Here is a 110,895-nt window from a genome sequence, read left to right as displayed (position 1 = left end):
TGTGGGCGGTGGAGACCCAGGGGCTTACGGTCCGCTTCGGGCAGTACCAGGCCTTGGAGGACGTTTCCTTGAAGGTGCCCGAGGGCAGCTTTGTGGCCGTGGTGGGCCCCAACGGGGCGGGGAAGAGCACGCTTCTCAAGGCCCTTTTGGGCCTCGTGCCCTTCCGAGGAGAGGTGCGCATCTTTGGCCGTCCCTTGGCCCAGGCCGACCCCTTCTGGTTCGGCTATGTGCCCCAGATCAAGACCTTTGACCACACCTTCCCCGCCCTGGCCTTGGAACTCGTGGTCTCGGGGCTCCGCCGCGCCTGGCCCTTTCGCGTGGGGGAGAAGGAGCGCGAGCGGGCCCTCGAGGCCTTGGGGCGGGTGGGGGCCTTGGAGCTCGCCCACCGCCCCTTGGGGCGGCTTTCCGGGGGGCAGCTGCAGCGGGTCTACCTGGCCCGGGCCCTGGTGCGCAGGCCCCGCCTCCTCCTTTTGGACGAGCCCGCCACCGGGGTGGACCGGCTGGGGGAGGTGGACCTCTACCGGCACCTGGAGGCCTACCAGGAGGAGACGGGGGCCACGATCCTCATGATCACCCACGACTGGGAGGCGGCCCACCACGCCAGCCACGTCCTGGTGCTGAACCGCCGCGTGATCGGCTTCGGCCCGCCGGAGCGGGCCCTCTCCGAGGAGTGCCTCCGCCAGGCCTTCGGCCATTTGGGGCACGAGCACGCCCTTTTCCTGGGAGGCGGCCGTGCTTGAGGTCTTGGGCTACCCCTTCTTCCAGAGGGCCCTCCTCGCCGGCCTCTTGGTGAGCCTGCTTGGAGGGGCGCTTTCCGCCTTCGTGGTGCAGAGAAGGCTTTCCTTCCTGGGGGACGGGCTCGCCCACGCCGCCTTCGCCGGGGTGGCCCTGGGGCTTTTCCTGAGGGAGGAGCCCCTCTACCTCGCCCTCCCCTTCACCCTGGCCGTGGCCCTGGCCATCACCTATGTGAAGGAGCGGTCGGGCCTCTCGGAGGACACGGCCATCGGCGTCTTCTTCGCCCTTTCCGTGGCCCTCGGGGCCGTCTTCCTCGCCAAGGCCCGGGGGTACGTGGGGGACGCCATGGGCTACCTCTTCGGCTCCCTTCTCGCCGTGGGGCCCGGGGACCTCTGGGCCGTGGGGGGGGTGGTCCTTCTGGGCCTCGCCCTCCTTCCCCTCTGGGGCGCTTTGGCCTACGCCACCTTTGACCGGGAGCTCGCCCTCGCCGACCGGGTGCCCGTGGGGCTCCACGACTACCTCCTCTCCGCCTACCTGGCCCTCGCCCTGGTGGTGGCGGTGAAGGTGGTGGGGGTCCTCCTCGTGGCCGCCTTTTTGGTGATCCCGGGGGCGGCGGCCCGGCTTCTCGGCCGCACCTTCGCCGGCATGACCCTCCTTGCCCTCCTCTTCGCCTTCTCGGCCACCCTCCTCGGGCTTTACGCCTCCTTCCTCCTGGACTGGCCCAGCGGGGCCAGCGTGGTCCTGGCCCAGGCCCTCCTCTTCGGCCTCGCCTTCCTTAAAACCGCGTTTTCCGGGGGGAAATAGCCCTTTTGGGGTATACTGGGGGCATGTGGGTGTCCACGAAGGCCCAGTACGGCCTCCGCGCCCTGGTGGAGATCGGCCTTAGGGCGCCAAGGGCGGTGCCCCTGAAGGAGGTGGCCGAGGCCCAGGGCATCAGCCAGCACTACCTGGAGCAGATCGCCGCCCAGCTCCGTAACGCGGGCTTCATCCGCTCGGTGCGGGGGGCGAAAGGGGGGTACCGGCTCGCCCGCCCCCGGAGAAGGTCACCGCCCTCGAGGTGGTGGAGGCCCTGGAGGGGAGCCTGGCCCCGGTGAGCTGCCTGGAGGATCCGGAGAGCTGCGACAAGGTGGGGCGGTGCTCCACCGAGTTTTTGTGGCGGCGGGTGGACCTCGCCATGCGCCAGGTTCTCGGGGCACCACCCTCAAGGACCTCATTGAGGAGAGGCGGCTTTTGGAGGCCAGGGGGGTCATCCCCCTCGAGGCCCGCGTTTCCTGAGGGCCGGGAGGCGGCGTGCGGGGCGTCTACCTGGACTATGCGGCCACCACGCCCCTGGATCCCGAGGTCCGGGAGGCCATGCGGGCCGTGGAGGAGGTCTTCGGCAACCCCAGCAGCATCCACCGCTTCGGCCAGGAAGCCCGTAAGGTCCTGGAGGAGGCCCGGGAACGGGTGGCGGGGGCGCTCGGGGCGCGGCCCCGGGAGGTGGTCTTCACCGCTGGGGGCTCCGAGGCCGACGCCCTCGCCCTCCTGGGCCCGGCCCTGGCCCGGGGCCGGGGGCACGTGGTGAGCACGGCGGTGGAGCACGCCGCCGTGCTTGGGGCCTTGCGCCTCTTGGAGCGGCTGGGCTTCGCCGTGACCCTCCTCAAGCCCGATTCCCTAGGGATGGTCTACCCCGAGCAGGTGGAGGAGGCCCTGCGCCCCGACACCTTCCTGGTCAGCGTCATGACGGCGAACAACGAGCTCGGCAACCTCTACCCGGTGCGGGAGATCGCCGAGGTGGCCCACCGGCACGGGGCCCTCTTCCACACCGACGCTGTCCAGGCGGTGGGGCAGGTCCCCTTCCGCATGGACGAGGTGGGGGCGGACCTGGTCTCCCTGAGCGCCCACAAGTTCTACGGGCCCAAGGGCGTGGGGGCGCTCCTCGTCCGCCAGGGGGTGGAGCTTCTCGCTGTGGTCCCGGGGAAGCAGGAGGGGGGAAGGCGGGGCGGTACGCAAAACCCCGTTTTGGCCCACGGGATGGCCGTGGCCCTGGAGCTCGCCCTGAGGCGCCTTCCCGAGGAGGCGGCGCGCCTTGCCGCCTTGCGGCGGCGCCTCGAGGCGGGCCTTCTCGCGGTGGAGGGGGTGGAGCTCAACGGCCACCCCGAGCGCCGCCTCCCCAAGCTCGTCAACGTCACCGTGAAGGGGGCGGACGGGGAGGCGCTTCTTCTCGCCATGGACCTCCTGGGCGTGGCCGTCTCCTCGGGCTCCGCCTGCAGCGCCGGGAACCTCGAGCCCTCCCACGTTCTCCTCGCCATCGGCCGCAGCTACGCCGAGGCCAAGGCCTCCTTGCGCTTCTCCCTGGGCCGCTTCACCACCGAGGAGGAGGTGGACCGGGCGGTGGCGGTCTTCCGGGAGGCCGTGGCCCGGGCCCGGGCTTGACCGGGCCCGAGCGGAACGGAAGACTAGGGGGGATGGACGCGTTCCGCCTCGCGCCTTGCGGCCCCTTGCGGGGGCGCCTCCGCGTCCCCGGGGACAAGTCCGTGACCCACCGCGGCCTCATGCTCCTCGCCCTGGCCGAGGGGGAGGGAAGGCTCTTCTACCCCTTGAAGGCGGGGGACACCCTCTCCACCGCCCGGGTCCTTAGGGCCTTGGGGGCGGAGATCCTGGAGGAGGGCCCCCACTTTTTGGTGCGGGGAAGGGGCCTAAGGTTCCAGGAGCCCGAGGACGTCCTGGACTGCGGCAACGCCGGAACCCTCATGCGCCTCCTCCTCGGCCTCCTCGCGGGCCAGGAGGGGCTTTTCGCCGTCCTCACCGGGGACGCCTCCTTGAGGCGCCGCCCCATGGGCCGGGTGGTGGAGCCCCTCAGGGCCATGGGGGCGAGGGTGGACGGGCGGGAGGAGGGGGAGAGGGCGCCCCTTGCGGTAAAGGGTGGCCCCCTAAAGGGCATCCGCTACACCCTCCCCGTGCCCAGCGCCCAGGTGAAGAGCGCCCTCCTCCTCGCCGGCCTCTTCGCCGAGGAGGTGACGGAGGTGGAGGAGCCCACGCCCACCCGGGACCACACGGAAAGGCTCTTCCGCCACTTCGGCCTGCCCTTGGAAGCTGAAGGAAGGAAGGTGCGTACCTGGCGCACGGAGCCCTTCCCCGCCAAGGACCTCGTGGTGCCCGGGGACTTCTCCTCGGCCGCCTTCTTCCTGGTGGCGGCCCTCGTCACCCCGGGCTCGGAGGTGGTGGTGGAGGGGGTGGGTTTAAACCCCACCCGCACCGGCCTCCTCACCGTCCTCAAGGCCATGGGGGCGGACCTGGAGTGGCGGGTCCTCGAGGGCGAGGCGGGGGAGCCCGTGGGGTGGGTGCGGGCCCGGTACAGCCCCCTCATGGGGGTTTCCGTGGACCCCGGTCTCATCCCCCTCATGGTGGACGAGGTGCCCGTTTTGGCGGCGGCCGCCGCCTGGGCGGAAGGGGAGACCTACATCCCGGGCCTTTCCGAGCTTCGGGTGAAGGAGTCCGATCGGGTCCGGGCCATCGCCGAAAACCTCCGGGCCCTCGGGGTGGAGGTGGAGGAAGGCCCGGACTGGCTCCGCATCCGGGGCGGGGGGGTGAGGCCGGGCCGGGTGCGGCCCTTCCACGATCACCGCATCGCTATGGCCTTCGCCGTGGCCGGGCTTCCCGTGGGGGTGGAGGTGGAGGAGCCCCACTGGGCCGAGATCTCCTACCCGGGTTTCTTCCAAGACCTCCTCGGGCTATGCGCGGCATCGTGACCATAGACGGGCCTTCGGCCTCCGGCAAGAGCTCCGTGGCCAAGCGGGTGGCGGCGGCCTTGGGCGTGCCCTACCTTTCCAGCGGCCTCCTCTACCGGGCGGCCGCTTTCCTCGCCCTAAGGGCGGGGGTGGACCTAGGGGACGAGGCAGGGCTTCTGAGGCTTTTAGAGTCGCTTCGGGTCCGTCTGGTGCCGGGGCAGGAGAACCGGGTCTTTTTGGAGGAAATGGACCTCACCCCCTTCCTGCACACCCCCGAGGTGGACCGCGTGGTCTCGGGGGTGGCCCGTCACCCGGGGGTCCGGGCCTGGGTCAACCGGCGGCTCAAGGAGGTGCCTCCACCCTTCGTGGCCGAGGGGCGGGACATGGGCACAGCGGTCTTCCCGGAGGCAGCCCACAAGTTTTACCTTACGGCGAGCCCCGAGGTGCGGGCGTGGCGGCGTGCCCGGGAAAGGCCCCAGGCCTACGAGGAGGTCCTTAGGGAGCTCGTCCTTAGGGACGAGAAGGACAAGGCGCAAAGCGCCCCCGCCCCCGACGCCCTCGTCCTGGACACCGGCGGCATGACCCTGGACGAGGTGGTGGCCTGGGTCCTGGCCCACATCCGGAGGTAGGCGGTGGTCCCGGGGGCCAAGGAAAGGCCGGTCCAGGAGTTCCTGAACACCCTTTTTTACCGTCCCCTGGCGCACCTCGTTGTCCTTTTTCTCCTGCGCACGCCCGTGAGGCCCCACCACCTGGTCCTCTTCCACACGGGCCTGGTCCTCGTGGCCGCCTGGCTTCTTCTCCAGGGGGAGGACCTCCTTGCCGCCCTCCTCCTCCAGCTAAAGACCGTCCTGGACAACGCCGACGGGCAGCTCGCCCGCCTTAGGGGAGAGGTGACGGAGTTTGGGCGCTACCTGGACACGGGGATGGACTTCCTCGGGAACCTGGCCCTCTTCCTGGCCCTGGGCCTGCGCACCGGTTTCCTGGAGAAGGCTCTCCTCGCTTTTTTGGTTTTCACCCTGGTCCAGTCCTACGACTTCAACCTGGAAAGGCTTTACCGCCTTTCCCGGGGGCTTCCCTTGCCCGAGGGGCCTCGGGACCCGGAAACCCCCTGGCTTCGCCTCTTCCGGGGGCTATACGCCCTCCTCTTCGCCCCCAGGACCGGGCCATTACTGCCTTGGAGCGCTTCCTAGAGCGGCGGTTCCGGCTTGACCCCTTGCGTTTCTGGGACGAGGGGGCCTTGGCGGGGGTGGTGAACCTGGGCCTCACCACCCAGCTTTTCTTCCTGGGGGTCTTCCTCCTCTTCCACCAGCCTGGGGCCTACCTCACCTTTGTCCTTCTCCAGGCCCTGTATCTTGGCCTTTGGTACCTATGGAGGATCGTCCGCAGTATCCCATCCCCACGGTAGGGGCCTTGGTGGAGCAGGAAGGCCTTGTGCTTCTGGTGCGCACCGCCAAGTGGCGGGGGCTTTGGGGGGTGCCCGGGGGCAAGGTGGCCTGGGGGGAGGCCCTGGAAGAGGCCTTAAGGCGGGAGTTCTGGGAGGAGGTGGGCCTTGCCCTTTCCCAGATCCGCTTCGTCCTGGTCCAGGAGGCCCTTTTCAGCCCCGAGTTTTACAAGCCCACCCATATGCTCCTCTTCAACTACTTCGCCCGGGCGGAAGGGGCGGTGCGCCCGAACGAGGAGATCCTGGAGTGGGCCTGGGTGGAACCCAAGGCCGCCCTCGCCTATCCCCTGAACACCTTCACCCGGGTCCTGGTGGCCCGCTACCTGGAGGGGGCATGAGGGTCGCTTTGGTGACGGGAAGCGCCAAGGGGATTGGCCGGGCCATCCTCTTGGCCCTGGCCCGGGAAGGGTTTAACGTGGCCGTCCACTACCGCACCTCCGAGGCCCTGGCCGAGGCCACCCGTCAAGAGGCAGAAGCCCTTGGGGTGAGGGCCATCAAGGTCCGGGCGGACCTCACCCGGGAGGAGGAGGTGGACCGGCTGGTGGAGGAGGTCCGCTACCACCTGGGGGGGGTGGGCGTCCTGGTGAACAACGTGGGGGACTATCTCTATAAGCCCATTGAGGAGGTCTCCTTGGAGGAGTGGCGTTGGATCCTGGACACCAACCTCACCGCCACCTTCCTCCTCACCCAAAGGGTCCTTCCCCTCATGGTGGCCCAGGGCTACGGCCGCATCGTGAACCTGGGCTACGCCGGGGCGGGAAACCTCCTCGCTCGGACCCACATCACCCCCTACGCCATCGCCAAGACGGGGGTCATCCTCTACACCAAGGCCATCGCCAAGCGCTTCGCCCAGGCGGGGATCACCGCCAACGTGGTGGCCCCGGGAGTGGCGGAAAACTCCGTTTCCAAGCCCCTTCACGAGATTCCCATGGGGCGGCTCGCCCTCTTAGAGGAGGTCGCCCGGGCGGTGCTCTTCTTCGTCAAGGAGCCCTACCTCACGGGGCAGGTGCTGGAGGTGGCCGGGGGGTGGAACCTCTAGGTACTCCACCGCGGTTTTCGCCAGCCTGGGGCAGAAAAAGCCCCGGCTCGAGGCCGGGGCGGGTGGTGGGCCGTGCAGGATTCGAACCTGCAACCTACCGGTTATGAGCCGGCTGCTCTGACCGTTGAGCTAACGGCCCCCGTCCGGAAACGATGGTAGCACAGCCCGGCCCCTTTTGCTGTACCCTGGGGTTTAAGGGAGGTGAGCTTATGTCGGTGAACGAGAGCACCACCGACCGGGTCATCCGGTTCATCCTTTCCCTCGTCCTCTTCTACTTCGCCTTTCAGTCTGCCGCGCCCTGGAACTGGGTCCTGGGGATCGTGGCCGCCGTCCTCCTCTTCACGGCAATCACGGGGTTCTGCGCCCTCTACCGCGTCCTGGGCATCAGCACCAAGCGGTGAGCCCGGCCTGGCCCCTCCGCCCGGGCCAGAAGGTCCGGGTGGAGTTCTACAAGTACCCGGAAGAAGCCCTCCACTACTTCTGGGAGGCGGAGGTGGTGGAGGTGCGCCCCGAGGGGGTCCTCACCCTCCTTCCCCAAGGCGGGGTCTTCCACCACGTGGGCAAGGGGCGCTCCCTGGTTTTGGACCACGACGCCTACGTGGCCTTCTTTCCCGGGGCCTGGTACTCCGGGGGGCCCGACGTGCGGGAGGGGAGGGTCCTGGAGTACTACTGGAACGTCCAGACCCCGGCCCTTTGGACGGGAGATGCCTTTCGCCAATACGACCTGGAGCTGGACGTGAAGTGTCGGGCGGACCACACCTGCGAGGTCTTTGACCGGGAGGAGTTCCTGGCGAAACGCTCCCTTTACCCCAAGGCCTGGGTGGAGGCGGCGGAGCGGGCGGTGGAGGCCGTCTTCCGCCACATGCGCGAGGGGCGCTGGCCCGTTTTGCCCCCCGGGGAGCCCCTGCCCTGGATGGAGCGGATTTAGGGGAAGAGGTGGGGGACTGGCGGGGAGGGGGCCTCGAGGCTTCCTGGGCCTAGGGGTTTAAGGGGGAGGAGGCGGCGGCCCTGGAGGGTCCAGTACCCCTCCAAGACCACCTGGTAGAGGAGGCCCTTGAAGAAGCCGTTGAAGCTGTCGTCCCAGGTTTCCAGGTTCTGGGCCCTCAAGGGGTCGTTGTGCCAGGCAGGGCCCAGGTAGTAGAGCCACGGGTCCTCTAGGGGTCGGGTATCCTCCGGCGGGAGGGAGAGGAGGGCGTTGAAATAGCCCCGCAGGCGGCTTGCGGTGAAAAGGAGGTTGAGGTAGGGGTCCAGGAGAGCCCTGCGGGCTTCGGCCTCGGTGTGGGGAAAGGGCCTTAGGGGGTCCCAGGCGCCGAAGCGCCTGAGGCGCGCCTCCTGTTTTAGGGCGTCCTCCCAGCTCATCTGGGCCAGGCCCAGGGTCCGGGAAAAGGGGGCTTCCCCCAGGGTGAGGGCTATCCCATCCGCCACCTCCCGTACTCCCCGGGAGAGCCCCAAGGCCTTGTCCCCGCCGTGTTGCTCGTTGTCCACGATGGCGGCCAGCACCCCGGGGGGAGGCCGAGGGCGTGGGCCGCGGCCCGGATCTCCTGGGCGTGGGGCAGGACGTGGTGGGGGGCGATGGGGAGCCCTTCCAGGTTGACCGGGGCTTTCCGGACCGCCTGGCCGATGGCCAGGAGGAAACGGTGCGCCGCTTCTAAGGCTTCCTCCGCGGTGGCGAAGGCCGAACGCTTCCCGCTTTGTTGGTTGGCGAGCTCGAGCCTGAGGAGGCGGTCGTAGGCCCGGGCCGCCTTTTCCCCGAAGAGGAGGTACAGGCTCGCCTTGTTGGCGAGGTGGCGGGCCACCAGGGCCTCCCGCTTCGCCGGAGGGTAGGGGAGGAGGTCCCGAAGGCTGGGGGAGGGAAGGGGTACCGAGGGGGCAGGCAGGGCCAGGAAGAGGAAAGCGGCCACCGCCAGGACCAGCCAGGGCCCTAGGGGCATGGGCGCCTATGAACCAGAGCCTTCCGCCGGGGCGGGAGGCATCTCCACCGTGGCCTCCACGGGGTAGCCCACATAGGTGCGGCGGCCTCCCGGGGTCCTTTCCAGGGCCTCTCGCCACTCCGCCAGGTTCAGGAAGCGGTCCGCCTGGTTGCGCAGTTCCAGGTCGGAGAGCTCATGGAGGCCTAAGAGGTGGACCTCCTTGCCCAGGGCACGGAGGGCGGCGAAGGTGTGGGCCAGTTCCCCTGAGCCGTTGGCCACGATGGCCCGGTCCCAGCGGGGGGCGGTGGTGAGGAGGTCGGTGGCCATCATGGCCTCAAACCGGGCCTCCCCCCGCACCAGCCGGCTCCGGACGGTGTAGCCCATGAAGACCAGGGCGTCAATGAAGCGCTGCTGCCGCTCGTCCTCCGGGTCGGTGATGGGCACATAGTAGAAGGCGTTGTAGAGCTGCTCCGGGGTGGCGAACTGGGTCAGCACCCGGCGGTGGTCCACGCTCCAGCCCAGGCGCTTGGCCGCCTGGTACATGTAGGACCCATCAACGAAAAGGGCAACCCGCATATGCCCCTCATTTTAGAGAAAAGAGGGGGCGTGGGGGAGCTATAATCCCCCGGACTTTCAGTCCGTGGGATACATGGACTCCCCCACGTGCTCCGAAGGAGCACATAGCATGGTGGGCGGTCATTTATTTGTGGTATAATGTGCATGGGCTCGGACGGAGCCTTCGGGGATGGATACGGCAAGGGCCGTTCCGTGAGAACCGAGAAGCCTCGGACTTCAGTCCGAGGAGTCGTCACAGCAAAAAGGAACCCCGGGGATAGCCCCGGGGTCGTTTCCCTACCCCTCTAGGCCGGGGCCTTCTCCTCGGCCTTTTCCGAGGAGTGGCCGGGGTTCACCTTGAGGCTGGGGTTGGCGTAGGCCGCCGCGTGGTTTGCGGCGATGGCCGCCTCCCCGAATCCCAAGACGATGAGGGGAAGCTTCCCCGGGTAGGTGACGATGTCCCCGCAGGCGTAAACCCCGGGGATGCTGGTGGCCATGGTGGTGTCCACCTTGATCTTGTTCTTCTCCAGCTCCAGGCCCCAGTTGGCCAGGGGGCCCAGCTTGGTGAGGTAGCCCGCCAGGATGAGGACGGCGTCCACCGGAAGCGGGATTTCCTCCTGGGTCTGGTTGTGGAAGATGACCGCCCTTTCCACCCGGGTATCCCCCTCAATCCGCCGCACCTCGTAAGGGGTGAGGACCTGAAGCCGTCCCGCCTCGTGGGCCTGCATGAGCTCCCTTACGCTGGCCTCGTGGGCCCGGAACTGGGGCCGGCGGTGGATGAGGGTGATCTCCTGGGCTGTGTCCAAAAGGTTGAGGGCCCAGTCCACGGCGCTGTCCCCCCCGCCCACGATGAGGACCCGCTTCCCCTGGAACTCGGCCTTGCTCTTCACGGCGTAGTAGACGCCCCTCCCCTCAAACTCGCGCTCCCCCGGGGCCCCGATCCGCCTGGGCTCAAAGGCCCCCACCCCGGCGGCGACGATCACCGCCTTGGCGGTGAAGGTGTTCCCCAAAGAGGTGGTGACCTTGAAGAGGTCCCCTTCCCTCTCCAAGGTCTCGGCCCGCTCCCCCAGGTTGTAGATGGGGTTGAAGGGGGCCACCTGCTCCACCAGGCCCTTCACCAGGTCCTTGGCGTAGACCTTGGGGAAGCCCGCCACGTCGTAGATGTACTTTTCCGGATAAAGGGCCGATAGCTGCCCCCCGGGTTCGGGCAGGGGGTCTATGAAACGGAAGGAGAGGCCCCGCATGCCCACGTAAAACCCCGCGAAAAGCCCCGCTGGCCCGGCGCCGATGATGATCACGTCCGTGTGCTCCATGGCCTCACCTCTCCCCGGCATTTTACGCGCTCCGCTAGGGAAACGTGTCCTCAGTCCACCTGCAGGACCACCTTGCCGAAGACCCGCCTCTCTTCCAGGAGGCGGTGCCCCTCGGCCGCCTCTTCCAGGGGGAGTACCTGCCCCACCACCGGCTTGAGCTTGCCTTGCTCCACGAAGCGCAGGATGGGGAAGAGGCGGCTTTTGGAGCCCATGGTGGAGCCCAGGATGGAAAGCTGCCGGAAGAACACGTGGGCAAACGGCAGCGTGCCCTCGTACCCCGAGGAAGCTCCGGCGATGGCGATTTTTCCCCCGTTGGCCGTGGCCCGGATCACCCCCTCGAAGTAGAGGGCCCCGGTGTGGTCCACCACCTTGTCCACTCCTTTGCCCCCGGTGAGGCGGCGCACCTCCTTGTGCCAGTCGGGGTGGGTGTAGTTTATGGTTTCGTCAGCGCCGAGCTCCCTGGCTTTCCGGAGCTTCTCTTCCGAACCCGCAGTGGCGATGACCCGCGCCCCGAAGAGCTTGGCGATCTGGATGGCGGCCACGCTCACCCCGCTGCCCGCAGCCATCACCAGTACCTCGTCCCCCGGGCGCACCCCTAGCTTGTCCACCACCATCTGCCAGGCGGTGAGGAAGGTGAGGGGAATGGCGGCCGCCTCCACGAAGGAGAGGTTTTGCGGTTTCCTCACGAGATTGACCTCGGGCACCACCAGGTACTCCGCGTAGGCTCCCCAGCGATGCTCCCCCAGGATCTCGTACCGGGAACAGAGGTTATCCTCCCCCGCCAGGCAGCGCTCGCAGTGCCCGCAGGAGAGGCCGGGGTTCACCACCACCTCGTCTCCCGGAGCGAACCCCGTGACCCCAGGGCCCACCGCGTCCACTACCCCGCTGGCGTCAGCCCCTAGCACGTGGGGTAAGGGAAGTTTGGGGCTGGCCACCCCCTTGCGTACCCAGATGTCCAGGTGGTTGAGGGCTGCAGCCTTTACCCGGAGGCGCACCTCTTTGGGACCGGGCTCGGGGGTGGGAACCTCCCCGGGCTTGAGCACCTCCGGGCCGCCTCGAGCCTCCATCAGGATTGCCCGCATGTCCCCTCCTTATAGAGGGGATTTTTCCATGGCCCCCTTCTGGGGTCAAGGTTGGCCCCTCACCCTTGACAGGGTCCAAGGAGTGGGGGTACCTTGACCAGCGTAAGGTTTCGGGAGGAAACCTATGAGGAAAGCTTTCTGGTTGGCGGCGGCTTTAGCTTTAGCCGGAGTGGCTAGCGCCCAGACCTTCGTCTGGCCGCAGAAGTGGACGGTGGCCAAGCCCTCTGAGGTCAAGAGGGGCGGTACCCTGCGGGCAGCGGTTATCTCCGACTACCGGACCTTTAACCCCTTTATCGCCGCAGAGGCGGGGAACGTTCCTGACATCATCTCCGGAGATAGGGGCTTGGTTAGGCGGGACCCTACCACCGGGGACTGGATCCCTTACATGGCCGAGTCCTGGACCGTCAGCCCCAACAAGCTGGAGATCACCTTCAAGATCCGCAGGGGCATGAAGTGGTCCGATGGCAAGCCCATCACCGCCGACGACTGGATCATGACCTGGCGCATCCACACGGATAAGGCGGTGGGGTCCAACAGCTACGACTCCTTCTTTATCGACGGCAAGCCCATAACCCTTAAAAAGATTGACGACTATACCCTGCGCTTCATCTACCCCAAGACGGATGCGGAAGCCTTTGCCGTGGCCAGCTTTGAGCCCTGGCCAGCCCACGTCTTCGGGCCCGTCTACCAGAAGGAAGGGGCCGAGGGCATCAAGAAGATGTGGACCCTGAACGAGAAGCCCGGGAACATCGTGTCCGGGGGGCCCTGGCTCATCGAGAGCTACCGCCCGGGGGAGCGCCTGGTGCTGAAGCGCAACCCCGCCTTCGGGGAGTGGAACAAGGACGCGGCGGGCAACCCCCTGCCCTACCTGGACCGCTACGAGATCAAGATCGTTAAGGACATCAACGCCGCGCTGGCCGAGTTCCTGGCGGGGAACATCGATATTTTTACCCCCTCCACCGTGGACCACATCTCCCAGGTGCGCCAGGCCATCCAGCAGGGCCGGCTGGACGCCACCCTCAAGGTGAACGCTTCCCCGGTGGCCAGCAGCCAGTTCATGGTCTTCAACTGGAACAAGGCCTCGGATCCCTTCAAGCAAAGCCTCTTCCGCTCCGACAAGTTCCGGCGGGCCATGAGCCACATCGTGAACCGCCAGGCGGTGATCGACATCGTCTACGGCGGTCTGGGCACCCCCATGTACACGAGCGTTTACCCCGTGCTTACCCAGTGGATCAACCCCAAGGTGCCCAAGTACGAGTACAACCTGCAGCAGGCGGCCAAGCTCCTTGCCGAGCTCGGCTTCACCAAGAAGGACAGGGAAGGCTACCTGGTGGACTCCAAAGGCAGAAGATTGGAGTTTAACCTTTCCACCAATGCCGGAAACAACCAGCGGGAGCAGATCGCCAAGCTCATCGTGGACGAGGCCAAGAAGGTGGGGGTCAAGGTCAACTTCCAGGCCATAGACTTCAACACCCTGGTGGGCCAGCTCCTCTCCTCGGGCCCCGACCGGCCCTTTGACGCCATCATCATCGGCCTCTCCGGCGGCGGTCTGGACTGGCCTTTCAGCTCCAACGTGGTGCCCTGCAAGGGCAACCTGCACATGTGGAACAAGTCCGGTCAGTGCCTGGACCCCAGGGAAACCCAGCTGGATGCCCTTTACTCCCGTGGCCGCACCGAGCTGGACTTCAAGAAGCGGGTGGAGATCGGCTACCGCATGCAGGAGATTGAGGCCCAGCTCCTGCCCGTCATTTACATCGCCGGGCCCAACTACCACCCCGCCTGGAACAACCGCTTGGGCGGCGAGCATCCCGACGCCATCATCAGCGCTATCTGGGGCCAGCGGGAGCTGGAGCTGACTTTCATCAAGAAATGAGCTGACCCTGCGCGTCCCCCGGGGCCCATGGCCCCGGGGGCCCTTTGGAGCCATGACCGCCTACATCCTTCGCCGCATCCTCTACCTGATCCCCACCTTTTTCGGGGCCACCTTTTTGGCGTTTCTCATCATCCAGCTGGCCCCGGGGGATTACCTGACCCAGCTGGAGCTGGATCCCAAGGTAACCCCGGAGACCATCGCCCGCCTTAGGGCCCAGTTCGGCCTGGACCGGCCCATCTACGAGCAGTACCTCCTGTGGATGAACAACCTCCTGCACCTGAACCTGGGCTATTCCTTTGCCTATCAGGCTCCGGTGCTGGAGGTGATCTGGCCTCGAGTGGTGAACTCCATGGTCATCGTCATCCCCTCCACCCTCCTCCTATACCTGGTGGCCATCCCCATCGGGGTCTATGGGGCGGTGCGCCAGTACTCCCTGGGGGACAGGATCCTTTCCTTCTTGGCCTACATCGGCCTTTCCGTACCCAGCTTCTTCCTGGCCCTCATCGCCATCTACGTCCTCCTGCAGATTAAGTTCCGCACGGGCACCCTCATCTTCCCTGTCTCCGGCATGACCTCCAGCGGCTTCGAGCAGATGCCGCCCTTGCGCCAGATCCTGGATATCGCCTGGCATGCGGTGGTGCCTGTGCTGGTGGCCACCGCCAACGACATCGCTGGGCTTTCCCGGCTCATGCGGGGGCAGATGCTGGAGGTGTTGGCGCAGGACTACATCCGCACCGCCCGGGCCAAGGGGCTCGGGGAGCGGGTGGTGCTTTACAAACACGCCTTCCGCAACGCGGTGATCCCCTTCGTGGCCACCTTGGGGGGTTGCTCCCCAGCCTCATCTCCGGGGCGGGGTTCGTGGAGGTGGTCATGGCCTGGCCGGGTATTACCCCCTTTTTCCTGGACGCCATCGCCAACCAGGACCTTTACGTGATCGCGGGTTTCCTCACCGTGAGCCTGGTCCTCCTCATGATCGGCAACCTGATCTCTGACCTCCTTCTGGCCTGGGTGGACCCCAGGATCCGCTACGAATAGGGGGTGAGCTATGGCTACGTCCCTCAACGCTACCCGGACGCATCTGGTCCTGCGCCAGTTCCGCAAGCACCGCCTGGCGGTCTGGGGTGGGCGCATCCTCCTGGTGCTCTACCTGATGGCCGCTTTCGCCGGCTTCTTCAGCCCCTACGACCCCAACTACTACGAGCTCTACCCCCCGAAGGGCCATCACCCTCCCACCCGCATCCACTTCGTGGACCCGGAAACGGGGAAGCTCACCCGGCCCTTTGTCTACGCCACCAAGCGGACCATTGACCCCGTTTCCCTCCAGCCCAAGTACGAGGAAGACCCTAGCCAGGGGAAGTTCTACCTGCGCTTCTTCGTCCGGACCCCGGAGCAGCCTTACACCATTTTCAAGGTCTTCCGCTCCGACCTGCGGCTTTTCGGGGTGGACCCCCCGGGGAGGATCTTCCTCATGGGCACCGACAACTTCGGCCGCGACCTCTATAGCCGCATCGTCTACGGGGGGCAGGTGTCCTTGACCATCGGCATCCTCTCCGCCCTGGTTTCCTTTGCCCTGGGGCTTCTTTTGGGGGGATTGCGGGGTATTTCTCCGGTAGGCCCTTCGCCCTTTCCATTCCCCCTTCTGCCTGGCGGGGGCTTGGCCTCCTTCTGGGTCCTTTGAGCCTCCTCCTCTGGCTGGGGCTCGGGGTGGGGGCCCTCTTCCTAGCCTGGACCTTCGTTCGCCTGAGTCCGGGCCGCGACCCCTTCTCCTGGGGGGTGGATGGGCTGGTCCTCCTCCTGGGCCTTGGGGCCTTCTACCTCATCCTGCGCCGGGTTTTCCGCGAGCCCCTGCGCCTGGACCCTGACGACCTCATCATGCGCACGGTGGAGATCATCGCCGCCATCCCCAGCCTCTTCCTCCTCATCTCCTTGCGGGCGGTTTTCCCCACCAACATCGACCCCCTCTTCACCTTCTACCTGGTGGTGGGCCTCCTGGGCTTCATCGGCTGGGGGGGCTTGCCCGGGTGGTGCGGGGGATCGTGCTTTCCGTGAGGGAGATGGACTACGTGCAGGCGGCCAGGGCCCTCGGGGCCTCGGACGGGCGCATCATCGCCCGCCACGTGCTTCCCGCCACGGCGAGCTACGTGATCGTGAGCCTTTCCCTCACCATCCCGGGCTTCATCCTGGGGGAAAGCGGCCTTTCCTTCCTGGGCCTGGGGGTGACGGAGCCCTACACCAGCTGGGGCCTCCTCCTGCAGGCGGCGCAGCAGGGGGGCTTCGCCTCCTTCACCGACCGCCCCTGGGTGCTTTGGCCGGGGTTTTTCATCTTCCTCTCGGTGCTTTCCTGGAACTTCCTGGGGGATGGCCTGAGGGACGCCTTGGACCCCAGGCGGAGGACTTAGCCCCTTCTCTTTTAGCGGGGTATGGCGTATAACGGGTGAGGTGTCTTTGGGGCAGTGCCCGAAGGAGCGCGCATGGACGAAAAGCGGCTGTTGGAGGTGAAAGACCTCAAGGTCCACTTCTTCACCGACGACGGGGTGGTGAAGGCGGTGGACGGGGTTTCCTTCCACGTGGACAAAGGGGAGACCCTGGCGGTGGTGGGGGAGTCGGGCTCTGGGAAGAGCGTGACCTCCTTGGCCATCATGCGCTTGATTCCCACACCCCCTGGGCGGATCGTGGGGGGGAGGTGCTCTTCCGCGGCAAGGACGGGCAGGTGCGGGACCTGACCAAGCTTTCGGAGGCGGAGATGCGCCGCATCCGGGGCAACGACATCGCCATGATCTTCCAGGAGCCCATGACCTCCCTGAACCCGGTGTACACCGTGGGGGACCAGATCGCCGAGGCGATCATGCTCCACCAGGGGAAAAGCCGAAAGGAGGCCATGGAGCTGGCGGCCCACATGCTGGACCTGGTGGGCATTCCCGAGCCCAAGAAGCGCCTGGCCAACTACCCCCACCAGATGTCGGGGGTATGCGGCAGCGGGTGATGATCGCCATGGCCCTTTCCTGCAACCCCTCCTTGCTCATCGCCGACGAGCCCACCACCGCCTTGGACGTGACCATCCAGGCGCAGATCCTGGAGCTGATGAAGAAGCTCCAGGAGGAGATTGGGATGAGCATTCTCTTCATCACCCACAACCTGGGGGTGGTGGCGGAGATGGCGGACCGGGTGGTGGTGATGTACGCGGGGCGGGCGGTGGAGGAGTCGGACGTGGTGCCGCTTTTCCAGAACCCTTTGCACCCGTACACGGAGGGGCTTTTGAACTCGGTGCCGCGGCTGGACCTGGCGGCGGAGCACCGGCAGCGGCTTGAGGCGATTCCTGGGAACGTGCCGAACCCCCTGTATCTGCCGCCTGGGTGCGCCTTCCACCCCGGTGCAAGTACTACGTGGAGGGGGTGTGCGATCGGGAGGTGCCGCCCTTGGAGGAGGCGGGGGAGGGCCGCCGGGTGCGGTGCGTGCGCTGGCGGGAGATCCGGGAGGTTAGGGCATGAACGGGGTCCTCCTCGAGGTCAAGGACCTCAAGAAGCACTTCCCCATCCGGGGCGGGGTGCTCTCCCGGGTGGTGGGGAGCGTCAAGGCGGTGGACGGGGTCTCCTTCGCCATAAGGAAGGGGGAGGTCCTGGGGCTTGTGGGGGAGTCGGGAAGCGGCAAGACCACGGTGGGCCGCACCGTGCTCCGCCTAATTGAGCCCACGGGGGGGCGGATTCTCTTTGACGGGCAGGACATCACAGAGCTTCCCCGGGAGAAGCTCAGGCCCTTCCGTCGCCGCATGCAGATCATCTTCCAGGACCCCTTTAGCTCTCTGAACCCGCGGATGACCGTGGGGGACATCATCGCCGAGCCCCTCGTGATCCATGGGATCGGCAAGACCCCTCAGGAGCGCACCGAGCGGGTGGCGGAGCTTCTCAAGCTGGTGGGCCTCTCCCCGGACCACATGCGCCGCTACCCCCACGAGTTCTCCGGGGGGCAGAGGCAGAGGATCGGGATCGCCCGGGCCTTGGCGGTGGCGCCGGAGTTCATCGTGGCGGACGAGCCGGTTTCCGCCCTGGACGTCTCCATCCAGGCCCAGGTGGTGAACCTCCTCCAGGACCTCAAAGAGGAGCTCGGGCTCACCCTCCTCTTCATCGCCCACGACCTGGCGGTGGTGGAGTACATCTCCGACCGGGTGGCGGTGATGTACCTGGGCAAGATCATGGAGATCGCCCCCGCCCGGGAGCTTTACCGCAACCCCAAGCACCCCTATACGGAGGCGCTGCTTTCGGCGGTGCCCATCCCGGACCCCACGGTGAAGCGGGAAAGGATCGTCCTCCAGGGGGATATCCCATCCCCCATCAACCCGCCTTCGGGGTGCGTTTTCCGCACCCGCTGCCGCTACGCCCTGCCCGAGTGCGCCCAGGTGGTCCCCGAGCTCAAGGAGGTGGCCCCGGGCCACTACAAGGCTTGCATCCGGGACGATATCCTCTAACGGCGAAAGCCCTAGGGCCCCGGCCTCCGGGGCCCTTTCGCCGTATACTGGGCCCATGCTGGTCAGGGACGTGATGCGCCACCCGGTGTTCACCGTGGGGCCGGAGACGACCCTCGAGGAAGCCTACCGCTTCCTCCTGGAAAAGGGCATCCGCCACCTCCCCGTGGTGCAGGACGGGCGGCTTGTGGGCATCATCACCGACCGGGACATCCGCCTGGCCACGAGCCACCTGAACCCCAAAGGGCCCTGCCCCGGGTGCACCCGGGTGGAGGAGGTGATGACCCGGGGGGTGGTCACCGCCCACCCCCTAGACCCTGTGGAGGAGGCGGCCCGGGTGATGCGGGAGCGGAAGATCGGGTGCCTGCCCGTCTTGGAGGACGGGGAGCTGGTGGGCATCGTCACGGGAATTGACCTCCTGGACGGCCTCCTCAGGCTTACGGGGGTCACCGAGCCCTCGGGAAGGCTGGAGGTGCGCCTCCCCGACCGCGTGGGCGAGCTCGCCCGGCTCACCGGGTTTTTGGCGGGGCGGGGGGTGAACATCCACTCCCTTCTCTCCTATCCCGAGGATGGGGATTACGTGCGGGCGGTGGTGCGGGTGAACACCCTGGAGGCCCACCTCCTGGCCGAGGCCCTGCGGCGGGAGGGGTTTGAGGTCCTCTGGCCCCCCAAGAAGCCATGGTGATCTACCGGGAGGAGTACCGCCTCTACAACTTCGGCCCGGACCACCCCTTCAGCCCGGTGCGCCTGGAGATGCTCACTTCCCTTCTTCAGGCCCTCGAGGCGTGGCAAAATCCCCTTGCCCCCCCGAGGCCACCCGGGAGGAGGTGCTTTCGGTCCACTCCGAGCGCCTGGTGAAGCGGGTGGAGGCGGCAAGCCGGGGGGAGCTTTTCCCTGACCTAGAGCACTACGGCCTGGGCACGGGGGACACCCCCGTCTTCCCCGGCATGGACCGGGCGGCCCGGATCCTGGTGGGGGGGACCCTGGAGGGGGCGAGAAGGATTTTGGCCGGGGAAAAGCGGGTCTTGCAGCTGGGCGGGGGTCTCCACCACGCCCAGTACGACCGCGCCTCGGGGTTTTGCGTCTACAACGACCTCTCCGTGGCCATCCGCCACATGACCCGGGCCGGGCTCCGCGTGGCCTACGTGGACATTGACGTCCACCACGGGGACGGGGTGCAGTGGATCCACTACGAGGAGGGGGAGGTCCTCACCCTAAGCCTCCACGAGTCGGGACGCTACCTCTTCCCGGGGACGGGGCACGTCTACGAGATCGGCCGGGGGGCGGGCCTGGGGAAGAAGCTCAACCTCCCCCTGGAGCCCTTCACCGAGGACGAAAGCTACCTCGAGGTCTTTGAGGCCCTGGTGCCCTGGGCCCTTAAGGCCTTCCGCCCCGACGTCCTCGTGGTCCAGGCGGGGGCGGACGCCCACTACCTGGACCCCTTGGCCGACCTCCTCCTCACCGCCCGGGCCTACGAGAGGCTTTTCCGCCTCCTCCTGGAGTACGCCGAGGCCTACGCCGGGGGAAGGGTCCTCTTCACCTTAGGGGGCGGGTACAGCCTGGACGGGACGGTGAGGGTCTGGGCCCTCCTCTACCACCTCTTCCACGGCCTTCCCCTGCCCGAGCGCCTTCCCGAGGGGTGGCTTAGGACCTGGGAAGCGCGGCTCGGCAAGCCCCTCACCCCCACCCTCCACGACCCCGAAGGGGCCTACCCGGAGATCCCCAGGCGGGAGGAGATCGCGAAGCGGAACCGCCTGACCTTGCAGCGGCTCACGGAGCTTGTGGCCCCCCACCTGCTACACTAGCGGGGTGAGGATCGTTCTGCGCCTGCCCGAGCGCAAGGAGGTGGAGGTCAAGGGGAACCGGCCCTTAAGGGAGGTTCTGGAGGAGCTTGGCCTGAACCCGGAGACCGTGGTGGCGGTGCGGGGCGAGGAGCTCCTCACCCTGGAGGATGAGGTGCGCGAGGAGGACACCCTAGAGGTCCTCTCCGCCATCTCGGGAGGGTAGCGTGGTCTGCAAGGTCTGCGGGCAAAAGGCCCAGGTGGAGATGAGATCCCGGGGGCTTGCCCTCTGCCGGGAGCACTACCTGGACTGGTTCGTCAAGGAGACGGAGAGGGCCATCCGCCGACACCGGATGCTCCTCCCCGGGGAGAGGGTTCTGGTGGCGGTCTCCGGGGGAAGGACTCCCTGGCCCTTTGGGACGTGCTAAGCCGCCTGGGCTACCAGGCCGTGGGGCTCCACATTGAGCTCGGCATCGGGGAGTACTCCAAGAGGAGCCTCGAGGTCACCCAGGCCTTCGCCCGGGAAAGGGGCTTGGAGCTTCTCGTGGTGGACCTGAAGGAGGCCTACGGCTTCGGGGTCCCCGAGCTCGCCCGGCTTTCCGGGCGGGTGGCCTGCTCCGCCTGCGGCCTCTCCAAGCGCTACATCATCAACCAGGTGGCGGTGGAGGAGGGCTTCCGCGTGGTGGCCACGGGGCACAACCTGGACGACGAGGCCGCCGTCCTCTTCGGGAACCTCCTGAACCCTCAGGAGGAGACCCTTTCCCGCCAGGGGCCCGTCCTGCCGGAAAAGCCCGGCCTCGCCGCCCGGGTCAAGCCCTTCTACCGCTTTAGCGAAAGGGAGGTCCTCTCCTACACCCTCCTTAGGGGGATCCGCTACCTTCACGAGGAGTGCCCGAACGCCAAGGGGGCGAAAAGCCTCCTCTACAAGGAGGCCCTGAACCTGGTGGAGCGGTCCATGCCCGGGGCCAAGCTCCGCTTCCTCGAGGGCTTCCTGGAGAAGATCCGGCCCCGCCTGGACGTGGGAGAGGAGGTGGCCCTGAGGGAGTGCGAGCGGTGCGGCTACCCCACCACGGGGGCGGTGTGCGCCTTCTGCCGCATGTGGGACGCCGTCTACCGCCGGGCCAAGAAGCGCCGCCTCCTCCCCGAGGAGGCCGTCTTCCACCCCAAGGCCCCCGTGGCCCGGGGCTGAAGGGCTACCGGGCGCCTAGGCTTTACCGGCCTTGGCCTGCCAGCGCTCGTGGATGCGCTTGCGGGCGGGCCTTTCCTCCCGGTGGAGGTGCTCCGCCGCCACCTCGGCCATGTGCCGCGTCCAGCCCGCCTCCTCCAGGGCCTCCTCGGGGAGGGCGGAGCGGTAGGCTTGGAGGAAGGCGGCGTGGAGGTAGTCGGCCACCTCCTCGGCAAAGGCCCAAAGCTCCGCCTCCAGGGCCTCGAGGGCGAGGTGCACGGCCCGCTCCACGTCGTAGGCCAGGCGGGCCAGGTCCTCCTCCACCGCGCCCCGCTTCTCCGCGCCCAGGGCCACGAGGTACACCTCCCCCTCAAGCTCCAAGAAGGCCCCGAGGCCGCGGCCTAGGAGGGGGTGGCCCCCCTCCACCCCCTCCACTTCTCTAAGGGCCCGGTGGAGGAGAGCGAGGCGCACCCCGAGGAGGCGGACCAGGGCCTCGGTCTCGTACAGGGCCCCGGGAAGGAGGCCTGGGGTCCCGGGGGTATGCCCCCGGAGGCGGGGAAGGCTTTCTAGGAGCCGGACCTCCAGGGCGGCGAAGAGGTCCTGGGGGCGGCCCGGGGGGAGGCTTCCCGTGAGGGCGAGGACCCTTCTGGAGGCGCCCCGCTCCCAGAAGAGGCCCCCTTCGGGCCGGAGGACCCAGGGGAGGTCCAGGCGGGGGAGGACCCGCTCCGTGCGGTCCAGGCCCCCGTCTTGGACGAGGCCGAGCTGGACCCAGACCTCCTCCCCCGCCGCGAGGCCTGGCCGGAGGAGGTCCACGGCCTCGGGCACGGGACCCGGGTGGCGGCCGCGGTAGTAGGCCCGGAGGCTCCGCCCCTCAAACCCCTCCTTAAGGCGGGCGAGGAGGAGGCGGTAGAAGCCTGGGTCCAAGGAGAGCTCGTAGAAGTAGCCGGGCTGGCCGTGGGTGCGGGCGAAGAGGCCGGGGCCTTCCCGCCTCTGGGGGGACCAGAGGAGGGGGAGGAAGATCTGGAGGGTCCTGTGGTTCTCCAGCTGGAGCAGGGTGAGGTAAAGGGGCGGGTCCTTCTGGAAGCGGAGGGCGTCCAGGAGGGCCACCTTTTGCGGCTTGAGGGCGAGCCAGCTCTTCTCCTTCAGGGTCTGGGCGAGGGCGTTTAAGAGCTCCTCCCGCCCCCTTTCGTGGACCAGGGTGTCCACCAGGAGGACCTCCGGCCCCCCGGGCATGTGGACCCGGGGCAGGTCGGCCTCCTCGGGGGCGGGCTCCTCGGCCCAGTCGGGGGAGGGGAGGTGGAGCACCGCCTCCACGGGCTTCAGGGCGAAGAGGGCGAAGCCGTGGGGGCCCAGGGTCAGGCGGTAGCGCCCCTCCACCGGGGGGAAGGGTTGCTGCGAGAAGAGCTCCACGGGGACGAGGCCTTGGTAGGCCTCCAAGGGGAGGTCAAAGGCCTGGGTGTAGCGGGAGAGGTTGGCCACCACCAGGATCCTTTCCCCCTCGTGCTCCCTCAGGTAGGCGAGGACGCGCCGATTCTCCACGGGAAGAAGGGTGAGGCTCCCCCGGCCGAAGATCTTGGCGTGCTGGTTCCTCAGGGCGAGAAAGCGGCGGTTGAAGCTCAGGAGGGAGTGGGGGTTTTCCCGCTGGGCTTCCACGTTGACGAAGTGGTAGCTGTAGGGCCCCTCGCTCACGGGGGGAAGGAAGAGGGCGTGGTAGGGGGCGCGGGAGAAGCCGGCGTTGCGGTCTTGGGACCACTGCATGGGGGTTCTGACCCCGTTCCGGTCCCCAAGGAAGGGGTTGTCCCCCATGCCGATTTCGTCCCCGTAGTAGACGATGGGCGTGCCCTTCAGGGTGAGGAGGAGGGCGGTGAGGAGCTCGTACCGCCTGCGGTCGCCCCGAGGAGGGGCATGAGGCGGCGGCGGATCCCCAGGTTGATGCGGAACTTGGGGTCGGGGGCGTAGGCCTCGTACATGAACTCCCGCTCCTCCTCCGTGACCTTCTCCAGGGTGAGCTCGTCGTGGTTGCGGAGGAAGAGGGCCCACTGGGCGGTCTCGGGGATCCCCTCCGTCTCCTTGAGCATGGTCTCAATGGGCCCCCGGTCCTCCCGCCTTAGGGCCATGAAGATCCGGGGCATCAGGGGGAAGTTGTAGGCCATGTGGACCCCGTCCCCGTCCCCGAAGTAGGGGAGGGTTTCCTCCGGCCACATGTTGGCCTCGGCGAGGAGGATCTTCCCGGGGCCGTAGCGCTCCTCCAGGGCCTTCCTCAGGCGCTTCACCGCCTCAATGGTCTCGGGGAGGTTCTCGCAGGAGGTCCCCTCCCGCTCGTAGAGGTAGGGGATGGCGTCCAGGCGGAAGCCGTCCACCCCCAGGTCGGCCCAGAAGAACATGACCTGGTGGATGGCCTTCTCCACCTCGGGGTTGTCCCAGTTGAGGTCGGGCTGGTGCCAGTAGAAGCGGTGCCAGTAGTAGGCCTTGGCCACGGGGTCAAAGGTCCAGTTGGAGGTTTCAAAGTCCTTGAAGATGACCCGGACCCCCTTGTACTTCTCCGGGGTGTCGCTCCACACGTACCAGTCCCGCATGGGGCTTCCTGGCTTCCTCGCCTCCTGGAACCAGGGGTGGTCAATGGAGGTGTGGTTCAGGACGAGCTCAATGATCACCTTCATCCCCCGGCCGTGGGCCTCGTCCAGGAAGCGTTTGAAGTCCTCCAGGGTCCCGTGGACGGGGAGGATCTGGTAGTAGTCGGAGATGTCGTATCCGTCGTCCCTCAAGGGGGACTGGAAGAAGGGCATGAGCCAGAGGGTGTTGACCCCGAGCTCCTCCAGGTAGGGAAGCTTCCGCCTCAGGCCCTCAAAGTCCCCGTAGCCGTCGTTGTTGGCGTCAAAGAAGGAGCGGACATGGAGCTGGTAGATCACCGCGTCCTTGTACCAGAGGGGGTCCACGGCCTAAAGGCTAGAGGGTCAGAGGTAGGTTTTCAAGTAGGCTATGACCTCCTCCACGTCCTTGAGCCGGCCTTGGGCCGCCGTGGGGCCTTCCCCCACCTTGAAGGTGAGGCCCCGGCCCTTCAGGGCTTGGAAGGCCGCCTCGTCGGTGGTGTCGTCTCCGATGTAAATGGGGGTGCGGCCCGGGTGGCGCTTTAGGAGCCTAAGGACCGCTTGGCCCTTGTCCACCCCCTTGGGCTTGAGCTCCAGGACCTTCTTGCCGGGGAGGGCCTCGAGGCCCAAGGCCTCAAGGAGCCCCTCCACCGCCTTAAGCCAGGCCTCGAGGCAGGCCCGGGCCTTCTCCTCGTCCTCCGCCCCCCGGTAGTGCAGGGCCAGGGCGAAGCCCTTGTCCTCCACCCGCACCCCGGGGCAGGAGGGAAGCCTTGCCCGCAAGGGGCCAAGGTCCACGGGGAAGAGGGGCCGCACCTCCCCGAAAAGCACCCCCTCCTCCAGGCCGTGCCCCCCCACCACGGGAAGGCCCGGGAGGGGGAGGAGGGGCTCGAGGTCCCTCACCCTTCTTCCCGTGACCACGTAGACGGGGTGGCGCTCCATGAGGGCCCGGAGGACCCGGGGGGCCTCGGGGTGGGGGAAGGCCTCCTCGGGCCTTTGGGCGATGGGGGCCAGGGTGCCGTCGTAGTCCAGAAAGAAGACGGGGTTTTCCGCCCTCATCCCTCCTCCAAGGAGGCGAGGAAGCGCTCCGCCCAGCCCTGGACGTCCAAGGCCTCAATGCGGGCCTTCAAGGCGGAAAGCCTTTCCCGGCGTTCCCCTCCGGGCATGCGCAGGGCCCGGTCCAGGGCCTGGGCCATCCCGTCCAGGTCGTAGGGGTTGACCAAAAGGGCCTCCTTCAGGTACTCCGCCGCCCCCGCCAGGTTGGAGAGGACCAGGACCCCGTCCTCCGTGGTGTAGGCGTACTCCATGGCCACCAGGTTCATCCCGTCCCTCAAGGGGGTGATGAGGGCCACGTCCGCCGCCCGGTAAAAGGCGGCGAGCTCCTCTTGGGTGTAGGTCTGGTAGAAGTAGCGGAGGGGCACCCAGTCCTCCCTGAGGAAGCTCCCCATGATCCGCCCCACCACCTCGTCCACCCGCCGCTTGAGCTCCCGGTAGGCGTGGACGCTGGTGCGGCTTGGAGTGGCGATCTGGAAGAAGGCCACCCGGCCCCGCCACTGGGGGTAGGACTGGAGGAGGCGTTCGTAGGCGAGGAGCCTTTCCAAAATTCCCTTGGTGTAGTCCAGCCGGTCCACCCCGAGGATGAGCCGCTCCGCCCCTGCGAGCCGCTTGAGGGCCCGGGCGTGGAGGCCGATGTGGGGGTCCTGGGCGAGCTCCCCGAAGCGCCCCGTGTCGATCCCCAAGGGGTGGGCCTCCACCCGCACCCACCTTTCCCCCACCCGCACCCGGTTTTCCTCCACCTGGTAGCCGTAGTAGGCGGCGGTCCTCAGGAAGTTCTCCACGTACTCCGGGGTGTGGAAGCCGATGAGGTCGGCCCCCAGAACGCCCTCCACCAAGGCCCTGCCCCAGGGCAGGATGCGGAAGACCCCGCTGGAGGGCCAGGGGATGTGGAAAAAGAACCCGATTTTCGCCGGGATCCTCTCCCGGAGGAGGCGGGGAAGGAGGAGGAGGTGGTAGTCCTGGACGAAGACCGTGTCCCCCTCGCGGAAGACCTGGGCCACCCGCTCGGCGAAGCGGCGGTTGGCCCGCTGGTAGTCCTGGTAGAAGTCCCGCCTGAGCTCCACCCGCTCCAAGAAGTAGTGGCAGAGGGGCCAGAGGACCCGGTTGGAGAACCCCCCGTAGTAGCCCTGCCACTCCTTCTCCGGTAGGAAGACCTGTTCCAGGCGGACCTGGCTTTCCCGGGGGGTGGCGGCTTGGCCCTTCTCCCGCCACTCCCCGGCCGCCACCCAGACGCCATGGCGCCTCTCCAGGACCGGGAGAAGCGCGGTGGCGAGTCCGCCCACCGCGGGGACGAGCCCCTCGGGGGTCAGGCGGAAGGGCGCCCGGTTGGCCACGATGATGAGCCCCATCCTCCTCCCAGGATAGGCCTTGGGGACGGGGCGGAGGCTTTGTTAGCGCAAGATTAAGTGTATTTAGCGTGCACTAATTTGCCTATAATCCCATAAAAAAGCTCCTTCCGGGCCTTCCCCGCTTTGGCGCCTCCTCGGGAGGATGGCGGCGCTTCGCCCCTTGGGTTCATAAGAGGTTCACCTTCCCTCCTTAGGGTGTTCCGAGGAGGTGATAGTGTGCGCAAAGCTTTCGTGACGCTGGCGCTTCTCGCCTTGGCGGGCCTGGGCCTGGCCCAGAAGTGCGAGACCAACCGGACCATCGTCTTCGCCGACTACGACTGGGAAAGCGCCCGGGTCCACAACCGCATCGGCGACCGTATCGCCATCATGAAAGACGGCAAGGTGGTCCAGGTGGGGGCCTCGGAGGAGGTCCTCGCCCGCCCGGCGAACGAGTACGTGGCCGCCTTCGTGGAGGGGGTGAACCCGGCCATGGTCTACCGGGTGGAGGGGCTCATGCGGGAGGCGGTCACGGTCACCCTGGGCCGGGAGGGGCTGCGGGCCGCCTTGCGCAAGATGGGGCAGGTGGGGGTGGCCTCCGCCTACGCGGTGGACCGGAACCGGCGCTTCCTCGGGGTCGTGCGCGCCGAAGTCCTGGCCGAGGCCCTGAAGAAGGGGGACGGCCAGGACCTCACCCCCTACCTCGAGCCCCTGCCCACCCTCCGGCCGGACCAGACCCTGGAGGAGGCCCTGCCCTTCTTCAGCGAGACCCCCCTGCCCCTCCCCGTGGTGGACGGGGAAGGGAGGCTCCTCGGCATCGTGACCTGGGGGAGGCTGCTCGCCGCCCTGGCGGGCCGCTATACGCCGGAGGTGCCCCAAAGCGGTGTAGACTCCGGGCCACAAAGCGGTGTAGACTCCGGGTCATGAGCTGGTGGCAAAGGGCGGTCATCTACCAGGTCTACCCCCGGAGCTTCCAAGACACGAACGGGGACGGGGTGGGGGACCTCGAGGGCATCCGCAGGCGGCTTCCCTACCTCAAGTCCTTGGGGTGGACGCCCTCTGGCTTTCCCCCTTCTACAAAAGCCCCATGAAGGACTTCGGCTACGACGTGGCCGACTACTGCGACGTGGACCCCGTCTTCGGGACCCTTCAGGACTTTGACCGCCTCCTAGGGGAGGCCCACGCCCTGGGGCTTAAGGTCCTCGTGGACCTGGTGCCGAACCACACCTCCAGCGAGCACCCCTGGTTTTTGGAGTCCCGCGCCTCCCGGAATAGCCCCAAGCGGGACTGGTACATCTGGAAAGACCCCGCCCCGGACGGCGACCCCCCCAACAACTGGCAGAGCTTCTTCGGCGGCCCCGCCTGGACCCTGGACGAGGCCACGGGCCAGTACTACCTCCACCTCTTCCTCCCCGAGCAGCCCGACCTCAACTGGCGCAATCCCGAGGTGCGGGAGGCGATCAAGGAGGTCATGCGCTTCTGGCTCAGGAGGGGGGTGGACGGCTTCCGGGTGGACGTGCTTTGGCTTCTGGCCAAGGACCCCCTCTTTCGGGACGAGCCGGGAAGCCCCCTTTGGCGGCCTGGCCTTCCGGATCGGGCCCGGCACGAGCACCTCTACACCGAGGACCAGCCGGAGACCTACGCCTACGTGCGGGAGATGCGCCAGGTCCTGGACGAGTTCTCCGAGCCCGGGAGGGAGCGGGTGATGGTGGGGGAGATCTACCTGCCCCTTCCCCGCCTGGTGCGCTACTACGCCGCCGGGTGCCACCTGCCCTTCAACTTCAGCCTCATCACCGAGGGGCTTCCCGACTGGCGGCCCGAAAACCTCGCCCGGATCGTGGAGTCCTACGAGGGCCTCCTCACCCGCTGGGACTGGCCCAACTGGGTCCTGGGCAACCACGACCAGCCCCGCCTCGCCTCCCGCCTGGGGGAGCCCCAGGCCCGGGTCGCGGCCATGCTCCTCTTCACCTTGAGGGGCACCCCCACCTGGTACTACGGGGACGAGCTCGCCCTGCCCAACGGCCTCATCCCCCGGAGAAGGTGCAAGACCCTGCGGCCCTGAGGCAGAGGGACCGGGAGCCCACCGCCTACCACACCCTGGGCCGGGACCCCGAGCGGACGCCCATGCCCTGGGACGCCTCCCCCTACGGGGGGTTTTCCACGGTGGAGCCCTGGCTTCCCCTGAACCCCGACTACAGGACGCGGAACGTGGCCGCCCAGGAGCAAGACCCCCGCTCCATGCTCCACCTGGTGCGCCGCCTCATCGCCTTGAGGAAGGACCCCGACCTTCTCTATGGGGCCTACCGCACCTACCGGGCGAGGGAGGGGGTCTACGCCTACCTCCGGGGGAGGGGTGGCTTGTGGCCCTGAACCTCACGGAGAAGGAGAAGGCCCTGGAGCTTCCGCGCGGGGGGAGGGTGGTCCTTTCCACCCACCTGGACCGGGAGGAGAGGGTGGGGGAGAGGCTTTTCCTGCGGCCCGACGAGGGCGTGGCGGTGCGACTAGACTAGGGGTGTGGACCCCTTCGCTTCTCTAGCCGAGGCCTACGAGGCCTGGTACGAGACCCCCTTGGGGGCCTACGTCATCGCCGAGGAGGAGAGGGCCCTGAAGGGGCTCCTTCCCCCGGGGGAAAGCCTCCTCGAGGTGGGCGCGGGGACCGGGTACTGGCTTAGGCGCCTTTCCTATCCCCAAAAGGTGGGGGTGGAGCCTTCCGAGGCCATGCTCGCCGTGGGGAGGAGGCGGGCGCCCGAGGCCACCTGGGTGCGGGCTTGGGGCGAGGCCCTGCCCTTCCCCGGGGAAAGCTTTGACGTGGTCCTCCTCTTCACCACCCTGGAGTTCGTGGAGGACGTGGAGCGGGTCCTCCTCGAGGCCCGGCGCGTCCTCCGTCCGGGCGGGGCCCTTGTGGTGGGGGTCCTCGAGGCCCTCTCCCCCTGGGCCGCCCTCTACCGGAGGATCGGGGAAAAGGGCGTCCTCCCCTGGGCCCGGGCCCGCTTCCTCGCCCGGGAGGACCTGAAGGCCCTCCTAGGGCCTCCTGAGGCGGAAGGGGAAGCGGTGTTTCTCGCCCCCGAGGCCAATCCCCCTACGAGGAGGCGGACCTTGCGGGAAGGCGCGCGGGGAACCGCCCCGCCCTATACTTGGGGAGATGGCGGTGAAGGCCCTTTTCGCCCTTTACCCCCTCCTCCAGGGGGACTACAGGGCGGTGGAGAAAGCCCTCCTGGCCCTGGAGGAAAGCGGGGCGAGCTACCGCGTCTTCCCCACCCACTCGGAGGTTTCCGGAAAGGAGGAAGAGGTCTTCCTCACCCTGCAAAGGGCCTTCCAGAAGGCGGCGGAGGAGGGGGCGTTGGTGATGTGGGCCCTTTTCACCAACGCCTGCGAGGCAGGGGACCCCTTCCGCAAGGAGGAAAGGCTTAGGCGCTTTCCTCCGGGGGAGATCGCTAGGAAGGCCCTGGAGGGCCTAAAGGCGAAAAGCGTCTTGGACATCGGCACCGGCACCGGGGTCTTCGCCGAGGCCTTCGCCGCCTTGGGCCTCTTCGTCGTGGGCCTGGACCCCAGGGCGGATCGCCTGGAGGTGGCCCGGGCCAAGGTGAAGGGGGCCCGGTTCGTGGAGGGGCGGGCCGAGGCCCTGCCCTTCCCCGACAGAAGCTTTGACCTCGCCTTCTTCGGCCTCGCCCTCCACCACCTGGACCCCGTTCCCGCCCTCCGGGAGGCCTCCCGGGTGGCCCGGCGCGTGGCCGTCTTGGAGTGGCCTTACCGGGAGGAGGAGGTGGGGCCGCCCCTTGGGCGGAGGTTCTCCTTGGAAGCCCTGGAGGGCCTCTTCCGGGAGGCTTTGGGAAGCCCGCCCCGCTTCTTGGTGGCGGAAGGCTACGTCCTCGCCCTTTGGGACAAGGAATAGCGCGGGGGCCCCGGGGCCTTCGCGCTGGCGCAAGCCCGCATCCAGAAAAAAAGGCCCCTTTCGGGGCCCCTTGGTGCCGGGGGCGGGACTCGAACCCGCACGTCCTTGCGGACAGCAGATTTTGAGTCTGCCGCGTCTACCGATTCCGCCACCCCGGCGGACGCACCCTAAGGATAAGGCCAAGGAGGAAGATGGTCAACGCCAGGCCCACCGCCCAGTCCCCAAAGCGGGCGTAAGGGGTGAGGCCCGTCCTTAGGGCGTAAGGGGCGAGGAGGAAGCCCTCTTGGTGTGGGGGGATTTCCGCCACCACCCGGCCGAAGGGGTCAACGCTTGCGGTGATCCCGTCGTTCCCGGCCCTGAGGAGCCAGCGCCCCGTCTCCACCGCCCTTAAGCGTCCCAGGGCGAAGTGTTGCCTGCCCCCGAAGGAAGGGCCGAACCAGGCGTCGTTGGTGAGGAGGACGAGGACCCTGGCCCCTTCCCGCGCCAGGCCCCGGGCCACCGAGGGGAAGACGGATTCATAGCAGATGAGGACGCCGTAGGGCCCGATGGGGGCCACCCGATCTCCGGGGAGGCGGTCGGTGAGGTCCCCAAGCCCCATGGCCCGGAAGAAGAAGGCGTAGACCCCCCCCAAGGCCTCCCGGAAGGGGAAGCGCTCCCCGAAGGGGACGAGGCGGGTCTTGTCGTAGTGGCCGAGGAGCTTGCCCTCCCGGTAGAGCACCGCCCGGTTGGGGCCATAGAGGTTGAGGCCGGTGAGGAGGGGGCGGCCTTGGAGGAGGGCCTCCGCCTCTTGGGGGATCCGCCAGACCGCGGTCTCGGGCCAGACCACGAGGTCCGCCTCGGGGTGGGCCCGAAGCCCCGCCTCGGTGAGCCTCAGGTAGACCGCCTCGTCCAGCTCCCCCTGGAACTTCCTTAAGGGGTTGATGTTCCCCTGGACCAAAAGGGCCTTGCCCTCGGGGTGCGCCTCGGGGAGGGGAAGGAGCCAGAGGAGGGCCCAAAGGAGGAGGACCCAAGGCCGCCTCGCCCGAAGGCCATAGGCCACGAGGAGGACGAGGAGGGAGAGGAGATAGACCCCGCCCCAGGCGGCGAGGATGCGGCCCGGGGCCTCCACCAGGGCGTAGCCCAGAAACCCCCAGGGGAAGGCGAGCTCGCCCTGTTCCGTGAGCCACTCCAGCACCACCCACCCCCCGATGCGCATGGGGGCATTGGGGGTGAGGGCGAAGAGGAGGCCAAAGCTCAAGGCCTTGACCAGGACCAGGGGCAAAAAGGGCAAGGCCCCCAAGGGGCCAAAGAGCTGGGCAAAGCTTTGGGGAAGCCAGATGAGGTGCAGGCTCCAAAACCCCAGGCCCATGAGGAAGCCCGTGCGGAACCCCCCGTGGAGGAGAAGGGCCAGGACCAGGGGGGCGAGGAACCCGAAGGGAAAGGGAGGCAGGGTGAGGGCCAGGAGGAGGCCGAGGAGAAGAGCCCGCACCCCTCCACCATATCCCCTCGAGGCCAGTTTTCACAGGCCTTGGCTGGCGGAATGGCAGAATGGGCCCATGCGCCTTGGGGTCCTCTCGGACCTTCACGCCAACCTCCCCGCCCTCGAGGCCGCCCTGGAGGTCCTACGGGCCGAGGGGGTGGACGAGGTTCTGGTCCTCGGGGACCTGGTGGGCTACGGGCCCCACCCTAGGCAGGTGATCCACAAGGTCTGGAAGGAAGGGCTTGCCGCCATCGCCGGGGCCTGGGACCTAAGGGTGGCCTACCCCTTCCCCGAGCCCCTGCCCGAGGGGGTGGGGAAGGCCACCCTGGAGTGGACGCGGGCGCAGCTTGGGGAGAAGGAGCTCGCCTACCTCCGCAGCCTCAGGCTCTCCCACCGCAGGGCCTACGGGGGGAGGCGCCTCGTGGCCTTCCACGGGATGCCGGGGGACCCCGAGGCCCGGCCCGACCTCCTGGGGGAGGCCAAGGCGTTCCTCGCCCTCCTGGAGCGCTACGGGGCGGAGGTTCTCCTCCTTGGGGGCGGCACCTGCCCCTAGCCAGGCGGGTGGGGGCGGGCCTCGTGGCCGACCCCGGGAGCGTGGGCCTAAGCCTCACCGGGGAGCACGGGGCGGACGTCATGGTGCTGGACACAGAGACCCTCGAGGCCCGCTTTCTCAAGGTGCCCTACGACCTAGGCCCCCTGCTCTTTGACCTCAGGGCCTGGGGCCTCCCTCCCGTCCTGGAGCAGGTGTACCGCTTCGGGCGCTTCCCCAAGAAGGGCTAGGGCCTCCTCGCGGAGCCCGGGGTCCTGGAGGAAGGGGTCCAGGGGCTTCCCCGTGAGGTGGAGGGCCCTCAGGGCGGTGCGCCGCACCAGGGGGTTCGGGTCCCGGGTCGCCTCCAGGAAGAGGGCCTCCCCCAGGCCCAGGTTGAAGAGGACGATGAGGGCGTTCCGGGCCATGCGGGCCCTTCCCGCCCGGAGGAAGGCGGTGCCTGCGTACTTCCTCTGAAAGGCCCGCCCCGAGAGGCGGAAGAAGTCCAGAAGGTCCGGGTGGGCGAGCTCGGGCTCGGGTCTTAAGGCCTTCCAGACCTTGCCAAACCTCTCCCAGGGGCAGGCCTCCCCGCAGAGGTCGCAGCCGAAAAGCCAGTCCCCGATCCCCGGCCAGAGGGAGGGAGGGATGGGGCCCTTGTGCTCAATAGTGAGGTAGCTCACGCACCGCCTGGCGTCCAGGGTGCCGTCCCCGAGGAGGGCTTCCGTGGGGCAGGCGGAAAGGCAGCGGGTACAGCGGCCGCAGCGGCTAGGGTGGAGGGGGGCGGGCTCCACCTCCAGGGAGGTGAGGAGGACGCCGATAAAGGCGTGGACCCCAAAGGCCTGGGAGAGGAAGTAGCCGCTCTTCCCGATCCAGCCCGCCCCGGAGAGAGCGGCGAGGGTGCGCTCGGGAAGGGGTCCGTGGTCCACGTAGCCCTTGGCCTCGAGGCCGAGGCCCCTCGCCACCTCCTCCAGGGCCTTCAGCGCCTCCCCCAGGACCAGGTGGTAGTCCCGCGTCCAGGCGTAGCGGGCGACCCGGCCCACCCGGAGGCCCCCTGGGGGGGTCCCGGGGTCGGGGTAGGCGTAGGGGGCGAAGAGGAGGAGGGCGCTTTTTGCCCAGGGGAAGCGCTTTCTCGGGTGGAAGCGCTCCGGGGCCTCGAGGTAGGCCATCCCCCCGTGGCGGCCCGCCTCTAGCCAGGCCCGGTGGCGGGCCTCGGCCTTTGGGGGCAGGTCCAGGGGGGCCCAGGCGAAGAGGAGGCCGAGCGCCCGCGCCCGTTCCTCCAGGAGGTCCTTCACCACAGGGTCTCCACGCCGAAGGTGTGGAAGGCGCGGTCGGTGGTGAGGAGGATGAGGCCTTCCACCAGGCTCTGGGCGGCCAGGATGCGGTCAAAGGGGTCCCGGTGGTCCCCGGGAAGCCTTCCCGCCAGGAGGGCGTGGGCAAGCCTTATGGGAAGCTCCTCGGCCCCCAGGCGGGAGAGGTGGCCTTCCAGGCCCTCCAAGATCGCCTCGGCGCCGGAAAGCTTCCCTAGGCGGTGCTTGGTGGCCATCTCCCAGGCGCTGGCTGAGGAGACGAGAAGGGGGGTGTCGGGGTCCTCCAAAAGCGCCCGGACCCTAGGGCTCAGCCGCTCGGGTTCCGTGAGGGCCCAGATGAGGACGTGGGTGTCTAGGAGGTAGCGCCTTCCCACAGGGCGAGCTCCTCCTCGGGAAGGGGTTCAAAGAAGCTCTCGGGTAGCCTCCCCGGGACAAACCCCAGGGGGCGCTTCCCCTTGCGGTAGGGGACGAGCCTGGCCACAGGGGTTTTGCCCCTCAGGATCACCACCTCCTCCCCCTCCTCCACGGCCTTGAGGAGGCGGGAGAGGTGGGTCTTGGCCTGGTGCACGGTGAAGGCCTTCACGGACTTAGCTTAGCGAGCTTAGCTAATAAAGCGCAAGGGGTATAATCCCCCCCATGGAGGCCTTGAAGATCGCCCTCTTGGGGGGCGGCACCGTGGGGAGCGCCTTCTACAACCTCGTGTTGGAGCGGGCGGAGGAGCTTTCCGCCTTCGGGGTCGTCCCCCGCTTCCTGGGCGTCTTGGTGCGGGACCCGAAGAAGCCCAGGGCCATCCCCCAGGAGCTCCTTCGCGCCGAGCCCTTTGACCTCCTGGAGGCCGATCTGGTGGTGGAGGCCATGGGGGGGGTGGAGGCCCCCTTGGGCTCGTCCTCCCCGCCCTCGAGGCCGGCATCCCCCTCATCACCGCCAACAAGGCCCTCCTCGCCGAGGCCTGGGACCGCTTGAGGCCCTTCGCCGAGGAGGGGCTCATCTACCACGAGGCGAGCGTCATGGCGGGCACCCCCGCCCTCTCCTTCCTGGAGACCCTGAGGGGAAGCGAGCTTCTGGAGCTCCACGGCATCCTGAACGGCACCACCCTCTACATCCTCCAGGAGATGGAGAAGGGCCGGACCTACGCCGAGGCGCTTCTTGAGGCCCAGCGCCTGGGCTACGCCGAGGCCGACCCCACCTTGGACGTGGAGGGGATAGACGCCGCTCACAAGCTCACCCTCCTCGCCCGGCTCCTCGTGGACCCCGGCTTCCCCTTCGCCGAGGTGGAGGCCCAAGGCATCGCCCACCTCACTCCAAAGGCCCTGCGGGAGGCCGAGGCCCGGGGGGAGCGGGTGCGCCTCGTGGCGAGCCTCTTCGGGGAAGGGGGGAGGTGGCGGGCGGCGGTGGCCCCAAGGCGCCTTCCCCAGGACCATCCCTTGGCGAGGGCCCGGGGAAACGCCCTCTGGGTCAGGGCCAGGCCTTTGGGGGAGGCCTTCGTCACGGGGCCTGGGGCGGGGGGCGGGGCCACGGCGAGCGGGCTTTTCGCCGACCTCCTCCGCTTCCTCTCCGGGGCCCTGGGGCACCTCCCCGCCCCCGGGCGAGGCCCCCTTTGGAGGAGGGAAGCCCCTGGCCGGGGGTAGAATGAGGGCGTGCCCCTTCTGGACCTTCTGCGCCCCGTGAGCGATGAGGAGCTCCGCGTCCTTTCCGAGAGAAACCCGGGCTGGCAGTTTGAGCGCTTGGCCGACGGGAGGCTCATCGTGTCCCCCACGGGCGGGGAAAGCGGGCGGATCCGCGCCGCCGTCCTAGGACAGCTTTACCGGTGGAACGAGGCGCGGGGCCTGGGGGTGGTCTTTGACGCCTCCACAGGGTTCAAACTCCCCGACGGCTCGGTCCTCGCCCCGGACGCCGCTTTCCTCCTGGGCGAGAGGTGGCAGGCCCTCTCCCAAGAGGCGCGGGAAGGGTTTCCTCCCCTGGCCCCGGACGCGGTGTTTGAGGTGCGCTCCAGAAGCCAGGGCCTCGAGGAGCTCCGGCAGAAGGCGGCCTGGTATCTGGCGAACGGGGTGCGCCTCGTGGTCCTCCTGGACCCTTACCTCCACCGGGTGGAGGTCTTCCGCCCGGGAGGGGTGGAGGGCCACCAGGGGCCGGAACGGGTGCCCTTAGACCCCGAGCTTCCCGGCTTCGTCCTGGAGACCCGGGGCCTTTTCCTCCCTTGACGGCGAGGCCCTAAGGCCGGAGCATGGGGCCATGCGGCCGCCCCTAATAGAGCGCTACCGGAACCTCCTCCCGGTCTCGGAGAAGACGCCGGTTATAAGCCTCCTGGAGGGCTCCACCCCCCTCATCCCCCTGAAGGGCCCGGAGGAGGCGCGGAAGAAGGGCATCCGCCTCTACGCCAAGTACGAGGGCTTAAACCCCACGGGAAGCTTCAAGGACCGGGGGATGACCCTCGCCGTCTCCAAGGCGGTGGAAGGGGGGCCCAGGCCGTGGCCTGCGCCAGCACCGGGAACACCGCCGCCTCCGCCGCCGCTTACGCCGCAAGGGCCGGGATTTTGGCCATCGTGGTTCTCCCCGCGGGGTACGTGGCCTTGGGCAAGGTGGCCCAGAGCCTGGTGCACGGGGCGAGGATCGTCCAGGTGGAGGGGAACTTTGACGACGCCCTGCGCCTCACCCAAAGGCTCACGGAGGCCTTCCCCGTGGCCCTGGTGAACTCCGTGAACCCCCACCGCCTGGAGGGCCAGAAGACCCTGGCCTTTGAGGTGGTGGACGAGCTCGGCGACGCCCCCCACTACCATGCCCTCCCCGTGGGGAACGCGGGGAACATCACCGCCCACTGGATGGGCTACAAGGCGTACCACGCCCTGGGCAAGGCCAGGAGGCTTCCCAAAATGCTCGGCTTCCAGGCGGCGGGGGCGGCCCCCTTGGTCCTGGGCCGCCCGGTGGAGCGCCCCGAGACCCTGGCCACCGCCATCCGCATCGGCAACCCGGCGAGCTGGGAGGGGGCCATCCGGGCCAAGGAGGAGTCGGGGGGGGGTATAGAGGCGGTGACGGACGAGGAGATCCTCTTTGCCTACCGCTATCTGGCGGCGGAAGAGGGGATCTTCTGCGAGCCCGCAAGCGCCGCCGCCATGGCGGGGGTCTTGAAGCTCCTAAGGGAAGACCGCCTGGAGCCGGAAAGCACCGTGGTCCTCACCCTCACCGGCCACGGCCTCAAGGACCCGGCCACCGCGGAGAAGGTGGCAAAGCTTGCCCCGCCGGTTCCCGCCACCCTCGAGGCCGTGGCCGCGGCCGCGGGGCTTTTGTGATAGCCTTGGGGCATGGCCGAGCGCGCCCGCAAGAAAGTCCCCGAGCCTTTTCCCGGGGCCTACTACCTGGCCGGGGCCATCACCGTCGCCCTGATGCTCCTCTTCCTGGCCCTGGGGGCGAGCCTGCCCCCGGGGGTGGCGGGGTTTCTCGTGGCCTTCGTCCTGGGCCTCACCGTGAGCCCCAGGTACGTGCCCTTCTTCCTCCTGGCCGGGGTCTTCTCGGCGGTCATGGGCTTTTTGGGGCGCGAGCCCCAGGTGGCCTGGGGGGGTGTGGCCCTAGCGCTCTCCCAGCTCCTGGTGAAGCGCTTCGTCAAGGACTGATGGACGCCAACCGCCTGGCGCAAGCCCTCTCCCTCCTGGGGGTGGCGGGCTACGCCTACTTCCTCTGGTTCCGCCCGAGCCAGGAGGGTATTGCCCTGGCCCTGGGCCTCGCCCTCGGGGGGGCGGCGGTGGCCTACGGGGAAAGGCCCTTCCTCGTTCCCCTCTTCGCCGTGCTCTACGGGGGGATTCTCTTCCTCCAGCTCTTCTACGGCCACCCCTGGGCCTTCCTCCTCGGGGGACTTTTGGGCGCCGGGCTTCCTTACGCCTTTTACCGCCTGCGGAAGCCTAGGAGGTAAAGGAGGAGACCGAGGCCGAGCCCTTCGGTGAGGCCGGGGAGGTAGGGGAGGAGTTCCCGCACCTGAAGCTTGACGTAGAGGAGTAGGGGCCAGGGAAGGAGGCTCCAGGCCAAGAGGGGCTCCCCGTAGCCCGCGGCGAGGAAGAGGCCCGCCCCGAGGCCCCGGAGGTAGGTGAGCAAGCCCGAACCCCACTCGTTCTGGTAGACGAACCAGAGGAGGTTGGCCCAAAACCCTAGGGCAAAGAGGGGGGCGAACTTCCTCAGGCGAAAGGCCACGGCGAGAAGGAGGGGGAAGAGGAGAGGCTCAAGCATGGGCCTCCTCCAGCCTCTGCCCCTGGGCCTCGAGGTAGGCCACCAGGACCTCCAAGGCCTTTTCAATCCCTTCGTCCAGGTCCTCCCCCGGGATTACGGGGATCCCCTCTTCCCGGGCCCAACGCAGGAGGTGGTTTTGGATGAGGCGGATCTCCTCAAAGTGCTGGAGGTAGCGCTCCTTGGGCCGGGCGTGCCCCGTCTCCCGGTCGCGGAGGAGGAAGCGGTCCCGGTGCAGGTTCTCATCCTGCACCGCCACGAGCATGGGGATGGTGAAGACCCGGTCCTGGTAGGGGTGCTGCAGGAAGCGGGGCACCACGTGGACCCCTTCCAAGACGATGGAGGTGCCCTCCAGGGCGCTCCTCTCCTGGATGGCCTTGAGGCCCACGGCCACCTTGGCCACCTGGTCTAAAAACCCCCGCATCACCTGGACCTCGTAGCTTTCCCCCTCGAGGCCGAGCCCGGGGGAGAGGGCGCGCCAGGCCTCAAAGGTGGAGAGGTGGAGGGTGGGGAGGAGGTCCTTGGAGAGGGAGGCGCGGAAGACCTCCCTGACGGCGTCCGAGGGGACGATGTGGGTGATGCCCAGGCGGTAGGCCAAGGCCGAGGCGAGGACGCTCTTGCCCACCCCCGTGACCCCCCCGATGAGGATGTGGACGGGCCGGGGTTGCTTGCGCAGGCTCCGCAGGATCAGGTAGCGGCGGGCCATTTCCTCCCCCGCCTCCCGCAGGAGGGCCTGGTGCACCCGCCGCCTCAGCTCGTCCCGGCGGATGACCTGGACGCCTTCCCGGTGGAGGGCCACCTCCATCTCCCGCGCGAGCCGGAAGGCCCGGTCGGGGGAGAGGCCGATGGCCATGAGGGACTGGGCCAGGATGCCTTTGGAAAAGGGGACCCTGGGCGCCCCCGGGGCCTCCTCCACGAAGAGCTCCCCGGCGTAGAGGAGGCGGGCCCGGTAGCGCTCCCCCGCCTCGGGGCCGTAGAGGCGCCGGGCCTCCTCGGCCACCACTTTTTCCAGCCGCTTGGCGGGGATGCGGCGGACGCCCTCCAGGCGGAGCCGCCTTTCCACGGCCTTGGCCAGCTCGTGCGCCTCCCTGAGGGAGAAGCCCGCGTCCTCGAGGCTCCGGGTGAGGAGGCCCTTGGAGAAGGGGCGTTGCTTTCGCCCCTCCACCACGAAGATCTCCTCAAAGGGGAGGGTCTGCTTGGCGAGGAGGCGGGCCTTTTCTGGCCCAAGCTCCCGCTCCACCTCCTCCAGGAAGATTCGCCTTAGGGTTCGGGGCGTCACCCCGCCCTTGCGCCTGAGCCGCTTAAGCCGCTCCTCCACCGTGTGGGCCAGGGCGTGGGCCACCTCCGTGGGGACCCCCAGGGGAAGGAGGGCCTCCACCAAAAGCCCCTTGGAAAGGGGCCAGCGTCCGCGGCGCAGGCGTACGAAGACCTCGTCCACTGGTGGGCATGATACCACTTTTTCCGCTGGCGACGGGTTTTTCTTGACACCCTTTGGGGCTTCGTGCTACCATACCTTACGGCTTGGCGCCGTAGCCAAGTGGTAAGGCAGAGGTCTGCAAAACCTCCATTCGCCGGTTCGAATCCGGCCGGCGCCTCCAAAAGCGCGGGCGCGTAGCTCAGGTGGCTAGAGCACTACCTTGACACGGTAGGGGTCGGTGGTTCAAGTCCACTCGCGCCCACCAAGGTGCCCCAGGGATCGCCCTGGGGCTTTATACTTGAGCCATGAGCGCGTCTTCCGAGCGCGAACTCTACGAGGCCTGGGTGGAGCTCCTCTCCTGGATGCGGGAGTACGCTCAAGCGAAGGGCGTGCGTTTTGAGAAGGAGGCGGACTTCCCCGACTTCATCTACCGCATGGAGCGTCCCTACGACCTCCCCACCACCATCATGACCGCCTCCCTTTCCGACGCCTTAGGGGAGCCCTTCCTTTTGGCCGATGTCTCTCCCCGCCACGCCAAACTAAAGCGGATCGGCCTCCGCCTGCCCCGGGCCCACATCCACCTCCACGCCCACTTTGAGCCGGGCAAAGGCCTGGTGACGGGGAAGATCCCCCTCACCAAGGAGCGCTTCTTCGCCCTGGCGGATAGGGCCCGGGAGGCCCTGGCCTTCGCCTAAACCTTGCTGATGGTCCCCTGGCCCAAGGCCACCAGGCGGCTTTCCCCGCCCTCTTCGCAATAGACCTCCCCCAGGACCACGGCGAGGCGCTTCCCAGCGTGGACCACCCGGCCTAGGGCCTTTAGCCTTTGGCGGGGCGGAGGAAGTTCACCTTGAACTCCACCGTAAGGACCTCCGCCCCCAGGACCGTTCCCCCGGCGAAGGTGAGGGCGTTGTCCAAAAGGGCGGTGATCACCCCGCCGTGGACCATCCCCAGGTGCTGGTAGAACTCGGGGCGGACCTCGAGGGCAAAGGCCCCCTCTCCCGGCTTGGCCGAAAGGAGCTCGGCCCCCAGGTGCTGGGTGAAGGGCTGGGCCTGGGCTACCTGCTGGGCGAGGGCTTTGAGGTCCATGGCCACCTCCTTTTGAACTCGGTCAAAGCTTAATCCCCAAAGGCCAGGGGGTCAAGGGCCTCCCAGAGGGCCAGGACCACCCGGTGGAGGAGGGGGAAGGCCTTGGGGGTGGGGAGAAGCCTTTTCCCCTGGACCCGGAGGAGGCCTTCTTGGGCCAGGCCCTGGGCCGCCTCCTGGAGGAGGGGGAAGAGGACGAGCCCCGTCCTCGCCTCCACAGTCCCCACGTCCACCCCTTCCCGAAGCCTTAGGCCCAGCATGAGGCTTTCCTTGGCGTGCTCTAGCGGGGAGATGGCTTCCTCCTTCGGGGGCTCCCCTCGGAGCCAGCGGGGAAGGGGCGGGGCCGTGCGCCTCAAGGCGTAGGCCCCCCCTTCCCCCGGGTACTGTCCGGTGGCCGCGGGGCCTAAGGCAAGCCAGAAACCGTTTCGCCAGTAGACAAGGTTGTGCCGGGCCTCCTCCCCTTCCCTGGCGAAGTTGGAGACCTCATAGCGAACAAGCCCCGCTTCCCCCAAAAGGGCCTCCGCCCGCTCCATGGCCCAGGCCTCCCGCTCAGGGTCTTCCCTTAGGCCCAGGAGGGCGAAGGGGGTGCCCTTTTCCACCTGGAGGGTGTAGGCGGAGACGTGCCCCACCCCTAGGCTTGCCGCTTCCTTTAGGTCCTTCTCCACGTCCTGCATGGGAAGGCCCAGGATCAGGTCTATGGAGACGCGAAAGCCCGCCTCCAGGGCCATCTCCACCGCCCTAAGCGCCCCCTTCCTCCCGTGGGCCCGCCCCAGGAACTTGAGGACCGGGTCCTGGAAGCTCTGCACCCCTAGGGAGAGGCGGTTCACCCCGAGGTCTTGGAGGAGCCGGAGGCGGCCAGGGGAGAGGGTCCCGGGGTTGGCCTCCAGGGTCACCTCGGCGCCCTCGGCGAGCGCCCAGGGAAGGCTTTGGAAGAGGGCCACAAGCTCCCGGTCCCTTAGGTAGCTCGGCGTCCCCCCACCCAGGTAGAGGGTGCGTAGGGGCTCGGGGAAGCGCTCGTGGAGGGCTTGGGCCTCTTCCTTCAGGCGCCTTAGGTAGGCCTCCACCCACCCCGGCCCCCGGCGGACCACGTGGAAGTCGCAGTAGGGGCAGAGGGTGGGGCAGAAGGGGACGTGGACGTAGAGGCTAGCCAACTTCCTCAGTCTACAAGGAGGAGGCGGAAATCGTTGAGGTTGGTCCCCGTGGGGCCGGTTTTAAGAAGGGTTCCCGCCTCCTGGAAGAAGCCGAGGCTGTCGTTTTCCTCCAGGAAGGGCCTGGGGTCTAGGCCCTTTTCCCACACCGCCGGGGTGAGGAGGGCCCCGGCGGCGCCGCTATTTCCGTCCAGGCCGTCGGAGTCTGCGGCGAGGGCGTAGAGGGGGGTTTTGAGGTGGGTGTAGAGGGCGAGGAGGAACTCCAGGTTCCGCCCGCCCCTTCCCCTCCCCACCACCCGCACCTGGGCCTCCCCCCGGAGAGGAGGAAGAGGGGCTTCCGGAAGGGCACCCCGTGGGCGCGGATGGCCTCTATGAGCTCGGCGTGGAAGCGGGCGAGGGCCCTGGCCTCCCCCCCGAAGCGGTCGGAGAGGACCACCGCCCGGAAGCCCTGGGCCCGCAAGAACCGCTGCGCCGCCCGGAGGAGGTGGAGGTTTGTCCCCACGAGGCGGAAGGAAAGCCGCCTTAGGGCGGGGTCTTGGGGCTTTAGGGTCTCGGGGAGCTCCCCCCTGGCTCCCCTTTCCAACACCCGCCGCGCCCCAGGAAAGGCGAGGCCGTAGCGGTCCAACAGGGCGAGGGCTTCGGCGTAGGTGGTGGGGTCCGGGTGGAAGGGCCCCGAGGCGATGACCGAGGGGTCGTTCCCCGGAACGTCGGAGAGGAGAAGGGCGTGGACCCGGGCCTGGGTGGCGAGGAGGGCCCTTCCCCCCTTGATCCGGGAGAGGTGCTTGCGCACGGCGTTCACCTCGTGGATGCTGGCCCCGCTCTTTAGGAGGGCCTCGGTGAGGGCCCGCTTCTCCTCCAGGGAGACCCCTAAGGGGGCGCACCACAGGGCGCTTCCCCCGCCCGAGACCAGGGCCAAGACCCGCGCCCTCGGGGAAAGGCCCTGGAGGAGGCTAAGGACCTCCTTGGCTGCCCGGACGCTCTCCTCGTCGGGGACGGGGTGGCGGGCGAGGACCGCCTTGAGCCCAGGGGCCTTTTGCCCCTTGGGCAGGGTGAGGTGGTAGGGGACCTCTCCGTAGCGGTCCAGGGCGGCCTTTAGCATGGGGGCCGCCGCCTTCCCCACCGCCAGGACGAGGTCCGGCCGCCAAGGGGGGAGGTGCCTTGCCGTGAGGCGGTAGGGGTCCGTGGCCTTCAGGGCCTCGAGGAAGGCTTCCTTCAGGAGGGCTTCCACGCCAGGTCCGTCCGGTCAAAGTCCCAGCACCATCAGTACCCCTCCTTGCCGTACCCCAGGATCTCTTCCTCCTCTTCCTTGGAGATCCCCTTCCCCAAAAGCTCCGGCGGGATTTGGGGCCAGACTTCCTCTTCCAGGAAGCGGATCACCCGGTCAAAGCTCTGCTTCCTCTGGAGTTCCCTAAGACGCATCTCCAGGGCCTTCCTCACCGCCTCCGTCTTGGTCTCCCCGGCGAGGCGGGCCACCTCCTCGGCCAGGCGCTCCACCTCCTTGTTGCGGATGGTGAGGGCCATGCTTTAAGCATGGCTGCAGGAAGATATGCACGTCAAGCCAGAGGGTCCTTTCCCTCGTAGAGGAGGGCCAGAAGCTCGGCGGTGTGAAGCACGGGGAGGTCCAGGTAGGCCTGGATCTGGGTGAGGCAGCCGATGTTCCCCGTGGCCACGAGGTCCGCCCCCGTGGCCTTGAGGTTTTCCGCCTTCCTCCTTCCCAGGGCCTCGGCGATCTCCGGCTGGAAGAGGTTGTAGGTCCCGGCGCTCCCGCAGCAGAGCTCCCACTCCCTGGGTTCCAAGACCTCGAGGCCCGCCGCCTTGAGAAGCCTTCTCGGGGCCTCCCTCACCCCCTGGGCGTGGGCCAGGTGGCAGGCGTCGTGGTAGGCCACCCGCAAGGGGCGCCTGGGGGGTGGGGGCGGGGTGAAGCCCAGCTCGTCCAGGAGCACGCTCAAGTCCTTCACCTTGGCGGCGAGGGCCTGGGCTTCCTCCTCCTCGGGCTCCCCCAGGAAGAGGAGGGGGTACTCCTTCATCCCCGAGCCGCACCCGGCGGCGTTGGTGACCACGTAGTCCACGTCCCGGAAGGCCTTCAGGTTCTTCCGGGCGAGGGCCCTCGCCCCCTCCTTGTCCCCGGCGTGGAGGTTTAGGGCGCCGCAGCAGGCCTGCTCCGGCACCGCCACCACCTCCACCCCGTTTTCCTGGAGGACCTGGATGGTGGCCTGGTTGATGGAGGGCCTCAAGACCCTCTGGGCGCACCCCAAAAGGAGCCCCACCCGCGCCCGCCTCTCCCCCTTGGCGGGGTAGACCTCCCCGTAGGGAGCCTCCTCGGGGAGGCGGTCCGGGAGGAGGGCGAGGGGGGCCTTCAGGGGCTTGGGGAGGGGGAGGGGCTTGAGGAGGGGCTTCAGGCGGGCGCCGAGCTTCGCCAGGGGCCGGAAGCGCTCCGGGTTGGGGAGGGTGCGGAGGAGGCCCAGGCGGAAGACCCTTTCCAAGGGGAAGCGGTGCCGCTTTTCCTCGCTCCACAGGCGAAAGGTGGCGATGAGCTCGCCGTAGGGGACGCCGCTTGGGCAGGCGGTGACGCAGGCCTGGCAGGCGAGGCAGCGGTCCAGGTAGGGGAGGGCTTCTTCCAGCTTGAGGTTTCCCTCCAAGACCTCCTTCATGAGGAAGATCCGCCCCCTGGGGGAGTCCATCTCCTCTTGGAGGACCAGGTAGGTGGGGCAGGTGGGGAGGCAGAAGCCGCAGTGGACGCAGGCCTCGATGGCGTGGGCCATCACCTCCCCCTCCTTGCCCAGCTTTTCTACGGGGATTTGGTGTTGCATGCTCTCACCCTAAGGGAAAGCGGCCTTTGGGGTCCAGGGCCTTCTTGACCCCGGCGAAGAAGGCCCCTTGGGGCTCGGGGAAGAGGGGCGTTTCCGCCCCCCTTAGCACCAGGTGGGGAAGCCCCGCCTCCCTTAGCGCCCTAAGGCCCTCCTCCGTGGTTCCGGCGTAGAGCACCTCCCCGCCGTCCAGGTAGCGCCTTGGGCCCAGGGGGAGGGCCTCGAGGCGGGGGATGAGGTGGGGCTTGGCGGGGACCTTGACCCAGATGGGGCTTCCTTCCAAAAAGCCGAGGTCCCGCACCGCCTCCCAGTGGGCCTCGTCCTCCGCCAAAACCTCCCCGTCCCCGAGGAGGTCTTGGAGGCGCTTCAAACGGGCCTCCACGCTCCTTTCAAACCCCCCGAGGCGAAGCTCCAAGGTGGCGGGGGGAACGAGGTCCAGGGCGAGGAGGTCTAGGGGGAGAAGCCTTAGCCTTTCCAGCTCGGCGAGGGCCTCCTCCAAGTTTTCCCGCCGCACCCTGAGGGTGCGCGTGGTCCGGGGCCTGGGGAAGATCTTGAAGGAAAGCTCCACCATGACCCCGAAGGCCCCCAAGGAGCCCACCATGAGGCGGTGGAAGGGGAAGCCCGCGGCGTTCTTCACCACCTTGCCCCCGCCCCGCACCACCCTTCCCTCCCCGTCCACGAAGCGCACCCCGAGGAGGAAGTCCCTCAGGCCCCCATAGCGGTGGCGCAAGGGGCCGGATAGCCCCGCGGCCACCGTTCCCCCAGGGTGGCCCCCTTCCCCGCGAGGGGCGGGTCAAAGGGCAGGTACTGGCCGTGGGCCCTTAGGGCCTCCTCCACCTCGGCGATGGGCGTCCCGGCGAAGGCGGTGAAGACGAACTCCTCGGGCTCGTACGCCAAAAGGCCCCGGAGGCGGGAGAGGTCCAAAAGGGCCTCCCCCTCTTTAGGGGTGGAGAGGGCGGGCTTCGTCCCCCCGCCTTGCGCCCGGAGCCGGGGGTAGGTCCGCACCGCTTCCTGGACTTCTTCCGGGCTTTCCGGCCTAAGCGTGGGCACCGGCCACCTCCGGCAGGACCTTGCCCCGGTTGGCGAGGCCCTTGGGGTCCAGGGCCTTTTTGACCCGTTCCATGGCCTCGAGGTCTTCCGGGGCGAACATCTCTGGCATGTAGCCCTTCTTCTCCACCCCGATGCCGTGCTCCCCCGTTAAGGACCCCCAAGGCGCACGCAAAGCTTCAGGATTTCTCCGGCCAGGGCCTCGGCCCGCTCCAGCTCCCCAGGGCGCTTCCCGTCGTAGAGGACCAGGGGGTGGAGGTTCCCGTCCCCGGCGTGGAAGACGTTGGCCACCCTAAGGCCGTATTCCCGGGAGAGGCGCTGGATCTCCCTTAGGGCCTCTCCCAGCTTGGAGCGGGGCACCACCCCGTCTTGCACCAGGTAGTCCGGGGAAAGCCGCCCCACGGCGCTAAAGGCCGCTTTCCTTCCCTTCCAGATGGCCTGGCGCTCGGCCTCGCTTCGCGCCACCCGGATTTCCAGGGCCCCGCTTTCCTTAAGGATCGCCTCCAGGACCTTAGCCTCCTCGGCCACCTCCTCCTTGGGGCCCTCCAGCTCCACGATGAGGAGCCCTTCCACCAGGGGGTAGCCTGCCTTCACCGCCTTCTCGGCGGCCTCTATGCTCAGGCGGTCCATGATCTCCATGGCCCCGGGGAGAAGCCCCTTGCGGATGATTAAGCTCACCGCCTCCCCCGCCTTCTCCAGGCTCTCGTAGGCGGCGAGGACCGTGTGGTAGGCCTCGGGTTTGGGGAGAAGCCTCAAGGTGATCTCCACCGCCACCCCCAAAAGCCCCTCCGTGCCCACGAAGAAGCCGTGGAGGTCGGGGCCCACGCCCTCCAGGCTCTCCCCCCCAAGGCGCACCACCTCCCCCGTGGGGGTGACCACCTCGAGGCCCAGGACGTGGTTCGCCGTCATCCCGTACTTCAGGCAGTGGGCCCCCCCGGAGTTGAAGGCCACGTTTCCCCCGATGGTGGAGACGGGCTGGCTGCTGGGGTCCGGGGCGTAGTAGAGGCCGAAGGGGGCCGCCTGCCGGGAGACCTCCAGGTTCACCACCCCGGGCTCCACCACGGCGATCCGGGCCTCGGGGTCTAGCCTCAGGATCCGGTTCATCCGGTTTAGGGCGAGGACGATCCCCCCCTCCACGGGCAAAGACCCCCCGCTTAGGCTCGTGCCGCTCCCCCGGGCCACGAAGGGGACGCTGTACTGGTGGCAAAGCCGCACCACCCCCACCACCTCCTCCTTCTTCTCGGGCAGGACCACCGCCAAGGGCCTTTTGCGGTAGGCGGTGAGGGCGTCGGACTCGTAGGGGGCAAGCTCCGCCTCCCTGGTGAGGACCCTTCCGGGAAGAAGGGCCTTGAGCGCCTCCAAAAACCCCACGCTTTCCCTCCTTTCCCCCTCACTTTAGGGCAAAAGGCGGGGGAGACCCCCCGTCTTCCCCTCCCTTGGCCCTAGTCAATGTAGTCGTAGGCCACCAGGGTCAGGAACTCAATGAACTCCTCGGAGAGGACGAGCTTGTCCAGGATCTCCTCCGCCTCCTTGTAGCGGCCCACCTCCCTACCCCCAAGCTTGGCGAGCTCTTCCTCCTTGACCTTTTGGTAAAGCTCAGGGGTGATGGTGCGGCCGTCTTCCAGCTTGGCCTCCCGGTGGACCCACTGCCAAAGCTGAGCCCGGCTGATCTCGGCGGTGGCGGCGTCCTCCATCAGGTTGAAGATGGCGGCGGCCCCGTTACCCAAAAGCCACTGGTTCAGGTACTGCAGGGCCACGGAGATGTTGTTCCTGAGGCCCGCCTCCGTCACCTTGCCGCCGGGGACCTCAAAGTTCAGGAGGTCTTGGGCGCTCACCTGGACGTCTTCCCGCTTCACGTGCTTCTGGTGGGGCTTGTCCCCCAGGTAGCGGTCAAAGACCTCTTGAGCCACGGGCACCAGGTCGGGGTGGGCCACCCAGGTGCCGTCAAAGCCCTGGGAGGCCTCCCTTTCCTTGTCGGCCCGCACCTGCTGGAAGGCCCGTTCGTTCACCGTGGGGTCCTTGCGGCTTGGGATGAAGGCGGCCATGCCCCCGATGGCGTGGGCCTCGTGGATGTGGCAGGACTTCACCAAAAGCTCGGTGTAGGCTTTCATGAAGGGCACGGTCATGGTCACCTGGGCCCGGTCGGGGAAGATGGGGGCGGTGGTGGCGAACTTCTTGATGCAGCTGAAGATATAGTCCCAGCGGCCGGCGTTGAGCCCGGCGGCGTGCTCCTTGAGCTCGTAGAGGATCTCCTCCATCTCAAAGGCCGCCAGGATGGTCTCGATGAGGACCGTGGCCCGGATGGTGCCCCGGGGGATCTTCAGGTAGTCCTGGGCGAAGTTGAAGACGTTGTTCCACAGGCGGGCCTCGAGGTGGCTTTCCATCTTGGGCAGGTAAAAGTAGGGCCCGCTTCCCCGCTTTAAGAGCTCGTGGGCGTTGTGGAAGAAGTAGAGGCCGAAGTCAAAGAGGCTTGCGGAGATGGGCTCCCCGTCCACGTAGACGTGCTTCTCCACCAGGTGCCAGCCCCTGGGACGGACCACCAGGGTGGCGGTCTTCTCCTTGAGCTTGTACGCCTTGCCCTCGGGGGAGACGAAGTCAATTTGGCGGCGGACAGCGTCAATGAGGTTTTTCTGCCCCTGGATGACGTTGTCCCAGGTGGGGGAGAGGGCGTCCTCAAAGTCCGCCATGAAGACCTTGGCCCCGGAGTTTAAGGCGTTGATGATCATCTTCCGGTCCACGGGGCCGGTGATCTCCACCCGGCGATCGTTGAGGTCGGCTGGGGCCTCGGCCACCTGCCAGTCCCCGCCCCGGACGAAGGCGGTCTCTTGGAGGAAGTCCGGCTTCTCCCCGGCCTTGTACCGCTCCCAAAGCTCCTTGCGCCGCTCCAGGAGGGCCTTGCGCACCGGGTTGAACTCCCGGTGCAGGGCCACCACGAACCTCAGGGCCTCCTCCGTCAGGACCTCCTTGAGGAGGGGGTGGTCTTTGCGGATCTCCACGCCCTTCATGGTGGTCCGAGCTTACGGGAGGCGGGGCGGGATTGTCAAGAAGCAAAAAGATTTTTTGCATCTTGAAAAACAGGGCCGCCCCCGTTACCCTAAGCGGCATGGCGCGTCCTCGGGAGAAGCCGCCCCAGGCGGTGAAGACCCTGGAAAGGGGGCTTCGGGTCCTCGAGGCCCTGGCCCAGGCGGGGGAGAGCCCCTTGGGCCCCTTGGCCGAGCGGGTAGGCCTCGCCAAGAGCACCCTCTACCGCCTCCTCAGGGCCCTGGCCCAGGCGGGTTTCGTGGAGGAGGAGGGCGGGGTCTACCGGGTGGGGCCCAAGGCCTTCGCCGTGGGCCAGGCCTACCCCAAGCGCTCGCTTTCCCAGGCGGCCCGCCCCGAGATGGAGGCCTTGGCCAAGGAGACGGGGGAGAGCGTAAACCTGGCGGTGCCCCTGGGGCGGGAGGCGTTGTACCTGGACCAGGTGGAGGGGACGAAGCTCGTCCGCCTCTTCACCGCCCCCGGCTCCCGGGCCCCCCTCCACGCCACGGGGGTGGGGAAGGTCTTCCTGGCCTACTTGGGGGTGCCCGAGGGGCTTCGCCTCACGCCCTACACCCCCCACACCCTCACCGGCCTTCCCGACCTCCTTCGGGAGCTTGAGGAGGTGCGCGGGCGGGGCTACGCCCTGGACAACGAGGAGAAGGAGCTCGGGGTGCGGTGTGTGGCCGCCCCCGTCTTCGGCCCCACGGGGGAGGTGGTGGCGGCCCTCTCCCTCTCCGCCCCCGCAAGCCGCCTCTCCCTGGAGGAGGCCCACCGCCTTGCCCCGCGGGTGGTGGAGGCGGCCCGGAGAGCTTCCCTGCGCCTCGGGTACACAGGCGAGGTATAATGTCTAGGGATAGAAGGGCTTAGCGGGAGGAGCTAAGGGCTTATGGACAAGGTGGTGGACAAGGACCGCCCCGTGTACGTGATTTCGGTGGCGGCGGAGCTTGTGGAGATGCACCCGCAGACGCTTCGGCTTTACGAGCGGAAGGGTTTGATCAAGCCGAAGCGGTCCAGCGGGAAGACGCGGCTTTACTCGGAGCGGGACATTGAGAAGCTGAGGGAGATCCGCCGCCTGACGCAGGAACTGGGGGTGAACCTGGCAGGGGTGGAGGAGATCATGCGGCTTCGCTCGGAGCTCGAGGCCCTCCAGGCCCGCTTTGAGGCCGAGGTAGCCAGGCTCAAGGCGGAGATCGGGGACCGCTTCCAGGAGCTTGAGCGCAAGGCCCTGCCCCCGCCCGGGGAGACGCCAAAGCCCTCCCCCAAGGACCGCCCCGTGTACGTGATTTCGGTGGCGGCGGAGCTTGTGGAGATGCACCCGCAGACGCTTCGGCTTTACGAGCGGAAGGGTTTGATCAAGCCGAAGCGGTCCAGTGGGAAGACGCGGCTTTACTCGGAGCGGGACATTGAGAAGCTCCGGGAGATCCGCCGCCTGACGCAGGAACTGGGGGTGAACCTGGCAGGGGTGGAGGAGATCATGCGGCTTCGCTCGGAGCTCGAGGCCCTCCAGGCCCGCTTTGAGGCCGAGGTGGCCAGGCTCAAGCTCCTCCTTTTGGAGAAGGAAAAGGAAGAGGTCTTGGGCGGGGGCTGAGGGCCCCCCTCTGCGCCCCGAAAGGGCCTCCCCGGTTGCGGGAACGAGATGCGGGCGTTTAGGGTATCCTCGTGGACCTCACCGAGCTTTTTGCCTTTCTGTCCATCCCCTCCGTCTCCACCGACCCGGCCCGGCGGGAGGACGTGCGCCGGGCGGCCCTTTGGCTTGCGGAGAGGCTTAAGGCCCGGGGCTTCCGCACCGAGCTCCACGAGACCCCCCTCCACCCCATCCTCTACGCCGAGCGGTTCGTGGACGAGAAGGCCCCCACCGTCCTGGTCTACGGCCACTACGACGTCCAGCCCCCGGATCCCCTGGAGCTTTGGGAAAGCCCGCCCTTCTCCCCGGTGGTGCGGGAGGGCCGGATCTACGCCCGGGGGGCCTCCGACGACAAGGGGCAGCTTTTCGCCCACGTCCTGGCGGCGGAGGAAGCCCCGGTCAACCTGAAGTTCCTGGTGGAGGGGGAGGAGGAGATCGGAAGCCCCCACCTCCCCCCCTTCGTGCGGGCGAACCGGGAGAAGCTCCGGGCGGACGTGGTGATCGTCTCCGACGGGGCCATGTTCGCCCCCCTCACCCCCACCCTCACCTACGGCCTAAGGGGGCTTTGCTACCTGGAGGTGCGCCTTAAGGGGGCAAGGCGGGACCTCCACTCGGGGGCCTTCGGAGGCGTGGCCCCGAACCCCATCCAGGCCCTGGGGTGGCTCCTCGCCCGGCTGAAGGACGAGAGGACGGGGAAGGTCCTGATCCCGGGCTTCTACGAGAGGGTGCGCCCCGTCCCCGAGGAGGAAAGGGCCCTCTGGCCCTCCCTGGACGAGGAGGCCCTGAAGCGGGAGCTCGGGGTGGAGGTCCTTCCGGGGGAGGAGGGCTACGCCCCCCTGGAACGGCTTTGGGCCCGGCCCACCCTGGACCCGAACGGCATCTGGGGCGGCTACCAGGGAGAGGGCTCCAAGACGGTGATCCCCGCCGAGGCGGGGATGAAGCTCTCCATGCGCCTGGTGCCGGACCAGGACCCGGAGGAGGTGGTGGACCAGGCCGAGGCCTACCTGAAGGCCGTCTGCCCCCCGGCTACGCCCTGGAGGTGCGGAGGCTCCACGGAGGCAGGCCCGTCCTCACCGACCCCTTTAGCCCGCCCATGCGCCTTATGGCCCGGGCCCTGGAGGAGGTCTGGGGAAGGCCCCCCGTCTACACCCGGGAGGGCGGGACGATCCCCGTGGTGGCCGAGCTCAAGGAGACCCTGGGGGCGCCCATCGTCCTTCTGGGCCTGGGGCTTCCCGACGACAACCTCCACGCCCCCAACGAGAAGCTGGACCTGGTGAACCTGGAGAAGGGTGTGGAGGTCATAAGGCGTTTCCACCGTCTACTTGCGGGGTAGACGCCCCGCCGGGGGTGGGGTTTGCCCCACGTGCCCCGGGTTTGGGCCTTGGGGCACGCCTTATACCCTTTCTTGTTGTATCCTTCGTCTATGACCGTGGCCGACCACCTGACCCTGAACGAGCTGTGGCAGAGGGTCAAGAAGGCCAAGGACCCGATAGAGAAGCACCGCTTTCTGGCCGTCTACCACGCCAAGCGGGGACTCACCGCCAAGGAGATCGCCAAAATCACCCTCAGCTCCACCCGCTGGGTCCAGGAGACGGTGCGGCGCTACAACCGGGAAGGACCGGAGGGCTTGAGGGACAAGCGGCACCAGAACCCGGGCCAGAAGCCCAAGCTGACCCCGGAGGAGCAGAGGAGGGTCCTGGAGGCCCTCCAGGGTCCCCCACCCGACGGGGGCCTGTGGACGGGGCCCAAGCTCAGGGACTGGGTAGAGCGGGAGCTGGGGAAGAAGCTCTCCCTCTACCCCATCTACCGCCTCCTCCACGAGATGGGGTTTGCTCTGCGGGCGCCCCGCCCCCGGCACGCCAAGGCGGACGGGGAGGCGCAGGAGGCGTTTAAAAAAACCTCTCCGCCCAGGTCCAGGAGGCGAGGGCCGAGGGGAGGAAGGTGAGGCTTCTGGCGTATGACGAACACCGTTTGGGGCTCAAGCCGGTGTACCGGCGGGTATGGGCCCGGCGGGGAGAGAGACCCTTGGCAGTGGGGGCGCACCGGTACCGGTGGTTTTATGTGTGCACCTTTGTGGAGCCGGAGACGGGGGAGAGCCTGAGCCTTTTGGTGGACGGGATAGACACGGAGGTGATGGGCTGGGTTTTGCGGGAGCTTCGGGCCTGGCTTGGGGAGGGGGAGGAGGCGTGGGTGGTCTTGGACCAGGCGGGGTGGCACGTGTCGGGGCGGGTGGAGGTGCCAGAGGGGGTGCGGCTGGTCTTCCTGCCGCCCTACAGCCCGGAGCTGCAGCCGGTGGAACGGGTGTGGCCTTTGGTGAACGAGGCGGTGGCCAACCGGTACTTCCGGGACCTTGAGGAGATGATGGAGGCGGTGGCCGAACGGTGCCGGGTCCTTGCCCAGGACCCCGAGACCCTCAGGCGGCACACCCTGTTCCACTGGTGGCCTAGGACGAAGGAATTAGCATAAAAGGGTATTATAGGGCCCCCACCGCGGCTTTCGCCGCGGTGGGGTCTTTAGAAGACCCTCCCCCCCAGGGGCACCTCCCGGTCCGGGGCGAGGAGGACCACCCGCCCCGCCTCGTCGGGGACCCCGAGGACCAGGACCTCGGAGAGGAAGCCCGCCACCCGCTTGGCCCCGAGGTTCACGGCGCAGACCACGAGCCGGCCCACCAGGTCCTCGGGGCGGTAGAGGTCCGTGATCTGGGCCGAGCTCTGCTTCACCCCGAGGGGCCCGAGGTCCACCCAGAGCTTGTAGCTGGGCTTGCGCGCCTTCTCGTGGGGCTCCGCCCGGAGGACCCGCCCCACCCGCAGGTCAAGGATCTGGAAAGCTTCCAGAGGGGTCATGTCCGCTTTCCCCGCCACCTTCGGGAGCCCCCGGGGCCCTTCAGAAGCGGCGGTCCAACAGGAGGCCCCCTTCCAGGGTTTCCACCAGCTCCACCTCGTCCACCTTGAGCCCCGTGGCCTTCTGGATGGCCTCAAAGAGGCCGGGGGGAACCTTTTCCGCCTTGAGGCGTAGGACGAGCTTGTCGGTGCCTTCCAGCTTCCTCTCCACCACCACCTGGAAGCCCTTGGGGTCCAGGCCGAAGCCCGCCAGGATGGGGGCGAGCTCCGTGGGGTAGAGCTTCACCCCCTTCACCTTCACCATCTGGTCCGTGCGGCCGAAGACCCCGCGGGGAAGCACCGTGAGGCCCTCCCGCCTTTCCGCCACCGCCAGGTCCCCGGTGCGGAAGCGCACCATGGGCATGAGGGTGCGGCTTAAGGCGGTGACCACGAGCTCCCCCTTTTCCCCGTCCGCCACGGGCCTTAAGGTCTCGGGGTCCAGGACCTCGAGGACGGCCATCTCCGGGATCTCCCAGAGCCCGTCCTTTTCGGGCCGCTCCCCGGCCACGATGCCGAGCTCGCTGGTGCCGTAGGCGTCCAGGGCCACGCCCCCAGGGCCTCCTCCACCCGCTCCCGGAAGCCCGGCACGGAGGTGAAGGGCTCCCCCCGGCAAGGAGCAAGGGGAAGCGCCCTCCCGCCTGGGCCACCTTCAGGGCGAAGGAGGGGTTGGTGACGAGGACGTCAAAGCCGTAGCGCTCCCCGAGCTCCGCCACCCGCTTCGCCTCCCCGGGCCCGTGGGGAAAGACCAGGTTCCCCGCCCGCCAAAGGGCCTGGTGGAAGAGCCACCCCCCCGCGAAGACGTGGTAGCTGAAGGCCACGAGCACCTTCTTGCCCACGAGGCCGAGCCTTCTGTAGTGCGCCGCCAGGGCCTCGGCCTGGTAGTGGAGGTCCTCCTGGGAGAGGTACTCGGGCATCCAGCCCAGGACGGGGCTTGGGGTGAGGTGCATGAGGCTCGCCCCTTCCGGGGGCTTGGGGTTTTCCCCGAGGTAGGCGAGCCACTCCTCCCGGGTGGTGGGGGGGAGGGAGGAGAGGTCCTTTAGGGTGAGCTTTTCCGGGTCCACGTCGCGGAGCTTCTCCCGGTAGACGGGGTGGGCCTTCGCCTTGGCCACCACTTCTTTGAACCTCGCAAGCCGGTCCACGTCCACCTCCTTCGGCTTGGGTGGGATTATACCCTTGGGGGCGGGGGCTTGGCGTTAGAGGGGCACCACCCGCTTCAGGACCTCCTCCAGGGGCGCGGTGAAGACCCCGATGGCGTAGTCCCCCACGCCCCCACGAAGACGAGCTCCTCCCCGTGGAGGAGGAGGCCGTTGCCGTAGAGGGTGAGGGGGCGGTCCCCGTAGCACTCCACTAGGCCCTGGGGAGCGAGGAGGTAATGGGAAAGCCCCAAAGGCCGCCCTTCCGGGCTTAGGCGCATGAAGCCGTGGCGGTAGGAGAGGTCGTGGCGGAGGATCCCGTGGTAGGCCACGAGGTAGGTGCCGTCGGGGAGCCTCAGGGCGTTGGTGGACCAGCCCACTTTGTACTCAAAGGCCTCCGGAGCGAGGACGGGCCGGAGGTCGTAGGCCTTGAGGGTCTTGGGGTCCAGCCTGCCCCGCCAGCAGAGGTCGGGAAGGCCCGAGAGGCTGGGCCTGAGGAGGATGTGGTCCCCCTCGAGGAAGGTGGCGTTCTTGGTGGGGAGGTAGAGGGCAAGCCCCGTCTCCTCCCCGGAGAGGCCGATGCGGATGGGGGCCTTCCGCTTGAGCTGGAAGGCCTCGTCAAACTCCGCCAGAGAGAGGATGGCGGTGAAGACCTCCTTGCTGTCGGTGTTGCGGGCGTCCCCCAGCTTCCCCACCCCCGTGTAGAAGAGGGCGTACCCCTCCTCCCGGCGGTGGGCCCTGGCGTCCTCGCACCCCCGCACCGCTTCAAAGAGCTCCGTGGGGTAGAGGAGGATGCGCACGGGGAGGGGCCTGGGGATCCGCCCCGCGAGGAGGTCCTTTAGGGGCAAGGTGGCGTGGCCGATGGCGGAGGCGTAGCTGTAGTACTCAAAGACGAGGCGGGGGAAGAGGTGGACCACCTCCCCCTCCAGCACCGCCCCGGGGTTAAAGACCGCCAGCGGGCGGCGGGGGTAGTTCTCCACGTACACATCCTCGGGCCGATGTACACCCTGCGGGCGAAAAGGTCCTCCGTGTGGGGGCCCCTAAGCCCCCGGGCCCGGCTGAGGAAGAGCCGGGCCTCCTCCTTAAGGGTTTCCTCCAGCTCGGAGATGGTCATACTCCCTCCCAGGGAAGCTCGGAGACCAGGCGCGAAAGCCGCGCGAGGCCTTCCTTCAGGGCCTTTAGGCCGTCCCGCCTCAGGGTGATGTGCCCCACCTTGCGCCCGGGGCGCACCGCCTTGCCGTACCAGTGGAGGTGGGCCCCCTCTACCTTTAGGACCTCGGCGAAGGGGGGCTTTTCCCCGATGAGGTTCACCATGGCGCTTTGGCCCCTGGGGGCGGTGCTCCCCAGGGGAAGGCCCAGGACGGCCCGGAGGTGGTTCTCAAACTGGCTCGTCTCCGCCCCCTCTATCGTCCAGTGGCCGGAGTTGTGCACCCGGGGGGCCATCTCGTTGAAGAGGAGTTCCTCACCTACCTGGAAAAACTCCAAGGACAAGACGCCCACGTAGTCCAGGGCCTCCATGGCCCTCAAGGCGTAGGCCTCCGCCTTCTTCTGCAGGGCCTCCGAGGCCCCGGGGGCCGGGGCCAGGGAGAGCCTGAGGATCCCTCCCCGGTGGCGGTTTTCCACCAGGGGATAGAAGGCCACCTCCCCCGTCCGGCCCCGGACGGCGAGCAGGGAGACCTCGCGGTCAAAGGGGACGAAGCCCTCCAGAATAAGCCCCCTTCCCCCCAGGGCCTTCAGGGCCTCTAGGGCCTCTTCCTCCTTGCGCACCAGGGCCTGCCCCTTGCCGTCGTAGCCGCCCCGCCTCGTCTTGAGGAGGGCGGGAAGGCCTACCCGCTTTAGGCCCTCCTCCAGGTCCTCGGGGCCGTCCACGGGGTGGAAGGGAGGGGTGGGCACGCCGAGGCCCTGGAAGAAGGTCTTTTCCCGGAGGCGGTCCTGGGCCACCTCGAGGGCCTTCGCCGGGGGGTAGAGGGGAAGCCTCCCTTCCAGGCGCCTCGCCGCCTCCACGGGGACGTTCTCAAACTCGTAGGTGATGAGGTCTAGGCCCTCGGCGAAGCGGGAAAGGGCTTCCTCGTCCAGGAAGTCCCCCACCACGAGTGCCCCCACCTGCCCGGCGCAGGCCTCTGGGGAAGGGTCCAAAAAGCGGAAGGAAAGGCCCAGGGGATAACCCGCCAGGGCCAGCATCCGCCCGAGTTGCCCTCCGCCCAGGATCCCGATCACGCCTCCTCCCTAGGGTCGGGGTGGGCGAGGACGGCCTCCGTCTGGGCCTTGCGGTAGGCCTTGAGGCGCTTTAGGATCTCAGGGTGCTTGAGGCCCAGGATGCTTGCGGCAAGCAAAGCGGCGTTCACCGCCCCCGCCCGCCCGATGGCCAGGGTGCCCACGGGGACGCCCGCGGGCATCTGCACGATGGAGAGGAGGGAGTCCAGGCCTTTTAGGGCCCGGCTTTCCACCGGCACCCCGAGGACGGGCAGGGCGGTGTGGGCCGCGGTCATGCCGGGGAGGTGGGCCGCCCCCCGGCCCCGGCGATGATCACCTGGATCCCCCGTTCCTCGGCGGTCTTGGCGTACTCCGCCATGAGGTCTGGGGTGCGGTGGGCGGAGACCACGCGCACCTCGTAGGGGATGCCCAGGGCCTCGAGGGTCTCCGCCGCGTGGCGCATGGTCTCCCAGTCGGAGCGGGAACCCATGATCAGGCCTACCAACGGCGCCATCGTACCGGATTGTAAAAGCCCTTCCTCCTTTGGTAAAGCGGTGGGGGTATGGACGCGCTGGAGCTTTTGCGCCTCAACCTCCTCTCCCCCATGGTCCTCGCCTACTTCCTGGGGATCGCGGCCAGGCTTTTAAAGAGCGACCTCGCCTTCCCCGAGGCCCTCTACACCGCCCTTTCCATCTACCTCCTCTTCGCCATCGGGTTCAAGGGCGGGGTGGAGCTTGCCCACACGCCTTTTTCCGTGGTGCTCCTCCCCGCCCTCTTCACCCTGGCCCTGGGGCTTTTCCGCCCCTTCCCCGCCTACCTCCTCGCCCGGCGGTTCCTCCGGGTGGGGCGGGAGGACGCCGCCGCCCTCGCGGCCCACTACGGCTCGGTTTCCGCCGTCACCTTCCTCGCCGCCCTCACCTTCGTCCAGGCCGTGGGGGACGCCGCCCCGGGGTTCATGCCCACCCTGGTGGCCCTTTTGGAGGTGCCGGGGATCGTGGTGGCCCTCCTTTTGGCCAAGCGGCATAGCGGGAGGCTTTCCGAGGCCCTCCACGAGGTCTTGGCCGGCAAGAGCGTGGTCCTCCTCCTTGGGGGGCTTATCATCGGCGTCCTTTCGGGGGAGGCGGGGATGGAGCGGGTCAAGCCCTTCTTCGTGGACCCCTTCTACGGAGCCCTCACCCTCTTCCTCCTGGACCTGGGGATGGTGGCGGCCTCGAGGCTTTCCGTCCTCCGCCAGGTGGGCTTTAGGCTCGTTCTTTTCGGCGTGGGCCTGGCCCTTTTCCACGGGGCCCTTGGGGTCTACCTGGGCCACCTGGTGGGGCTTTCCGTGGGCGGGGCCACGGTCTTGGGGGCCATGTCGGCCAGCGCTAGCTACATCGCCGCCCCTGCCGCCGTGCGCATCGCCCTGCCCGAGGCCAACCCCAGCCTCTACCTGGCGGCCAGCCTGGCGGTGACCTTTCCCTTTAACCTGGTTCTGGGCATACCCGTGTACCACGCCCTGGCCACGTGGATAGGGGGGTGAAGCATGGACCTGGTGCCGTTGAAGCTGGTGACCATTGTGGCGGAGAGCCTTCTGGAGAAGAAGCTGGTGGAGGAGGTCAAGCGCCTGGGGGCCAAGGGCTACACCATCACCCCGGCCCGGGGGGAGGGTTCCCGGGGGATAAGGAGCGTGGACTGGGAGGGACAGAACATCCGCCTGGAGACCATCGTGAGCGAGGAGGTGGCCCTGAGGATTTTGCAAAAACTCCAGGAGGAGTACTTCCCCCACTACGCCGTCATCGCCTACGTGGAGAACGTGGAGGTGGTTCGCGGCGAGAAGTACGTGTGATCCCCGGGAAGCCCTGGGCTCCTTGGCCTCAGGGGCGGGAGGGGCGCCTGGAGAAGAAGAGGCCCAAGGCCCCAAGGAGCAAAAGCCCTCCCAGGATGGCCCAAAGGGGGAGGTGCTTCCCCAGGAAGTAGCCGAGGAGGAAAAGCCCCTGGGTCCAGAGGAGGCTCCCTAAGGCCACCAGGGGGAGGAAGCGGCCAAGGGGATAGCCCAAGGCCCCGAAGAGGAAGGGGACGAGGGTGCGCACGCCCCCGACGAAGGGGGCGAGGAGGAGGGCCAGGGGGCCGAAGCGGGAAAGAAGCCGCTCTCCCTTTTTCCAGAGGTCCTCGGGAAACCGCTTCCTCAATGGCTTTCCCCCGTAGCGCCCGAGGGCGTAGCCCAAAAGGTGGCCCAGGAAACTCCCCAGAAAGAGGAGGGGGAGGAGGGGGAAGGCCTCAAGGCCTCCTTCCGCCGCCAAGGCCCCCAGGGCGAGAAGGAGGGTGTCCCCCCGGGGACGAAGAGGCCGATGGGAAGCCCCGTCTCCAGGAAGAGGGAGAGGGGGGCGAGGAAAAGAAGGCCCTCCATCAAGCGGTCTTCGGCACCCGCGTGGCCCATAGGCTCCCCAAGAGGAGGACGAGGAGGATGAGGAGGCTAAAGGCCTCCTTGTCCAGGCCCAAGACGAGCTCCGGGCGGTGGAGGACCTCCTTGGCGAACTTGTCCCACCCCCCCGCGGCGAGCTTCACCCCGGCGAGGCCCACCACCACGTAGGCCAGGTGCTTGAAGCGGGGGTAGCGGTCCAGGAGGTTCACCACCAGGCTGGCCAGCATTCTGAGGGCCAGGATGCCCAGGAAAACCCCGGTGTAGATCACCCAGAGTTTGTCGGAAATGGCCACGGCCACCAGGACCGAGTCCACGGCGAAGGCCAGGTCCATGAGCTCCACCTGGGCCACCACCTTCCAGAACTGGGCGGCGGAGACCTCCAGGGGCGGGGGGGCGTGGGCCTCCTCGGGCTTCAGGAAGTGTTTGAGGGCGATGTAAAGGAGGTAAGCCGCTCCCAAGGCCTGGGCCCACCAGAGCTTGATGACCCAGGCGGCGAAGAGGAGGGCGAGGCCCCGGAGCACGTAGGCCCCCAGGATCCCGTAGAAGAGGGCTTTCCGCCTCAGGTGTACGGGAAGCTTTTGCACCATGACCCCGAGGATGAGGGCGTTGTCCGCCGAGAGGATGACCTCGAGGACGACGAGCGTGAAGATGGCCGAAAAGGCGCCCGTGAGTTCCACACTCCCACCTCCCAAAAAGAAAGCACCACCGCCAGGCGCGGTGGTCTCGCCCGAGGGCTTTCGCCCTCCCGGCCCCCGGGGCCTTTAGGCCCGTCCTGACGGGGTACCGGCCTTGGGGCTACTCCCCAACCGGACCCAGTATACAAAGGTGAGGCCCTGGGGAGAAGGGGTGGAGGCCTTGGGGCTATACTCAAAGCCATGGACGAGGCCCGGAAGGAGCTTCCCACGAAGGAGCAGGTCCTCGAGGCCCTGAAGGTGGTCTACGACCCGGAGATCCCGGTGAACATCGTGGACCTGGGCCTGGTCTACGACGTGGAGGTCCACGAGAACGGGGTCGTGGACATCACCATGACCCTCACCGCCATCGGCTGCCCCGCCCAGGACGTGGTCAAGGCCGACGCCGAGATGGCCGTCATGCGCCTTCCCGGGGTGCAGGGGGTGAACGTGGAGTTCGTCTGGACCCCGCCCTGGACCCCCGCCCGCATGACGGAGGAGGGCAAGCGCATGATGCGCATGTTCGGCTTCAACGTCTAGGCGTGGGAGCGTGGCCCCATGCCCATAAGCCGCTACTACGACGTCAAGCGGGACGAGAAAGGCGAGCGCTACCTGGAGCCCTACGTCACGGGTTTTTTGCTCCTTAGGCTTCCCCTCCTCAACAAGGGCACGGCCTTCACTGAGGAGGAGCGCCGCCTCTTGGGCCTCGAGGGCCTCCTCCCCCCCACGTCCACACCCTGGAGGAGCAGAAGGAAAGGGTCTACCGCCGCTACCGCCTTCAGACCTCCCCCTTGGAGAAGCACATCTACCTGCGCCACCTCCAGGACCGGAACGAGGTCCTCTTCTACGCCCTTGTGGTGGACCACCTGGAGGAGATGCTCCCCATCCTCTACACCCCCACGGTGGGGGAGGCGGTGCGGGAGTTCTCCCACATTTACCGCTATCCCCGGGGCTTCACCGCGAGCACCAAAAACATTGACCGGATAGACGAGGCCCTCCAGAACGTCCCCCTGGAGGACGTGCGCCTCATCGTGGCCACGGACTCCTCCGCCATCCTGGGGATCGGGGACCAGGGCTACGGGGGGATGGCCATCAGCATCGGCAAGCTCACCCTCTACACCGCCGTGGGCGGGGTGGGCCCCGACAAGACCCTCCCCGTGGAGCTGGACGTGGGCACGGACCGGGAGGACCTCCTCAAGGACCCCCTCTACCTCGGGGTGCGGCACCGGCGCCTGCGGGGGGAGGAGTACTTCCGCTTCCTGGACCGCTTCGTGGAGGCGGTGAGGCGGCGCTACCCCAAGGCCCTCATCCAGTGGGAGGACTTCGCCAAGGAGACGGCCTTCCAGGTGTTGGAGCGCTACCGCAAGGTCATCCCCTCCTTCAACGACGACATCCAGGGCACGGGGGCCGTGGCCCTGGCCGGGGTGCTCTCCGCCTGCCGCTTAAAGGGGGAGAGGCTTTCGGACCAGGTGGTGGTGGTCTATGGGGCGGGGGCCGGGGGGATCGGGGTGGCCTGGGCCTTGGTGGAGGGGATGAAGCGGGAAGGGCTAAGCGAGGAGGAGGCCAAGGCCCGGGTTTTGGTGCTGGACTCCCGGGGGCTTTTGGTGGAGGGGCGGAGCATGGAGGCGTACAAAAGGCCCTTCGCCCAAAGGCCCGAGCGCCTAGGGGGCTGGCGCTTTTCCGGGGAGTACCCAGGCCTCCTGGAAACCATCCAAAACGCCCGGGCCACGGTGCTCCTGGGCCTTTCCGGCCAGGCGGGAAGCTTCACCGAGCCCGTGGTGCGGGCCATGCTGGCGAACACGCCCCGCCCCGTGATCTTCCCCCTCTCCAACCCCACCTCGGCCACGGAGGCCCTTCCGGACGACCTCGTCTACTGGACGGAGGGGCGGGCCCTGGTGGCGGCGGGAAGCCCCTTCCCCCCGTGGGGTTTAAGGGCCGGGTCATCCCCATAGGGCAGGGGAACAACGCCTTCATCTTCCCGGGGCTTGGCCTCGGGGCGGTGCTCTCCCGGGCCCGGGAGGTGACGGACGGGATGGTCCTCGAGGCCGCCTACGCCCTTTACGACTACACCCGGGAGCACTTTCCCGAGCGGGTCTACCCCCCGGTGGCCCGGTTGCGGGAGGTCTCCCCCTACGTGGCCGCCCGGGTGATGCAGAGGGCCCTGGAGGAAGGGGTGGCGGAGGAGGCTAGGGTCCAGGGGCTTGCCCTCGAGGCCCTCCTGGACTTCGTCAAAAGCCGCTTCTGGGAGCCAAGGTACCTCCCCTACCGCCCCGCCCCGGTAATCTAGGGGCATGGCCTGGCGCCTCTTGCGCCTCGAGCCCCTGGGGCTCCAAGAAGGCCCCGCCTCTCCCCCGGAGCCCGAGGCCTTCCGGCCCCTGGAGGAGCCCTGGGAGGCTAAGCGGGGAGGGCAGGCCCCCTGGCCCGAGCCCCTCTACTTCGTGGACGGGAGGGAGCGGGCCGAGGCCCTGGTGGCCCAGGGGCCCCGCCTGGCCCTCCTGGGCTGCGTGGCCGCGGGGGCGGTGGCCCTGAAGGGGGGAAAGGTTGAGGTCTTGGGCCTGAGGGTACGCCGCGTGGGGGTTGGGCTGGAGGAGGCCCTTCAGGCGGGGGAGCTTGTCTACGCGCCCGTCCCTACTTTGGGCGAGGGGCTTGAGGGGCTAATGGCGGGGCTTCGCGCCGCCCGGGAGGCTCTGGAGAGGAAGGTGGCCGAGGGGCTTTCTGAGGGGCTTCTCGTAGTGGATGGCCCCGTGCGCCTTCTCCGAGAAGGCCCCCTCCTCGGCTACATCAAGACCCACTGGGTCCGCTACCTGCCCAAGGAGCGGGAGGCCCTCCTCGAGGCCCTGGCCCCGGGGGAGCGCACCCCCGCCTTCCGCGTCCACCGGAAGGGGCTGGAGCTCGCGAGCTGGTATGTGCGCCTGCCTCTGCCCCCGGAGGGGCTTCGCCCCCCTTGGCGGGGCTTTTGCGGGTGGAGACGCCCCTTTCCGGCCCCTTCCTGGAGCTCGCCGACCTCTCCTTGGGGCTTTTCCCCGCCTTGGCCTCCCACCCGGTGAAGGACCCCAGGGCCCCCAGAACCTCCTGCCCGTGGGGGGGCTGGAGCGGGAGCTTTCCCGCAGGATGGGCAGGCCCGAGGTGGTGGGCCGCATGCTGGCGAGGTACTTGGGAGGTGCGAGGTGAAGCGTATCGGCGTGGTCTTGGGCCGGCGGGAGGCCACCCCCTTGGAGTTCTGGGTGGGGGTGGAGGGGGACGGGCTTTTGCGCCTGGACGACCTGGTGGTGGTGGAGGGCTTCCACCCCCAGGTGGGCCAGGTGCGCTTCTTCGGCATGGTGGACCACGTGGCCAAGGTCCACGAGGGGGAGAGCTTTGACACCGACACCTTCCTGGCGGTGGAGGGGAAGCTCCCTGTGAGCCTGGCCTACGTGGCCCACGTGAGCGTGACCCGCATCCTCCCCGAGGAGTTCTTCCCCCCGGACCCGGGCTCCCCCGTGTACTTGGCCCAGGAGGAGGATCTGGAGCTCGCCCTCTACTACGACGCCATGCGGAACCAACGGGGAAGCACCAAGCTCCCCGCCGGGCTTCTCAAGAACGGGGAGGTGGCCTACCTCAACCTGGAGTTCTTGAACGGCGTCAAGGGCGGGCACGTGAACATCTCCGGTATCAGCGGGGTGGCCGCCAAGACCAGCTACGCCACCTTTCTCCTGAAAAGCCTCCTGGAAAGCGGGGTCCTCGAGGACGCCCACCAGGCCAAAGTCCTCCTCTTCAACGTCAAGGGGGAGGACCTCTTCTTCCTGGACAAGCCCAACGCCCGCCTCACCGAGGAGGCGCGGAAGGCCTACGCAAGGCTTGGCCTCCCTGCGACCCCCTTCCAGAGCGTGGCCTTCCTCGCCCCGCCCAAGAAGGCGGGCTACCTCCCGGACGTGGACACCCGGCTGGAGGGGGTGGAGGCCTACCACTGGGACCTGGTCCAGTTCTGCCAGAGGGGCCTCCTTCCCTTCCTCTTCGCCGACCGCGCCGCCATGACCAACCTGGGCTTCCTGGTGGCCCACGTGACGGAGAAGCTCAAGCGCCTCGCCGAGGGGCAGAAGGGCCCCCACCTCCAGGTGGAGGACTGGCCCGGGGGGGAGGCTTCCGAGGGGATGAGCTTTGACCAGCTGGGAAAGGCGCGCCTCAAGAGCTTCTCCGACCTCGTGCGCTACCTGGAGTACAAGCTCCTGGGCCCCGAAACCGGGGAAGGGGAGGGGGACAAGACCTGGACCGCAAGGCAGGCCAAGGGGACCCTGGAGGCCTTCGTCCGCCGCCTCAAGGCGAGCGTGGAGAACGTGGGCCACCTGATCCGAGGGGACCGCCCGGGAAACCCCCCAGACCCCCTTTCCGGAGAACAGGTCCACGTGGTGGACCTGGCCAAGCTCTCCCCCCAGGCGCAGATGTTCGTGGTGGGAAGCCTTCTCAAGGACCTCTTTGAAAGGAAGGAGCGGGGGCAGTACCGGGGGAGGGTCTTCATCGTCTTGGACGAGCTCAACAAGTACGCTCCCCGGGAGGAGGAAAGCCCCATCAAGGACGTGCTCCTGGACATCGCCGAGAGGGGCCGCTCCCTCGGGGTGATCCTCATCGGGGCCCAGCAGACGGCGAGCGAGGTGGAAAGGCGCGTGGTGGGGAACGCGGCCATAAGGGTGGTGGGCCGCCTGGACGCCGCCGAGGCGGAGCGCCCCGAGTACCGCTACCTTCCCACCTCCTTCCGCCAAAGGGCCCTCATCCTCCCCCAGGGGGCGGTGATCCTCCACCAGCCCGAGATCCCCGTGCCCCTCCTTGTCCACTTCCCTTTCCCCGCCTGGGCCACCAAGAGGGAGGAGGTCCTGGAGGACAACTCCGCCGAGGCCCTGCGCCGGGAGTTCTTCGGGTAGGATGGCCTTGCCATGAAGAAGACCCCGCTTTACGAGGCCCACCTCCGCTTGGGAGGGCGGATGGTGGACTTCGCCGGGTACCTCCTCCCTCTCCAGTACACCTCCATCGTGGAGGAGCACCTGGCCGTGCGCCGGGCGGCCGGGGTTTTTGACGTGAGCCACATGGGGGAGTTTCTGGTCCGGGGCGAGGAGGCCCTGGCCTTCCTTCAGTGGGCCACGGTGAACGACGCAGGCAAGCTCAAGGTGGGAAGGGCCCAGTACTCCATGCTCCCGAACGAGCGGGGCGGGGTGGTGGACGACATCTACCTCTACCGCCTGGGGGAAGAGGAGTACCTCATGGTGGTGAACGCCGCCAACATCGCCAAGGACCTCGCCCACCTCCAGGCCTTGGCCAAGGGGTTCAGGGTGGAGCTTGAGGACGCCTCCGAAAGGACCGCCCTCCTCGCCCTCCAGGGCCCCAAGGCGGCCTCCCTCCTCCAGGGGCTCACCAATCTGGACCTTTCCCAGAAGCGGAAGAACGACGTCTTCCCCGCCCGGGTGGCGGGCCGGCCCGCCCGCCTCGCCCGCACGGGGTACACGGGGGAGGATGGGTTTGAGCTCTTCCTCGCCCCGGAGGACGCCGAGCCCGTCTTTCTGGCCCTGGTGGAGGCCGGGGCCAAGCCCGCGGGCCTCGGGGCCCGGGACTCCTTGAGGCTCGAGGCGGGCTTCCCCCTCTACGGCCACGAGCTCACCGAGGAGACCAACCCCCTCTGCACCCCCTGGGCCTGGGTGGTGAAGAAGGAAAAGGCGTTTTTGGGCAAGGAGGCCATGCTGACCCGGGCCTGCCGGGAGCGCCTCGTGGGCCTCGTTCTGGAAGGGGGCATCCCCGGGAGGGCTACCGGGTGCTCTCCGGGGGCCGCCCCGTGGGCCGGGTGACGAGCGGCGGGTATTCGCCCCTGCTGCAGAGGGGCATCGCCCTCGCCTACGTGGAGGAAGGGGCGGAGGGGCCTTTCCAGGTGGAGGTCCGGGGCCGGGCGGTCCCCGCCGCCCTTAGTCCCCTCCCCTTTGTGCCGCTAAAATAGCGGGGGTTGGGAGGCGCTATGGATATCCCTAAGGACCGCTTTTACACCAAAACCCACGAGTGGGCCCTGCCCGAAGGCGACACGGTGCTCGTCGGCATCACCGACTACGCCCAGGACGCCCTCGGCGACGTGGTCTACGTGGAGCTACCTGAGGTGGGCCGGGCGGTGGAGAAGGGCGAGGCGGTGGCGGTGGTGGAAAGCGTCAAGACCGCTTCCGACATCTACGCCCCCGTGGCCGGGGAGATCGTGGAGGTGAACCTCGCCCTGGAGAAGACCCCGGAGCTCGTCAACCAGGACCCTTATGGGGAGGGCTGGATCTTCCGCCTGAAGCCCAGGGACATGGGCGACCTGGACGAGCTCTTGGACGCCGGGGGCTACCAGGAGGTCCTGGAAAGCGAGGCTTAGAAGGATGCGTCCCAAAGGCCCTTCCCTCGCCCGCGGCTTAGGGTAGGAAGGGCGCTTTGTGGCCCCGGGGCAAATGGCCCTGGGATTTTGTTTGAGGATGGAGACATGGACTACACGCCCCACACGGAGGAGGAGATCCGGGAGATGCTCAGGCGGGTGGGGGCGGCCTCCCTGGAGGACCTCTTCGCCCACCTGCCCAAGGAGGTCCTGAACCCACCCATAGACCTCCCCGAGCCCCTGCCCGAGTGGAAGGTTCTGGAGGAGCTGAGGCGCCTCGCCGCCCAAAACCTCCCCGCCCACAAGGCCTTCCTGGGCGGGGGGGTGAGGAGCCACCACGTCCCCCCCGTGGTCCAGGCCCTGGCCGCACGGGGCGAGTTCCTCACCGCCTACACCCCCTACCAGCCTGAGGTGAGCCAGGGGGTTCTGCAGGCCACCTTTGAGTACCAGACCATGATCGCCGAGCTCACAGGGCTGGAGATCGCCAACGCCTCCATGTACGACGGGGCCACGGCCCTGGCCGAGGGGGTGCTCCTCGCCCTCCGGGAGACGGGGAGGATGGGGGTCCTCGTCTCCCAAGGGGTCCACCCCGAGTACCGGGCGGTGCTCCGGGCCTACCTCGAGGCGGTGGGGGCGGAGCTCAAAACCCTCCCCCTGGAAGGGGGAAGGACCCCTGCGCCCGAGGTAGGGGAGGGCGTGGGGGCGGTGGTGGCCCAGAACCCCAACTACCTGGGGGCCCTGGAGGACCTTGGGCCCCTTGCCGAGGCCGCCCACCGGGCGGGGGCCCTTTTCGTGGCCGTGGCCGACCCCCTCTCCTTGGGGGTCCTCAAGCCCCCGGGGGCCTACGGGGCGGACATCGCCGTGGGGGATGGGCAGGTTCTCGGCCTCCCCATGGGCTTCGGCGGCCCCCACTTCGGCTTTCTCGCCACCAAAAAGGCCTTCGTGCGCCAGCTTCCGGGGAGGCTCGTCTCCGAGACCGTGGACGTGGAGGGAAGGCGGGGCTTCATCCTCACCCTCCAGGCCCGGGAGCAGTACATAAGGCGGGCCAAGGCCAAGAGCAACATCACCACCAACGCCCAGCTCACCGCCCTCATGGGGGCCATGTACCTCGCGGCCTTGGGGCCTGAGGGGCTTAGGGAGGTGGCCCTGAAGAGCGTGGAGATGGCCCATAAGCTTCACGCCCTCCTCCTGGAGGTCCCGGGGGTCAGGCCCTTCACCCCCAAGCCCTTCTTCAATGAGTTCGTCCTGGCCCTCCCCAAGGACCCCGAGGCGGTGCGGCGGGCCCTCGCGGAGCGGGGCTTCCACGGGGCCACCCCGGTGCCCAAGGAGTACGGGGAGAACCTCGCCCTCTTCGCCGCCACCGAGCTCCATGAGGAGGAGGACCTCCTGGCCCTGCGGGACGCCCTTAAGGAGGTTTTGGCATGAGCTTTCCCCTGATCTTTGAACGGAGCCGGAAGGGAAGGCGCGGCCTCAAGCTGGTGAAGGCGGTGCCCAAGGCGGAGGACCTGATCCCCAAGGAACACCTGCGGGAGGTCCCGCCCCGCCTCCCCGAGGTGGACGAGCTCACCCTGGTGCGCCACTACACCGGGCTTTCCCGCCGCCAGGTGGGGGTGGACACCACCTTCTACCCCTTGGGGTCTTGCACCATGAAGTACAACCCCAAGCTCCACGAGGAGGCGGCGAGGCTTTTTGCCGACCTCCACCCCTACCAGGACCCCAAGACGGCCCAGGGGGCCTTAAGGCTCATGTGGGAGCTTGGGGAGTACCTCAAGGCCCTCACGGGCATGGACGCCATCACCCTGGAGCCCGCCGCCGGGGCCCACGGGGAGCTCACGGGAATTCTGATCATCCGCGCCTACCACGAGGACCGGGGGGAGGGGAGGACGCGGCGTGTGGTCCTGGTCCCCGACTCGGCCCACGGCTCCAACCCCGCCACCGCCAGCATGGCGGGCTACCAGGTGCGGGAGATCCCTTCAGGCCCCGAGGGGGAGGTGGACCTCGAGGCCCTGAAGCGCGAGCTCGGCCCCCACGTGGCCGCCCTCATGCTCACGAACCCCAACACCTTGGGCCTCTTTGAACGGCGCATCCTGGAGATCTCCCGGCTCTGCAAGGAGGCGGGGGTGCAGCTCTACTACGACGGGGCCAACCTGAACGCCATCATGGGCTGGGCGAGGCCCGGGGACATGGGCTTTGACGTGGTGCACCTCAACCTCCACAAGACCTTCACCGTGCCCCACGGCGGGGGCGGGCCCGGCTCGGGCCCCGTGGGGGTGAAGGCCCACCTGGCCCCCTACCTCCCCGTGCCCTTGGTGGCCAAGGGGGAGGAGGGCTTCTACTTGGACTTCCATCGGCCCAAGAGCATCGGCCGGGTGCGGAGCTTCTACGGGAACTTCCTGGCCTTGGTCCGGGCCTGGGCCTACATCCGCACCCTGGGGCTAGAGGGCCTTAAGAAGGCGGCTGCCCTCGCCGTCCTCAACGCCCGCTACCTGAAGGAACTCCTCAAGGAGAAGGGCTACCGGGTGCCCTACGACGGGCCCTCCATGCACGAGTTCGTGGCCCAGCCCCCCCAGGGCTTCCGCGCTTTGGACCTCGCCAAGGGGCTTTTGGAGCTCGGCTTCCACCCTCCCACGGTCTACTTCCCCTTGATCGTCAAGGAGGCCCTCATGGTGGAGCCCACGGAGACCGAGGCCAAGGAGACCCTCGAGGCCTTCGCCGAGGCCATGGGAGAGCTTTTGGAGAAGCCCAAGGAGTGGCTGGAAAACGCCCCCTACTCCACCCCGGTCCGCCGCCTGGACGAGCTTCGGGCCAACAAGCACCCCAAGCTCACCTACTTTGACGAGGGCTAAACCCCGAAATAGGCCCGGGCCTCGGCCACGTCCTGGGCGATCTGTGCTTTAAGGGCCTCGAGGCTAGGGAAGCGCCTCTCCTCCCGGAGGCGCTTGAGGAAGCGCACCCGCACCTCCTCCCCGTAAAGCTCCCCGGCGAAGCCGAGGAGGTGCACCTCCAAGCGCCTTTCCTCCCCCCCAGGGTGGGCCGCGTCCCCACGTTGGCCACCCCCTTGTAGCGCCCGAAAGCCCCTTCCGCCTCCACGGCGTAGACCCCGGGGGGAAGGACCTTCAAGGGGTGGACGGCGAGGTTGGCCGTGGGGAAGCCGAGCCGCCTTCCCATCCGGTCCCCCTCCACCACCACCCCGTAGGCCCCGTAGGGGCGGCCCAGGAGGTGGCGGGCTTCCTCCACCTTTCCCTCCTTGAGGAGGGCGCGGATGCGGCTGCTCTTCACCGCCTCCCCCGCAAGGCTCAAGAGGGGGACGACCCGGGTGGGGGCCACCCGCTCCAGGGCCTCCGGGCCCCCCGCCCGGCCCCGGCCGAAGCGGAAGTCCTCCCCCACGTAGATCCGGCTCGCCTGAAGGGCCCTTAAGTCCTCCAGGAAGGCCTCGGGGGGTCTTCTGGCGAACTCCTCGTTGAAGGGCACCGCCAGGATCAGCTCCACGCCCACCCCCCTCAGGGCCTCCACCTTCTCCTGAAGGTCCATGAGGAACCCTTCCCCCGGGTGAAGACCTTGGTGGGGGGGTCAAAGGTGTAGACGAGGAGGGGCTCCTTCAGGGTTTTGGCCTCGGCCAGGGCCTGGCGCAGGAGGTACTGGTGGCCCAGGTGCACCCCGTCAAAGGAGCCCACGGCCACCACCTTGGGGCCTTTGGGGACGTCAGCGACCTCGGAGAAAAGCATGGTAGTAGAGCACTCCCACGAGCCCCGTGGCCGAGAACTCCACCTCGCCCCTTTGGTGCATCTCCAAGGCCCTTTCCGGCTCCAGCCAGACCACCTCTATGGCCTCGTCCTCGTCGGGCTGGGCCTCCACCTCCTTTAGGTTCTCCGCGAGAAAGACGTAGGTCTTCTCGTCGGTGAACCCGGGGGAGACGAAGTAGCTGAAGAGGTAGGTGAGGTCCCCGCTAAGGCCCGTCTCTTCGGCGAGCTCCCTCCTTGCCGCCTCCAAGGGGTCCTCCCCGGGCTCTATGAGGCCCGCCGGGATCTCCAGGGGGGCGAGGCCCACGGCGGGGCGCATCTGGCGGACGAAGAGCATTTTTCCCTCCCTCAGGGCGATCACCGCCACGGCGGGCTTGTGTTCCACGATCTCGTAATGGCCTTCCAGGGCCAGGTTCAGGATGCGGCCCCGGTAGAGGTAGGTGCGTTCCACGCCCCCATAATAGACTCTTCCCATGTGGCTCACAGACGGTCGCTTAAGCCTCCTCATTGAGGGGGAGCGCATCGCCCGGGTGGAGGCGGGAAGGCGGGGGCACTTCTTTGAGGCCCTCACCCCGGGTCTCCAGGACGCCCACGCCCACCCCCTCTACTGGGGGGTGGCCTTGCGGGGTCTGGACCTTTCCAGGCTTAAGGACCCGGAGGCCGTGGCCCGGGAGGTGGCGCGGAAGGCCCAAAAGCTCCCCCGGGAGCCTGGGTGGAGGGGCAGGGCTTCCTCTTCGCCTCGCCCCCGCCCCCGGGGCTTTTGGACCGGGCCGCCCCCGAGCACCCCGTCTTCCTGCGTAGCCGCGACCTCCACTCCGCCTGGATCAACCGCCGGGCGGCGGAGCGGGCGGGCCTAAACCCCCACACCCTTCCTCCCGAAGGAGGGGGCTTCCTGCGGGACGGGGAGGGTGTGCCCTACTATCTCCTGGAGCGGGCCCAGGAGCTCCTTGCGCCGCACCTCCCCCCGCCCTCCCCCGAGGATCTGGCGCGGGGGCTTTGGGACTTTGCCCAAAGGGGGTACACCGCCCTCCACGCCATGGGCTACGAGCCCCCGGAGGCCCTGGACTGGGCCTTGGGGATGGAGCTGCCCGTGCGGCTCTGGTGGGCCCTGCCCCGGGGGGCGTGGGAGGGGCGGCGGCCGGGGTGGTACGGGGACTTGCACCTCGCCGGGGTCAAGTTCTTCGCCGACGGGGCTTTAGGGAGCCGCACCGCCTGGATGCACGCCCCCTACCCCGACGGGACCTTCGGCATGCCCTTGGATGCCCTCGAGGCCATCCGGGAGGAAGGGGAGAGGGCGCTGAGGGCGGGCTTCACCCTGGCCGTCCACGCCATCGGCACCCGGGCGGTGGAGGGGGTCTTGGGGGTCTTCCGGGACCTCGCCCCCCTGGCCCGGGAAAGGGGGCGCACCTTGCGGATGGAGCACGTTCAGCACGTTCGCGACGAGGCCCTTCCCCTCTTCCCGGGGCTTCCCCTCGCCCTTTCCCTCCAGCCCCTCCACCTCCTTCTGGACCAGGCCTTGGTTCGGGCCTACGGGCTTCCCGTGAAGGAGGCCTTCCGCTTCCGGAGCCTCAAGGCCACGGGCCTTCCCCTGGCCTTCGGCTCCGACGCCCCTGTGGCCCCGCCCGAGTACGCCCAGAACCTGGAGGCCGCCCTCCACCACCCCCTGAACCCGGAGGAGGGGCTTTCTGAAGAGGAGGTCCTTTGGGCCCACACCCTCGGGGCCTCCCTGGCGGCGGGGTGGGCGGACTACGGGCGCATCGCCCCCGGGGCGCGCGCGGACCTCACCCTGTGGGAGGGGAAGAGGCCCGTGGGCCGGGTGTACCGGGGAAACCTGGAGATTTTTTAGGAGACGGTTGAGGTATACTGCGCCCCATGTACGGGGTCCTGGTCTGGCCCCCCGAGGACCTCCGCCGCTTTATGGAGGAGCTCCAGGCGGCCCGGGGTGTCCGGGGCTTCGGCCCGCCCCACCTCAACCTCCGCCAGCCCTTTGACTGGCCCTACGAGGAGGAGGCCTTGCGCATCGCCCTGGCGGGGATCCTGCGGGGCCACCCCCCCTTTCGCGTCCGCCTGGGGGACTGGCGCTTCTTCCCCCAGGGGGTGGTCTACCTCCGGGCCTACGGGGGCGGGGCCTTCCGGCGCCTCTACCACGCCCTGGAGCCCCTGGCCCCGCCCCTCAAGGAGATTGAGGGGCCGAGCTACATCCCCCACCTGACCCTGGCCCTGGGCCTCTCCCCGGAGGAGGCGAAGGCCCTGGCGGAAAGCCTCCCGCCCCCGCCCCGCCGCTCCTTCCTGGTGCGGGAGGCGGCCTTGGTGCGGGACGAAGGGGAAGGGCTCGTGGAGGTAGCCCGCTTTCCGTTAGGCCCTAGCCCAGAGCGATGAGGGCCATGGCCAGGAGGCTGAGGCCCACCCCCGTAAGCCGCCCGCGGGAGAGCCTTTCCTTCAGGACGAGCCAGGCCAGAAGGACCGTGAAGACCGGGTAGAAGGAGGAGAGGACCGCCGCCACGTCCAGCCGCCCGGCCTGGGCCGCGAGGAGGAAGAAGAGGTTTCCCCCGGCGTCCCCGAGGCCAGCGAGGAGGACCCATGGGGCCTCGCGTCCTCCAGGCCAGGGCTTGGCCCTGAGGGCGGTGGGGAGGACCAGGAGAAAGGCGGTGAGCTTGGCCCAGGCGGCGGGATAGAAAAGCCCCTCCACCCGGTCCATGAAGGCGTAGAACCCGCCGAAGCCGAGGCCGGCGAGGAGGGCGAGGCCCAGGTTCCCCGGGCGCGCCCGGCCTTCGGGCCGGGAGACGAGCCAGACCGCGAGGAGGCCCAGCCCCATGCCCAGGGCGGGGAAAAGGCCCGGCCACCCCTCGAGGAGGGCCCCCAGGGCCACGGGGAGGGCCGTCCCCACCACCCCGGCCACGGGGGCGGCGAGGCCCATCTCCCCTTGGGCCAGGGCCCGGTAAAAGGCGAGGAGGCCGAGGGCCCCGGAGGCCCCGCCCAAAAGGGCATAGGGAAGGTCCCGCCCTTGGGGCGCCTCCCCGAAGACCTGGGCCAGGAGGAGGAAGAGGAGGAGGCCGATGCCGGAGGCCCAGAGGACCACGGCCTGGGCGTGGGCCCGGCGGGAGGCCATCCCGCCGCCGAAGTCCCCGGCCCCCCAGGTGAGGGCGGAGAGGAGGCCGAAGCCTAGAGGGAGGAGGAGGTGGGCGTCCATGGGAAGCGTGGGGGGGCGTCTTCGGGGCCCCCTCTGGCGAAGGCGACTTAGTCCAGGAAGTCCCTGAGCTTCCGCGTGCGGGACTCGTGGTACTTGAGCTTGCGGAGGGCCTTGTTCTCAATCTGGCGGATCCTTTCCCGGGTGACGCCGAAGAAGGCCCCCACCTCCTCCAGGGTGTGCTCCCGCCCGTCAATGAGCCCTTTCCGGAGCTTTAGGACCATGGCCTCGCGCTCGGAGAGCTTGGACAGGGCCTTCTCCAGCTCCTCGGAGAGGAGGCTCTGGGTGGCGGCGTCCACCGGGGAGGGGAGGTGCTCGTCGGGGATGAAGTCCCCGTAGAAGCTGTCCTTCTCGTCGCCGATGGGGGTCTCCAGGGAGACGGGCTCCTGGGCGATCTTGAGGGTTTCCTCCACCCGCTTGGCGTCCCAGCCCGGCCCCATGGCCTCGGCGATCTCCTCGTAGGTGGGCTCCCGGCCGAGCTCCTGCTGGAGCTGCCTTGCGGTTCGGGAGAGCTTGTTGATGGTCTCCACCATGTGGACCGGGATGCGGATGGTGCGGGCCTGGTCGGCGATGGCCCGGTTGATGGCCTGCCGGATCCACCAGGTGGCGTAGGTGGAGAACTTGAAGCGGCGCTTGTACTCAAACTTCTCCACCGCCCGGATCAGGCCCTGGTTTCCCTCCTGGATAAGGTCCAGGAAAGAGAGGCCCCGTCCCGTGTACTTCTTGGCGATGGAGACCACGAGCCGGAGGTTGGCCTCAATGAGGTGCTGCCGGGCCGCCTCCCCTTCCCGGGCGATGTGGAGGTAGCGCTTGTGCTCTTTAGGGAGGCTTTTAAGCTTCTGATCAATCTCCTCCACGGTCTTGGGGTCCAGGGTTTCCTTGAGGCCGGGGATGTGCCGCACCCGGGCCGAGCCCAGGATCTTGGCCCGGACCACCTCCCGGATGAGGTCGGGGTCAAGGCCGGTGATCTCGGAGAGCTTCTTGATGGCCTCCATCCCCTCCTCCACCTTCCGGGCGAGCTCCACCTCCTCCTCCAGGGTGAGGAGGGGGACCTGGCCGATCTCGTGCAGGTACTGGCGCACGGGGTCGGAGGTGGAGATCTTGGGGATGGGGAGGTCTTCTTCCTCCTCCTCCAGGTCCAGCCCCTCGCCCTCCTCGGGCAGGTCCAGGAGGTCGTCCTCCAGGGCGAGGTCCGGGTCCTCGAGGTCGGGGTCGGGCTCCCCCTCGGGGAACTCGGGGAGCTCCTCCGCCTCCTCCTGGACCAGGACCTCGGTCTCCTGGGCCTCCTGGGCCTGGGCGTTTTTGCGCTTGCTCTTCTTCAAGGCTCACCTCCCTCGCTTTTCCGCAAACAGGACCTTGTATTCGGCCACCTTGAGGGTCTGAAAGGCGCCGAACTTCTCCTCCAGCAAAGGCTCGTACTTCAGGAACGGGTTGGACACGAGGAAAAACACGCCACCCGGCCTGAGCCGGGCCGCCGCCACGTCCACGAACGCCTGGGCCACATCCAGAATGACCGCACCCCCCACGTGAAAGGGGGGGTTCGTAACTATGATGTCAAACCGGGCCTCTTCTGTCAAGGCCTCGTCCACGTCGGAGTGGAGGGCCTGGGCCTTCAGGGCGTTGGCCTCGAGGCCCTTTTGCAGGGAGAGGACGGAGGCCAGGTCGTCCTCCACCCCCACCACCTCCGCCCCCATCCGGGCAAGGGGCAGGGTCAGGGCCCCATAGCCCGCCCCCAGGTCCAGGACCTGCCGGCCGCGGACCCCCTCGGGCCCCAGGCGTTCCTGCAGGGCCTCGAGGAGGAGCAGGGAGGCCGGGTCCACCTTTCCCGCCGAGAAGACCCCGGGGAGGTGGTGGAAGGTGTACTCCGCTCCCAGGATGCGGGCGGAAAAGGTCCGCCAGAGGGGGGGAGGGGCGGGGCCTCCTTCTCCTTCTCCAGGAGGGCCACCCGGTAGGGCCCCTCCCGCCGCACCACCACGCCGTAGCCCAGAAGGGCCCGGGCCTCCTTGAAGTAGCGCTCAAACCCCTTGTTCTTGTCCCCGGCGAGGTAGAGCCGCCCTCCCGGGCGGAGGGCCCGGGCTGCGGCCACGAGGCTCGCCTGGACGTAGGCTGTCCCCCTCCCGGCGGGGAGGGCCAGGACCACGAGGTCGTACGCGCCCGCCGCCGCCTCCCAGGGAAGGGCGAGCCGGGCCTGGAGGCCGCTCGCCGTGAGGCAGCGGAAGGCGGCCCGGGAGGTCTCCAGCCGCTCCACCGCCATCTTCCCCTCCAAGGGGAGGCTTCCCCAGCCCACCCCGGGGTTCAGGTCCAGGACCCGCTCGCCGAAGGGCTCCACCGTCTTCTGCAGGAGGTCGTGGACCGGGTCCCGGTACCCCCGGGCCCCGGGCTTGACGAAGAGCCGGCCCCGGGGTGGGGAAGGGGGGTGAGGCGGTGGTAGGCTTCCCGCGTCAGGCTCACGTCCTCCCAGGATAAGGGCCTTGGGCGGAGGGGGCAAATGTGCTAACATTCTCTTTCAAACCGCCCGGGGGGCGGGGAAGGAGGGAAGCGTGGCCCTGGTGGTTCAGAAGTACGGCGGCACCTCTGTGGGCGACCTGGAGCGCATCCACAAGGTGGCCCAGCGCATCGCCCACTACCGGGAGAAGGGGCATAAACTTGCGGTGGTGGTCTCGGCCATGGGGCACACCACCGACGAGCTCATCGCCCTGGCCAAGCGGGTGAACCCGAGACCTCCCTTCCGCGAGCTGGACCTCCTCACCACCACCGGGGAGCAGGTCTCCGTGGCCCTCCTCTCCATGCAGCTTTGGGCCATGGGGATCCCCGCCAAGGGCTTCGTCCAGCACCAGATCGGCATCACCACCGACGGGCGCTACGGGGACGCCCGGATCCTCGAGGTGAACCCGGCCCGCATCCGGGAGGCCCTGGAGAGGGGCTTTGTGGCGGTGATCGCGGGCTTCATGGGCACCACCCCGGAAGGGGAGATCACCACCTTGGGCCGCGGGGGGTCGGACACGACCGCCGTGGCCATCGCCGCCGCCCTCGGGGCCAAGGAGTGCGAGATCTACACGGACACGGAGGGGGTCTACACCACGGACCCCCACCTGATCCCCGAGGCGAGGAAGCTTTCCGTCATCGGCTACGACCAGATGCTGGAGATGGCCGCTTTGGGGGCCAGGGTCCTCCACCCCCGGGCGGTCTACTACGCCAAGCGCTACGGGGTGGTGCTCCACGTGCGCAGTAGCTTCTCCTACAACCCCGGTACCCTGGTGAAGGAGGTTGGTATGGAAATGGACAAGGCGGTGACGGGCGTGGCCTTGGACCTGGACCACGCCCAGATCGGGCTTATCGGCATCCCGGACCAGCCGGGCATCGCGGCCAAGGTCTTCCAGGCTTTGGCCGAGCGGGGCATCGCCGTGGACATGATCATCCAGGGGGTTCCCGGCCACGACCCCTCGAGGCAGCAGATGGCCTTCACGGTGAAGAAGGACTTCGCCCAGGAGGCCCTGGAGGCTTTGGAGCCCGTCCTCGCCGAGATCGGGGGTGAGGCCATCCTGAGGCCGGACATCGCCAAGGTCTCCATCGTGGGCGTGGGCCTCGCCTCCACCCCGGAGATCCCCGCCAAGATGTTCCAGGCGGTGGCCTCCACCGGGGCCAACATTGAGATGATCGCCACCAGCGAGGTGCGCATCTCCGTGATCATCCCCGCCGAGTACGCCGAGGCGGCGCTTAGGGCCGTCCACCAGGCCTTTGAGCTGGACAAGGCCTGATGGAGCGCCCGAGCCGGTATTCCTGCAGTTTCCCCCCGATGTCCTCCTTTTCGGCAAGCGGGTCCTGGTGGTGGACGACGTTTGGGACTCAGGGCGCACGACCTTTGCCGTGAAGGCCCGGGTGCGCCGGGCGGGCGGGGTGCCTGTGGTGGCCACCCTCCACTTCAAGCCGGGGCGGAACCGGGTGCCGGACCGCCCCGACTTCTACGCCGAGGAGACGGCGGCCTGGGTGGTCTACCCTTGGGCCCTCGAGGCCTGGCCCGAAGGCTAATACCCTTCCGGTTGCCTTCGCCCGACGGGTCCGGGGAAGCTTCCCAGGGGGCTTTTGCCGGGGCCCCCATGCCGGCGCAAGCCAGGTGGTATAAAGCCCCCACCGCAGGGCGCGGTGGGGGCTCTGAGGCCGGCCTCTCAGATGAGGCCCAGGGCCTTCACCTGCTCCATCTCGTCCAGGAGTTCCTGGGCCGTGATCTCCATGCGCTTGCGGGCGAACGCGTTGATCTCCAGGCCTTCCACGATGCGGTACTCCCCGTCCTTGGCCGTCACCGGGAAGGAGTAGACGATGCCCTCGGGGATGCCGTACTCCCCTTGGGAGGGGACGGCCATGGAAACCCAGTCCCCCTCCGGGGTGCCCAAAGCCCAGTCGCGGATGTGCTCTATGGCGGCGTTCGCGGCGCTGGCGGCGCTACTGGCCCCCGGGCCTGGATGATGGCCGCCCCCGCTGGGCCACGGTGGGGATGAAGACCTTCTCGTACCACTCCATGTCCACGAGCTCCAGGGCGGGCCTGCCGTCCACCTCGGCGTGGAAGAGGTCGGGGAACATGGTGGAGGAGTGGTTGCCCCACACCGTCATGCGGCGGATGCGGTCCACGGGGACCCCGGTCTTCTTGGCGAGCTGGGCCTTGGCCCGGTTGTGGTCCAGCCGGGTCATGGCGGTGAAGTTCCGGGGGTTGAGGCCGGGGGCGTTCTTGTAGGCGATGAGGGCGTTGGTGTTGGCGGGGTTGCCCACCACCAATACCTTCACGTCCTTCTTGGCCACCTCGGCCAGGGCCCGGCCCTGCTCGGTGAAGATCTTGCCGTTTACCTGCAAAAGGTCCCGGCGCTCCATCCCCGCCTTGCGGGGGGCCGCCCCCACCAGGAGGGCGTAGTCGGCGTCCTTGAAGGCCACCTTGGGGTCGTCGGTGGCCTCGAGGCCCGCAAGCAGGGGGAAGGCGCAGTCCTCCAGCTCCATGACCACGCCCTCCAGGGCCTTCATGGCCTGGGGGATCTCCAAAAGCTGGAGGATCACCGGCTGGTCCTTGCCCAGCATCTCCCCCGCGGCGATGCGGAAGAGGAGGCTGTAGCCGATCTGTCCCGCGGCTCCGGTAACCGCCACGCGTACGGGTGCCTTCACCGTTCACCTCCTTTTTAGCCCAGGGCCTTCTTGACCAGCTCCACGATCTCGTCGATGGTGTCGGCCACGGGGATGCCCGCCTCGGCGAAGGCCCGGAGCTTGGACTCCGGGGTGCCCACGTTGCCCATGATGATGGCCCCGGCGTGGCCCATGCGCTTGCCCTTGGGGGCGGAGCGGCCTCCGATGAAGCCCACCACCGGCTTCTTCATGTGGTCCTTCACCCAAGCCGCCGCCTCCTCCTCGTCGGAGCCGCCGATCTCCCCGATGAGGACCACGGCCTCCGTCTCCGGGTCCTCGTTGAAGAGGGGGAGGAGGTCCTTGAAGGTGGTGCCGATGACGGGGTCGCCCCCGATCCCCACCGTGGTGGTGGTGCCGAGCCCCGCCTGGGAAAGGGCGGCTGCGGCCTCGTAGGTGAGGGTGCCGGAACGGCTGATGATCCCCACCCGGCCCCGTTTGAAGATGTGGCCGGGCATGATCCCGATCTTGGTTTCCTCGGCGCTGATGATCCCGGGGCAGTTCCCCCGATGAGGCGGCTGCCCAAGGCCTTGATCTCCTCCACCGCCTTCACCATGTCCAGGATGGGGATGCCCTCGGTGATGAGGACGATGAGGGGGATCCCGGCGTGGGCCGCTTCCAGGGCGGCGTCCGCCGCGGCCGGGGCGGGCACGAAGATGATGGAGGCGTCTATTTCGTGGTTCGCCACCGCCTCCTTCACCGTGTCGTAGACAGGGACCCCGAGGACCTCCGTTCCCCCTTTGCCCGGGGTGACCCCGGCCACGATCTTGGTGCCGTAGTCCAGCATCTGCTTGGTGTGGAACTGCCCCTCCCGGCCGGTAATCCCCTGGACCAGGACCCGGGTTTCGCGGTTCACCAGGATCACGCCGCACCTCCCACCATGGCCACGATGGCCTTGGCCGCCTCAATGGACGTGGGGTACATGTAGATGGGCTTCCCCTCCAAGAGCTTCTTGGCCTCCTCCTCGGCGGTACCCGCCACCCGCATCACCACGGGCTTGGTGAGGAGGCCCTCCTCCAGGGCGCGGATCACCCCCTTGGCCACCTCGTCCGCCCGGGTGATGCCGCCGAAGATGTTGATGAAGACCCCCTTGACGTCGGGGTCCTTGAGGACCAACTTGAGGGCGTTGTAGACCACGTCGGCCTTGGCCCCGCCCCCGATGTCCAGGAAGTTGGCGGGCCTGCCCCCCACCCGGTTCACCAGGTCCAGGGTATACATGACAAGCCCCGCCCCGTTGCCGATGATGCCGATGTTCCCGTCCAGCTTCACGTAGGCGAAGCCGTAGTTGCTGGCCTCCACCTCCAGGGGGTGCTCGGCCTCGATCTCTCTCAGCTCCGCCAAGTCGGGGTGGCGGAAGAGGGCGTTGTCGTCCAGGACGATCTTGGCGTCGGCGGCCACGATTTGGCCGTCCGTGGTCACCACCAGGGGGTTGATCTCGGCGATGAAGGCGTCCACCCCCTCGTAGGCCCGGTAGAGGGCCACCAGGACCTGGGCGAGCTTGTTGAGGTTGCCCTCGAGCCCCGCCCGCTTCACCATCTCCCGGGCCTCAAAGGGGCGGAACCCCTTGTGGGGGTCTATCCAGAACTTGTGGATGGCCTCGGGGCGCTCCGCGGCCACCTCCTCGATGTCCACGCCCCCCTCCTTGGAGAGCATGAGGACCACCCGCTTCTTGGCCCGGTCCAGGATGAGGCCCGCGTAGTACTCCTTGGCGATGTCCACCGCCTCGGCCACCAGGACCTTCTTCACGGTGAGGCCCTTGATGTTCATGCCCAGGATGGCCTGGGCCTTCTCGTAGGCCTCCTGGGGGGTGTCGGCGAGCTTGACGCCCCCCGCCTTTCCTCTCCCTCCCACGTGCACCTGGGCCTTGATGACCACCCGCTTGCCGAACTCTTCGGCGATCCGTTTGGCCTCCTCGGGGGTGTAGGCCACCTTTCCCGGCGGCACGGGCACCCCATAGCGGGCCAGGATCTCCTTCGCTTGATACTCGTGCAGGTTCAAGACCCACCTCCCTTGCCGGGCGACCCCGGTCAAGGGCATTATATAGGCCTTGGGCCGTGGAAACGGCCGGAAAGGGGGTGAGCGTGAACAAGGAAGCGCTGGTCCAGGTGGCGGAAGAGGTGCGCCAGGCCACGGGCCTTCCCGTGGGCTGGCGGGACGTGGAGAGGACCCTGGGGGCGCTCCGGGCGACCCGGGACCTTTGGGAGGTTGTGCGGCTTTCCCGCGTGCCCTTGCGCTTCCTCGTGCCCATTTGGGAGAGCCTCGCCCGGCGGGGGCTTCTCCGGGTGGAGGAGGGGCTTGACCTCCTGGCGGAGGTCCCGGCGCCCCGCCCTGGGGAGGCGGCCTGTTCCGCCTGCGAGGGCCGGGGGCTTGTGGGGGAGAGGCTTCCGGGGCGGGCGGCGGAGCGGTTTTTGGCCTGGGCCAAGGGGCGGCCCGAGGCCATCCAGGACTTTGACCAGGGGTACGTGACCCCGGAGTCCACCCTGGCCCGGGTGGCCCTGGCCTGGAGCTGGGGCGACCTCGAGGGCAAGGAGGTCCTGGTCCTGGGGGACGACGACCTCACGGGCCTCGCCGCCGCCCTCACGGGCCTGCCCAAGCGGGTGGTGGTCCTGGACGCCGACCCCAGGATCGTCCGCTTCCTGGAGCGGGCGGCCAAGGCCGAGGGGCTTCCCCTCGAGGCCCACGTCCACGACCTCCGGGAGCCTCTGCCCGAGGCCTGGGTCCACGCCTTCCACACCTTCTTCACCGACCCGGTGGAGGGGCCTTTGGGCCTCCAGGCCTTCGTGGGCCGGGGGCTTCTGGCCCTTGAGGGGGAGGGGTGCGCCGGCTACGTGGGCCTGACCCACGTGGAGGCGAGCCTCGCCAAGTGGGCCGACTTCCAGCGCTTCCTCCTGGAAAACGGGGCCGTGATCACCGAGCTTCGGGACGGGTTCCACGTCTACGAGAACTGGGGGTACATCGAGCAGATGCGGGCCTGGTCCTGGCTTCCCGTCAAGCGCCGCCCCGAGAAGCCCTGGTACACCTCGGCCCTGATCCGGCTGGAGCTCCTCCGCCGGGCGGACCTGGAGAACGCGCGGGTGGAGGGGGACCTCCAGGACGAGGAGGCCTCCACCTACTGAGCCCCTTGGGCGGGGCGGGCGAAGAAGAGGCGGCCCACCTGGGTCTGGATGGCCTGGGTGATGACCACTTCTATTTCCTGGCCCCGGTAGCGGATGCCCCCGTCCACCACCACCATGGAGCCGTCCTCCAGGTAGCCCACCCCCTGGTGGGGCTCCTTCCCCTCCTTGAGGATGAGGAGCTTCAGGGTGTCCCCCACCTGGAGCTGAGGCCTTAGGGCCTGGGCCAGGGCCTGGATGGAGAGGGCCTTCACCCCGTAGATCCGGGCCATCTGCAGGAGGGCGTGGTCGTTGGTGACGAGGGCCGCCCCCAGCTCCCGGGCCAGGAAGAGGAGCTTCTCGTCCACGGACTCCCCCTTGGGGGTCGTCTCCAGGACCTCGAGGGGGGCGGCCTCCCTGAGGCGCTCCAGGGTTTCCAGCCCCCGCCTCCCCTTGGCCCGCCTTAAGGGGTCTTGGCTGTCGGCGAAGTGCTGGAGCTCCTTCAGGACGAAGTGGGGCACCCACAGGGGCCCCTCCAGAAACCCCACGGCCGCCACCTCGGCCACGCGGCCGTCCACCAGGACGCTGGTGTCCAGCACCTTCCCCCCCGGGGGGCGGGCTTGGGCGCGGGCAGCCGGAAGTAGGCGCGGTAGCCCAAAGCCAGGTAGACGAAGAGGGCCACGAGCCCGAGGGCGAGGAGGAGGCTGTGGACGGGGGAGAAGCCCGGCACCTGGGCGAGGAGGGTGGTGAGGAGGACGGCGAGGAGGAGGCCTATGGTGGAGCCCAAGGTGGCGGCCACGACCACCTCAGGGGGGAGGCTTCGGAGGCGCTTCAGGCGGGCTTCCAGCGCCCCCTCCAGCCTTGGCCCCAAGAGGAGGCCGGTGAGGAGGCCCGCCAGGGCCAGGTAGATCCGGTTAAGGGAGAGGAGGGAAGGGCTTTGGGGAAGGAGCCCCCAGTCCTCCAGAAGCCCTGCGAAGCCCAGCCCGAGAAGGGCGGAGGTGAGGTAGATAAGGTGCCGCGTCTTCATGCCAGGTACGCCTCCACAGCCTCCTGAAGGCGCTTAAGGTTCCCCGGGTGAAGGAAGCGGCAAAACCCCGCCCGCTCCCCCTCCCTAAGCCTCCGCTCCAGCCCCGCCACCCGCCGCACCTCCCCGGCCAGGCCCACCTCCCCCACCAGGGCGAGGTCGGCGGGCAGGGGGCGGCCCACCACGGCGGAGTACACCGCCAGGGCCACGGCCAGGTCCAGCCCCGGGTCCTGGACCTTGAGCCCCCCGGCGAGGTTCACGTAGACGTCCAGGTTGGCGAGGGGCAGGCCGAGCCTCCGCTCCAGGACCGCGAGGACCACGTCCACGCGCCTTCCGTCCAGCCCCTGGACCACCCTGCGGGGGGCGGGGAAGGGGGTTTTGGCCGCCAGGGCCTGGACCTCCAGGGCCAAGGCCCGCTCCCCGGCCAGGGCCAGGGCCACGGCGCTTCCCGGAACCCCCAGGGGGCGCTCCTGGAGGAAGGCCTCGGAGGGGTTTCCCACCTCCAGAAGCCCCGCCTCCTCCATGCGGAAGACCCCGATCTCCCCCACGGGGCCGAAGCGGTTCTTGGCGCTCCTTAAGACCCGGTAGGGCCCTGCGGTCTCCAGGTAGAGGGTGGCGTCCACGGCGTGCTCCACGCTCTTGGGGCCGGCCACCACCCCCTCCTTGGTCACGTGGCCCACGAGGACCACGGCCACGCCCCGTTCCTTGGCGAAGCGCACCAGGGCCGAGGTCGCCTCCCGGACGGCCACCAGACTCCCCGGGCTCCCCCCAGCCTCCAGGGTCTGCACGGAGTCCACGAAGAGGACCTCCGGGGGGTCCTCCTCCAGGAGGGCGAGGAGGGGCTCGAGGCGGGTCTCCCGCACGAGGAGGAGGTCCTTCACCCCGAGGCGCTGCGCCCGGAGCTTGATCTGGGCGGGGGACTCCTCCCCGGCCACGTAGTAGACCCTTTGGGGCATCCGCTTAGCCATCTCCAGGAGGAGGGTGCTCTTGCCCACCCCGGGCTCCCCTCCCAATAGGACCACCTCCCCCGTCACGAACCCCCCGCCCAGGACCCGGTCCACCTCGGAAAGCCCCGAGGAGAAGCGGCGCTCCTCGGCCTCGTCCACCTGGGAGAGGGCGAGGAGGGGGAGGGGGGAGGGCTTGGCCCGCCTCGAGGCCGGGGCGGGGGCCACCTCCTGGAAGCTCTCCCAGGAACCGCAGGAGGGGCACCGCCCCAAGGGCTTGGGGGTGCGGTAGCCGCACTCCACGCAGGCGTAGGTGGCCTTGGCCATCCTCCGGGGGCTAGACGAGGAGCTCCTCCCCCTCCACCTCGTGGAAGGCCACCTGGCCTCCCTCCACGCTCACGTGGATCCGGCCCGTGGGCTTCCGCAGGAGGGCGACGGCCAAGGGGTCCTCTATGCGCTCCCTTAGGACGCTCCGCAGGGCGCGGGCGCTCCCCGTCTTGGGGGCCTGGTCCACCAAGAAGCGGGCCACCTCGGGGGCGAAGCTCACCTGGACGTCCCGGGCCTGGAGCTCCTTACGGATGTCCTCCAGCATCATCTCGGCCACCCGCACCAGCTCCTCCTCCGTGAGGGGCCGGAAGCGGATGACCTCGTCCAGCCGGTCCAGAAACTCGGGGGTGAAGAGGGCCTTCAGGGGGGACTCCGTGTCCACCTCCTTGGAGGTGAAGCCGATGGCGGGGCCCACGTTGTAGCCGGTGTTGGAGGTCATGATGAGGATGACCCGGCGGAAGTCCACGGTGCGGCCCATGCCGTCCGTGAGGCGGCCCTCGTCCAGCACCTGGAGGAAGGTGTTGTAGATGTCGGGGTGGGCCTTCTCAATCTCGTCCAGGAGGACCACGCTGAAGGGCTGGCGGCGCACGGCCTCGGTGAGGCGGCCCCCCTGCTCGTAGCCCACATAGCCCGGCGGGGCCCCGATGAGCTTGGAGATGGAGTGGGGCTCCTGGAACTCGGACATGTCAAAGCGGATGAGGGCCCTTTCCGAGCCGAAGAGGACCTCGGCCAGGGCCTTGGCGAGCTGGGTCTTGCCCACGCCGCTTTGCCCCACGAAGAGGAAGCTCGCCGCCACCCGGGTCCTTCCCCCAAGCCCCACCCGGGCCCGCCTAAGGGCGCTGGCCAGAGCGCGGATGGCCTCCTCCTGGCCCACCACCCGCTTCCTGAGCTCCTCCTCCAGGCGCATGAGCTTCTCGTCGTCCTTGTCGTCCACGTAGACCCCGCCCCAGGAGTCCACCACCGCCTCCACGTCCTCCCGGGTGACGATGGGGGTGCCGTCCTCTTCCTCCGCCACGGGGAGGCCCAAGGAGGCGTTCAGGCGCACCCTCGAGGCCGCCTCGTCGATGAGGTCAATGGCCTTGTCGGGGAAGTTGCGCCCGGGGAGGGAGCGGATCCCGATCTTCACGGAAAGCTCCAGGATCTCGTCGGGGATGATCACCCCGTGGTGGGCCTCGTACCGGGGGCGGAGGCCCTTGAGGATCTCCAGGGTTTCCTCCGGGGAGGGCTCGAGGACGATCACCGGCTGGAAGCGCCGCTCCAGGGCGGCGTCCTTCTCTATGTAGCGGTGGTACTCCCCGGTGGTGGTGGCCCCGATCACCTGGATCTCCCCCCGGGCCAGGGCGGGCTTGAGGATGTTGGCGGCGTCCAGGGTGCCCTCGGCCCCGCCCGCCCCGATCAGGGTGTGGAGCTCGTCAATGAAGGCGATGACCTTGGCGTTCTTGAGCTCCTCAATGATCTGCCGCAGGCGCTCCTCAAACTCGCCCCGGTACTTGGTCCCCGCCACCACCCCGGCGAGGTCAATGGCCACCACCCGGGCCCCCTTGAGGATGGGGGGGACCCGGCCCTCCACGATGGCCTGGGCCAGGCCTTCCACAATGGCCGTCTTGCCCACCCCGGGGTCACCGATGAGGACGGGGTTATTCTTGGTACGCCGGGCGAGGATCTGGATCACCCGGTTGATCTCCTCCTGGCGGCCGATCACCGGGTCCAGCTTTCCTTCCCGGGCCTCCTTGGTGAGGTCGCGGCCGTACTCGTCCAGGAAGGGGGTGTTCACAGGCTTTTCCCGCTCGCGGCCCTCGGCCATGGCCAGGACCCTCCAGCGGATGGCGTCCACGTCCTTGGCGAAGTGGCTGAGGATGCGGTAGGCGATCCCGTCCCCCTCCCGGATGATGCCGAGGAGGATGTGCTCCGTGCCGATGACGGGGGAGCCCATGTTGCGGGCCTCGGCGCTGGCGAGCTCCATAACCCGCCTTGCCCTCGGGGTGATGGCGGGGGGCTCCCCGGTGCGCCCGCCCTCCCCCCGGCCCACCAGCTCCTCCACCATGCGGCGCATGGCCTCGAGGCTCGCGCCGTACTCCTGGAGGATGCGGGCCGCCGTCCCCCCCTCGCGCATCAGGCCCAGGAGGAGGTGCTCCGGGCCGATCATGGAGTGGCCTAAGCGGCTCCCCTCCTCTCTTGCGTAGTGAAAGACCAGCCTGGCGCGGTCGTCGTATCGGTTCATGCTCCCCTCTACCTCACATTCTAGCCTAGGGGGAGGGCGGCTTGGCGTTTGCGCCCCGGCTCACCTTAGGGGGGCCTTTGGGTAAGATGCCTGGTAATCGGGGCTTGGCCCCGGTGGGGAGGATTGGGATGCCTGCGAGCAGCTTGGACGAACTGGTGGCGCTGTGCAAGCGGCGCGGCTTCATCTTCCAAAGCTCCGAGATCTACGGGGGGCTTCAGGGCGTCTACGACTACGGGCCCTTGGGCGTGGAGCTTAAGAACAACCTCAAGCAGGCCTGGTGGCGAAGGAACGTCTACGAGCGGGACGACATGGAGGGCCTGGACGCCAGCGTCCTCACCCACCGCCTCGTCCTCCACTACTCCGGGCACGAGGCCACCTTCGCCGACCCCATGGTGGACAACCGCATCACCAAGAAGCGCTACCGCCTGGACCACCTCCTCAAGGAGCAGCCGGAGGAGGTCCTCAAGAGGCTTTACCGGGCCATGGAGGTGGAGGAGGGGAACCTCCACGCCCTGGTCCAGGCGATGATGCAGGCCCCCGAAAGGGCCGGGGGGGCGATGACGGCGGCCGGGGTCTTAGACCCCGCAAGCGGGGAGCCCGGGGACTGGACCCCGCCCCGCTACTTCAACATGATGTTCAAGACCTACGTGGGCCCCGTGGAGGACGAGGCCTCCCTGGCCTACCTGCGCCCCGAGACCGCCCAGGGCATCTTCGTCAACTTCAAGAACGTCCTGGACGCCACGAGCCGCAAGCTGCCCTTCGGCATCGCCCAGATCGGCAAGGCCTTCCGCAACGAGATCACTCCCAGGAACTTCATCTTCCGGGTGCGGGAGTTTGAGCAGATGGAGATCGAGTACTTCGTCCGCCCGGGGGAGGACGAGTACTGGCACCGCTACTGGGTGGAGGAGCGCCTCAAGTGGTGGCAGGAGATGGGCCTAAGCCGGGAGAACCTCGTCCCCTACGAGCAACCCCCGGAGGAGCTCGCCCACTACGCCAAGGCCACCGTGGACATCCTCTACCGCTTCCCCCACGGCCTGGAAGAGCTCGAGGGCATCGCCAACCGCACGGACTTTGACCTGGGGAGCCACACCAAGGACCAGGAGGCCCTGGGGATCACCGCCCGGGTCCTCAGGAACGAGCACTCCACCCAGCGCCTCGCCTACCGCGACCCCGAGACGGGGAAGTGGTTCGTCCCCTACGTGATTGAACCTTCCGCCGGGGTGGACCGGGGGGTCTTGGCCCTCCTCGCCGAGGCCTTCACCCGGGAGGAGCTTCCCAGTGGGGAAGAGCGCATCGTCCTCAAGCTCAAGCCCCAGCTCGCCCCCATCAAGGTGGCGGTGATCCCCCTGGTGAAGAACCGCCCGGAGATCACCGAGTACGCCAAGCGCCTCAAGGCCAGGCTCCTCGCCTTGGGCCTGGGGCGGGTGCTCTACGAGGACACCGGCAACATCGGCAAGGCCTACCGCCGCCACGACGAGGTGGGCACGCCCTTCGCCGTCACCGTGGACTACGACACCATCGGCCAGAGCAAGGACGGGACCACCCGGCTCAAGGACACGGTCACGGTGCGGGACCGGGACACCATGGAGCAGATAAGGCTCCACGTGGACGAGCTGGAGGGCTTCCTGCGGGAGAGGCTTAAGTGGTAGGCTGGAGGAACGATCAGTTCTTGAGGGACCCGAAGTGGCGCAAAACCGGAAGCACTGGAAGGAGGTTCTGGCTCAGCTGGAGGCGCGCATAGAGGAGCATTGGCGGAAGATCCGGGAAGAGGAAGCTAGACTTCAACCCAACTGGGGCGTCATCGCCCACTGGGAGCGGGAGATCCGGGCATGGGAAAAAAGAAGGGAACGCATCTTACGGCGCCTAGGCAGGAGGTCCTAGGCATTCCCGAGCCGATCTGGCGGGAGCTTTGGGAAGAGGTGGAGCGGGCGCGGGCGCTTTACCAGAAGATGCAGGTGGCCCCTTCCCGCGAGCTGGAGCGGGAACTCTTTGGCGCCTTGACCCACCTGGTGGGCCACGTGAGCGCCATGTGGGAAGAGGCCGAGTTTTTGGAGGAGGACGCATGAGGGTAGCCGTGGTGGGGGCCACGGGGGCCGTGGGGCAGGAGATCCTCAAGGTCCTCGAGGCCCGTAACTTCCCTCTAAGCGAGCTTAGGCTCTACGCCTCCCCCCGCTCCGCCGGGAAGCGGCTTTCCTTTAGGGGAGAGGAGATTCCCGTGGAGCCCCTTCCCGAAGGCCCTTTGCCCGTGGACCTGGTCCTGGCAAGCGCCGGGGGAGCGCTTTCCAAGGCCCTGGCGCCTGTTTGGGCGGAAGGGGGGGCCTTGGTGGTGGACAACTCCAGCGCCTTTCGCTACGAGCCCTGGGTGCCCCTGGTGGTGCCCGAGGTGAACCGGGAGAAGATCTTCACCCACCGGGGCATCATCGCCAACCCCAACTGCACCACCGCCATCCTGGCCATGGCCCTTTGGCCCCTGCACCGGGCCTTCCATGCCAAGCGGGTCATCGTGGCCACCTACCAGGCGGCCTCCGGGGCCGGGGCCAAGGGCATGGAGGAGCTTTTGCACGAGACCCACCGCTTCCTCCACGGGGAGACCCCTAAGGCCGAGGTCTTCGCCCATCCCCTCCCCTTCAACGTGGTGCCCCACATAGATGCTTTCCAGGAAAACGGCTACACCCGGGAGGAGATGAAGGTGGTGTGGGAAACCCACAAAATCTTCGGGGATGAGTCCATAAAGATCAGCGCCACGGCGGTGCGGGTGCCTACGCTTAGGGCCCACGCCGAGGCGGTGAGCGTGGAGTTTGCCCGCCCCGTGACCCCGGAGGCAGCCCGGGAGGTCCTCAAGGAGGCCCCGGGGGTGGAGGTGGTGGACGAGCCCGAGGCCAAGCGCTACCCCATGCCCCTCACCGCGAGCGGCAAGTGGGACGTGGAGGTGGGGAGGATCCGGAAAAGCCTCGCCTTTGAGAACGGCCTGGACTTCTTCGTGGTGGGGGACCAGCTCTTGAAGGGAGCCGCCTTAAACGCCGTGCAGATCGCCGAGGAGTGGCTTAAGGGCGCCTGAGCCAAAGCCAATACTCCAGGTTCCCCTCCTTGCCCGGGAGGGGGCTTTCCTTTTCCCCCAGGACCTGGAAGCCAAGCTCTAGGGCCTTTTCCCGCACCCGTTTTAGGGCCTCCCGCCGCTTCGCCTCCTCCCGCACCACCCCCTTGTGGGCCTTTGGCCCCAGCTCAAACTGGGGCTTCACCAGGACCAGGGCCTCCCCTTGGGGCTTGAGGAGCTCCAGGACCTTGGGGAGGAGGAGGGTGGAGGAGATGAAGGAAACGTCCATCACCACGAGATCCACGGGCTCGGGCAGGACCAGGGTGCGGGCGTCCTGTTCCTCCAGGGCCACCACCCGGGGATCTTCCCGGAGGCGGGGGTGGAGCTGGCCCTTGCCCACGTCCACGGCGTAGACCCGCCTCGCCCCCCGCTCCAAAAGGACCTGCGTGAACCCCCCGGTGCTCGCCCCGAGGTCGGCGGAGACCTTGCCCCGGGGCTCCACGGGGAAGGCCTCCAGGGCCCCGAGGAGCTTGTAGGCCCCCCGGCCCACGTAGCGCTCCTCCTCTAAAAGCTCCACCTCCGTCCCCTCGGGAACGGGATAGGCGGGCTTTTGCACCACCCTTCCTCCCACCCGCACCTTGCCCTCCTGGATCAGGCGCTTGGCCTTCTCCCGGCTTTCCACCAGGCCCCGTTCCACCAGGTAGCGGTCCAGGCGCACGAGGGTATTATGAGCGGGTGGCGCCCGACCTTTCCGGGACGTGGTACGTTTTGGAGGGAGACCCGGGGGAGCACCTGGTCGTGGAGGCTTTGGGGGAGAGGCTTTCCGGGATCTGGACGAGCCGGGAGCTGGCCGAGGCCTTCCTGGCCCACCACCTCCACCTGGGGATGCGGGTGAGCGCCTTGGAGAGCCGGGCCCTGAAGGAGGCCTTCCTCCGGGCTCTTGGGATGCTCCAGGTGGAGGCGGTCATGGTGGACTACCGCCCCGGGACCCACCGGGCGCAGGTGGCTAGGGTGAAGGACCTTCTAGAGGAGGTGCGGCGTGCGTAGGCTTTTGGCGGCGCTTCTTTTGGTCTTGGCCTTCGGCGTGGCCCAGCGGGCCGAGGTCAGCGTAGGTAGCCCCTTCGGCCTACAAGGGGGGGTGCGCTTCCCCCTCGTCCCCCTTCTCTTGGACGGGCGGGCCTACGGGGGGGTGGGCCTCGAGGCCATGGGGGGTGGGGTGGACCTCCTCCTCAAGGTGCCCCTCACCGACCTTTACGTGGGCCTTGGAGGCTTCTACGGCACGGGGCCTGCCCTCACCTTCCCCCAGGAGGGGCGGGGGCAGAGGGGCGTGCGGGCGGTCTTGGGCACCTGGCTCAACCTCCCCCTGCCCCTCCTTGGGGTCTACCTGGAGGCCCAGCCCGTCTACTACCTGACCCCGGTCCAGTCCTTCGGCGTGGGCCTGGCCGTGGGCGTGAGCGTAGGGCTTTAGGCCTTGTAGCCCTCCTTCAGGGGCACGATGCGGTTCATCACCAGGGCCTCGGGCCTCGAGTCCACGGGGTCTTGCCAGAAGTAGCCAAGCCGCTCCAGCTGGTAGCGGGTGTCCTTGGGGCCCTGGGCCACGCTCGGCTCAACGAAGCCCCGCTTCACCACGAGGGCCTCGGGGTTGAGGTTTTGCAGGAAGTCCCCGCCCTCCTCCGGGTCCTTGGTGCGGAAGAGCCTGCCGTAGAGCCGGAACTCCACGGGGAGGGCGTGGCGGGCGGAGACCCAGTGGATCACCCCCTTGGGCCTGACCCCGTCCTCGGGGTTCGCCCCCAGGGTGCCGGGGACGATCCGGGCCTTGAGGAGCCTCACCTCGCCTCCCTCCTCCACCACGTCCTCCAGCTCTAGGACGTAGGCGTGCCTCAGGCGCACCCTCTGCCCCGGGGCGAGGCGCTTCCAACCTTTAGGGGGGTTGAGGCTGAAGTCCGTGCGCTCAATGTAGAGCTCCGGGGAGAAGGGGAGGGGCCGGCTTCCCTCCTTGGGGATGTCCCGGGGCCAGTAGGGGGCCTCGAGCCACTCCTCCCCCTCGTAGTTGGTGAGGACCACCTTCAGGGGCTCCACCACGCCCAAGACCCTGGGGGCGATGGGGTTCAGGTCGTCCCGCACCACCTCCTCAAAGAGGTCCATCTCAATCTGGGCCTCGTTGCGGGAGATCCCCGTCTTGCGCACGAACTCCACGATGGCCTCGGGCCTCACCCCCCTCCGCCTCAGGCCCCTCAGGGTGGGGAGCCTGGGGTCGTCCCAGCCCGAGACGTACCCCCCTTCCACCAGCCTGATGAGCTTCCTCTTGGAGAGCACGGTGTGGCTTAGGTCCAGCCGGGCGAACTCGTACTGGTGGGGCCTAGGGGAGGTGGGAAGCCCGCACTTCCCCTTGAGGTTCTCAATGACCCAGTCGTAGACGGCGCGGTTGTTCTCAAACTCCAGGGTGCAGAGGGAGTGGGTGACCCCCTCAATGAAGTCCTCCAGGGGGTGGGCGAAGTCGTACATGGGGTAGACCACCCACTTGTCCCCAACGTGGTAGTGGGGGGCGTGGACGATGCGGTAGAGCACGGGGTCGCGGAGCTTGAAGTTGGGGTGGGCGGGGTCAATCTTGGCCCTCAAGACCCGGCTTCCCGTGGGGAACTCCCCCCGGCGCATCCTCTCAAAGAGCTCCAGGTTCTCCTCCACGCTCCGCGCCCGGTAGGGGCTCGGCTTCCCCTGGGCCCTTAGGGCGCTCATCTCCTCCTCGGGGAGGTCGTCCACGTAGGCCTTGCCCTCCTCAATGAGGACCAGGGCGCACTGGTACATGGTCTCAAAGTAGTCCGAGGCGTAGAGGACCCGGGTGGGCGTGAAGCCCAGCCAGCGCACGTCCTCCTCAATGGCCCGGGCGTACTCCTCCTTCTCCGTCTCGGGGTTGGTGTCGTCAAAGCGCAGGTTGCACTCCCCGCCGTAGTCCAGGGCGAGGCCGAAGTTCAAGACGAGGCTCCGGGCGTGGCCGATGTGGAGGTAGCCGTTGGGCTCCGGGGGAAAGCGGGTGACGAGCTTGGCGTACTTCCCCTCCTTGAGGTCCCGTTCCACGATCTCGGTGATGAAGCACTCGGGGACAAGGCCCATAAGGAGAGTCTACTCAGAACCTGGGCGGCCGCTTCTCAAAGAAGGCCCGGATCCCCTCCCTCAGGTCCCCGGTCTCCCGCACCCAGGCGTTGGCCAAGGCGGCGAGGCGGAAGCCGTCCTCGAGGCCCATCCCCGGCAAGGAGAGGAGGAGCTCCTTGGTGAGGCGGAGGGAGGTGGGGGCGTTCTTCGCCACCTCCTCCGCTAAGGCCTTCGCCTCCTCCAGGGCTTTTCCGGGGGGGCGATGCGGTTTGCCAGGCCCAGGGCCTTGGCCTCCTCTGCCCCCACGAGCCTCCCCGTGAGGAGGAGGTCCTTGGCGGCCTTCTCCCCCACGGCCCGCACCAGGATCACCGAGACCAAGGCGGCCACGAAGCCGATCTTCACCTCGGTGTAGCCGAGCCGCGCCTCCTCGTCCATGACCACCAGGTCGCAAGCCAGGGCGAGCCCCGCCCCCCGGCCACCGCCGGGCCGTTCACCGCGGCCACCGTGGGCTTGGGGTAGGTGTAGACGCGGTGGAAGAGGCGCATGAGGGAGAGGGAGTGGCGGTAGTTCTCCTCGGCGCCGAGCTCCGTGACCCTTTCCAAGAAGGCGAGGTCCGCCCCGGCGCTAAAGGCCTTGCCCCTTCCCGTGAGGACCACCGCCCGCACCCCAGGGTCGGCCTCCAGGTCGTCCAGGGCCTGGAGGAGGCTTAAGGCCATCTCCGGGGAGAGGGGGTTGCGCCTTTCCGGGTCGTTAAGAAAGACCACGGCCACGCGGCCTTTTTCTACCTGGACCATGGCCCCATTGTAGCCGAGGGGGTTTCTTGCTAGACTTCACCTTAGCCCGCAAACCCTTTGACCGAGGAACGGAGCGGGCTGGGAGGTGATGTAGATAAAGGAGTACCTGACCAACGAACGCATACGCGCCAAACAGGTTCGCGTCGTCGGTCCCGACGGCAAGCAGCTCGGCATCATGGACACCCGGGAGGCCCTGCGCTTGGCCCAGGAGCAGGACCTGGACCTGGTCCTGGTGGGCCCCAACGCCGATCCGCCCGTGGCCCGGATCATGGACTACTCCAAGTGGCGCTACGAGCAGCAGATGGCGGAGAAGGAGGCCCGGAAGAAGGCTAAGCGCACCGAGGTCAAGTCCATCAAGTTCCGGGTGAAGATTGACGAGCACGACTATCAGACCAAGCTGGGCCATATCAAGCGCTTCCTGCAGGAGGGCCACAAGGTCAAGGTGACCATCATGTTCCGGGGACGGGAGGTGGCCCACCCCGAGCTCGGGAGAGGATCCTCAACCGCGTGGCCGAGGACCTCAAGGACTTGGCCGTGGTGGAGATGAAACCCGAGATGCTGGGCCGGGACATGAACATGCTTCTCGCCCCGGTGAAGGTCTCCGCCTAGACCCCTCCTAGGGGCCTTTGGTATAGTGGGGGGGCTTTGGGGAGCACCCAAGACCCCCTTTCGGGGGCGCTTCCCAGAGCGGAGGAGTGGATATGCCGAAGATGAAGACCCACAAGGGCGCCAAGAAGCGGGTCAAGATCACCGCTTCGGGCAAGGTCGTGGCCATGAAGACGGGGAAGCGGCACCTCAACCGGAAGAAGTCTGGGAAGGAGATCCGCCAGAAGGGGCGGAAGTTCGTCCTGGCCAAGCCGGAGGCGGAGCGGATCAAGCTCCTCCTCCCCTACGAGTAAGGGGGTAGAGGATGCCGCGCGCCAAGACCGGTGTCGTCCGCCGCAGGAAGCACAAGAAGATCCTGAAGCTGGCCAAGGGGTACTGGGGCCTGCGCTCCAAGAGCTTCCGCAAGGCCCGGGAGACCCTGTTTGCCGCGGGGAACTACGCCTACGCCCACCGCAAGCGCAGGAAGCGGGACTTCCGCAGGCTCTGGATCGTGCGGATCAACGCCGCTTGCCGCCAGCACGGGCTGAACTACTCCAGCTTCATCCACGGCCTGAAGAAGGCGGGGGTGGAGCTGGACCGCAAGGTGCTGGCCGACCTGGCGGTGCGGGAGCCCCAGGCTTTCGCTGAGCTGGTGGAGAAGGCCAAGGCCGCCCGGGCCTGAAGGGTGCTGGCGCTTCGCCCGCCGTCTTTCTCCTGCCCCGCGGCGGAGAAGGCGGCGGGCTTTTCCCGTTATGCCGCCTGAGCTTTATGTGATCCTGGTGGCCGCCTTACCGGTGGTGGAGCTCCGGGGAGCCATCCCCTTGGGCGTGGCCCTGGGGATGCCCCTGGCCAAGGCCTTTTGGCTGAGCCTCCTCGGCAACCTTCTGGTGGCCCCCGTGGCCATGGCGTTCCTCCCCTGGGCGGTGGGGCTCCTCACCCGGGTGCCCCTTCTGGCCCGGGCTTGGGAGGCCCTCGAGGCCCGGGTGCGCCTTCGGGGAGAGGAGCAGGTGCAAAGGCTTGGGGCTTTGGGCCTCTTTGTCTTCGTGGCCCTGCCCCTTCCCGGCACCGGGGCCTGGAGCGGGGCGGTGCTGGCGGTGGTCCTAGGCCTTAGGCGGCGCTACGCCCTCCTTGCCATCTCCTTGGGGGTGCTGGCGGCGGGCCTCATCGTCTTCCTCCTCACGGGGGGGGCGGTGGCCGGGCTAAACTACCTGCGATGACCGCGCTTCTTCTTCCCCTCGCCTACCTCGTGGGGGCGTTGCCTTTGGGGTACTGGCTCGCCAAACGGCGCGGGGTGGACCTGCGCACGGCAAGCCCCTACACCCTGGGCCTGGAAAGCGCCCTGAGGCGCCTGGGCCTGGGCCTTCTCCTCCTCTCCTTCCTCCTGGACTTCCTCAAGGGCTACCTGCCCCTCCTCCTGGGGCGGGCCTTGGGGCTGGACTTTGCCGGGCTTCTCGCCTTGGGGGTGGCGGTCTACCTGGGCCACCTCTACCCCCTCTTCTTCCGGGACCCCTGGCCCCTAAGGGCCAAGGGGGCGGGGGTGCTTCTGGGGGTGCTGGCGGGCCTTCCCCTCCCCCCCGCCCTGGGCCTTGTCCCCGTGGCCTTGGGGCTCGTCCTCTACGCCCTCACCGGCTACGCCTCCTTGGCCGCCTTGGGGCTTCCCCTGGGGCTTTTGGGGGTGGTGCTCTTCGGGGGGTTTGGCCTTGGGGAAAAGTTCCTCGCCTTTGCCCTTCTTCTCCTCGCCCTCTGGCGCTACAAGGAGAACCTGGGGCGGATCCTCGAGGGCACGGAGCCCAAGCTCGGCGACCCCCTGCCCCTCCCCTCGGAGAAGCAGGTGGTCTGCGCCTTCCTCATCCACCCCCTGACCCTGGAGGACTTCTGGCAAAGCCCCCGCTTCCGCTGGCTCAGGCCCCTGGTGCGCCTGGGCCTCCTCAGGCAGGAGTGGATAGAGCGCCTCGCCGAGCGCTTCCGCCCCATGAAGGTGGGGGAGGTGCGGGGGGTGCGGACGGCGGACGGGCGGGAGGTCCTCTGCCACCTCCTCTCCGCCCCCCTTTTGCCCCACCAGATCAAGGCCAAGCCGGAGCTCGCCGTGCGGCGGGCCATCCAGGGGGCAAGGCTCGCCAAGGAGCTCGGGGCCACGGTGGTGGGCCTCGGGGCCTTCTGGAGCGTGGTGGGGGAGAAGGGGAAGAGGGTGCAGGAGGCCGTGCCGGGCATTGAGGTGACGAACGGCGGGGCCTACACCGCGGGCACCGTCCGCGCGGCCATCCCCAGGATCCTCGCCCACTTCGCCCAAAGCGGCAAGGACCTGAAGGCCGTCACGGCGGCCGTGGTGGGGGCGAACGGGGTGGTGGCCTTCGGCATCGCCCGCCAGATCGCCCCCTACGTGGGGCGGCTCATCCTGGTGGGGCGGGACCTGGAAAGGCTTGAGCGGGCGGCGGAAAGCCTCAGGAAGAACCTGGAAAGAAAGGGGGAGGCCCCCGAGCTGGTGGCGACCACGGAGGTCGCCGCCATCCGGGAGGCGGACCTCGTCTTCACCGCCACCAGCGACCCCAACCCCGTGATCTACCCCGAGCACGTGAAGCCCGGGGCCTGGATCTACGACGAGGGCGTCCCCCCGACGTCCACCCCTCCGTCAGGGAGGTGCCCGGGGTGCGGGTCATCCCCGGGGGGGTGGTGCGGCTTCCCGGGGAGGCGAGGGCCACCCTGGACCTCCACTTCGGCGCCCCCGACCAGGTCCCCGCCTGCCTTGCCGAGACCATGATCCTGGCGGCGGAGGAGGCCTTTGACCGGAAAAGCCTCGGGGGGGAGGTCAGGGCGGAGAACATCCAGTTCTTCGTGGAGCGGGCCGAGGCTTTGGGCTTTAGGGTGGTGGAGTAGTGTGGCTCCTCCTTTCCCCCACCCGCCTCGAGGCCCCGTTCCTCAAAGGGGAGCCCTTCGCCTTCCTGGCCTGGAAGGGCCTTAAGGGAAAGGGCTTCGTCTACCTGGAGACGGGAATCGGCAAGGTGAACGCCGCCATGGCCCTCGCGGCCTACGCCGCCAAGAACCCCGTGGAAAAGGCCCTCCTCTTCGGTATTGCCGGGGCCTACCCCGGGGGGCCCGCTTTGGGCGAGGCAGTCTTGGTGGGGGAGGAGGTGGAGGCGGATCTTGGCCTCAAGGAGGGGCTTGAGCCTTTGGGCTTCCCCGCCTTGGCCCTTGGGGAAAGGCGCTACTTCAACCGCTTTCCCCTGGATTCCGGCCTCACCCAAGCGCTCGCCCAAACGCTTGGCTTGAAGGTGGCGGTGGGCCTCACCCGGGACCTTGTTTCGGAGACCCCAGCGGAGGCTTTGGCCCTGGCTCGGAGGTGGGGGGCCTCCCTGGAGAACATGGAGGGGGCGGCCTTCGCCCGGGCCTGCCTGGCCTTGGGGGTTAGAGGGGCGGAGCTAAGGGCCGTCTCCAACCCCGCCGGGGTGCGGGATCGGGGGGCCTGGCGGCTTAGGGAAGCCCTTGGGGCCCTGGAAGACATAATGGGGCGGCTTCTCGCCGCCCCGTAGGACCCTCCAGGGTTTAGGCCTTCTTGAAGAACTCCTCGGCCACGTCCCAGTTGAGGACGTTCCAGATAGCCTGGAGGTAGTCGGCCCGGCGGTTCTGGTACTTGAGGTAGTAGGCGTGCTCCCAGACGTCAATGCCCACGATGGGGGTGAAGCCCTCCATCACGGGGTTGTCCTGGTTGGGGGTGGAGAGGACGTGGAGCTTGCCGAAGGGGTCCTTGACGAGCCAGGCCCAGCCCGAGCCGAACCGGCCCATGGCCGCCTGGGTGAGCTTCTCCTTAAGGGTGGCAAAGCCCCCAAACTGCTCGTCAATGGCCTTCTTCAGCTCCCCCACGGGCTCCTTAGACCCCCGGGCGTGAGGAGCTTCCAGAAGAGGCTGTGGTTAAGGTGGCCACCCCCGTTGTTGCGCACGGCGGTCTGGATGTCTTGGGGAAGGGCGGCGAGGTGCCTCAGGAGGACCTCCACCTCCACCCCGTGCAGGTAGGGGTACTTCTCCAGGGCGGCGTTGAGGTTGTTGACGTAGGCTCCGTGATGCTTCTGGTGGTGGATCTCCATGGTCCTAGCGTCGATGTGGGGCTCGAGGGCCTCGTAGGGGTAGCCTAGCTCCGGAAGCTTGAACGGATACGGCATACTTCACCTCCCAAAGCCCACTATAAAGGGCCCACCCCCAGCGGGGGTGGGCTTGCTCACAAAGGCCCCTGGGGGTGGCCTTAGCCCTCGTGAGGCTTGGCGAGCTTTAAGGGCACCACGATGCGGTCAAACTCCTCCTCCGTGAGGTAGCCGAGCTCGAGGGCCGCCTGCTTCAGGGTCTTCTTCTCCTTGAGGGCCTTCTTGACGATCTCCGCCGCCTTGTCGTAGCCGATGGCCTTGTTGAGGGCGGTGGCCAGCATGGGGTTTTTCTGCAGGTGCTCCTCAATCCGCTCCAGGTTGGGCTCAATCCCCTGGGCCAGGTGGGCGTCAAAGGAGGCCACGGCGTCCGCGAGGAGGTTGATGCTCTCCAGGGTGCTGTAGGCCATCACCGGCTTGTAGACGTTGAGCTGGAAGTTCCCCTGGCTTCCCGCGAAGGCCACGGTGTGGTCGTTGCCAAAGACCCGGACCACCACCATGGTGAGGGCCTCCACCTGGGTGGGGTTGACCTTCCCGGGCATGATGGAGGAGCCGGGCTCGTTGGCGGGGATGGTGATCTCCCCGATGCCCGCGTAAGGGCCGGAGGCGAGCCAGCGGACGTCGTTGCCGATCTTCATGAGGGCCCCGGCCAGGGTGCGGATGGCCCCCATGACGTTGACCAGCTCGTCGTGGGCCGCCAGGGCGGCGAAGCGGTTCTCCGCCACCCGGAAGGGGAGCCCCGTTTCCTCTGCGAGGTACTTGGCCACGAGCTCCCCAAAGCGGGGGTGGGCGTTTAAGCCCGTGCCCACCGCCGTTCCGCCGATGGCGAGGTTGTAAAGGCCCTTTTCCATCTCCTTGACGGCGGCGAGGGTGGTCTTGAGCTGGGCGGCCCAGCTGCCGATCTCCTGTCCGAGGGTGATGGGCACGGCGTCCATCAGGTGGGTCCGCCCCACCTTGACGATGTGGTCAAAGGCCTGGGCCTTGGCCGTAAAGGTCCGGATCAGGCCCTCCACCGCGGGATAGAGCCTCTGGTGGAGCGCCAAGGCCACGGCCACGTACATGGCGGTGGGGAAGGTGTCGTTGGAGCTCTGCCCTCGGTTCACGTGGTCGTTGGGGTGGACGTACTTGCTCCCCAGGGGCTTCCCCAGGATCTCCGAGGCCCGGTTAGCGATGACCTCGTTGACGTTCATGTTGGTCTGGGTGCCGCTTCCCGTCTGGAAGACCACCAGGGGGAAGTGGTCGTCCCACTTCCCCTGGACCACCTCCTCCGCCGCCTGGATAATGGCCTTGGCGATCTCCTCGGGGAGCTCCCCGAGCTCCAGATTGGCTCTCGCGGCCGCCTTCTTCAGCATCCCGTAGGCCCGGATGATCTCCAGGGGCATGCGGAAGCGGTCGGTCCCGATCCTGAAGTTCTCCAGGGAGCGCTGGGTCTGCGCGCCCCAGTACTTGTCCGCCGGCACCCGCACCTCGCCCATGGTGTCCCGCTCAATCCGGTATTCCACAGGGCACCTCCCAAGGGGATTCTACCCCAAGGTTCGGCGTATGATGGGGGCATGCGCGAGGTGTACGTTGTCGCCGCGGTGAGGACCCCCATCGGCAAGTTCGGGGGGGTCTTCAAGGACGTAAGCCCCGTGGACCTCGGCGCCCACGCCATGCGGGAGGCCTTAGTCCGGGCGGGGGTGGAGGGAAAGGCCTTGGACCTCTACATCTTCGGCAACGTCCTCAGGGCCGGGCATGGGCAGCTCCTCCCCCGGCAGGCGGCCCTGAAGGCGGGCATCCCCAAGGAGGTGGACGGGTACCAGGTGGACATGGTCTGCGCCTCGGGGATGATGGCGGCGCTCAACGCCGTCCAGTTCCTCCGCACCGGGGAGGCCCACCTGGTCCTCGCCGGGGGATGGAGTCCATGAGCCAGGCGGGCTTCTACCTCTCCCACCGGGCGCGGTGGGGGTACAAGTTCCTCTTGGGCGCTCCGGAAAACCTCCAGGACATCCTCCTCAGGGACGGGCTTTCCGACCCCTTCACCGGGGAGGCCATGGGGGAGCAGGCGGAACGGCTCGCCCAGGACCACGGGGTGACGCGGCAGGAGATTGACGAGGCCGCCTACCTCTCCCACAAAAGGGCGGCAGAGGCTACGGAGAAGGGCCTCTTCGCCTGGGAGATCGCTCCCATGGAGGTCCAAGGGAGGAAGGTCCCGGTGGTGGTGGACCGGGACGAGGGGATCCGGCCGGAGACCACCCTGGAGTCCCTCGCCGCCCTGAGGCCCGCCTTCAAGAAGGATGGGGTCCTCACGGCGGGGAACTCTAGCCAAATCTCCGACGGGGCGGCGGCCCTCCTCCTCGCCTCCGAGGAGGCGGTGAAGGCCCACGGCTTAAAGCCCCTGGCCAGGGTTTTAGGTGGGGCCTGGGCTGCCGGGGAGCCCTGGCGCTTCCCCGAGGCCCCCATCCCCGCCGCCAAAAGGCTTTTGGACCGGCTGGGGATGCGCCTTTCCGACTTCGGCCTCTTTGAGAACAACGAGGCCTTCGCCCTGAACAACGTCCTCTTCAGCCGCCTTCTGGACGTCCCTTACGAGCGGCTCAACGTCTTCGGAGGGGCGGTGGCCTTGGGCCACCCCATCGGAGCGAGTGGGGCGAGGATCCTGGTCACGCTTCTCAACGCCCTGCGGGCGAAGGGAGAAGAGCGGGGCCTCGCCGCCATCTGCCACGGGACCGGGGGGTCGGTGGCCTTCGCGGTGGAGCGGGTCTAGAGGAGCCCGTCCAGCTCAAAGGCCTCGAGGCGGAACTCCTCCAGGGCCACCTGGAACCCCCCTGCCTCCGCCAGGAAGCGGGCCGCGGCCCGCATCGTCTCCTCCACCCAGCCGGGGTCGTTGCCGAGGAGGGTGAAGCCCACGACCTCGTAGCCCCAGGCGTCCAGGCCGTAAAGCCTTGCCGCGGAGACGGGGAAGCGGGCCTTGAGCCTCTCCAGGGCCGGCTTGATGAGGGCCCGCTTTTCCTTGAGGCTCCGGGCCGGGGTCTCCAGCCTGGCGGTGTAAAGGCCGAGGTAGGCCTTCATGGCGGTTAAGACCAGTATGCCCCTCGAGGCCCCTTAGAACATGGGCCCGATGCGGAAGTGGATCCGCCCCGTGGGGCTTTCGGGGCTGAAGGCGTAGTCCAGCCGCAGGGAGGGGAGGAGGGCCCCGAAGACGTCCAAATCCAGCTGGACCCCGATCCCCGCGCCCCACTTCACCCCCCCGGTGTTGTCGGCGAGGCCGAGGTCGGTGAAGAGGATGCCGTAGAGGTTGGTGCCCCCTTGGGGGGAGAGGCGGAAGTCGTAGCGGTACTCCACGCTCGCGGTGGCGAAGGAGAGGCCCCCGTACTTGCGGTCCTCGTAGCCCCGGAGGAGGAGGGCCTCGGAGCCGCCTCCGGAGAGGTAGAAGCGCTCGCTTTCCGGCGGGTAGCCCAAGAGGGTCCCCGCGGAGAGGCGGAAGGCGAGGGCCTGGCGCTTTTCCGCGTCCAGGGGCACGTAGGTCTTGCCCGTGGCCACCAGGGGGACGAAGAAGCTCCGCCCGCCTGCGTCGGGCAGGGAGAGGCCGAGGCCGGTGGCGAGGCTCGCCTCATACCCCTGGGTGCGGAACCGGGGGTCGTCCACGTCCAGGTAGGCCAGGGTGGTGTCCAGGCGGACGGTCCAGCCTGCGTCCGGGAGGAGGGTGCGCACGTAGGTGGGGTCCTTGTAGGTGCTGGCGCTCTGGGGGTCGCAGGGGCGGCTTGTGTCCTGGCCGGTGGCGTCGCAGGGGGCGTTGGGGTCATAGACCTCCAGGAGGTAGGTGGAGCGCCGGAGGGAAAGCCCCAGGGAGGTTCGCAGGTTGCTGAGGTCGCGGGAGAGGGGGCGGCTTAGGGAGAGGGACGCCCCGGTGCGCCGCTCCGTGTACTCCCAGCCCGTGTCCGTGGTCCCGTCCAGGAGCTTGGTGTTGCCGATGGGGGTGCTGTAGAGGCTGAAGGCCAGGCTGGTGCGCACCTCCTTGAGGTCCAGGTAGTCCAGGTAGAGCCAGGGGACGGTGTAGGCAGCGGCGAAGGAGAGGTTGTCCCGGGCGTCGTTCTGGATGAAGGCGAGGTCCAGGCTCACCTGGTGGGCCAGGCCGAAGAGGTTGGTCTCCTTAAAGGAGAGGCTTCCCGACCAGCCCTCTAGGGAGCTCCAGCCGATGGCGGGCTGGAAGAGGCCGGTCCGCGCCTCCTTGAGGCCCAGGACCACCACGGCCTCGTCCGGCTTCTCCCCGGGGGCGAGGGAGACGCGGGGCGGCTCGGCGAGGAGCCCCGTGGCCATGAGGCGGGCGATGGCCTTCCTGAGCCCCTGGACGTTCAGGAGGCTTCCCGGCTTGGGAAGCTCCCGCAGGACGACCTCGTCCCGGGTGCGGTGGCCTCCCTGCCACTCCAGGCGGTACCCCCCGATCTTGAGCTCCACCACCTCCAGGCGGTAGACCCCGTCCTGGAAGCTGTAGCGGACGTCCGCCACCTCGTAGCCCTCCTCCCGGTAGCGCTCGGCCACGCGGGCCGCGTCCTCCTGGGCGAGGGCGGGGGTGTAGACCTCCCCGGGTTTGAGGCGGAGGAGGCCGAGGAGGGCCTCGGCGGGAAGGGCGGTGTTCCCCGAGACCTCCACCCGCTCAATCCTTCCCCCCTCCGGGCCGAGCTCCAGGAGCACCACCACCTCGTCTCCCTGGGGGAGGAGGGTGAAGTTCACCACGCGGGAGAGCTTCCGGGAGAGGTCCTGGACCCCTTCCAGGAGCTTGGCGTAGTTGAGGTAGTCCCCGGGCTTCAGGGGGAAGCCCTCGAGGTCCAGGCCCTCCCCCTCCACCCGGGCCACCTTGAGCTCCCGCACCCGCACGGTGAGGACGCCCTCCTCCAGGGTGGAGGCCTGGGGGTCGGGGCCGCTAAAGCGGTAGCCCGCCTCCTCGTACCGCCTGGCGATGGTCCTCAGGGCCTCCTGGTACTTGGCGAAGTCAAAGCTTCCCTTGAGGGCCTCGAGGCCCTTGCGGAGCTCCTCCTCGGGGAGAAGGCTTACCCCCTGGAGGCGCACCGCCTTCACCTCCGGACGCTCCTCCACCCGGAAGGTGAGGGCGATCCCCTCCTTGTCCTCCTTGGCCTCCACCGCCACCTTGGGGGTGAAGGGGAAGCCCGCCTGCCGGTAGGCCCGGGCCAGGGCCTCCGCGGCCTCTTGGGCGCGGACGGGGTTGTAGGTCGCCCCCTTGCCAATGGCGAAGTTCTGCTCCAGGAAAGCGAGGAGCCGCTCCTCGGGGAAGGCCTCGGTCTCCACCCGGACCGCGGCGATGGGGGGGTTGGGGACGAGGACGATCTTGAGGACATCCCCCTCCAGGGCGAGCCGGACGTCCCGGAAGTACCCCGTTTCCAGGATGGCCCGCCTTGCGGCCTCCAGGTCCTGGGGCTCGTCCCCCACTCCGAAGGGGAGGGCGGCCCGGGCCAGGGCTTGGAGGACGGGGTCCGCCCCCTCCACCACGATTTCCCGTAGGGGGGCCGCGAGGGCCGTAAGGGCCAGAAGGCCCAGGGCGAGAAGCCGCTTCATGGCCGGCAGCTTACCCAAAGGCCGTTAAGCTTGCGTGAGAGTAAAATGCCGGGTATGGAGCTTTACGACAAGATCCAGGAGGCCGTGGCCTACGTCCGCTCCAAGACGGACTTCGTCCCCGAGGTGGGCCTGGTTTTGGGCTCGGGGCTTGGCCCCTTGGCCGACGAGGTTGAGAAGGTGGCGGAGATCCCCTACGGGGAGATCCCCCACTTCCCCGTCTCCACCGCCCCGGGGCACGCCGGGAGGCTCATCCTGGGGCGCCTCGAGGGCAAGCCCGTCTTGGTCTACAAGGGCCGGGTCCACTACTACGAGGGCTACTCCGCCGAGGAGGTGGTCTTCCCTGTGCGGGTGGGTTTTTTCCTGGGGGGCAAGACCTTTATCCTCACCTCCGCCGCCGGGGGGCTTAACCCCAGGTTTCGGGCGGGGGGGATCATGCTCCACCTGGACTACATCAACTTCGCCGGGGCGAACCCCCTTAGGGGCAAAAACGACGAGCGGCTTGGCCCCCGCTTCCCGGTGATGTTTGAGGCCTACGACCCGGAACTCATAGAGCTCGCCCGCAAGGTGGCGCGCAGGCAGGACCTCCACCTCTTTGAGGGGGTCTACGCCTGGTTCATGGGGCCGAGCTTCGCCAGCCGGGCGGAGCTTAAGGTTCTGCGGGAGCTTGGGGCGGACGCCATCGGTATGTCCACCGTGCCCGAGGTCATCGCCCTCCGCCACCTGGGCGCCCGGGTTCTTGGCCTATCCACCATCACCGACATGGCCGTGCCCGAACGGGAGCACCACGCCACGGAGGAGGAGGTCTTGCGCGTGGCCGCGGAGACGGGCCCGGTTTTCCGCCGGTATGTGCGGGGAATCCTCGCCGCGCTCTGAGGCCGCATGGCGCCCTCACCTCCCGGGAAGGGGCCTTGCGGCGGGGTGCGGGAGGTGAGGGCGCATGGGGCTTCCCCAGGTTCTGGAGCGCATCGCGCAGGCCTGCCGCCGTGCGGGGCGGAGGCCCGAGGAGGTCCGCCTCGTGGCGGTGACCAAGGGGCGCTCGGTGGAGGAAATCCAGGAGAAGGTTCTCCGCTACGGAGCCTTTCCCCTGGGGGAGAGCCGGGTCCAGGAGGCCCTGAAGAAGATGGACCTCCTCCAGGCGGAGTGGCACCTCATCGGCCACCTGCAGCGCAACAAGGCCAAGTTCGCTCCTCGCTTCACCCTCGTTCACTCCCTGGACTCCCTGCGCCTGGCGGAGACCTTGGAGAAGGTGGGAGAGAAGGCAGGGGTGCGGCTTAAGGTTCTGGTGGAGGTGAACCTGGGCCGGGAGCCTCAGAAGCACGGGGTTTTGGAGGAGGAGCTCCCCGAGCTCATGGCCCGCCTAGGGGAGATGCCCCACCTCGAGGTGCTGGGCCTCATGACCGTGCCCCCCATCGGCCCCGAGGCGGTGGTGCGCCCCATCTTCCGGAGGCTTTCGCAGCTCGCCGACCGCTACGGCCTGCCCGAGCGCTCCATGGGTATGTCCGACGATTACGAGTGGGCCGTGGAGGAGGGGGCCACCTTGGTGCGCGTGGGCCGGGCCCTTTTTGTAGACTAGGGGCGTTCATGGACCTTTCGCCCTTGGACGTACGCTACCAGGAGTTCCCCAGGGCCTTTCGCGGCTACCACCGGGGGGCGGTGCGGGAGTACCTGGCCCGGGTCGCCGAGGCCATGGAGGCCCTCATCCAGGAGAACGAGGCCCTGAAGGAGCGCCTTCGGGCCCTGGAGGAGGAGAACGCCCGCCTCAAGGAGGCGGAGGGGGAGCTCAAGCGGGCGGTGGTGGCCGCCGAGCGGATCGCCCGGGAGCTCAAGGCCCAGGCGGAGCGGGAGGCGGAGCTTTTGCGTAAGGAGGCCCAGGCCGCCAAGGAAAGGCTCCTCCAGGAGGCCGCCGAGGAGCTTAAGCGCCTCCGGGCGGAGATTGAGCGGGCCCGCCAGGAGAAGGCCCTCTTCCTCGGCCAGGTGAGGGCCCTCTTTGAGGGCTATCTGGAGGCGTTGAAGCGGCTGGAGAAGACGCCCTGAGGCCTTAGGCCCAGGTAGAGCCAGAGGCGGTAAAGGGCCTCCTTGGCCCAGTAGCCCAGGGGGTAGTTCCCGGGCACGGGGTACCCCTCGGCCTCCAGGCCCAAAAGCCGGGCCAGGAAGAGGGCCCGGGGGAGGTGCGGGGCGTCGGTGACGAGGAGGAGGCGCCCCTCGAGGTGGGGTTTAAGGAAGAGGAGGTTCTCGTAGGTGCTCCGGCTTCGGGTTTCGCAGAAAAGGGCCTCTTCGGGCACGCCCCGGGCCATGAGGTGGCGGCAGCCCACCTCTCCTTCGCTCCAAAGGTCCCCTTTGGCCTTTCCCCCGGCTACGGCGATTTTGGGGGCGAGGCCCCTTTGGTAAAGGGCAAGGGCGGCCTCGAGGCGGCGCTCCAGGGCGGGGGAGGGCCTGCCCCCGTACTGGGCCGCCCCCAGGACCACGATCCAGTCGTAGGTCTCCTGGGCGTAGGCCGGAAGGAGGGCGAGGAGGAGAAGCCAGAGGACCACCCGCCCCATCTTACCGGCCTTCCTGCTATAATGGGAGCGGATTGGATAAGGTTTTCGGGCGCACGCAAGGGCTCAAGAAGAGCGAACTGAAGCGGATTTCCAACCTGTACCGGAGGCGCCTCCCCAAGGACCGGGTCCTCACCCCGGAGCTCGCCCACACCCTGGCGGCCCTCTCCGCCGAGGTAGGGAGGCCCTTGAGCCTCGTCCTGGACCGGGAGGGACGGGTGGTGCGGGTGGCCGTGGGGGACGCCAAGGACGTGCCCTTCCCCGAGGAGGGGTGGAGCGAGAGGCGGCTTTCCGGCTACCGCCTCCTCCACACCCACCTGGGCCCCGGGGGGCTTTCCCGGCCCGACCTCTCCGTCCTCTTCCTCAGGCGGCTGGACAACCTGGCCGCCTTGGAGGTGGAGGCGGACGGGCGGCCGGGCCTTTTGCACCTCGCCTTCCTCTCGCCGCCCAGGGCCCTGGAGGAGGACTGGCGGGTCCTGCCGCCCAAGCCCTTCCACCAGTACCTGGACCTGGACCTCTGGGGCGAGGTCATGGCCCTGGAAGAGGAGCTTTCCCGCCAGGCCCGGGTCCTCGAGGTCCGGGACGGGAGCGGGGAGCGGGCCCTCCTGGTGGGGGTGGACACGGGGGAGGGCCCGGAGGCGGAGGCGGTCTTGCGGGAGCTCGCCGAGCTGACCCGGACCGCGGGGGGCGTGCCGGTGAGGCAGATCCTGGTCTTCCGCAAGAGCCTGGACCCGCGGTACCTGGTGGGCCTCGGCAAGCTGGAGGAGCTCAAGAGCCTGGCTTACCACGAGAACGCCTCCACCCTCATCTTCGGCGTGGACCTCACCCCGGCCCAGGCCCGGGAGATCGAGCGGGTCACGGGCCTCAAGGTCCTGGACCGGACCCAGCTCATCCTGGACATCTTCGCCCTCCACGCCAAGACCCCTGAGGCCCAGGCCCAGGTGGAGCTGGCCCAGCTCCGTTACCTCCTCCCCCGGCTCGTGGGGAAGGGGAAGGAGATGAGCCGCCTCGGGGGCGGGATCGGGACCCGGGGCCCCGGGGAGACGAAGCTGGAGGTGGACCGGCGCCGCCTCCAGGACCGGATCGCCCACCTCTCCCGCAAGCTCCAGGACTACGCCCTCCGCCGCCAGGAGGCGAGGCAGAAGCGGAAGCGGCGGGGCGTGCCCTTGGTGGCGGTGGTGGGCTACACCAACGCCGGCAAGACCACCCTCCTCCGCGCCTTAACCCGTGCCGGGGAGGAGGGGGAGGACAAGCTCTTCGCCACTCTAAGGCCCCTCACCCGCAGGGGCTTCCTCCCCGGGGTGGGGGAGGTCCTCTTCACCGACACCGTGGGCTTCATCCGCCACATGCCGGAAGAGCTCCTCACCGCCTTCCGGGCGACCCTGGAGGAGGTGAGGGAGGCGGACGTCCTGGTCCACGTCCTGGACGCCTCGGAGGAGGGGGCGCTGGAGCGGCATCGGGTGGTGCGGGACCTGCTTTTGGACCTCGGGGTGGAGGCCCCCGTGGTCCTCGCCCTCAACAAGGCGGACCGGGCGGCCCCCTACGACCTCTACTTCCTGGGGGAGCGCCTGGGGGGCGTCCCCGTGTCCGCCCTCAAGGGGACGGGGCTTAAGGAGCTCAAGGAGGCCCTCGCCCGGGCCCTGCTGGACCTCGGGGTCCGTCCCCAGGCCTGGGCTCAGTACACGTGAAAGCCCTTTAGCCCCGCCTCCTCCCCCCACTGGACCTCCACCGCCTCCACCCGGGCGAGGCGGGGGCCTTGCTTGAGGTGGTGGAGGAAGAGCTCCAGGGCCTCCTTGGGGCCTTCGGCCACCACCTCCACCCGGCCGTCCGGGAGGTTCTCGGCGTAGCCGGAAAGGCCGAGCTCCAGGGCCTTCTTCTGGGCGAAGGCCCGGTACCCCACCCCTTGCACCCTTCCCTTCACCAAGGCCACGAGGCGCGGCATGGGGGCATTCTACCGGGGTTGCCACCCGGTTTTCATCCCCGCCCCCTATCCTGAAGGGGATGCGGTGGGGGTGGGGTCTTTTCCTCGGGCTTTTGGGTCTCGCCCTCCTCCTCGGCTTTCCGCCCCTGCTTAAGGGGGCGGTGGAGGGCGGGCTTGCCCTCCTGGGCTTCCGGGGGGAGGTGCGGGAGGTGCGGGGGCACCTCCTTTGGGGCCTGCGCCTGAAGGGGGTGCGCCTGGAGGGCCAAGGCCTCGCCCTGGAGGCGGAGGAGGTGGACCTCGCCTACGACCTCCTGGGCCTTTTCCGGCGGGAGCTCCCCCTTTCCTTGACCCTCAGGAAGGCCGTGGTGCGCCCCACCTGGGAGGCCCTGGTGCCCGAGGGGGGAGGCCCGCCCCCCGCCTTCCGGCTCCTCTTTCGGAGCCTCCGCCTCGAGGACGTGGCCGTGGAGCTTCCCCGAGGGGAGCGCCTCTTCCTCCCTCCCCTCCGCCTCACCCTCCTCGGGGAGAACCCCTACCGCTTCCTGGCCCGGCTCCCCGGGGGGAGCTTCCAGGGGGAGGCCCGCGCCCTTTCCCCGGACCTTACCGCCTGGGAGGTGGGCTTCGCCGGGGAGGTGCGGGGGCTTTCCTTCTTCTACGAGGGGCTTAAGGGAGGGAGGCTTTCTGGCACCTTGCGGCTTGGGCCCCAAGGGGTTTCCGGGGAGGCCTGGGTGCGGGAAGGGGCGGTGGAGGTGGTGGGCTTCCCCCTTGAAGGGGTGGAGGGGACCCTCCGCCTGGAGGGGGGCCGGGTGGAGGCCCGCCTCCGGGGGCGGGGCCTCGAGGGGCCCGTGGCGGCCACCGCGGAGGTGGACCTTAAGGCCCCCCGCTACCGCTTCCTTGTGGAGGGGAGGCCGAGCCTGAGGGCCCTCGCCCTCCACTACGGCCTCGCCCTGCCCGTGGAGGGGGATGGCCGCCTTGTCCTGGAGGGGGAGGGGTGGGAGGCCCTGCGCCTCCAGGGGGCCTTCCAAGGGGAGGGAAGGCTTTTAGGGGAGCCCTTCCGCCACCAGGGCACCCTCTCCTTCCGCAAGGTTTTCGCCCTGGAGGCGCTGGTGGAGGGCCGGCTTTTTGACCGCACCTACACCCTGGAGGCGGGGCTTGAAGGCGGCCGCTACTGGGGCCGCTACCGGGACAGCCTGGGGAGCGCCCTCGCCCTCCTTGGGGAAGGGGGGCGGTACGAAGGGGAGGGGCGGGCGGCCTGGCCCAAGCCCCTCGAGGGCCTCGCCGCGGTGCGCTTCCAGGGGGAGGGGAGCCGCTACCGGGTGGTCGTGGAGGGCCCAGGGGCCCGCCTTCCCCTCTTCCCCCCCTTGGACCTCTTTGGGGAAGCGGTGGGGGAGGGGGAGAAGGTTTCCGGCCGGCTGGGCCCCTTGGCCTTCTCCGGCACCTGGGGCGACCTCGCTCTCCGCCTCCGGCCCACGCCCCTCCTCGTGGGGCAGGTGGAGGGGGAGGGGAGGCTTGAGGGGGGGCGGCTTCTCGCCGACCTCCGCTACACTTCCCCCTACGCCGCCTTTCCGGTCCGGGTGCGGCAGGGGGAGGGAGCCTTTTTCCTGGAAAGCCCCTACGGGGAGGGGAGCTACCGGGGAGGCGTCTTCGCCCTGAGGCTTGAGGGGCTTCCCCTCCGCCTTCTGGAAGAGGCCCGCCTTTACGGGGAGGCGGTCTACCGGGAGGGGGCGCTTTCTGGGGCCTTGCGCCTGGAGGGGCGCGCCCTCGAGGCCCGGGCTCGGCTTAGGGGCCTCGGGGCGGACCTGGAGGGGCGGCTTTCCACCCCCCTGGGAACCCTCCCCCTTTCCGGGGCCTACGACCCCGAGGCGGGCCTGCGCCTCCTCGCCGGGGGGCTGCGCCTCACTTACCGGGAGGCCCTGAGGCTTGCGGGGGAGGCGGCGCTTGGGGGGTTCCGGCTCCGGGCGGACCTGGCCTACGGGGAGGGGTTCTCGGGGTGGGCCTCCCTGGAGGGCCCCCTGGGGCTTCGGGGAAGGCTCTGGGGGGAGGGGGGGCGGCTTCTCCTCGCCCTCTCCGGCCCCGTGGAGGGGGAGGGGGAGGTCTTTCCGGGGCTCGCCCTCTCCGGCCGCATCCTCCCTCCTTGGCCCGAGGGGCTCGCCACCCCGCCCCTCGCCTTCCGGCTCACCCGGGAGGCCCTGGAGCTTCCCGGGGTGGGGCGGGTGGAGCTTTCGGGGCGCTACCCCTTCCTTTTGGACCTCCCCTTCCGCTACCGGGGGGTGGAGGGGCGGCTTCGGGCCCAGGGGGACCTGGAAGGAGGGTCGGTGGCCCTCTCCACCCCCTTCGGCGCCCTGCGGGGCGCGGGGGCCTGGCGGGGGCTCGCCTTGGAGGGGTCGGGGGACCTCCCGGCCCTCGGCCCCTGGACCCTTAAGGGGGAGGCGGACCTCTTTGCCCTCGCCTACCGGGGCGAGGCCGCCCTTCCCCGGGCGGGCCTCGCCCTGGAGCTTTCCGGGAAGGGAAAGGCCTTGCGCTTTACGGGAGAGGCGCCGGGCCTCGCCCTCGCCGGGGGGTACGGGGAGGGCCTCGCCCTCAACCTCTCCGCCCGGGGGTACGACCTCGCCCCTTCGGGCTTCCCGCAAGGCTTTGGGGGGACTGGGGCCTCGAGGGGGGGAGGCTTCGGGTGGAAACCCCTTACGGCCAGGCGGTCCTGGAGGGGACGGCCCTCCTCCGGGCCCGCCTCTTCCTGAAAGGCCCCTACCTGGAGGGGGAAGGGGAGGTCTTTCCGGAGGGGCTTTCCTTGCGCTTTTCCGGCCGCTACCGGGCGGGCGGGGTGGCCGTGGAGGGGGAAGGGGAGGGGGGAGGCCCTTGGGGGGCCCTCCGCTTCCGGCTTGCGGGGAAGGCCCGGGTGCCTTACCTGGAGCCCTTGCCCTTCCAGGGCGAGGTGGAGGTGGCGGACGGGGTCCGCTACCGGCTCCAAGGTCCCCTTGCCCTCGAGGGGGAGGGGGCGGGGTACAGGGGAAGCTTCCGGCTTCCCTTCGCCTTCCTCGGGAAGGCGGGGGAGGTGTGGGGAAGCTTCCAGGGGGAGGGGCTCCGCCTGGAGGGCGCGGGGGAGGGGGTCTACGGGGAGCTTCCCTTCGCCTTCCGGGGAGGCTACGGGGAGGGACCCTTCCTCGAGGTCCGCTACGCCGGGGGAGAGGTGGCCCTGGAGAAGGAGACGGTGCGCCTCGCCCTCGCCGAGGTGGCCCCCCTGGCCCAAGCCTTCGGCCTCCCCCTCGCCGGGGAGGCGCGGGGAAGGCTCGCCCTCTCGGGGGAGGGCGAAGGGGAGGCCAGGCTTCGCCTCCTTGGGGAGCCCCTCGAGGCCCGTTACCGGGGCACGACCCTCACCCTCCTCCTCCCGGGGCGGGAGGCGGGGCTTTCCTGGGACTGGCGGGGAGGGGACTTTAAGGGTCTCCTCGGGCTTTCCGGGGAGGGAAGGCTCCGCTTGGGGGAGGAGGTTTCGGGGCGGCTGGGCTACCGGGGCCTGGAGCTCTCCTTCGCGGGGCCCTGGAGGGAGGTGGCCCTGGAGGCCCGCTTCGCCCCGGAGGGCCTGGGGACCACCTGGGCCGAGGCCCGCCTGGACCTGGCCGCCCTCCGGGGGGAGGGCCGGGTGGCGCACGCCTCGGCCTACGCCGAGGGGGAAGGGCGCTTCCGCGTTGCGGGGAGCCGCTACGAGCTTTGGGGGCGCCTCCGAAGCCTCGCCTACCTCCGGCAGGAGGGGCCTTTCCGCCTTGTGGGAGAGGGGCTCAAGGCGGAGCTTTCCTGGGAGGCGCCCCTGGCCCTCCGGGCGGCCTACGGGGAGGGGCTTGCCCTCGCCCTCCGGGGCGAGGGGGAGGTCCTGGGCCTAGAGGTGCGGGCGGACCTGGCCTACGGTCCCGAGGGGTACCGCGGGGGGTTTTCCGCCGTTGGCCGGGGCCTCCGCCTGGAGGGGGAGGGGGACGGGCCTTTGACCCTTAGGCTTTGGGGGGAAGGGCTTCAGGCCGAAGCCCGGCTTTCGGGCCTCGCCCTGGAGGGGGAAGCCGCCTTCGCCCGGTCCCTGGGGAAGGCCCGCCTCACGGCCTCGGCCCGCTTCCAGGGGGACCTGCCCCGGCTGGACCTCGTGGGGGGCGGGGTCCTTCGGGGCGAGGGGGCGGAGATCCCCTTCCGCTTCACCTACCGCTACCGGGGCGGGACCCCGGACCTCGCTGGCCTCGTCCTCCGGGCGGAGGCGGAGGGGGTGGGGCTCGTCCTGGAGGAAGGACGGCTCGCCCTGGAGGTGGACCAGGACCTCACCCCTTTCGGGCTTCCCCTGCGTCTGAAGGCCCGGGGGGAGGGGCCCCTGGAGGCCC

General features: G+C 68.6%; 82 protein-coding genes, 4 tRNA genes and 37 pseudogenes (2 of these 123 only partly in view). 71 read left to right on the top strand and 52 right to left on the bottom strand.

All coding sequences use genetic code 11. The features are described from left to right. The 9 genes and pseudogenes from AV541_RS08445 to tmpR form a co-directional block, all read left to right on the top strand. A protein-coding gene (locus AV541_RS08445) for a metal ABC transporter ATP-binding protein (RefSeq protein WP_060384689.1) crosses the window boundary here: on the top strand, positions 1-740 show its 3' portion. Its footprint begins 1 nt before the window's first position; 740 of the gene's 741 nt are visible here — the last part of the coding sequence; only part of the start codon is in view: it crosses the left edge, with 2 bases visible at positions 1-2; it ends in the stop codon at positions 738-740. After that, on the top strand, positions 733-1,539 hold the full coding sequence (locus tag AV541_RS08440; RefSeq protein WP_060384688.1) for a metal ABC transporter permease: 807 nt from the start codon (positions 733-735) through the stop codon (positions 1,537-1,539). Before AV541_RS08445 ends, AV541_RS08440 begins: the two co-directional genes overlap by 8 nt. A 23-nt stretch (positions 1,540-1,562) precedes the next feature. Then, a pseudogene (locus AV541_RS08435) lies at positions 1,563-2,010 on the top strand (RrF2 family transcriptional regulator). 15 nt (positions 2,011-2,025) lie between these two features. After that, the gene (locus AV541_RS08430; protein ID WP_060384687.1) at positions 2,026-3,150 is read left to right on the top strand and encodes a cysteine desulfurase family protein; all 1,125 of its coding nucleotides are present in this window, start codon (positions 2,026-2,028) and stop codon (positions 3,148-3,150) included. A 32-nt stretch (positions 3,151-3,182) separates the two neighbouring features. Continuing rightward, complete coding sequence (gene aroA / locus AV541_RS08425) at positions 3,183-4,466, top strand: 3-phosphoshikimate 1-carboxyvinyltransferase (protein ID WP_060384686.1); 1,284 nt, start codon at positions 3,183-3,185, stop codon at positions 4,464-4,466. After that, positions 4,451-5,074: a (d)CMP kinase gene (gene cmk, locus AV541_RS08420; RefSeq protein ID WP_060384685.1), complete on the top strand. Its 624-nt coding sequence runs from the start codon at positions 4,451-4,453 to the stop codon at positions 5,072-5,074. Before aroA ends, cmk begins: the two co-directional genes overlap by 16 nt. 3 nt (positions 5,075-5,077) lie before the next feature. Continuing rightward, positions 5,078-5,850: pseudogene (locus AV541_RS08415) on the top strand (CDP-alcohol phosphatidyltransferase family protein). Continuing rightward, the gene (locus tag AV541_RS08410) at positions 5,814-6,224 is read left to right on the top strand and encodes an NUDIX domain-containing protein (protein WP_014630071.1); all 411 of its coding nucleotides are present in this window, start codon (positions 5,814-5,816) and stop codon (positions 6,222-6,224) included. The pseudogene AV541_RS08415 and the gene AV541_RS08410 overlap by 37 nt, the downstream one beginning before the upstream one ends. Further along, entirely contained in the window at positions 6,221-6,925 is a 705-nt protein-coding gene (gene tmpR / locus AV541_RS08405; RefSeq protein ID WP_014630070.1) for a bifunctional dihydropteridine reductase/dihydrofolate reductase TmpR, read from the top strand. Before AV541_RS08410 ends, tmpR begins: the two co-directional genes overlap by 4 nt. A gap of 63 nt (positions 6,926-6,988) precedes the next feature. Here the strand turns inward: tmpR and AV541_RS08400 are convergent. After that, positions 6,989-7,064 (bottom strand) — tRNA-Ile (locus tag AV541_RS08400). A 70-nt stretch (positions 7,065-7,134) separates the two neighbouring features. On the opposite strand from AV541_RS08400, the gene AV541_RS08395 reads away from it, so the two are divergent. Together AV541_RS08395 and AV541_RS08390 are read left to right on the top strand one after the other, a co-directional pair. Continuing rightward, complete coding sequence (locus AV541_RS08395) at positions 7,135-7,326, top strand: YgaP family membrane protein (protein ID WP_060384684.1); 192 nt, start codon at positions 7,135-7,137, stop codon at positions 7,324-7,326. After that, the gene (locus tag AV541_RS08390; RefSeq protein ID WP_060384683.1) at positions 7,323-7,853 is read left to right on the top strand and encodes a ribonuclease FAU-1 family protein; all 531 of its coding nucleotides are present in this window, start codon (positions 7,323-7,325) and stop codon (positions 7,851-7,853) included. Before AV541_RS08395 ends, AV541_RS08390 begins: the two co-directional genes overlap by 4 nt. On the opposite strand, the pseudogene AV541_RS08385 reads toward AV541_RS08390, so the two are convergent. From AV541_RS08385 to AV541_RS08370, 4 genes and pseudogenes are all read right to left on the bottom strand, one after another. Continuing rightward, positions 7,850-8,856: pseudogene (locus AV541_RS08385) on the bottom strand (hypothetical protein). The gene AV541_RS08390 and the pseudogene AV541_RS08385 overlap by 4 nt on opposite strands. 6 nt (positions 8,857-8,862) lie before the next feature. After that, positions 8,863-9,411 carry a LabA-like NYN domain-containing protein gene (locus tag AV541_RS08380; RefSeq protein WP_008631719.1) on the bottom strand — a complete coding sequence of 183 codons (549 nt, stop codon included), beginning with the start codon at positions 9,409-9,411 and terminating at the stop codon, positions 8,863-8,865. 284 nt (positions 9,412-9,695) lie between these two features. Further along, positions 9,696-10,703, bottom strand: a complete 1,008-nt coding sequence (locus AV541_RS08375) for an NAD(P)/FAD-dependent oxidoreductase (RefSeq protein WP_008631721.1) — start codon at positions 10,701-10,703, stop codon at positions 9,696-9,698. 50 nt (positions 10,704-10,753) lie between these two features. Beyond that, positions 10,754-11,785, bottom strand: a complete 1,032-nt coding sequence (locus tag AV541_RS08370; RefSeq protein WP_060384682.1) for a zinc-binding dehydrogenase — start codon at positions 11,783-11,785, stop codon at positions 10,754-10,756. Between the two features lie 124 nt (positions 11,786-11,909). Here AV541_RS08370 and AV541_RS08365 point away from each other — a divergent pair, with 124 nt between their 5' ends. The 9 genes and pseudogenes from AV541_RS08365 (at position 11,910) to ttuA (ending at position 21,087) form a co-directional block, all read left to right on the top strand. After that, the gene (locus AV541_RS08365) at positions 11,910-13,658 is read left to right on the top strand and encodes an ABC transporter substrate-binding protein (RefSeq protein ID WP_060384681.1); all 1,749 of its coding nucleotides are present in this window, start codon (positions 11,910-11,912) and stop codon (positions 13,656-13,658) included. 52 nt (positions 13,659-13,710) lie between these two features. Further along, positions 13,711-14,693, top strand: a pseudogene (locus AV541_RS08360) (ABC transporter permease). 10 nt (positions 14,694-14,703) lie between these two features. Further along, positions 14,704-16,057: pseudogene (locus AV541_RS13420) on the top strand (ABC transporter permease). A 72-nt stretch (positions 16,058-16,129) separates the two neighbouring features. Then, positions 16,130-17,146, top strand: a pseudogene (locus AV541_RS08350) (ABC transporter ATP-binding protein). After that, complete coding sequence (locus AV541_RS08345) at positions 17,143-18,120, top strand: ABC transporter ATP-binding protein (protein ID WP_060384680.1); 978 nt, start codon at positions 17,143-17,145, stop codon at positions 18,118-18,120. Before AV541_RS08350 ends, AV541_RS08345 begins: the two are co-directional and overlap by 4 nt. A gap of 55 nt (positions 18,121-18,175) precedes the next feature. Then, a complete protein-coding gene (locus tag AV541_RS08340) occupies positions 18,176-18,802 on the top strand; it encodes an acetoin utilization AcuB family protein (protein WP_008631733.1) in 627 nt (208 codons plus the stop codon). Beyond that, positions 18,796-19,922, top strand: a pseudogene (locus AV541_RS08335) (acetoin utilization protein AcuC). The gene AV541_RS08340 and the pseudogene AV541_RS08335 overlap by 7 nt, the downstream one beginning before the upstream one ends. Positions 19,923-19,926: 4 nt before the next feature. Continuing rightward, complete coding sequence (ttuB, locus tag AV541_RS08330; RefSeq protein ID WP_008631736.1) at positions 19,927-20,124, top strand: sulfur carrier protein TtuB; 198 nt, start codon at positions 19,927-19,929, stop codon at positions 20,122-20,124. A gap of 1 nt (position 20,125) precedes the next feature. Then, a pseudogene (ttuA, locus tag AV541_RS08325) lies at positions 20,126-21,087 on the top strand (tRNA-5-methyluridine(54) 2-sulfurtransferase). A 15-nt stretch (positions 21,088-21,102) separates the two neighbouring features. Here the strand turns inward: ttuA and AV541_RS13165 are convergent. Genes AV541_RS13165 through otsA form a run of 4 tightly spaced genes read right to left on the bottom strand, consistent with a single transcriptional unit; the run spans position 21,103 to position 26,053 of the window. Then, complete coding sequence (locus AV541_RS13165; protein WP_476756170.1) at positions 21,103-22,896, bottom strand: alpha-glucosidase C-terminal domain-containing protein; 1,794 nt, start codon at positions 22,894-22,896, stop codon at positions 21,103-21,105. An 11-nt stretch (positions 22,897-22,907) separates the two neighbouring features. Beyond that, entirely contained in the window at positions 22,908-23,999 is a 1,092-nt protein-coding gene (locus AV541_RS12610; RefSeq protein WP_276325491.1) for an alpha-amylase family glycosyl hydrolase, read from the bottom strand. 18 nt (positions 24,000-24,017) lie between these two features. After that, positions 24,018-24,707 (bottom strand): trehalose-phosphatase, encoded by a 690-nt coding sequence (otsB, locus tag AV541_RS08315; RefSeq protein WP_060384679.1) that lies wholly within the window; start codon positions 24,705-24,707, stop codon positions 24,018-24,020. After that, complete coding sequence (otsA, locus tag AV541_RS08310; protein WP_060384678.1) at positions 24,704-26,053, bottom strand: alpha,alpha-trehalose-phosphate synthase (UDP-forming); 1,350 nt, start codon at positions 26,051-26,053, stop codon at positions 24,704-24,706. The genes otsB and otsA overlap by 4 nt, the downstream gene beginning before the upstream one ends. Before the next feature lie 216 nt (positions 26,054-26,269). On the opposite strand from otsA, the gene AV541_RS08305 reads away from it, so the two are divergent. From AV541_RS08305 to AV541_RS08290, 4 genes and pseudogenes are all read left to right on the top strand, one after another. Further along, a complete protein-coding gene (locus tag AV541_RS08305) occupies positions 26,270-26,956 on the top strand; it encodes a CBS domain-containing protein (RefSeq protein WP_244880511.1) in 687 nt (228 codons plus the stop codon). Further along, a pseudogene (locus AV541_RS08300) lies at positions 26,953-28,539 on the top strand (alpha-amylase family glycosyl hydrolase). The gene AV541_RS08305 and the pseudogene AV541_RS08300 overlap by 4 nt, the downstream one beginning before the upstream one ends. A gap of 4 nt (positions 28,540-28,543) precedes the next feature. Next, positions 28,544-29,181, top strand: a pseudogene (locus AV541_RS13415) (class I SAM-dependent methyltransferase). Continuing rightward, the gene (locus AV541_RS08290) at positions 29,172-29,921 is read left to right on the top strand and encodes a methyltransferase domain-containing protein (protein ID WP_060384677.1); all 750 of its coding nucleotides are present in this window, start codon (positions 29,172-29,174) and stop codon (positions 29,919-29,921) included. The pseudogene AV541_RS13415 and the gene AV541_RS08290 overlap by 10 nt, the downstream one beginning before the upstream one ends. Positions 29,922-29,992: 71 nt before the next feature. Here AV541_RS08290 and AV541_RS08285 read toward each other — a convergent pair. Continuing rightward, positions 29,993-30,079, bottom strand: a tRNA-Leu gene (locus AV541_RS08285). Next, on the bottom strand, positions 30,058-31,389 hold the full coding sequence (gene lnt, locus AV541_RS08280; RefSeq protein ID WP_082709666.1) for an apolipoprotein N-acyltransferase: 1,332 nt from the start codon (positions 31,387-31,389) through the stop codon (positions 30,058-30,060). The genes AV541_RS08285 and lnt overlap by 22 nt, the downstream gene beginning before the upstream one ends. Before the next feature lie 67 nt (positions 31,390-31,456). Here lnt and AV541_RS08275 point away from each other — a divergent pair. Then, positions 31,457-32,160: pseudogene (locus AV541_RS08275) on the top strand (metallophosphoesterase family protein). Here AV541_RS08275 and queG read toward each other — a convergent pair. Genes queG through AV541_RS08260 form a run of 3 tightly spaced genes read right to left on the bottom strand, consistent with a single transcriptional unit; the run spans position 32,068 to position 33,796 of the window. Further along, a complete protein-coding gene (gene queG, locus AV541_RS08270) occupies positions 32,068-33,201 on the bottom strand; it encodes a tRNA epoxyqueuosine(34) reductase QueG (RefSeq protein ID WP_060384676.1) in 1,134 nt (377 codons plus the stop codon). The pseudogene AV541_RS08275 and the gene queG sit on opposite strands and share 93 nt — an antisense overlap. Then, a complete protein-coding gene (locus AV541_RS08265) occupies positions 33,195-33,587 on the bottom strand; it encodes a type II toxin-antitoxin system VapC family toxin (RefSeq protein ID WP_060384675.1) in 393 nt (130 codons plus the stop codon). The genes queG and AV541_RS08265 overlap by 7 nt, the downstream gene beginning before the upstream one ends. Further along, on the bottom strand, positions 33,566-33,796 hold the full coding sequence (locus AV541_RS08260; protein ID WP_008631765.1) for a type II toxin-antitoxin system Phd/YefM family antitoxin: 231 nt from the start codon (positions 33,794-33,796) through the stop codon (positions 33,566-33,568). Before AV541_RS08260 ends, AV541_RS08265 begins: the two co-directional genes overlap by 22 nt. 53 nt (positions 33,797-33,849) lie before the next feature. On the opposite strand from AV541_RS08260, the pseudogene AV541_RS08255 reads away from it, so the two are divergent. From AV541_RS08255 to AV541_RS08235, 5 genes and pseudogenes are all read left to right on the top strand, one after another. Further along, positions 33,850-34,846, top strand: a pseudogene (locus AV541_RS08255) (homoserine dehydrogenase). Between the two features lie 4 nt (positions 34,847-34,850). Continuing rightward, complete coding sequence (locus AV541_RS08250; protein ID WP_060384674.1) at positions 34,851-35,414, top strand: Uma2 family endonuclease; 564 nt, start codon at positions 34,851-34,853, stop codon at positions 35,412-35,414. A 31-nt stretch (positions 35,415-35,445) separates the two neighbouring features. Next, positions 35,446-36,500 (top strand): annotated as a pseudogene (gene thrC / locus AV541_RS08245) (threonine synthase). Between the two features lie 12 nt (positions 36,501-36,512). Then, on the top strand, positions 36,513-36,821 hold the full coding sequence (locus AV541_RS08240) for a hypothetical protein (RefSeq protein ID WP_060384673.1): 309 nt from the start codon (positions 36,513-36,515) through the stop codon (positions 36,819-36,821). Next, positions 36,821-37,117, top strand: a complete 297-nt coding sequence (locus tag AV541_RS08235; protein WP_008631770.1) for a hypothetical protein — start codon at positions 36,821-36,823, stop codon at positions 37,115-37,117. The genes AV541_RS08240 and AV541_RS08235 overlap by 1 nt, the downstream gene beginning before the upstream one ends. Here the strand turns inward: AV541_RS08235 and AV541_RS08230 are convergent. Next, on the bottom strand, positions 37,090-37,428 hold the full coding sequence (locus AV541_RS08230) for a hypothetical protein (RefSeq protein ID WP_060384672.1): 339 nt from the start codon (positions 37,426-37,428) through the stop codon (positions 37,090-37,092). The genes AV541_RS08235 and AV541_RS08230 overlap by 28 nt on opposite strands. Next, on the bottom strand, positions 37,421-38,863 hold the full coding sequence (locus AV541_RS08225) for an ATP cone domain-containing protein (protein WP_060384671.1): 1,443 nt from the start codon (positions 38,861-38,863) through the stop codon (positions 37,421-37,423). The genes AV541_RS08230 and AV541_RS08225 overlap by 8 nt, the downstream gene beginning before the upstream one ends. Positions 38,864-38,948: 85 nt before the next feature. Between AV541_RS08225 and AV541_RS08220 the strand changes: the two genes are divergently transcribed. The 3 genes from AV541_RS08220 (at position 38,949) to AV541_RS08210 (ending at position 39,537) form a co-directional block, all read left to right on the top strand. Further along, positions 38,949-39,023 (top strand) — tRNA-Cys (locus AV541_RS08220). Positions 39,024-39,030: 7 nt separating this feature from the next. Beyond that, positions 39,031-39,107, top strand: a tRNA-Val gene (locus AV541_RS08215). Between the two features lie 40 nt (positions 39,108-39,147). Further along, entirely contained in the window at positions 39,148-39,537 is a 390-nt protein-coding gene (locus tag AV541_RS08210) for an NADH-quinone oxidoreductase subunit 15 (protein ID WP_008631775.1), read from the top strand. A gap of 121 nt (positions 39,538-39,658) precedes the next feature. Here the strand turns inward: AV541_RS08210 and AV541_RS08205 are convergent, their stop codons facing one another. The 8 genes and pseudogenes from AV541_RS08205 to aceB form a co-directional block, all read right to left on the bottom strand. Continuing rightward, positions 39,659-39,928 (bottom strand): PaaI family thioesterase, encoded by a 270-nt coding sequence (locus tag AV541_RS08205; protein WP_238529970.1) that lies wholly within the window; start codon positions 39,926-39,928, stop codon positions 39,659-39,661. A 29-nt stretch (positions 39,929-39,957) separates the two neighbouring features. Continuing rightward, a complete protein-coding gene (gene hemW, locus AV541_RS08200; RefSeq protein WP_060384670.1) occupies positions 39,958-41,076 on the bottom strand; it encodes a radical SAM family heme chaperone HemW in 1,119 nt (372 codons plus the stop codon). 5 nt (positions 41,077-41,081) lie between these two features. Then, a pseudogene (locus AV541_RS08195) lies at positions 41,082-42,301 on the bottom strand (glycerate kinase type-2 family protein). A gap of 32 nt (positions 42,302-42,333) precedes the next feature. Next, positions 42,334-42,594 (bottom strand): type II toxin-antitoxin system VapB family antitoxin, encoded by a 261-nt coding sequence (locus AV541_RS08190; protein WP_014630035.1) that lies wholly within the window; start codon positions 42,592-42,594, stop codon positions 42,334-42,336. Between the two features lie 32 nt (positions 42,595-42,626). Continuing rightward, positions 42,627-43,883 (bottom strand): glycolate oxidase subunit GlcF, encoded by a 1,257-nt coding sequence (glcF, locus tag AV541_RS08185; RefSeq protein ID WP_060384669.1) that lies wholly within the window; start codon positions 43,881-43,883, stop codon positions 42,627-42,629. A 4-nt stretch (positions 43,884-43,887) separates the two neighbouring features. After that, positions 43,888-44,930 (bottom strand): annotated as a pseudogene (locus AV541_RS08180) (FAD-binding protein). After that, positions 44,917-46,298, bottom strand: a pseudogene (locus AV541_RS08175) (FAD-linked oxidase C-terminal domain-containing protein). Before AV541_RS08175 ends, AV541_RS08180 begins: the two co-directional pseudogenes overlap by 14 nt. 71 nt (positions 46,299-46,369) lie before the next feature. After that, positions 46,370-47,932, bottom strand: a complete 1,563-nt coding sequence (gene aceB / locus AV541_RS08170) for a malate synthase A (RefSeq protein ID WP_060384668.1) — start codon at positions 47,930-47,932, stop codon at positions 46,370-46,372. A gap of 98 nt (positions 47,933-48,030) precedes the next feature. On the opposite strand from aceB, the gene AV541_RS08165 reads away from it, so the two are divergent. The 6 genes and pseudogenes from AV541_RS08165 to AV541_RS08145 all read left to right on the top strand — a co-directional run bounded on the left by AV541_RS08165 (position 48,031) and on the right by AV541_RS08145 (position 52,035). Then, on the top strand, positions 48,031-48,789 hold the full coding sequence (locus tag AV541_RS08165) for an IclR family transcriptional regulator (RefSeq protein ID WP_008631783.1): 759 nt from the start codon (positions 48,031-48,033) through the stop codon (positions 48,787-48,789). A gap of 42 nt (positions 48,790-48,831) precedes the next feature. Beyond that, positions 48,832-49,533, top strand: a complete 702-nt coding sequence (gene hspR, locus AV541_RS08160; protein WP_008631788.1) for a heat shock protein transcriptional repressor HspR, fused homodimer type — start codon at positions 48,832-48,834, stop codon at positions 49,531-49,533. Between the two features lie 71 nt (positions 49,534-49,604). Then, positions 49,605-50,534: pseudogene (locus AV541_RS08155) on the top strand (M20/M25/M40 family metallo-hydrolase); the annotation flags it as partial. Further along, on the top strand, positions 50,417-50,902 hold the full coding sequence (locus AV541_RS13600) for a M20/M25/M40 family metallo-hydrolase (RefSeq protein WP_420855395.1): 486 nt from the start codon (positions 50,417-50,419) through the stop codon (positions 50,900-50,902). The pseudogene AV541_RS08155 and the gene AV541_RS13600, both read left to right, overlap by 118 nt. A gap of 90 nt (positions 50,903-50,992) precedes the next feature. After that, the gene (locus AV541_RS08150) at positions 50,993-51,514 is read left to right on the top strand and encodes an IS630 family transposase (RefSeq protein WP_244880509.1); all 522 of its coding nucleotides are present in this window, start codon (positions 50,993-50,995) and stop codon (positions 51,512-51,514) included. Continuing rightward, positions 51,511-52,035 (top strand): IS630 family transposase, encoded by a 525-nt coding sequence (locus AV541_RS08145; protein WP_060384667.1) that lies wholly within the window; start codon positions 51,511-51,513, stop codon positions 52,033-52,035. Before AV541_RS08150 ends, AV541_RS08145 begins: the two co-directional genes overlap by 4 nt. 47 nt (positions 52,036-52,082) lie before the next feature. On the opposite strand, the gene AV541_RS08140 is transcribed toward AV541_RS08145, so the two are convergent. The 5 genes and pseudogenes from AV541_RS08140 to purE all read right to left on the bottom strand — a co-directional run bounded on the left by AV541_RS08140 (position 52,083) and on the right by purE (position 56,288). After that, on the bottom strand, positions 52,083-52,412 hold the full coding sequence (locus AV541_RS08140; protein ID WP_008631792.1) for a tRNA-binding protein: 330 nt from the start codon (positions 52,410-52,412) through the stop codon (positions 52,083-52,085). Positions 52,413-52,452: 40 nt separating this feature from the next. Beyond that, positions 52,453-53,587: pseudogene (locus AV541_RS08135) on the bottom strand (phenylacetate--CoA ligase family protein). 54 nt (positions 53,588-53,641) lie between these two features. Next, positions 53,642-54,695: pseudogene (locus AV541_RS08130) on the bottom strand (glycoside hydrolase family 130 protein). Beyond that, complete coding sequence (locus tag AV541_RS08125; protein WP_060384666.1) at positions 54,692-55,798, bottom strand: 5-(carboxyamino)imidazole ribonucleotide synthase; 1,107 nt, start codon at positions 55,796-55,798, stop codon at positions 54,692-54,694. Before AV541_RS08125 ends, AV541_RS08130 begins: the two are co-directional and overlap by 4 nt. Next, a pseudogene (purE, locus tag AV541_RS08120) lies at positions 55,795-56,288 on the bottom strand (5-(carboxyamino)imidazole ribonucleotide mutase). Before purE ends, AV541_RS08125 begins: the two are co-directional and overlap by 4 nt. Positions 56,289-56,336: 48 nt before the next feature. Here purE and AV541_RS08115 point away from each other — a divergent pair. Further along, complete coding sequence (locus AV541_RS08115; protein ID WP_008631801.1) at positions 56,337-57,293, top strand: sodium-dependent bicarbonate transport family permease; 957 nt, start codon at positions 56,337-56,339, stop codon at positions 57,291-57,293. A gap of 3 nt (positions 57,294-57,296) precedes the next feature. After that, on the top strand, positions 57,297-57,599 hold the full coding sequence (locus AV541_RS08110) for a P-II family nitrogen regulator (RefSeq protein WP_060384665.1): 303 nt from the start codon (positions 57,297-57,299) through the stop codon (positions 57,597-57,599). A 28-nt stretch (positions 57,600-57,627) separates the two neighbouring features. On the opposite strand, the pseudogene AV541_RS08105 reads toward AV541_RS08110, so the two are convergent. Then, positions 57,628-58,160: pseudogene (locus tag AV541_RS08105) on the bottom strand (DedA family protein). Then, the gene (locus AV541_RS08100) at positions 58,160-58,852 is read right to left on the bottom strand and encodes a TerC family protein (protein ID WP_008631805.1); all 693 of its coding nucleotides are present in this window, start codon (positions 58,850-58,852) and stop codon (positions 58,160-58,162) included. Before AV541_RS08100 ends, AV541_RS08105 begins: the two are co-directional and overlap by 1 nt. A gap of 198 nt (positions 58,853-59,050) precedes the next feature. On the opposite strand from AV541_RS08100, the gene AV541_RS08095 reads away from it, so the two are divergent. From AV541_RS08095 to gcvPB, 8 genes and pseudogenes are all read left to right on the top strand, one after another. Next, on the top strand, positions 59,051-59,386 hold the full coding sequence (locus tag AV541_RS08095) for a metal-sulfur cluster assembly factor (RefSeq protein ID WP_008631806.1): 336 nt from the start codon (positions 59,051-59,053) through the stop codon (positions 59,384-59,386). A gap of 18 nt (positions 59,387-59,404) precedes the next feature. Then, a pseudogene (locus AV541_RS08090) lies at positions 59,405-61,133 on the top strand (NAD-dependent malic enzyme). A gap of 4 nt (positions 61,134-61,137) precedes the next feature. Next, a pseudogene (locus AV541_RS08085) lies at positions 61,138-62,017 on the top strand (DNA double-strand break repair nuclease NurA). Further along, positions 62,014-63,741 carry an ATP-binding protein gene (locus AV541_RS08080; protein ID WP_060384664.1) on the top strand — a complete coding sequence of 576 codons (1,728 nt, stop codon included), beginning with the start codon at positions 62,014-62,016 and terminating at the stop codon, positions 63,739-63,741. Before AV541_RS08085 ends, AV541_RS08080 begins: the two are co-directional and overlap by 4 nt. A gap of 12 nt (positions 63,742-63,753) precedes the next feature. Continuing rightward, a pseudogene (gcvT, locus tag AV541_RS08075) lies at positions 63,754-64,802 on the top strand (glycine cleavage system aminomethyltransferase GcvT). An 18-nt stretch (positions 64,803-64,820) separates the two neighbouring features. Next, positions 64,821-65,207, top strand: coding sequence for a glycine cleavage system protein GcvH (gene gcvH, locus AV541_RS08070; RefSeq protein WP_060384663.1), 387 nt, complete (start codon positions 64,821-64,823; stop codon positions 65,205-65,207). 105 nt (positions 65,208-65,312) lie between these two features. Further along, the gene (gcvPA, locus tag AV541_RS08065; protein WP_060384662.1) at positions 65,313-66,629 is read left to right on the top strand and encodes an aminomethyl-transferring glycine dehydrogenase subunit GcvPA; all 1,317 of its coding nucleotides are present in this window, start codon (positions 65,313-65,315) and stop codon (positions 66,627-66,629) included. Next, the gene (gene gcvPB / locus AV541_RS08060) at positions 66,626-68,050 is read left to right on the top strand and encodes an aminomethyl-transferring glycine dehydrogenase subunit GcvPB (protein WP_060384661.1); all 1,425 of its coding nucleotides are present in this window, start codon (positions 66,626-66,628) and stop codon (positions 68,048-68,050) included. Before gcvPA ends, gcvPB begins: the two co-directional genes overlap by 4 nt. Here the strand turns inward: gcvPB and ribF are convergent. Both ribF and ndx4 read right to left on the bottom strand, forming a co-directional pair. Beyond that, positions 68,047-68,929 (bottom strand): annotated as a pseudogene (gene ribF / locus AV541_RS08055) (riboflavin biosynthesis protein RibF). The gene gcvPB and the pseudogene ribF overlap by 4 nt on opposite strands. After that, complete coding sequence (gene ndx4, locus AV541_RS08050) at positions 68,907-69,419, bottom strand: ADP-ribose pyrophosphatase Ndx4 (RefSeq protein ID WP_082709664.1); 513 nt, start codon at positions 69,417-69,419, stop codon at positions 68,907-68,909. Before ndx4 ends, ribF begins: the two are co-directional and overlap by 23 nt. Here ndx4 and AV541_RS11185 point away from each other — a divergent pair. Beyond that, positions 69,418-70,790: pseudogene (locus AV541_RS11185) on the top strand (amidohydrolase). The gene ndx4 and the pseudogene AV541_RS11185 sit on opposite strands and share 2 nt — an antisense overlap. Before the next feature lie 26 nt (positions 70,791-70,816). Beyond that, positions 70,817-71,323: a 2'-5' RNA ligase family protein gene (locus AV541_RS08035; RefSeq protein ID WP_060384658.1), complete on the top strand. Its 507-nt coding sequence runs from the start codon at positions 70,817-70,819 to the stop codon at positions 71,321-71,323. Here the strand turns inward: AV541_RS08035 and AV541_RS08030 are convergent. The 3 genes and pseudogenes from AV541_RS08030 to AV541_RS08020 form a co-directional block, all read right to left on the bottom strand. Then, positions 71,307-72,134, bottom strand: a complete 828-nt coding sequence (locus AV541_RS08030; protein WP_060384657.1) for a DMT family transporter — start codon at positions 72,132-72,134, stop codon at positions 71,307-71,309. The genes AV541_RS08035 and AV541_RS08030 overlap by 17 nt on opposite strands. Positions 72,135-72,181: 47 nt before the next feature. Next, positions 72,182-73,453, bottom strand: coding sequence for an RNA polymerase sigma factor RpoD (gene rpoD / locus AV541_RS08025; RefSeq protein WP_011172619.1), 1,272 nt, complete (start codon positions 73,451-73,453; stop codon positions 72,182-72,184). 3 nt (positions 73,454-73,456) lie between these two features. Further along, a pseudogene (locus AV541_RS08020) lies at positions 73,457-74,582 on the bottom strand (methyltransferase). Between the two features lie 89 nt (positions 74,583-74,671). On the opposite strand from AV541_RS08020, the gene AV541_RS08015 reads away from it, so the two are divergent. Then, positions 74,672-75,889 carry an aspartate kinase gene (locus AV541_RS08015; RefSeq protein WP_060384656.1) on the top strand — a complete coding sequence of 406 codons (1,218 nt, stop codon included), beginning with the start codon at positions 74,672-74,674 and terminating at the stop codon, positions 75,887-75,889. Between the two features lie 7 nt (positions 75,890-75,896). Then, a pseudogene (locus AV541_RS08010) lies at positions 75,897-76,160 on the top strand (phosphoribosyltransferase); the annotation flags it as partial. A 137-nt stretch (positions 76,161-76,297) separates the two neighbouring features. Here the strand turns inward: AV541_RS08010 and AV541_RS08005 are convergent. The 3 genes and pseudogenes from AV541_RS08005 to sucC form a co-directional block, all read right to left on the bottom strand. Continuing rightward, a pseudogene (locus AV541_RS08005) lies at positions 76,298-77,279 on the bottom strand (malate dehydrogenase). 14 nt (positions 77,280-77,293) lie between these two features. Further along, positions 77,294-78,159, bottom strand: a pseudogene (sucD, locus tag AV541_RS08000) (succinate--CoA ligase subunit alpha). Next, a complete protein-coding gene (sucC, locus tag AV541_RS07995; RefSeq protein WP_082709663.1) occupies positions 78,156-79,331 on the bottom strand; it encodes an ADP-forming succinate--CoA ligase subunit beta in 1,176 nt (391 codons plus the stop codon). Before sucC ends, sucD begins: the two are co-directional and overlap by 4 nt. A gap of 44 nt (positions 79,332-79,375) precedes the next feature. On the opposite strand from sucC, the gene AV541_RS07990 reads away from it, so the two are divergent. Further along, a complete protein-coding gene (locus AV541_RS07990) occupies positions 79,376-80,410 on the top strand; it encodes a bis-aminopropyl spermidine synthase family protein (protein WP_082709697.1) in 1,035 nt (344 codons plus the stop codon). Here AV541_RS07990 and AV541_RS07985 read toward each other — a convergent pair. The 3 genes and pseudogenes from AV541_RS07985 to AV541_RS07975 form a co-directional block, all read right to left on the bottom strand. Then, positions 80,404-81,413: pseudogene (locus AV541_RS07985) on the bottom strand (PIN/TRAM domain-containing protein). The gene AV541_RS07990 and the pseudogene AV541_RS07985 overlap by 7 nt on opposite strands. Continuing rightward, positions 81,410-82,681, bottom strand: a complete 1,272-nt coding sequence (gene radA / locus AV541_RS07980) for a DNA repair protein RadA (protein ID WP_060384654.1) — start codon at positions 82,679-82,681, stop codon at positions 81,410-81,412. Before radA ends, AV541_RS07985 begins: the two are co-directional and overlap by 4 nt. Positions 82,682-82,691: 10 nt before the next feature. Then, complete coding sequence (locus AV541_RS07975; RefSeq protein WP_060384653.1) at positions 82,692-84,902, bottom strand: ATP-dependent Clp protease ATP-binding subunit; 2,211 nt, start codon at positions 84,900-84,902, stop codon at positions 82,692-82,694. 128 nt (positions 84,903-85,030) lie between these two features. On the opposite strand from AV541_RS07975, the gene AV541_RS07970 reads away from it, so the two are divergent. The 3 genes from AV541_RS07970 (at position 85,031) to AV541_RS07960 (ending at position 87,960) form a co-directional block, all read left to right on the top strand. Beyond that, entirely contained in the window at positions 85,031-86,551 is a 1,521-nt protein-coding gene (locus AV541_RS07970; protein WP_060384652.1) for a glycine--tRNA ligase, read from the top strand. A 180-nt stretch (positions 86,552-86,731) separates the two neighbouring features. Then, complete coding sequence (locus AV541_RS07965) at positions 86,732-86,968, top strand: hypothetical protein (RefSeq protein ID WP_008631860.1); 237 nt, start codon at positions 86,732-86,734, stop codon at positions 86,966-86,968. Then, the gene (locus tag AV541_RS07960; RefSeq protein WP_060384651.1) at positions 86,965-87,960 is read left to right on the top strand and encodes an aspartate-semialdehyde dehydrogenase; all 996 of its coding nucleotides are present in this window, start codon (positions 86,965-86,967) and stop codon (positions 87,958-87,960) included. Before AV541_RS07965 ends, AV541_RS07960 begins: the two co-directional genes overlap by 4 nt. Here AV541_RS07960 and AV541_RS07955 read toward each other — a convergent pair. Continuing rightward, positions 87,947-88,654, bottom strand: coding sequence for a TlyA family RNA methyltransferase (locus tag AV541_RS07955; RefSeq protein WP_060384650.1), 708 nt, complete (start codon positions 88,652-88,654; stop codon positions 87,947-87,949). The genes AV541_RS07960 and AV541_RS07955 overlap by 14 nt on opposite strands. A 17-nt stretch (positions 88,655-88,671) precedes the next feature. On the opposite strand from AV541_RS07955, the gene AV541_RS07950 reads away from it, so the two are divergent. After that, complete coding sequence (locus AV541_RS07950; protein WP_060384649.1) at positions 88,672-88,983, top strand: DUF3234 domain-containing protein; 312 nt, start codon at positions 88,672-88,674, stop codon at positions 88,981-88,983. Then, complete coding sequence (locus tag AV541_RS07945; RefSeq protein ID WP_008631871.1) at positions 88,976-89,404, top strand: hypothetical protein; 429 nt, start codon at positions 88,976-88,978, stop codon at positions 89,402-89,404. Before AV541_RS07950 ends, AV541_RS07945 begins: the two co-directional genes overlap by 8 nt. On the opposite strand, the gene AV541_RS07940 is transcribed toward AV541_RS07945, so the two are convergent. From AV541_RS07940 to AV541_RS07935, 3 genes and pseudogenes are all read right to left on the bottom strand, one after another. Beyond that, positions 89,401-91,047, bottom strand: a complete 1,647-nt coding sequence (locus AV541_RS07940; protein WP_060384648.1) for a glutamine--tRNA ligase/YqeY domain fusion protein — start codon at positions 91,045-91,047, stop codon at positions 89,401-89,403. The genes AV541_RS07945 and AV541_RS07940 overlap by 4 nt on opposite strands. A gap of 13 nt (positions 91,048-91,060) precedes the next feature. Then, on the bottom strand, positions 91,061-91,240 hold the full coding sequence (locus AV541_RS12595; RefSeq protein ID WP_244880507.1) for an enoyl-CoA hydratase/isomerase family protein: 180 nt from the start codon (positions 91,238-91,240) through the stop codon (positions 91,061-91,063). An 8-nt stretch (positions 91,241-91,248) separates the two neighbouring features. Further along, positions 91,249-91,820: pseudogene (locus AV541_RS07935) on the bottom strand (enoyl-CoA hydratase/isomerase family protein). A 94-nt stretch (positions 91,821-91,914) separates the two neighbouring features. Between AV541_RS07935 and infC the strand changes: the two are divergent. From infC to mqnB, 6 genes and pseudogenes are all read left to right on the top strand, one after another. Then, positions 91,915-92,429, top strand: a pseudogene (infC, locus tag AV541_RS07930) (translation initiation factor IF-3). 92 nt (positions 92,430-92,521) lie between these two features. Next, complete coding sequence (gene rpmI / locus AV541_RS07925; protein ID WP_008631875.1) at positions 92,522-92,719, top strand: 50S ribosomal protein L35; 198 nt, start codon at positions 92,522-92,524, stop codon at positions 92,717-92,719. Between the two features lie 11 nt (positions 92,720-92,730). Beyond that, a complete protein-coding gene (rplT, locus tag AV541_RS07920; RefSeq protein WP_008631882.1) occupies positions 92,731-93,087 on the top strand; it encodes a 50S ribosomal protein L20 in 357 nt (118 codons plus the stop codon). Between the two features lie 70 nt (positions 93,088-93,157). After that, positions 93,158-93,622, top strand: coding sequence for a COG2426 family protein (locus AV541_RS07915; RefSeq protein ID WP_008631885.1), 465 nt, complete (start codon positions 93,158-93,160; stop codon positions 93,620-93,622). Next, positions 93,619-95,279: pseudogene (locus AV541_RS07910) on the top strand (glycerol-3-phosphate acyltransferase). The gene AV541_RS07915 and the pseudogene AV541_RS07910 overlap by 4 nt, the downstream one beginning before the upstream one ends. Then, positions 95,279-95,932 (top strand): futalosine hydrolase, encoded by a 654-nt coding sequence (gene mqnB / locus AV541_RS07905; RefSeq protein WP_060384647.1) that lies wholly within the window; start codon positions 95,279-95,281, stop codon positions 95,930-95,932. The pseudogene AV541_RS07910 and the gene mqnB overlap by 1 nt, the downstream one beginning before the upstream one ends. A 13-nt stretch (positions 95,933-95,945) precedes the next feature. Here the strand turns inward: mqnB and AV541_RS07900 are convergent. Continuing rightward, positions 95,946-96,559: pseudogene (locus tag AV541_RS07900) on the bottom strand (superoxide dismutase). Between the two features lie 80 nt (positions 96,560-96,639). Then, positions 96,640-98,037, bottom strand: a complete 1,398-nt coding sequence (fumC, locus tag AV541_RS07895) for a class II fumarate hydratase (protein WP_060384646.1) — start codon at positions 98,035-98,037, stop codon at positions 96,640-96,642. Between the two features lie 51 nt (positions 98,038-98,088). Between fumC and AV541_RS07890 the strand changes: the two are divergent. Then, positions 98,089-99,278: pseudogene (locus AV541_RS07890) on the top strand (thiolase family protein). On the opposite strand, the gene AV541_RS07885 reads toward AV541_RS07890, so the two are convergent. Both AV541_RS07885 and AV541_RS07880 read right to left on the bottom strand, forming a co-directional pair. Then, positions 99,275-99,583, bottom strand: coding sequence for a DUF503 domain-containing protein (locus AV541_RS07885; RefSeq protein WP_060384645.1), 309 nt, complete (start codon positions 99,581-99,583; stop codon positions 99,275-99,277). The pseudogene AV541_RS07890 and the gene AV541_RS07885 overlap by 4 nt on opposite strands. Before the next feature lie 33 nt (positions 99,584-99,616). Then, positions 99,617-102,085 (bottom strand): BamA/OMP85 family outer membrane protein, encoded by a 2,469-nt coding sequence (locus AV541_RS07880; protein ID WP_060384644.1) that lies wholly within the window; start codon positions 102,083-102,085, stop codon positions 99,617-99,619. A 45-nt stretch (positions 102,086-102,130) separates the two neighbouring features. Between AV541_RS07880 and AV541_RS07875 the strand changes: the two genes are divergently transcribed. The 3 genes from AV541_RS07875 to AV541_RS07865 all read left to right on the top strand — a co-directional run bounded on the left by AV541_RS07875 (position 102,131) and on the right by AV541_RS07865 (position 104,119). Then, positions 102,131-102,958 (top strand): purine-nucleoside phosphorylase, encoded by an 828-nt coding sequence (locus AV541_RS07875; protein ID WP_082709662.1) that lies wholly within the window; start codon positions 102,131-102,133, stop codon positions 102,956-102,958. 64 nt (positions 102,959-103,022) lie between these two features. After that, positions 103,023-103,658 (top strand): YggS family pyridoxal phosphate-dependent enzyme, encoded by a 636-nt coding sequence (locus AV541_RS07870; protein ID WP_060384642.1) that lies wholly within the window; start codon positions 103,023-103,025, stop codon positions 103,656-103,658. 8 nt (positions 103,659-103,666) lie between these two features. Continuing rightward, positions 103,667-104,119: a DivIVA domain-containing protein gene (locus AV541_RS07865; RefSeq protein ID WP_060384641.1), complete on the top strand. Its 453-nt coding sequence runs from the start codon at positions 103,667-103,669 to the stop codon at positions 104,117-104,119. Here AV541_RS07865 and AV541_RS07860 read toward each other — a convergent pair. After that, the gene (locus tag AV541_RS07860; RefSeq protein WP_060384640.1) at positions 104,080-104,625 is read right to left on the bottom strand and encodes a YdcF family protein; all 546 of its coding nucleotides are present in this window, start codon (positions 104,623-104,625) and stop codon (positions 104,080-104,082) included. The genes AV541_RS07865 and AV541_RS07860 overlap by 40 nt on opposite strands. 32 nt (positions 104,626-104,657) lie before the next feature. Here AV541_RS07860 and hflX point away from each other — a divergent pair, with 32 nt between their 5' ends. Then, positions 104,658-106,310, top strand: coding sequence for a GTPase HflX (gene hflX, locus AV541_RS07855; protein WP_060384639.1), 1,653 nt, complete (start codon positions 104,658-104,660; stop codon positions 106,308-106,310). Here hflX and AV541_RS07850 read toward each other — a convergent pair. Beyond that, a complete protein-coding gene (locus tag AV541_RS07850) occupies positions 106,298-106,564 on the bottom strand; it encodes an acylphosphatase (protein WP_008631905.1) in 267 nt (88 codons plus the stop codon). The genes hflX and AV541_RS07850 overlap by 13 nt on opposite strands. 59 nt (positions 106,565-106,623) lie before the next feature. On the opposite strand from AV541_RS07850, the pseudogene AV541_RS13155 reads away from it, so the two are divergent. Next, positions 106,624-110,895: pseudogene (locus tag AV541_RS13155) on the top strand (translocation/assembly module TamB domain-containing protein); it runs 3,745 nt beyond the window's last position.

Source organism: Thermus parvatiensis, assembly GCF_001535545.1.
GTDB lineage: Bacteria > Deinococcota > Deinococci > Deinococcales > Thermaceae > Thermus > Thermus parvatiensis.
This window is presented reverse-complemented; position numbering and strand designations above follow the sequence as displayed.

Excerpts from the sequence above, each read along its gene's own strand:
- AV541_RS07870 (WP_060384642.1), top strand. The coding sequence starts at position 103,023 with ATGGGGCTTCCCCAGGTTCTGGAGCGCATCGCGCAGGCCTGCCGCCGT.
- AV541_RS08345 (WP_060384680.1), top strand. The coding sequence starts at position 17,143 with ATGAACGGGGTCCTCCTCGAGGTCAAGGACCTCAAGAAGCACTTCCCC.
- AV541_RS08375 (WP_008631721.1), bottom strand. The coding sequence starts at position 10,703 with ATGGAGCACACGGACGTGATCATCATCGGCGCCGGGCCAGCGGGGCTT.
- cmk (WP_060384685.1), top strand. The coding sequence starts at position 4,451 with ATGCGCGGCATCGTGACCATAGACGGGCCTTCGGCCTCCGGCAAGAGC.
- rpmI (WP_008631875.1), top strand. The coding sequence starts at position 92,522 with ATGCCGAAGATGAAGACCCACAAGGGCGCCAAGAAGCGGGTCAAGATC.
- AV541_RS08035 (WP_060384658.1), top strand. The coding sequence starts at position 70,817 with ATGTACGGGGTCCTGGTCTGGCCCCCCGAGGACCTCCGCCGCTTTATG.
- aceB (WP_060384668.1), bottom strand. The coding sequence starts at position 47,932 with ATGAAGGGCGTGGAGATCCGCAAAGACCACCCCCTCCTCAAGGAGGTC.
- AV541_RS08240 (WP_060384673.1), top strand. The coding sequence starts at position 36,513 with ATGGCCGAGCGCGCCCGCAAGAAAGTCCCCGAGCCTTTTCCCGGGGCC.
- AV541_RS08165 (WP_008631783.1), top strand. The coding sequence starts at position 48,031 with ATGGCGCGTCCTCGGGAGAAGCCGCCCCAGGCGGTGAAGACCCTGGAA.
- AV541_RS08235 (WP_008631770.1), top strand. The coding sequence starts at position 36,821 with ATGGACGCCAACCGCCTGGCGCAAGCCCTCTCCCTCCTGGGGGTGGCG.
- AV541_RS08140 (WP_008631792.1), bottom strand. The coding sequence starts at position 52,412 with ATGACCCCTCTGGAAGCTTTCCAGATCCTTGACCTGCGGGTGGGGCGG.
- AV541_RS07860 (WP_060384640.1), bottom strand. The coding sequence starts at position 104,625 with ATGGGGCGGGTGGTCCTCTGGCTTCTCCTCCTCGCCCTCCTTCCGGCC.
- AV541_RS08150 (WP_244880509.1), top strand. The coding sequence starts at position 50,993 with ATGACCGTGGCCGACCACCTGACCCTGAACGAGCTGTGGCAGAGGGTC.
- gcvPA (WP_060384662.1), top strand. The coding sequence starts at position 65,313 with ATGGACTACACGCCCCACACGGAGGAGGAGATCCGGGAGATGCTCAGG.
- AV541_RS08205 (WP_238529970.1), bottom strand. The coding sequence starts at position 39,928 with ATGGACCTCAAAGCCCTCGCCCAGCAGGTAGCCCAGGCCCAGCCCTTC.
- AV541_RS07915 (WP_008631885.1), top strand. The coding sequence starts at position 93,158 with ATGCCGCCTGAGCTTTATGTGATCCTGGTGGCCGCCTTACCGGTGGTG.
- gcvH (WP_060384663.1), top strand. The coding sequence starts at position 64,821 with ATGGATATCCCTAAGGACCGCTTTTACACCAAAACCCACGAGTGGGCC.
- ndx4 (WP_082709664.1), bottom strand. The coding sequence starts at position 69,419 with ATGGGAAGAGTCTATTATGGGGGCGTGGAACGCACCTACCTCTACCGG.
- AV541_RS07865 (WP_060384641.1), top strand. The coding sequence starts at position 103,667 with ATGGACCTTTCGCCCTTGGACGTACGCTACCAGGAGTTCCCCAGGGCC.
- gcvPB (WP_060384661.1), top strand. The coding sequence starts at position 66,626 with ATGAGCTTTCCCCTGATCTTTGAACGGAGCCGGAAGGGAAGGCGCGGC.
- AV541_RS07975 (WP_060384653.1), bottom strand. The coding sequence starts at position 84,902 with ATGAACCGATACGACGACCGCGCCAGGCTGGTCTTTCACTACGCAAGA.
- otsB (WP_060384679.1), bottom strand. The coding sequence starts at position 24,707 with ATGAGGGCGGAAAACCCCGTCTTCTTTCTGGACTACGACGGCACCCTG.
- AV541_RS08365 (WP_060384681.1), top strand. The coding sequence starts at position 11,910 with ATGAGGAAAGCTTTCTGGTTGGCGGCGGCTTTAGCTTTAGCCGGAGTG.
- AV541_RS07970 (WP_060384652.1), top strand. The coding sequence starts at position 85,031 with ATGCCTGCGAGCAGCTTGGACGAACTGGTGGCGCTGTGCAAGCGGCGC.
- radA (WP_060384654.1), bottom strand. The coding sequence starts at position 82,681 with ATGGCCAAGGCCACCTACGCCTGCGTGGAGTGCGGCTACCGCACCCCC.
- sucC (WP_082709663.1), bottom strand. The coding sequence starts at position 79,331 with ATGCCCTTGACCGGGGTCGCCCGGCAAGGGAGGTGGGTCTTGAACCTG.
- AV541_RS07880 (WP_060384644.1), bottom strand. The coding sequence starts at position 102,085 with ATGAAGCGGCTTCTCGCCCTGGGCCTTCTGGCCCTTACGGCCCTCGCG.
- AV541_RS08030 (WP_060384657.1), bottom strand. The coding sequence starts at position 72,134 with ATGGACGCCCACCTCCTCCTCCCTCTAGGCTTCGGCCTCCTCTCCGCC.
- AV541_RS07960 (WP_060384651.1), top strand. The coding sequence starts at position 86,965 with ATGAGGGTAGCCGTGGTGGGGGCCACGGGGGCCGTGGGGCAGGAGATC.
- hspR (WP_008631788.1), top strand. The coding sequence starts at position 48,832 with ATGGACAAGGTGGTGGACAAGGACCGCCCCGTGTACGTGATTTCGGTG.
- AV541_RS08095 (WP_008631806.1), top strand. The coding sequence starts at position 59,051 with ATGGACGAGGCCCGGAAGGAGCTTCCCACGAAGGAGCAGGTCCTCGAG.
- AV541_RS08370 (WP_060384682.1), bottom strand. The coding sequence starts at position 11,785 with ATGCGGGCAATCCTGATGGAGGCTCGAGGCGGCCCGGAGGTGCTCAAG.
- AV541_RS07965 (WP_008631860.1), top strand. The coding sequence starts at position 86,732 with ATGGGAAAAAAGAAGGGAACGCATCTTACGGCGCCTAGGCAGGAGGTC.
- rplT (WP_008631882.1), top strand. The coding sequence starts at position 92,731 with ATGCCGCGCGCCAAGACCGGTGTCGTCCGCCGCAGGAAGCACAAGAAG.
- aroA (WP_060384686.1), top strand. The coding sequence starts at position 3,183 with ATGGACGCGTTCCGCCTCGCGCCTTGCGGCCCCTTGCGGGGGCGCCTC.
- otsA (WP_060384678.1), bottom strand. The coding sequence starts at position 26,053 with ATGGGGCTCATCATCGTGGCCAACCGGGCGCCCTTCCGCCTGACCCCC.
- AV541_RS07940 (WP_060384648.1), bottom strand. The coding sequence starts at position 91,047 with ATGGGCCTTGTCCCCGAGTGCTTCATCACCGAGATCGTGGAACGGGAC.
- AV541_RS07850 (WP_008631905.1), bottom strand. The coding sequence starts at position 106,564 with ATGCCGCGCCTCGTGGCCTTGGTGAAGGGAAGGGTGCAAGGGGTGGGG.
- AV541_RS08210 (WP_008631775.1), top strand. The coding sequence starts at position 39,148 with ATGAGCGCGTCTTCCGAGCGCGAACTCTACGAGGCCTGGGTGGAGCTC.
- glcF (WP_060384669.1), bottom strand. The coding sequence starts at position 43,883 with ATGCAACACCAAATCCCCGTAGAAAAGCTGGGCAAGGAGGGGGAGGTG.
- AV541_RS08115 (WP_008631801.1), top strand. The coding sequence starts at position 56,337 with ATGGACGCGCTGGAGCTTTTGCGCCTCAACCTCCTCTCCCCCATGGTC.
- AV541_RS07875 (WP_082709662.1), top strand. The coding sequence starts at position 102,131 with ATGCCGGGTATGGAGCTTTACGACAAGATCCAGGAGGCCGTGGCCTAC.
- AV541_RS08395 (WP_060384684.1), top strand. The coding sequence starts at position 7,135 with ATGTCGGTGAACGAGAGCACCACCGACCGGGTCATCCGGTTCATCCTT.
- AV541_RS08110 (WP_060384665.1), top strand. The coding sequence starts at position 57,297 with ATGGACCTGGTGCCGTTGAAGCTGGTGACCATTGTGGCGGAGAGCCTT.
- AV541_RS08380 (WP_008631719.1), bottom strand. The coding sequence starts at position 9,411 with ATGCGGGTTGCCCTTTTCGTTGATGGGTCCTACATGTACCAGGCGGCC.
- tmpR (WP_014630070.1), top strand. The coding sequence starts at position 6,221 with ATGAGGGTCGCTTTGGTGACGGGAAGCGCCAAGGGGATTGGCCGGGCC.
- AV541_RS08410 (WP_014630071.1), top strand. The coding sequence starts at position 5,814 with ATGGAGGATCGTCCGCAGTATCCCATCCCCACGGTAGGGGCCTTGGTG.
- AV541_RS08340 (WP_008631733.1), top strand. The coding sequence starts at position 18,176 with ATGCTGGTCAGGGACGTGATGCGCCACCCGGTGTTCACCGTGGGGCCG.
- AV541_RS08230 (WP_060384672.1), bottom strand. The coding sequence starts at position 37,428 with ATGCTTGAGCCTCTCCTCTTCCCCCTCCTTCTCGCCGTGGCCTTTCGC.
- AV541_RS08290 (WP_060384677.1), top strand. The coding sequence starts at position 29,172 with ATGGCGGTGAAGGCCCTTTTCGCCCTTTACCCCCTCCTCCAGGGGGAC.
- AV541_RS07885 (WP_060384645.1), bottom strand. The coding sequence starts at position 99,583 with ATGAAGGCCTACCTCGGCCTTTACACCGCCAGGCTGGAGACCCCGGCC.
- AV541_RS08190 (WP_014630035.1), bottom strand. The coding sequence starts at position 42,594 with ATGGCCCTCACCATCCGCAACAAGGAGGTGGAGCGCCTGGCCGAGGAG.